The sequence below is a fragment of the Candidatus Krumholzibacteriia bacterium genome, from assembly GCA_030748535.1.
In the GTDB taxonomy this organism is placed as follows: Bacteria; Krumholzibacteriota; Krumholzibacteriia; order JACNKJ01; family JACNKJ01; genus JASMLU01.
The window spans coordinates 172,418-287,098 of the sequence record JASMLU010000001.1; the positions used below are offsets into that span (position 1 = coordinate 172,418).

The 114,681-nt window shown below is 56.5% G+C and carries 112 protein-coding genes and 5 tRNA genes (2 of these 117 only partly in view); 9 read left to right on the forward strand and 108 right to left on the reverse strand.

Annotated features, from left to right (window positions below):
• From QGH30_00830 to uvrC, 30 genes are all read right to left on the reverse strand, one after another.
• Positions 1-71 (reverse strand) — tRNA-Pro (locus QGH30_00830) (it extends 4 nt beyond the left edge of the window).
• A 44-nt stretch (positions 72-115) separates the two neighbouring features.
• Entirely contained in the window at positions 116-616 is a 501-nt protein-coding gene (locus QGH30_00835; protein MDP7020885.1) for a small multi-drug export protein, read from the reverse strand.
• Positions 616-1,260 (reverse strand): protein-L-isoaspartate(D-aspartate) O-methyltransferase, encoded by a 645-nt coding sequence (locus tag QGH30_00840; GenBank protein ID MDP7020886.1) that lies wholly within the window; start codon positions 1,258-1,260, stop codon positions 616-618. The genes QGH30_00835 and QGH30_00840 overlap by 1 nt, the downstream gene beginning before the upstream one ends.
• Entirely contained in the window at positions 1,257-2,012 is a 756-nt protein-coding gene (gene surE / locus QGH30_00845) for a 5'/3'-nucleotidase SurE (GenBank protein ID MDP7020887.1), read from the reverse strand. Before surE ends, QGH30_00840 begins: the two co-directional genes overlap by 4 nt.
• A gap of 173 nt (positions 2,013-2,185) precedes the next feature.
• Positions 2,186-2,262 (reverse strand) — tRNA-Pro (locus QGH30_00850).
• A gap of 35 nt (positions 2,263-2,297) precedes the next feature.
• Positions 2,298-2,678, reverse strand: coding sequence for a MerR family transcriptional regulator (locus QGH30_00855; protein MDP7020888.1), 381 nt, complete (start codon positions 2,676-2,678; stop codon positions 2,298-2,300).
• A gap of 1 nt (position 2,679) precedes the next feature.
• Positions 2,680-3,714 (reverse strand): NAD(P)H-dependent glycerol-3-phosphate dehydrogenase, encoded by a 1,035-nt coding sequence (locus QGH30_00860; GenBank protein MDP7020889.1) that lies wholly within the window; start codon positions 3,712-3,714, stop codon positions 2,680-2,682.
• A gap of 7 nt (positions 3,715-3,721) precedes the next feature.
• Positions 3,722-4,312, reverse strand: coding sequence for a glycerol-3-phosphate 1-O-acyltransferase PlsY (plsY, locus tag QGH30_00865; protein ID MDP7020890.1), 591 nt, complete (start codon positions 4,310-4,312; stop codon positions 3,722-3,724).
• Positions 4,309-5,631, reverse strand: a complete 1,323-nt coding sequence (der, locus tag QGH30_00870; GenBank protein ID MDP7020891.1) for a ribosome biogenesis GTPase Der — start codon at positions 5,629-5,631, stop codon at positions 4,309-4,311. The genes plsY and der overlap by 4 nt, the downstream gene beginning before the upstream one ends.
• Before the next feature lie 74 nt (positions 5,632-5,705).
• On the reverse strand, positions 5,706-7,010 hold the full coding sequence (locus tag QGH30_00875) for a DUF512 domain-containing protein (protein ID MDP7020892.1): 1,305 nt from the start codon (positions 7,008-7,010) through the stop codon (positions 5,706-5,708).
• An 83-nt stretch (positions 7,011-7,093) separates the two neighbouring features.
• Positions 7,094-9,571 (reverse strand): trypsin-like peptidase domain-containing protein, encoded by a 2,478-nt coding sequence (locus QGH30_00880; protein MDP7020893.1) that lies wholly within the window; start codon positions 9,569-9,571, stop codon positions 7,094-7,096.
• A gap of 133 nt (positions 9,572-9,704) precedes the next feature.
• A tRNA-Gly gene (locus QGH30_00885) sits at positions 9,705-9,777 on the reverse strand.
• 34 nt (positions 9,778-9,811) lie between these two features.
• On the reverse strand, positions 9,812-10,711 hold the full coding sequence (gene miaA / locus QGH30_00890; protein MDP7020894.1) for a tRNA (adenosine(37)-N6)-dimethylallyltransferase MiaA: 900 nt from the start codon (positions 10,709-10,711) through the stop codon (positions 9,812-9,814).
• Positions 10,708-12,477, reverse strand: a complete 1,770-nt coding sequence (gene mutL, locus QGH30_00895) for a DNA mismatch repair endonuclease MutL (GenBank protein MDP7020895.1) — start codon at positions 12,475-12,477, stop codon at positions 10,708-10,710. The genes miaA and mutL overlap by 4 nt, the downstream gene beginning before the upstream one ends.
• Positions 12,474-13,247, reverse strand: a complete 774-nt coding sequence (locus tag QGH30_00900) for a hypothetical protein (GenBank protein MDP7020896.1) — start codon at positions 13,245-13,247, stop codon at positions 12,474-12,476. The genes mutL and QGH30_00900 overlap by 4 nt, the downstream gene beginning before the upstream one ends.
• Positions 13,244-15,859 carry a DNA mismatch repair protein MutS gene (gene mutS, locus QGH30_00905; GenBank protein ID MDP7020897.1) on the reverse strand — a complete coding sequence of 872 codons (2,616 nt, stop codon included), beginning with the start codon at positions 15,857-15,859 and terminating at the stop codon, positions 13,244-13,246. Before mutS ends, QGH30_00900 begins: the two co-directional genes overlap by 4 nt.
• Positions 15,856-16,545: an SPOR domain-containing protein gene (locus QGH30_00910; protein ID MDP7020898.1), complete on the reverse strand. Its 690-nt coding sequence runs from the start codon at positions 16,543-16,545 to the stop codon at positions 15,856-15,858. The genes mutS and QGH30_00910 overlap by 4 nt, the downstream gene beginning before the upstream one ends.
• A 67-nt stretch (positions 16,546-16,612) precedes the next feature.
• Positions 16,613-17,779, reverse strand: coding sequence for a tetratricopeptide repeat protein (locus tag QGH30_00915; protein MDP7020899.1), 1,167 nt, complete (start codon positions 17,777-17,779; stop codon positions 16,613-16,615).
• Entirely contained in the window at positions 17,780-18,115 is a 336-nt protein-coding gene (locus tag QGH30_00920) for a LapA family protein (protein ID MDP7020900.1), read from the reverse strand.
• A 14-nt stretch (positions 18,116-18,129) separates the two neighbouring features.
• Positions 18,130-19,440, reverse strand: coding sequence for a tRNA (N6-isopentenyl adenosine(37)-C2)-methylthiotransferase MiaB (miaB, locus tag QGH30_00925; GenBank protein MDP7020901.1), 1,311 nt, complete (start codon positions 19,438-19,440; stop codon positions 18,130-18,132).
• The gene (mtaB, locus tag QGH30_00930; protein MDP7020902.1) at positions 19,437-20,756 is read right to left on the reverse strand and encodes a tRNA (N(6)-L-threonylcarbamoyladenosine(37)-C(2))-methylthiotransferase MtaB; all 1,320 of its coding nucleotides are present in this window, start codon (positions 20,754-20,756) and stop codon (positions 19,437-19,439) included. The genes miaB and mtaB overlap by 4 nt, the downstream gene beginning before the upstream one ends.
• A 54-nt stretch (positions 20,757-20,810) precedes the next feature.
• A complete protein-coding gene (locus tag QGH30_00935; GenBank protein MDP7020903.1) occupies positions 20,811-22,943 on the reverse strand; it encodes a 30S ribosomal protein S1 in 2,133 nt (710 codons plus the stop codon).
• Positions 22,944-23,042: 99 nt separating this feature from the next.
• On the reverse strand, positions 23,043-24,398 hold the full coding sequence (gene cmk / locus QGH30_00940; GenBank protein ID MDP7020904.1) for a (d)CMP kinase: 1,356 nt from the start codon (positions 24,396-24,398) through the stop codon (positions 23,043-23,045).
• Positions 24,395-25,696 (reverse strand): 3-phosphoshikimate 1-carboxyvinyltransferase, encoded by a 1,302-nt coding sequence (gene aroA / locus QGH30_00945; protein MDP7020905.1) that lies wholly within the window; start codon positions 25,694-25,696, stop codon positions 24,395-24,397. Before aroA ends, cmk begins: the two co-directional genes overlap by 4 nt.
• A 13-nt stretch (positions 25,697-25,709) precedes the next feature.
• Positions 25,710-26,825, reverse strand: a complete 1,116-nt coding sequence (gene hisC, locus QGH30_00950; protein ID MDP7020906.1) for a histidinol-phosphate transaminase — start codon at positions 26,823-26,825, stop codon at positions 25,710-25,712.
• 26 nt (positions 26,826-26,851) lie between these two features.
• The gene (locus QGH30_00955) at positions 26,852-27,574 is read right to left on the reverse strand and encodes a pseudouridine synthase (protein MDP7020907.1); all 723 of its coding nucleotides are present in this window, start codon (positions 27,572-27,574) and stop codon (positions 26,852-26,854) included.
• A complete protein-coding gene (gene scpB / locus QGH30_00960) occupies positions 27,571-28,383 on the reverse strand; it encodes an SMC-Scp complex subunit ScpB (GenBank protein MDP7020908.1) in 813 nt (270 codons plus the stop codon). The genes QGH30_00955 and scpB overlap by 4 nt, the downstream gene beginning before the upstream one ends.
• A gap of 16 nt (positions 28,384-28,399) precedes the next feature.
• On the reverse strand, positions 28,400-29,143 hold the full coding sequence (locus tag QGH30_00965) for a segregation/condensation protein A (protein ID MDP7020909.1): 744 nt from the start codon (positions 29,141-29,143) through the stop codon (positions 28,400-28,402).
• 44 nt (positions 29,144-29,187) lie between these two features.
• Positions 29,188-30,135, reverse strand: a complete 948-nt coding sequence (locus QGH30_00970) for a site-specific tyrosine recombinase (protein ID MDP7020910.1) — start codon at positions 30,133-30,135, stop codon at positions 29,188-29,190.
• Positions 30,125-31,957 carry an excinuclease ABC subunit UvrC gene (uvrC, locus tag QGH30_00975; GenBank protein ID MDP7020911.1) on the reverse strand — a complete coding sequence of 611 codons (1,833 nt, stop codon included), beginning with the start codon at positions 31,955-31,957 and terminating at the stop codon, positions 30,125-30,127. The genes QGH30_00970 and uvrC overlap by 11 nt, the downstream gene beginning before the upstream one ends.
• 122 nt (positions 31,958-32,079) lie before the next feature.
• Here uvrC and rpsT point away from each other — a divergent pair, with 122 nt between their 5' ends.
• Entirely contained in the window at positions 32,080-32,334 is a 255-nt protein-coding gene (gene rpsT, locus QGH30_00980; GenBank protein MDP7020912.1) for a 30S ribosomal protein S20, read from the forward strand.
• A 16-nt stretch (positions 32,335-32,350) separates the two neighbouring features.
• Here rpsT and QGH30_00985 read toward each other — a convergent pair whose 3' ends face one another.
• The 16 genes from QGH30_00985 to QGH30_01060 form a co-directional block, all read right to left on the reverse strand.
• Positions 32,351-32,902, reverse strand: coding sequence for an HD family hydrolase (locus QGH30_00985; protein MDP7020913.1), 552 nt, complete (start codon positions 32,900-32,902; stop codon positions 32,351-32,353).
• Positions 32,886-34,037 carry a hypothetical protein gene (locus QGH30_00990; GenBank protein ID MDP7020914.1) on the reverse strand — a complete coding sequence of 384 codons (1,152 nt, stop codon included), beginning with the start codon at positions 34,035-34,037 and terminating at the stop codon, positions 32,886-32,888. Before QGH30_00990 ends, QGH30_00985 begins: the two co-directional genes overlap by 17 nt.
• Positions 34,037-34,963: an ornithine carbamoyltransferase gene (gene argF, locus QGH30_00995; GenBank protein MDP7020915.1), complete on the reverse strand. Its 927-nt coding sequence runs from the start codon at positions 34,961-34,963 to the stop codon at positions 34,037-34,039. The genes QGH30_00990 and argF overlap by 1 nt, the downstream gene beginning before the upstream one ends.
• Before the next feature lie 11 nt (positions 34,964-34,974).
• The gene (locus QGH30_01000) at positions 34,975-35,859 is read right to left on the reverse strand and encodes a tyrosine recombinase XerC (GenBank protein ID MDP7020916.1); all 885 of its coding nucleotides are present in this window, start codon (positions 35,857-35,859) and stop codon (positions 34,975-34,977) included.
• Positions 35,860-35,902: 43 nt separating this feature from the next.
• Entirely contained in the window at positions 35,903-37,207 is a 1,305-nt protein-coding gene (gene trmFO, locus QGH30_01005) for a methylenetetrahydrofolate--tRNA-(uracil(54)-C(5))-methyltransferase (FADH(2)-oxidizing) TrmFO (protein ID MDP7020917.1), read from the reverse strand.
• Positions 37,208-39,403, reverse strand: a complete 2,196-nt coding sequence (gene topA / locus QGH30_01010; GenBank protein MDP7020918.1) for a type I DNA topoisomerase — start codon at positions 39,401-39,403, stop codon at positions 37,208-37,210.
• Between the two features lie 6 nt (positions 39,404-39,409).
• Positions 39,410-39,832, reverse strand: a complete 423-nt coding sequence (locus QGH30_01015; GenBank protein ID MDP7020919.1) for a DUF494 family protein — start codon at positions 39,830-39,832, stop codon at positions 39,410-39,412.
• Between the two features lie 38 nt (positions 39,833-39,870).
• Complete coding sequence (secA, locus tag QGH30_01020; GenBank protein MDP7020920.1) at positions 39,871-42,891, reverse strand: preprotein translocase subunit SecA; 3,021 nt, start codon at positions 42,889-42,891, stop codon at positions 39,871-39,873.
• Positions 42,892-42,977: 86 nt separating this feature from the next.
• Positions 42,978-43,547: a hypothetical protein gene (locus QGH30_01025; protein MDP7020921.1), complete on the reverse strand. Its 570-nt coding sequence runs from the start codon at positions 43,545-43,547 to the stop codon at positions 42,978-42,980.
• Positions 43,534-44,838, reverse strand: a complete 1,305-nt coding sequence (locus QGH30_01030; GenBank protein ID MDP7020922.1) for an NHL repeat-containing protein — start codon at positions 44,836-44,838, stop codon at positions 43,534-43,536. Before QGH30_01030 ends, QGH30_01025 begins: the two co-directional genes overlap by 14 nt.
• A gap of 26 nt (positions 44,839-44,864) precedes the next feature.
• Positions 44,865-46,409: a glutamine-hydrolyzing GMP synthase gene (guaA, locus tag QGH30_01035; GenBank protein ID MDP7020923.1), complete on the reverse strand. Its 1,545-nt coding sequence runs from the start codon at positions 46,407-46,409 to the stop codon at positions 44,865-44,867.
• 6 nt (positions 46,410-46,415) lie between these two features.
• Positions 46,416-47,912, reverse strand: coding sequence for a bifunctional phosphoribosylaminoimidazolecarboxamide formyltransferase/IMP cyclohydrolase (gene purH, locus QGH30_01040; GenBank protein MDP7020924.1), 1,497 nt, complete (start codon positions 47,910-47,912; stop codon positions 46,416-46,418).
• A complete protein-coding gene (locus tag QGH30_01045) occupies positions 47,909-48,826 on the reverse strand; it encodes a phosphoribosylaminoimidazolesuccinocarboxamide synthase (protein MDP7020925.1) in 918 nt (305 codons plus the stop codon). Before QGH30_01045 ends, purH begins: the two co-directional genes overlap by 4 nt.
• A complete protein-coding gene (gene purN / locus QGH30_01050) occupies positions 48,823-49,449 on the reverse strand; it encodes a phosphoribosylglycinamide formyltransferase (protein ID MDP7020926.1) in 627 nt (208 codons plus the stop codon). The genes QGH30_01045 and purN overlap by 4 nt, the downstream gene beginning before the upstream one ends.
• 58 nt (positions 49,450-49,507) lie before the next feature.
• Positions 49,508-50,827 carry a ComEC/Rec2 family competence protein gene (locus tag QGH30_01055; GenBank protein ID MDP7020927.1) on the reverse strand — a complete coding sequence of 440 codons (1,320 nt, stop codon included), beginning with the start codon at positions 50,825-50,827 and terminating at the stop codon, positions 49,508-49,510.
• 25 nt (positions 50,828-50,852) lie between these two features.
• The gene (locus QGH30_01060; GenBank protein MDP7020928.1) at positions 50,853-52,139 is read right to left on the reverse strand and encodes a GGDEF domain-containing protein; all 1,287 of its coding nucleotides are present in this window, start codon (positions 52,137-52,139) and stop codon (positions 50,853-50,855) included.
• A 195-nt stretch (positions 52,140-52,334) separates the two neighbouring features.
• On the opposite strand from QGH30_01060, the gene QGH30_01065 reads away from it, so the two are divergent.
• A complete protein-coding gene (locus QGH30_01065; protein ID MDP7020929.1) occupies positions 52,335-54,257 on the forward strand; it encodes a LysM peptidoglycan-binding domain-containing protein in 1,923 nt (640 codons plus the stop codon).
• On the opposite strand, the gene QGH30_01070 is transcribed toward QGH30_01065, so the two are convergent.
• The 59 genes from QGH30_01070 to QGH30_01360 form a co-directional block, all read right to left on the reverse strand.
• On the reverse strand, positions 54,254-55,300 hold the full coding sequence (locus QGH30_01070) for a hypothetical protein (protein MDP7020930.1): 1,047 nt from the start codon (positions 55,298-55,300) through the stop codon (positions 54,254-54,256). The genes QGH30_01065 and QGH30_01070 overlap by 4 nt on opposite strands.
• Before the next feature lie 60 nt (positions 55,301-55,360).
• On the reverse strand, positions 55,361-56,854 hold the full coding sequence (locus QGH30_01075; GenBank protein MDP7020931.1) for a sigma-54 dependent transcriptional regulator: 1,494 nt from the start codon (positions 56,852-56,854) through the stop codon (positions 55,361-55,363).
• Between the two features lie 99 nt (positions 56,855-56,953).
• Complete coding sequence (locus tag QGH30_01080; GenBank protein ID MDP7020932.1) at positions 56,954-57,247, reverse strand: hypothetical protein; 294 nt, start codon at positions 57,245-57,247, stop codon at positions 56,954-56,956.
• An 11-nt stretch (positions 57,248-57,258) separates the two neighbouring features.
• Positions 57,259-57,465, reverse strand: coding sequence for a hypothetical protein (locus tag QGH30_01085; GenBank protein MDP7020933.1), 207 nt, complete (start codon positions 57,463-57,465; stop codon positions 57,259-57,261).
• Complete coding sequence (locus tag QGH30_01090) at positions 57,466-58,278, reverse strand: FliA/WhiG family RNA polymerase sigma factor (GenBank protein ID MDP7020934.1); 813 nt, start codon at positions 58,276-58,278, stop codon at positions 57,466-57,468.
• Between the two features lie 59 nt (positions 58,279-58,337).
• Positions 58,338-58,553 (reverse strand): hypothetical protein, encoded by a 216-nt coding sequence (locus tag QGH30_01095; protein MDP7020935.1) that lies wholly within the window; start codon positions 58,551-58,553, stop codon positions 58,338-58,340.
• The gene (locus tag QGH30_01100) at positions 58,550-59,629 is read right to left on the reverse strand and encodes a hypothetical protein (GenBank protein ID MDP7020936.1); all 1,080 of its coding nucleotides are present in this window, start codon (positions 59,627-59,629) and stop codon (positions 58,550-58,552) included. Before QGH30_01100 ends, QGH30_01095 begins: the two co-directional genes overlap by 4 nt.
• On the reverse strand, positions 59,622-61,697 hold the full coding sequence (gene flhA, locus QGH30_01105) for a flagellar biosynthesis protein FlhA (protein MDP7020937.1): 2,076 nt from the start codon (positions 61,695-61,697) through the stop codon (positions 59,622-59,624). The genes QGH30_01100 and flhA overlap by 8 nt, the downstream gene beginning before the upstream one ends.
• On the reverse strand, positions 61,694-62,773 hold the full coding sequence (flhB, locus tag QGH30_01110; protein MDP7020938.1) for a flagellar biosynthesis protein FlhB: 1,080 nt from the start codon (positions 62,771-62,773) through the stop codon (positions 61,694-61,696). The genes flhA and flhB overlap by 4 nt, the downstream gene beginning before the upstream one ends.
• Before the next feature lies 1 nt (position 62,774).
• Positions 62,775-63,551 carry a flagellar biosynthetic protein FliR gene (gene fliR, locus QGH30_01115; protein MDP7020939.1) on the reverse strand — a complete coding sequence of 259 codons (777 nt, stop codon included), beginning with the start codon at positions 63,549-63,551 and terminating at the stop codon, positions 62,775-62,777.
• Between the two features lie 7 nt (positions 63,552-63,558).
• On the reverse strand, positions 63,559-63,822 hold the full coding sequence (gene fliQ / locus QGH30_01120; protein ID MDP7020940.1) for a flagellar biosynthesis protein FliQ: 264 nt from the start codon (positions 63,820-63,822) through the stop codon (positions 63,559-63,561).
• Between the two features lie 7 nt (positions 63,823-63,829).
• Positions 63,830-64,573 carry a flagellar type III secretion system pore protein FliP gene (gene fliP / locus QGH30_01125; protein MDP7020941.1) on the reverse strand — a complete coding sequence of 248 codons (744 nt, stop codon included), beginning with the start codon at positions 64,571-64,573 and terminating at the stop codon, positions 63,830-63,832.
• A gap of 187 nt (positions 64,574-64,760) precedes the next feature.
• Complete coding sequence (locus tag QGH30_01130; protein ID MDP7020942.1) at positions 64,761-65,198, reverse strand: flagellar biosynthetic protein FliO; 438 nt, start codon at positions 65,196-65,198, stop codon at positions 64,761-64,763.
• Between the two features lie 2 nt (positions 65,199-65,200).
• Positions 65,201-65,587, reverse strand: a complete 387-nt coding sequence (gene fliN, locus QGH30_01135) for a flagellar motor switch protein FliN (protein MDP7020943.1) — start codon at positions 65,585-65,587, stop codon at positions 65,201-65,203.
• Between the two features lie 14 nt (positions 65,588-65,601).
• Positions 65,602-66,540: a FliM/FliN family flagellar motor switch protein gene (locus QGH30_01140; protein MDP7020944.1), complete on the reverse strand. Its 939-nt coding sequence runs from the start codon at positions 66,538-66,540 to the stop codon at positions 65,602-65,604.
• A 10-nt stretch (positions 66,541-66,550) separates the two neighbouring features.
• Positions 66,551-67,045, reverse strand: a complete 495-nt coding sequence (locus QGH30_01145) for a flagellar basal body-associated FliL family protein (protein ID MDP7020945.1) — start codon at positions 67,043-67,045, stop codon at positions 66,551-66,553.
• A 22-nt stretch (positions 67,046-67,067) separates the two neighbouring features.
• The gene (locus tag QGH30_01150) at positions 67,068-67,784 is read right to left on the reverse strand and encodes a flagellar motor protein MotB (GenBank protein ID MDP7020946.1); all 717 of its coding nucleotides are present in this window, start codon (positions 67,782-67,784) and stop codon (positions 67,068-67,070) included.
• Entirely contained in the window at positions 67,781-68,569 is a 789-nt protein-coding gene (locus QGH30_01155; GenBank protein ID MDP7020947.1) for a motility protein A, read from the reverse strand. Before QGH30_01155 ends, QGH30_01150 begins: the two co-directional genes overlap by 4 nt.
• A gap of 8 nt (positions 68,570-68,577) precedes the next feature.
• The gene (locus QGH30_01160; protein MDP7020948.1) at positions 68,578-68,814 is read right to left on the reverse strand and encodes a flagellar FlbD family protein; all 237 of its coding nucleotides are present in this window, start codon (positions 68,812-68,814) and stop codon (positions 68,578-68,580) included.
• A 6-nt stretch (positions 68,815-68,820) separates the two neighbouring features.
• The gene (locus tag QGH30_01165) at positions 68,821-70,845 is read right to left on the reverse strand and encodes a flagellar hook-basal body complex protein (GenBank protein MDP7020949.1); all 2,025 of its coding nucleotides are present in this window, start codon (positions 70,843-70,845) and stop codon (positions 68,821-68,823) included.
• A gap of 3 nt (positions 70,846-70,848) precedes the next feature.
• Positions 70,849-71,526, reverse strand: coding sequence for a flagellar hook capping FlgD N-terminal domain-containing protein (locus QGH30_01170; protein MDP7020950.1), 678 nt, complete (start codon positions 71,524-71,526; stop codon positions 70,849-70,851).
• 9 nt (positions 71,527-71,535) lie between these two features.
• Positions 71,536-72,417: a flagellar hook-length control protein FliK gene (locus QGH30_01175; protein ID MDP7020951.1), complete on the reverse strand. Its 882-nt coding sequence runs from the start codon at positions 72,415-72,417 to the stop codon at positions 71,536-71,538.
• Positions 72,414-72,944 carry a hypothetical protein gene (locus tag QGH30_01180; GenBank protein ID MDP7020952.1) on the reverse strand — a complete coding sequence of 177 codons (531 nt, stop codon included), beginning with the start codon at positions 72,942-72,944 and terminating at the stop codon, positions 72,414-72,416. The genes QGH30_01175 and QGH30_01180 overlap by 4 nt, the downstream gene beginning before the upstream one ends.
• 21 nt (positions 72,945-72,965) lie before the next feature.
• Complete coding sequence (locus QGH30_01185) at positions 72,966-73,412, reverse strand: hypothetical protein (protein ID MDP7020953.1); 447 nt, start codon at positions 73,410-73,412, stop codon at positions 72,966-72,968.
• Complete coding sequence (locus tag QGH30_01190) at positions 73,413-74,726, reverse strand: FliI/YscN family ATPase (protein MDP7020954.1); 1,314 nt, start codon at positions 74,724-74,726, stop codon at positions 73,413-73,415.
• Positions 74,707-75,357 (reverse strand): FliH/SctL family protein, encoded by a 651-nt coding sequence (locus tag QGH30_01195; protein MDP7020955.1) that lies wholly within the window; start codon positions 75,355-75,357, stop codon positions 74,707-74,709. Before QGH30_01195 ends, QGH30_01190 begins: the two co-directional genes overlap by 20 nt.
• The gene (fliG, locus tag QGH30_01200) at positions 75,350-76,393 is read right to left on the reverse strand and encodes a flagellar motor switch protein FliG (GenBank protein MDP7020956.1); all 1,044 of its coding nucleotides are present in this window, start codon (positions 76,391-76,393) and stop codon (positions 75,350-75,352) included. The genes QGH30_01195 and fliG overlap by 8 nt, the downstream gene beginning before the upstream one ends.
• 9 nt (positions 76,394-76,402) lie before the next feature.
• Positions 76,403-77,902, reverse strand: coding sequence for a flagellar basal-body MS-ring/collar protein FliF (fliF, locus tag QGH30_01205; protein ID MDP7020957.1), 1,500 nt, complete (start codon positions 77,900-77,902; stop codon positions 76,403-76,405).
• Positions 77,903-77,926: 24 nt separating this feature from the next.
• Entirely contained in the window at positions 77,927-78,229 is a 303-nt protein-coding gene (fliE, locus tag QGH30_01210; protein MDP7020958.1) for a flagellar hook-basal body complex protein FliE, read from the reverse strand.
• Positions 78,230-78,237: 8 nt separating this feature from the next.
• Positions 78,238-78,738, reverse strand: coding sequence for a flagellar basal body rod protein FlgC (gene flgC / locus QGH30_01215; protein MDP7020959.1), 501 nt, complete (start codon positions 78,736-78,738; stop codon positions 78,238-78,240).
• A gap of 9 nt (positions 78,739-78,747) precedes the next feature.
• Positions 78,748-79,155 carry a flagellar basal body rod protein FlgB gene (gene flgB / locus QGH30_01220; GenBank protein MDP7020960.1) on the reverse strand — a complete coding sequence of 136 codons (408 nt, stop codon included), beginning with the start codon at positions 79,153-79,155 and terminating at the stop codon, positions 78,748-78,750.
• On the reverse strand, positions 79,155-80,528 hold the full coding sequence (locus tag QGH30_01225) for a sigma-54 dependent transcriptional regulator (protein MDP7020961.1): 1,374 nt from the start codon (positions 80,526-80,528) through the stop codon (positions 79,155-79,157). Before QGH30_01225 ends, flgB begins: the two co-directional genes overlap by 1 nt.
• 83 nt (positions 80,529-80,611) lie before the next feature.
• Positions 80,612-81,037 (reverse strand): hypothetical protein, encoded by a 426-nt coding sequence (locus QGH30_01230; protein ID MDP7020962.1) that lies wholly within the window; start codon positions 81,035-81,037, stop codon positions 80,612-80,614.
• Entirely contained in the window at positions 81,037-82,002 is a 966-nt protein-coding gene (locus QGH30_01235) for a hypothetical protein (protein ID MDP7020963.1), read from the reverse strand. Before QGH30_01235 ends, QGH30_01230 begins: the two co-directional genes overlap by 1 nt.
• A 218-nt stretch (positions 82,003-82,220) precedes the next feature.
• Positions 82,221-83,603: a sigma-54 dependent transcriptional regulator gene (locus QGH30_01240; protein ID MDP7020964.1), complete on the reverse strand. Its 1,383-nt coding sequence runs from the start codon at positions 83,601-83,603 to the stop codon at positions 82,221-82,223.
• Positions 83,578-85,650, reverse strand: coding sequence for a histidine kinase dimerization/phospho-acceptor domain-containing protein (locus QGH30_01245; protein MDP7020965.1), 2,073 nt, complete (start codon positions 85,648-85,650; stop codon positions 83,578-83,580). The genes QGH30_01240 and QGH30_01245 overlap by 26 nt, the downstream gene beginning before the upstream one ends.
• A 421-nt stretch (positions 85,651-86,071) precedes the next feature.
• Positions 86,072-86,425, reverse strand: coding sequence for a flagellar biosynthesis anti-sigma factor FlgM (locus tag QGH30_01250; GenBank protein MDP7020966.1), 354 nt, complete (start codon positions 86,423-86,425; stop codon positions 86,072-86,074).
• A 43-nt stretch (positions 86,426-86,468) separates the two neighbouring features.
• Positions 86,469-86,792, reverse strand: a complete 324-nt coding sequence (locus tag QGH30_01255) for a flagellar protein FliT (GenBank protein ID MDP7020967.1) — start codon at positions 86,790-86,792, stop codon at positions 86,469-86,471.
• A gap of 7 nt (positions 86,793-86,799) precedes the next feature.
• Entirely contained in the window at positions 86,800-87,216 is a 417-nt protein-coding gene (gene fliS, locus QGH30_01260) for a flagellar export chaperone FliS (GenBank protein MDP7020968.1), read from the reverse strand.
• Positions 87,217-89,556, reverse strand: a complete 2,340-nt coding sequence (fliD, locus tag QGH30_01265) for a flagellar filament capping protein FliD (GenBank protein ID MDP7020969.1) — start codon at positions 89,554-89,556, stop codon at positions 87,217-87,219.
• Positions 89,557-89,707: 151 nt separating this feature from the next.
• The gene (locus tag QGH30_01270; protein ID MDP7020970.1) at positions 89,708-91,153 is read right to left on the reverse strand and encodes a flagellin; all 1,446 of its coding nucleotides are present in this window, start codon (positions 91,151-91,153) and stop codon (positions 89,708-89,710) included.
• Between the two features lie 170 nt (positions 91,154-91,323).
• On the reverse strand, positions 91,324-91,563 hold the full coding sequence (gene csrA / locus QGH30_01275; GenBank protein ID MDP7020971.1) for a carbon storage regulator CsrA: 240 nt from the start codon (positions 91,561-91,563) through the stop codon (positions 91,324-91,326).
• Positions 91,564-91,586: 23 nt separating this feature from the next.
• On the reverse strand, positions 91,587-92,063 hold the full coding sequence (gene fliW / locus QGH30_01280; protein MDP7020972.1) for a flagellar assembly protein FliW: 477 nt from the start codon (positions 92,061-92,063) through the stop codon (positions 91,587-91,589).
• A gap of 7 nt (positions 92,064-92,070) precedes the next feature.
• On the reverse strand, positions 92,071-93,582 hold the full coding sequence (locus QGH30_01285; GenBank protein MDP7020973.1) for a hypothetical protein: 1,512 nt from the start codon (positions 93,580-93,582) through the stop codon (positions 92,071-92,073).
• Positions 93,583-93,591: 9 nt separating this feature from the next.
• On the reverse strand, positions 93,592-94,989 hold the full coding sequence (flgK, locus tag QGH30_01290; GenBank protein MDP7020974.1) for a flagellar hook-associated protein FlgK: 1,398 nt from the start codon (positions 94,987-94,989) through the stop codon (positions 93,592-93,594).
• Between the two features lie 8 nt (positions 94,990-94,997).
• A complete protein-coding gene (flgN, locus tag QGH30_01295; protein MDP7020975.1) occupies positions 94,998-95,486 on the reverse strand; it encodes a flagellar export chaperone FlgN in 489 nt (162 codons plus the stop codon).
• A complete protein-coding gene (locus tag QGH30_01300) occupies positions 95,473-95,799 on the reverse strand; it encodes a rod-binding protein (GenBank protein MDP7020976.1) in 327 nt (108 codons plus the stop codon). The genes flgN and QGH30_01300 overlap by 14 nt, the downstream gene beginning before the upstream one ends.
• An 8-nt stretch (positions 95,800-95,807) precedes the next feature.
• Positions 95,808-96,908, reverse strand: coding sequence for a flagellar basal body P-ring protein FlgI (locus QGH30_01305; GenBank protein MDP7020977.1), 1,101 nt, complete (start codon positions 96,906-96,908; stop codon positions 95,808-95,810).
• Between the two features lie 11 nt (positions 96,909-96,919).
• Positions 96,920-97,489: a flagellar basal body L-ring protein FlgH gene (locus QGH30_01310; protein MDP7020978.1), complete on the reverse strand. Its 570-nt coding sequence runs from the start codon at positions 97,487-97,489 to the stop codon at positions 96,920-96,922.
• Positions 97,486-98,460 (reverse strand): flagella basal body P-ring formation protein FlgA, encoded by a 975-nt coding sequence (locus QGH30_01315; GenBank protein ID MDP7020979.1) that lies wholly within the window; start codon positions 98,458-98,460, stop codon positions 97,486-97,488. Before QGH30_01315 ends, QGH30_01310 begins: the two co-directional genes overlap by 4 nt.
• Entirely contained in the window at positions 98,457-99,239 is a 783-nt protein-coding gene (gene flgG, locus QGH30_01320) for a flagellar basal-body rod protein FlgG (GenBank protein MDP7020980.1), read from the reverse strand. Before flgG ends, QGH30_01315 begins: the two co-directional genes overlap by 4 nt.
• An 11-nt stretch (positions 99,240-99,250) precedes the next feature.
• A complete protein-coding gene (locus QGH30_01325; GenBank protein ID MDP7020981.1) occupies positions 99,251-99,982 on the reverse strand; it encodes a flagellar hook-basal body protein in 732 nt (243 codons plus the stop codon).
• Positions 99,983-100,153: 171 nt separating this feature from the next.
• On the reverse strand, positions 100,154-100,480 hold the full coding sequence (locus QGH30_01330) for an STAS domain-containing protein (GenBank protein MDP7020982.1): 327 nt from the start codon (positions 100,478-100,480) through the stop codon (positions 100,154-100,156).
• Positions 100,477-102,027 carry a PP2C family protein-serine/threonine phosphatase gene (locus QGH30_01335; GenBank protein MDP7020983.1) on the reverse strand — a complete coding sequence of 517 codons (1,551 nt, stop codon included), beginning with the start codon at positions 102,025-102,027 and terminating at the stop codon, positions 100,477-100,479. The genes QGH30_01330 and QGH30_01335 overlap by 4 nt, the downstream gene beginning before the upstream one ends.
• On the reverse strand, positions 102,024-102,911 hold the full coding sequence (locus tag QGH30_01340) for an HDOD domain-containing protein (GenBank protein ID MDP7020984.1): 888 nt from the start codon (positions 102,909-102,911) through the stop codon (positions 102,024-102,026). Before QGH30_01340 ends, QGH30_01335 begins: the two co-directional genes overlap by 4 nt.
• A gap of 73 nt (positions 102,912-102,984) precedes the next feature.
• Positions 102,985-103,341: a PilZ domain-containing protein gene (locus QGH30_01345; protein MDP7020985.1), complete on the reverse strand. Its 357-nt coding sequence runs from the start codon at positions 103,339-103,341 to the stop codon at positions 102,985-102,987.
• A 45-nt stretch (positions 103,342-103,386) separates the two neighbouring features.
• Positions 103,387-104,952 (reverse strand): ribonuclease R, encoded by a 1,566-nt coding sequence (locus tag QGH30_01350; GenBank protein ID MDP7020986.1) that lies wholly within the window; start codon positions 104,950-104,952, stop codon positions 103,387-103,389.
• A gap of 277 nt (positions 104,953-105,229) precedes the next feature.
• Positions 105,230-105,529, reverse strand: coding sequence for an HU family DNA-binding protein (locus QGH30_01355; protein MDP7020987.1), 300 nt, complete (start codon positions 105,527-105,529; stop codon positions 105,230-105,232).
• Positions 105,530-105,952: 423 nt separating this feature from the next.
• Entirely contained in the window at positions 105,953-107,161 is a 1,209-nt protein-coding gene (locus QGH30_01360; GenBank protein MDP7020988.1) for a putative sugar nucleotidyl transferase, read from the reverse strand.
• A gap of 124 nt (positions 107,162-107,285) precedes the next feature.
• Between QGH30_01360 and QGH30_01365 the strand changes: the two genes are divergently transcribed.
• Positions 107,286-108,530: an outer membrane protein transport protein gene (locus QGH30_01365; GenBank protein MDP7020989.1), complete on the forward strand. Its 1,245-nt coding sequence runs from the start codon at positions 107,286-107,288 to the stop codon at positions 108,528-108,530.
• Positions 108,531-108,537: 7 nt separating this feature from the next.
• Positions 108,538-109,917 (forward strand): hypothetical protein, encoded by a 1,380-nt coding sequence (locus QGH30_01370; GenBank protein ID MDP7020990.1) that lies wholly within the window; start codon positions 108,538-108,540, stop codon positions 109,915-109,917.
• 54 nt (positions 109,918-109,971) lie between these two features.
• On the opposite strand, the gene QGH30_01375 is transcribed toward QGH30_01370, so the two are convergent.
• Positions 109,972-110,044, reverse strand: a tRNA-Ala gene (locus tag QGH30_01375).
• A 76-nt stretch (positions 110,045-110,120) separates the two neighbouring features.
• On the opposite strand from QGH30_01375, the gene QGH30_01380 reads away from it, so the two are divergent.
• The 5 genes from QGH30_01380 to QGH30_01400 all read left to right on the forward strand — a co-directional run bounded on the left by QGH30_01380 (position 110,121) and on the right by QGH30_01400 (position 113,642).
• Positions 110,121-111,479, forward strand: a complete 1,359-nt coding sequence (locus tag QGH30_01380) for an NfeD family protein (GenBank protein MDP7020991.1) — start codon at positions 110,121-110,123, stop codon at positions 111,477-111,479.
• Complete coding sequence (floA, locus tag QGH30_01385; GenBank protein ID MDP7020992.1) at positions 111,479-112,480, forward strand: flotillin-like protein FloA; 1,002 nt, start codon at positions 111,479-111,481, stop codon at positions 112,478-112,480. Before QGH30_01380 ends, floA begins: the two co-directional genes overlap by 1 nt.
• Before the next feature lie 3 nt (positions 112,481-112,483).
• The gene (locus QGH30_01390) at positions 112,484-112,924 is read left to right on the forward strand and encodes a hypothetical protein (GenBank protein MDP7020993.1); all 441 of its coding nucleotides are present in this window, start codon (positions 112,484-112,486) and stop codon (positions 112,922-112,924) included.
• Positions 112,925-112,957: 33 nt separating this feature from the next.
• Positions 112,958-113,041: transfer RNA gene (locus QGH30_01395), tRNA-Leu, on the forward strand.
• 19 nt (positions 113,042-113,060) lie between these two features.
• On the forward strand, positions 113,061-113,642 hold the full coding sequence (locus QGH30_01400; GenBank protein ID MDP7020994.1) for a phosphatase PAP2 family protein: 582 nt from the start codon (positions 113,061-113,063) through the stop codon (positions 113,640-113,642).
• Here the strand turns inward: QGH30_01400 and QGH30_01405 are convergent.
• Together QGH30_01405 and QGH30_01410 are read right to left on the reverse strand one after the other, a co-directional pair.
• Entirely contained in the window at positions 113,623-114,513 is an 891-nt protein-coding gene (locus tag QGH30_01405; protein ID MDP7020995.1) for a hypothetical protein, read from the reverse strand. The two genes, QGH30_01400 and QGH30_01405, sit on opposite strands and share 20 nt — an antisense overlap.
• 30 nt (positions 114,514-114,543) lie before the next feature.
• Positions 114,544-114,681 carry the end of a proprotein convertase P-domain-containing protein gene (locus QGH30_01410; protein ID MDP7020996.1) on the reverse strand. Its footprint extends 1,551 nt past the window's final position, so only the last 138 of its 1,689 coding nucleotides appear in the window; its start codon lies off the right edge, out of view — the gene reads right to left on this strand; it ends in the stop codon at positions 114,544-114,546.

Genomic DNA, 114,681 nt, shown 5'->3' on the forward strand with positions numbered 1-114,681 from the left:
GGCGAGAAGATTTGAACTTCCGACCTCCTGTTCCCGAAACAGGCGCGCTAACCGGGCTGCGCTACGCCCCGAATCCAGCCGAATGTAATGCATCATTCAGCCCTTGTAAAGAGCCCTAGATTTGGCGGATGAGGAAACTGAGTCCAAGAACTCCCTTGCAGACGAGTGTCACCACGCATCCAGCAATCAGAATTCCCAGAAATATCGCGGGGAAAGCCACCCTTCGTTTCACGCCGAAAAGATAGGCGGCCACACTTCCTGTCCAGGCTCCCGTCACTGGAAGAGGAATCGCGACAAAAAGAACCAGCCCGAGGATCTTGAACCTCTCAAGCAGGCGTCCCTTTCTGCGAGTTCTCGCAAAAAGCCAATCAAAGAATCGGCGAAAGACCGGGAATCTGCCAAGCCATGCCTCCGCCGGTTCCAGAAACAGGAGAATGGGAATGACGGGAATTGCGTTGCCAATTACAGAGAAGAGGTAGGATTGCAACCAGGGCATCTTCTCAATAAACAGGGCATAGGGAATGGAGCCACGCAGTTCCAGAATCGGCAACATGGCAAAGAAAAGGACTTTCCAGGCGCCGGGCCAGTCACGGGTCAATTCGAGAAGAAGGTCCATCAGCTCCCCACAGTGCGAGCGAGCATGGGGACAAACTGACAATCCCCCAGTTCCTCCTGATAAGCTCGATTCCCTTCCCGCCGGACTCTCAATAGTCGCTGGCGCCCATCCTTCTCCAGGGGGAGAAGAAGTTGTGCACCGTCGGCAAGTTGGTTCAGAAGTGCCTCCGGAATCTGACGAGGGGCAGCGGTCAGGAGAATGCGGTCAAAGGGAGCATCTTCAATCCAGCCTTCATAACCGTCTCCAACCCTGGACCGGATTTTTCCCTGCAGCCCCATGGCCGACCAATGGGACAAAGCATTACGATGAAGGGAAGCGATTCTCTCCACAGTCCAGACCTCTGCGCCAAGAAGGTGCAAGAGAGCCGCCTGATATCCGGAACCGGTACCGACTTCCAGCACCTTCATCCCCGCCTGAAGTTGAAGGGATTCCGTCATGAAAGCGACAACCTCCGGGTGAGAGAGCGTCTGGCCGGCGCCGATGGGGAGTGCATCTTCTCCGTAGGCACGAAGAGCAAGGGCTGATTCGGCAAAGATGTGGCGCGGAATCTCCCTCATGGCGGCCAGAACCGCCTCGGAAGCGAGCTTCCTGTCCCGGATTCTCTGGACCATCCGGTTTCTTGCTACCTGATACTCGCCATTCATGGAAGCTCCCGACTCCAGTTCTTCATCTGCGCAAGCCGCTCGTGGTTGGTTAAATCCAGAAGAAGCGGAGTGATGGAAATTTTCTTCTCCCGATGAACCGTGTAGAAGTCCGTGTACTTTTCATCTTCCCAGGTAGGCTCTTCCCCACCGATCCAGAAGTACTCCTTCTCGCGGGGATCCTTCTTTCTGATGATGACATCTCCGTAAAAGCGGCTTCCGAGGCGGGTCACTTCCACCCCCCTGACTTCATTCCAGGGAAGACTGGGGACATTGACGTTGAGAAGGGTGCCGGGGACGGTCAAGGACTCTGCTTCATTTCTTACCATTCGGGAAACATACTGCACGGCAGCCTCGAAGTTCGGTTCACGAAAACTGGTAACCGAGATCGCCATCGCAGGAATGCCGAGAATCGCAGCTTCGATGGCGGCGGCAACCGTCCCCGAGTAGTGAACGTCCTCTCCCATGTTCGGCCCATGATTGATTCCTGAAATCACCAGATCCGGCGGATTGGATTCCATGACGCCATTGAATGCCATCAGAACCGAGTCGGCGGGAGTCCCCGAAACGCTGTACACCCGATCACTCAACTTGCGGCGACGCAGGATCGTCTCCAAAGTGAGACTGTGGCTGGTGGCGCTCTGCTCGGAAGCCGGGGCTACCACCCAAAGCTCGCAAAGAGACTCCAGTTCCGCCTGGAGCGCTCGAAGGCCCTGAGCATAAATGCCATCATCGTTCGTAAGAAGTACTCGCATGCGGGCAATCTAGCAAAGGAGCAGTTTTGCGGACAGGGAAATCTGCAGGGCAATTGGACAGGACGGCAGGATCCGGGAACTCAGGATCATGGTAAGCTCGGCGGCAAGTGTGACCAGGGCTACGCTGCACCCAAGGGATAATGAAAAACCCCGCGACTTTCGCCGCGGGGTGATGGTCGGGGCGACTGGATTTGAACCAGCGACCACTTACCCCCCATGCAAGTGCGCTACCGGACTGCGCTACGCCCCGACAGGGAAGCAGTGTAGGTAAGGAAGCACTCTTTCTCAAGAGCCAATTTCAAGTTCTTTCCGAAGATCAAGAAGGCCCTCGCGAAGCTCCTTGAGCAGTTGCCTCTGGTTGGCTCTGCCGAAGGGAATTTCCAGTTGGTCCACGAGATCCCGAACCTTCCTCGTGGAGGCAAGGCGATGGCGGGCACCCTTGATCGTGTAGCCTTCTTCGTGAAGCAGTTTGCGAATGGCCAGAATCAACTCAATATCCCGTTCGCGGTAGTGCCTCTTGCCCGAGGAATTCTTCTTCGGACTCAGGCTGGGGAACTCAGTCTCCCAGTAACGAAGAACATGGGCCTTTACTCCGGTCACTTCAGAAACTTCACTGATACTCCAGTAAAGCCGTTTCACTTCCTTTGTCTTTCGGGCCTTCTTCATTTTAGGAGCTGGCGACATCGACTTCTCCCTTTCGGATTTCGTGAGCGGGATCCCGGGTCATCAGATCCCGGATTGCCTCTCTCGCATCCAGGTCCTCAAACAGGGTTGCATAGACCTTGGAAGTGATGGGCATTTCCACATTTCGGTCCAGGGACAGAGTATGGAGAGTTCTAGTGGTGTGAACGCCCTCTGAAACCTGAACCATTTCTGCCAGTATTTCCTGAAGGCTCTTCCCCTCGCCGATCTTCTGTCCGACAAAGCGATTCCTGCTGTGCTCGCTGAAGCAGGTGGTAACCAGATCTCCCACGCCAGCCAAGCCGAGCAAAGTTTCCCTGCGTCCCCCATGCGCCTCAATAAACCGACCCATCTCTGCGAGGCCGCGACTGAGGAGAGCCCCCTTGATATTGTCACCTAATCCTAACCCATCACAGATACCTGCCGCAAGGGCGATCACATTCTTCATGGCCACACCCAACTGGCTTCCCGTCAGATCATCATTCACATAAACTCGGAGATAGTCGTTGGAAATGTTCTCCTGCAGTTGCTTCCTCCTGGGAGTATCCGGGCCGGCAAGGACCAGTGCCGTCGGCATTTGCTTTGCCACCTCTTCTGCGTGACTGGGTCCGACAAGTGCAAAGATTTGCTCCGGAGAGAGACTGGCAGTATTTGCGATCGCCTCGCTAAGCGGGTGCCCTGTTTCAGGATCCAGACCCTTGGAGGCAAGAATCCAGGCCGCCTTGGGAGGAAGGGTCGGGCACTGGGAGATTCTCAGGCTTACCTCGCGGATCACCGGACTGGGAACCACGAGAAGTAAGGCATCGCAGTTCTCAAGTGCCTTCTCGAGATCCGTCGTTGCCTGAAGCTTGGCAGGCAGGGAGACCCCGGGAAGATACTTCCGGTTTTCCAACTCTTTCTGAATGGGGTGGATCTCTTCTTCCAGATGGCCCCAGAGAAAGACCTCATTGCCAGATTCAAGAAGAGCCTTGCCCAGCGCAGTCCCCCAACTGCCACAACCGATGACCGCGATCTTCAGCATTTCACTCCTAACTCTTCCCGAGGCGAGGTTCCTCGCCTCGAAAGAGACGAGCCATGTTCGAACGGTGACGATAGCATACGAGAAAGGCCAAGCCGACGGAAAGCCAGAAAAGAGAAGAATCGAGAGGCTGCAAAAAGCGAATCAGGAAAGGGAGTCCCAGTGCAGCAAGCATGCTCGAAACGGAGATCATCCTGAAAAGGGCCAGACTCAAAAGGAACACCAGCAGAGCGGAAAGAAGAGGAAGCGGGGAAAGAGCAAGGAAAGCCCCGGCACTGGTGGCGACTCCTTTGCCGCCTCGAAAGGAGAGAAAAGGGGAAAAGCTGTGACCCAGAACTGCAAAGAGTCCGGCTAAAAGGGGGAGCCAAGTCAGAGGGTGGTTCAAGGTCAGAAGAACAGCCAGAGTTCCCTTGGCAGCATCCAGAAGAAGAACTGTGATCCCCCACTTCTTTCCCAGAAGCCGCCAGGCATTGCTTGCTCCCGGATTCCCGCTTCCGTGCTCCCGCAAGTCGATGCCCCGGGATAATCTTCCCGCAATCCAGGCAAAGGGCAGAGAACCGAGAAGAAAGGAAAGAAGAAGCAGGAGGGCAGCCTGAATCATGATTCCGCCTTTCGGGGACTCAGTCTCAGTCGCACCTTGCTGCCTTCAATCTGAAAAGCTTCACGGAAACGGTTTCCGAGGAACCTGCGGTAATGCTCCGGGAACCAGTCCGCATTATTCACGAAGATCTGAAAGGTCGGGGGAGCAGAATACACCTGAGAGACATAGTACATCTTCCCGGTTCCGCCGCGATGATGGTGAGGAGGTTTGCTCTTCATGATGTTCTCAAGAAGAAGGTTCAACTCCCGAGTCGGATACCGCTTCTGCCGATGTTCAAATACGCTCCAGGCTTTCTCCAGTAGCAGGTGAATTCGCTGATGCGTCTTGGCCGAGATAAAGATCAGCGGAGCGTAGTCGACGAATCCGAGTTGGTCCCGTATCTTGCGCACATAATCCCCCATCGTAGAGGATTCCTTGTCCACGAGATCCCACTTGTTCATACAAAGAACGATGCCGCGCCCCGACTCATGGGCATGAGAGGCGATCTTCAGATCCTGCTCTGCAAGTTCCCGGTCACCGTCGAGAACCAATACCACGACATCCGAGTAGTCGATCGCAGAGAGACTACGGAGATTACTGTAGATCTCCAGGCTCTTCTTGACTCGCGCCTTTCTTCTCAGGCCGGCGGTATCGACGAGAATCACATCCCGTCCATGCCAGCGCAAGCTTGAGTCCACGGCATCCCGGGTAGTTCCTGGAATGTCGCTAACAATCATCCGGTCTTCTCCGAGCAGGGCATTTACGATACTGCTCTTGCCGGCATTCGGGCGACCCACAAGGGCCATGCGCATGGACTCTTCGCCTTCAGAAGGTTCCGGTACCGGAGGATACTCCGCTTCCAGCCTCTCCCAGAGGTCGGCAATCCCCATGCCGTGAAGTGCTGAGATGGGGTGGGGATCTCCCAGTCCAAGAGAATGAAACTCATGGAATGCGAATTCATCATCCTTCCTCTCCACCTTGTTCACCAAAAGCCAGACCCGCTCGGACTGCCGTCTGAGAATTCTTGCTACCTGCAGGTCTTCCTCCGTGACACCATTTAGGACATCCACGAGAAAGAGAACAAGACCTGCTTCATCGAGGGCTTCAAGTGCGCTGTCCCGCGTCTTTTCACTAAGCTCCTCTCCGTCCAGGGAGATTCCTCCCGTGTCCAGCAAGTAGAGGCGGCGGCCATTGTGTTCAATGGGAGCGGAAAGCCGGTCGCGCGTCACTCCCGGGCTGGCGTGAACCACCGAAACCTGTCGCCCCACCATTCGGTTGAAAAGCGTCGACTTCCCCACATTCGGGCGGCCCACAATCGCGATAGTATTTGAATGAGGCACTGGAAGTATCCTTGCGAAGGGCTTGTCATCCTTGACGATAGGAATCCTAGCAAAGGGTGTTTGTCTGCGCAAGCTCAATGATCGAGGAGAGGAGAAAGAAGCCCCTCCTCCGGAATCGCCACTGCGACGGGAACCTTGTCGCGAAACCCTGACAAGCTCAGGTCATCGAGAAAGAGATCGCTAGCATTCAGGCAGTTGGGCGGGAGAAGAAGTAGATCGCAGTGAGGAGCTTCCTCAATAGCGGCCTTCAGCAGCACTCTGCCCGGGAGAAGCCCACTGACTGTGATCTTTTCTCCGAAGAGAGAGTTCTTGAGAGCGCGAACCTTGAACTCCAGACCCTCAAGCTCCGAGAGTGTCTTCTCCAGAAACTCTCGGAAGACCCTCTCCCCCAGGATGCCGGTCAGAATCGTAATGCGCTGGGGTTTCTCAAGCGGAGACCAGGAGGAGGCTTCGCTTCGGACTGCTTCAATGAAGTCACGGCTCATACCAATGCCGTTGTCAGAGAGAGGGAAGTCCTCGTACTCCTCCATCATCGGAAGGTCTCTTTCAGAAAGAAGATAGAACTCATCAGCCAGAAAGACAAAACGGGTTCCTGTTTCACGCAAAGACTGCTTCTGGAAGTTTTCCACCTGATCGATCACAAGGCCGGCAGCTTGCGGAGTACAGGCTTGCAGTGATGGGAGAGAGGAACGGAAGTCTGTAAGCCCGACGGGAACCACTCCCAGAGAAGCCACTCCCGGGGAAAGGCGGGCGAGATCTTCCATACTCCTCTTCAGTTCCTCTCCATCATTCCACCCGGGAAGGAGAACGATCTGCGTATGAACTGTAATGCCCTCGTCACAGAGCCTTTGAATAGTGCTGAGGATGTCCCGACTCTTCTTCAAGCCAAGAAGCCGGTTTCGAAGTTCCATGTTCGTAGCGTGTACAGATACGTACACAGGGCTCAGTTGCTGCCGGGTAATGCGGAGAAGTTCCTTCTCGCGGGCCAAGGCCAGAGTCACATAGTTGCCGAACATGAAACCGAGACGATAGTCCTCGTCCATGAAGTAGAGATCTTCACGGAGACCGGGAGGCATCTGGTGAATGAAACAGAAGACACAGTCATTGCCGCAGGTCTTGAACTGCATGGGTTCGAATTCGAGATTGCTCGGGTCCAGAAGATGAGACTCCAAGGAAATCGTTCTGGTTTCTCCTGAACTGGAAGCAATCATCACCTGAGGAGACAGGCTGAGAACACTGTAGAAGTGGAAATCCAGCACATCTTCGACAGCATTCCCGTCGATCTCGAGAATCTCCTCTCCCGCCTCAATTAGCGGAATCAGATCGCCAGCAACTCTGGCGACTTTCAGTCCGGATCTCTTCTTGGGGCTCTGACTCATGAGCTCAGGATAGACGGGCCGGCTCCCGATGTAAAGGGCATGAAGAACCCCCCACAGAATGCGGGGGGTTCTTCTTCAGAAATTTACTTCACGAGTGTGATCTTGCGGGACTCGGAGTGCTGCTCCGTTTCCAGACGAATGAAATAGACTCCGGCGGAGCAAGTTTCCCCGTCTTCTGCGCGACCATCCCAGGAGGCCTGATGGCGTCCGGCGGGAAGCAGCCCACTCTCAAGAACCTTCAACTGTCGCCCGGTGATGTCAAAGACGGAAAGGCGGACATAGCCGCTCTCAGACAGTTCAAAGGGCACTTCCGTTCGGGGATTGAAGGGATTGGGAAAGTTGGCAAGAAGCGCCGTTCTTGCAGGCGCAGAATCGTCGCTGGAAGTCATGTCGTCTGCACCGACTCCCCAGATCTCAACATCGTCGATGTTCCAGCCACAGTACTGCCAGCTTCCATCCGTGGTTCCCATGGTCCAGCGGAGAAAGACTGTTGCCTCGCCGTCAGCAATCGCGGAGAGATCATACTCTTTCTGAGACCAGTTGGAATCGGCTACTTCCGCCGAGTTTTCCCAAACCGTGGTCCAGGAACTTCCATTCGTACTGACTCGAAGATAGGCGTGGTCGTAAGATGATTGCTCCACACCCAGCCATCGCCAGAACTTCACAGAAACCGCAGAGAGGTTTGAGCAGTCGATGGCTCCCGTTGTCAGATGACGCTCCGGAAGGTTGTTCCCATAGTCGCCTGACAGATTGTAGCCATAGACTTTACTGCCCGTATGCCCTGAAGTGGGATCTGCATTGCCGTACTGACCCCCGCCACCAGTCGGTTGTCCCCAGGCCCAGTCGCCTGTAGTAGACCAACCGGGATTGGAGTTCAGGTCCCAGTCATAGACCAGGGAAGGAACGCCCACCTGAAGGTTCACTGAGCGGCTGGTATCCCCTTCATGGGTGCTTGTGTTTGTGAAGTAGACGAGATCCTCGTAGCCTCCGGATGGTAGCGAATTGGCAGAGGAGTTGATGGACACGGTGATGTTCGCAGAGTTCCCGGGCGAGAGATAGGAGCCGGAGGAACTGAGAGAAACCCAGGCCGCCGAGTGAGTGACACTGAAACTGAAGCCGCTTTCTCCCTGATTGGTGACCGTATAGGTCTTCGAAGAAGGACTGAAGGGGCCTCCGGAATCTCCGGAAGAACTGAAAGCGTCACTCGGGCTGACGGCCATGCCCGATGCTCCGGGAACCAGTGTGTTGACGCTGCTCTGACCCGTTCCCGCAGCATCCAGCCAGTTGCTCAGACGACTGGACGAGGAGCCTCCTCCTGTCCAGGAGCGGGAAAAACGCCCGTACCAGTCTGAAGTATCGTTGCCGCATGCAGCGTAGCCACCATGAAGCTGTCCAACGACCCGATGGTTTTGGTCATAGAGAGGAGATCCCGAGGATCCCGGCTCCGTGGTGCCATCATCCCAGTCAATGACCCGAATATGGCTTCCATCCCCGGGCTGGGAATTGCTCAGATAGCTCGTAGTCGTACAGGCATCATATTCAAAGCTGATACTCTTCTCATCCGTACTGGGATGATGAATCGCCACTGCACTCGATGGGTTCGCAGTGGAATTGTCCCAGCCGGAATAACTGACTTCATGGTCAGGGTTGGGGGCATCATCCAGTTCGACCAGAGTGAAGTCTGAAGTGCTGTAGCCTGCCCGGTACCAGGAACCGCTCTGCCACTGGTTCAGGGAACCGCCCCCCTGCTGCCCGCAACTGGGACTCTGAAAGTTCCAGTATACGACCAGTGAGGAAGCATTCCCTCCGCTGATTCCACAGTGCTTGGCTGTCATGAAGTAGGGTGTCTGGTCTTCCGAGGTGTTGTTGACCATGAAACCGGTGCAAAAGAGAGTCCCGCCTGTAGAGATCACGCCAACAGAAGCGATTTCATCTCTCCAGGGATCACCCTCGGGGCAGACCACGTCGTTGTTGCAGTAGCCGGAACGGTCTCCCAGCAGCTCCCCAAAACCCCGGTATCCGCGATTGACTGAAGTCAGCTCGATATTGCACTCATCGAGAGCCTTGACCGGAACCGTGACTTCCACCACGACATCATTGCTGAGGATTACTGGAGTCCAGAGCTCCCCGTGTTCGTCGTTATCGATTTCAGTAAAGGCATAGTCAATCTTCTCGGAACCATCGGCCGAGTAGATCAACATGCGAGCGTCGGACACCATGTTGTATCGGCTGAAGCCGAAGTTCAGGGACAGGGCATCCGGGCTGTATATCCGGACCCTCCATACCTGATGGCTCTCTCCGTAGTTTTCCCAGTCTCCCTGGATCCCGGGAGAAAGAGTCACCGGATGAGCGACGGCGAAACGGGGAGCAAGCCCCTCCTCCTCGCGAAGCTGGTCTTCCAAAGCCAGAGCATCCAGATCCAGGGCAGGGCATATCATTGCTCCGGCCGTGGCAGGATCCAAAGGAAGTGCTTCCGTGGAAAAAGGATCAAAGGGGATGGCCTGAGCAAAAAGCGGCAGGCAGAGCAAAAGAATAGGCAGAACTCGACGGATCCCGGACATGGTTCCCTCCCTATGGGGTGCGGTTCAGCCGCAGAGGGCTATCAGTACGATCTCAAGCGACTTTAGTGTACCATAGTGACCGGAAGCGGTCACGGCAGATTTGAGCTAAAAAAACCCGCCGAAGCGGGTGGGGAGCGGGAAACGGGACTCGAACCCGCGACCACCAGCTTGGGAAGCTGATGCTCTACCAACTGAGCTATTCCCGCAGAAATACGAAGCTAGCAACAGGAAGTATTGAAGTCAAGATGCGAGCCAGTGGCGGATTTCTCTCGCCCCGTCCCCCCGCAAGTCCTGAATGATCAGATCGAATTCCTGCTTGCGAAACCAGATTTCCTGCCTGCGTGCATACTGACGGGTCCGGATCAGAATCTTCTCTCTTGCCTCCTTGAGAGAAAGATCACCGCGAAGAATAGCCAGAACCTCCGGATAACCAAGAGTCTGCATGCCCGGTGCTTCCGGGTTCACACCGCTCTCCATAAGCTCTCGAACTTCCGCCTGCCATGATCCGTCGAGCATTCGATCCAAGCGGTCTTCGATATTCTGATGCAAGGCAGAGCGCGCACAGCTGAGAAGAACTCGCTTCCATTCGACATCTTCCGGACTCTCACGCCCTTTCCGATGATGATCCGTCAGGGTTTCCCCGGTAGCCAAATAGACTTCCAGAGCCCGGAGAATCCTCTGGCGGTCATTTTGATGGATTCTCTCAGCGCTTTCAGGATCCGCACTACTGAGTTGATTTCGAAGCTCTTCCGTGCTCAGGCTCTCGATCCTCTTTCGAATTTCCCGGGTCTTTGAACGAGAAACGCTGAGGGGAGAAAGCCCTTCCATCAGGCTCTTCAGATAGAAGCCGGTCCCTCCTACCACTATGGGAGTTTGATCTGCCTTCTCCCGGAGAACGCTCAGAGCATTACGGGAGAAGCCCTGCGCGGACCACTGTTCGTCTGGAGAAAGAAAGTTCTGGAAATGGTGAGGAACTGCCGCCTTATCCTCAGGGCTTGCCTGAGCGGTTCCCACTCTCAGTCCCTGATAGACCTGACGGCTGTCAGCGGAAATGATGTCTCTTGAATACTCCCGGGCAAGTTCCATGGCCAGCGTACTCTTGCCCGTGGCCGTCGCCCCGGCCAGAATCAGAACCTTCACTTCTTCTCCGAAACACTGTCGGGAATTTTACGATGAAAGCGTTTTTCCAGTTCTTCCCTTCCAATCCGGATGATGATCGGCCTTCCGTGAGGGCAGGTGTAGGGCTGAGTGGTCTGGAATAGACGGGTTACCAGAATATCCATTTCTTCGTCCCGCATGGCTTCACCCGCCTTGATTGCATTCTTGCAGGAGTACGTGGCAAGCGCAGTCTCCCGCTTCTTGCCCAAGTCTCCGGTTTCCTCGGAGATATCGTGGAGGATATCGCGAATGGCACTGCCCTCATCCCAGCGGCTTACTGTCTCAGGAATGGCCTCCACCAACAAGGTGCTGGGCCCAAACTCGCTCATGCGATAACCAATTTCCTGGAAAAACTCCGACCCCTCTCGCCAAGCCTCCATTTCCGGGGGACTCAGTTCAAGCTTGTGTGGAAACAGTAGTTCCTGTTGCTTCGGAGCAAGGCCCGACAGATTTGCCAGGGCCTGATCAAAGAGAACCCTCTCATGAGCATTGTGCTGGTCAATGATCACAAGCCCGCCCCCGATTCGGGTCAGGATGAAAGTGTTCTGCAAGTGCCAGAAGGATCTCTCCTCACTTCGTTCCGGCGCTGAATCCCCTGTCTCCCGAAGATCCATGGGAGGAGTTGGCCTGGCAGGGGCTTGATATCCGGAATGTGAATGACCGGGAAAAGAAAGTGCTGACTGCTTTCTACCACCGGGCAGGCGTTCCGGGCCGAGAAGAAGAGATTCTTTCTCCCGAAGGCGGGATGCAAGATCTCCCCCACTGCCGATGGCCTGTTTCAATGCTCGGGTAAAGAGTGAGTGCAGGCGGGAGGGATTCCGGAATCGAACTTCTCTCTTACTCGGATGGACATTGACATCCACTTCTTCTCCGGGAAGTTCCAGAAACAGGACGCAGGAGGGAAAGCGCCCCGGTGGGAGGACATCACGGTAGGCCTGGGAGATCGCATGGCGAAGAGAGTCATCGCGGATCGGTCGCCTTCCCAGGAAGACATATTGCTGGCTTCGGTTTCCCCGGCTACTCAGGGGAAGACTGCAAAGGCCCGTCAAGCGGTAGGACTCATCTTCTCCCTCAAGGTCCACCATGTGGCGAAGGGCTTCCCTTCCCAAAACAGCTTCGGCACGTTCCCGAATCGTCCGGCACTCAGGGTATTGCAGTTTCTCTTTCCCATCTTCCAGAAAGCGAAAGGCTATCTCCGGGTGAGCAAGGACATACTGCTGGAAGATCTGGAGGATCGCGCGTTTTTCGGAGTTCTCGCTCTTGAGGAATTTCTTGCGAACCGGGATTTGAGCAAAGAGGTCCTTCATGACGACCGTGCAGCCGGTTTCTCTGGCCTGTGGACGGGGCTCCTCAAGCTTCCCATGGAAAGAACGGATGCTCCAGGCACTTTCCTCTTCCTCCGTCCGGCTCGTCAGGGAGAGATCGGAGACAGAGGCCATGGAAGCGAGTGCCTCTCCACGAAAACCAAAGCTGGACACCCCTTCTATATCATCAAGAGCGCGGATCTTGCTGGTGGAATGGCGGCTCAGCGCCTCCTGCAATTCCTCCCGGGGGATGCCGATCCCATTGTCGCTCAGGCGAAGGAGGGAAACTCCCCCACCTGCTATCTCCACCTCCACCTGATCTGCGCCCGCATCCAGAGCGTTCTCCAGAAGCTCTTTCAGTGCTGCGGCAGGCCTTTCAATCACCTCGCCGGCGGCAATCCTGTTGACGGTCTCAGCCGAGAGAGCCTGAATCGGGGTTCTCACACTTTCCCTCCCGGCGTATATCCCTTTCGAGCCAGCTGCTCCATGGCCTTGCGAATGAGAAGAGAGGCAGAGTTTCCATCCTGGGGAAAGAGGGACTGAACCACGAGTACTTTCCAGGGCCCTCCCTCCAGTCGGGAAGTACAGTCCTCAAGTGCTGACTGAAGGCGCCTTTTCAATAGGCGAGACTGCTCCAGAGTCTCCGGGGCAAGGTGAAGCATTACTCCCTCCGGACTCAGCCCCCAGGTATCGGTCTTCCTGCCGATTTCAGCAGGGAGGTTCAAAAGAGGTTCCTCCTGAAAGTGGGAAACCTGCAGGCAGTTCTGTTCTTCATCAAGAAAGAGAAAGAGGCTCAGGCAGAAACCCAAATGATACCGCTGGCTGCGGAGGATCTCCCGGCGTAGCTCGCGGGCAAATGCGGGGAAGCTTGATCTTGCGGGTGGGCTTGCCCTTCTTTCTTCCTTCGGGGGAATCGACACCTCCGTTTCCTCCTGAAAAAAGCGGTTCTGGACTTCCGAAGGCAGCAATCGGGGAAGGCCGCCCCAGGCTTGCGTGGGTGCCTGTTCCACTACCAGATAGTCGGCAATGCCGGCCCACTCGGGACAATGATCCGGGCGGAGAATGGGAAGGCCGGAAATCTCGGCATAGAGCCGAAGATCTTCATCCTGCCCGAGAGGGATGATTCCAAGGATCTCTGCTCGGCCTTCCATGCGAAGCCGCGTCAAAAGAGACAGAAGCTCATGGTCGGTTCCCATCAGGATCAGGCGAGTCATGATTCTTCCTCCCGGTTCAGGCGCTCCCGGTACTCCGAGATCAGGGACAAGGCATCCAGAGGAGTCAGGCGTTCCGGGTCTAGGCTCCGGATCTCATCAAGAACCGGGTGCCCCTCGGAAGGAAAGAGAGTCATCTGCTCCCGCTGTGAGGGAACCGGCTTCCCGCCTTCTGCGAAATGGGCATCCCTCTCCATTTTTTCCAAAATCCGGAAGGCTCTCTCGGTGACTTTTCCGGGAATCCCGGCAAGGCGGGCCACCTGTATTCCATAACTCCGGCCGGCCGCTCCGGGCTCCACCTTTCGAAGGAAGATAATCTCCTCCTGCCATTCCTTCACGCTCACATGAAAGTTGTGAAGCCTTGGCAGATCCTTCTCCAGGCTTGTCAGTTCGTGATAGTGAGTAGCAAAAAGAGTCTTTGGATTCGGGTGAGAAGAGGAGTGCAGATGCTCCAGAACCGCCCAGGCAAGACTGAGTCCATCGTAGGTGCTGGTACCTCTCCCAATCTCATCCATAATCACCAGACTGCGACTCGTAAGGTTACGGAGGATGTAGGCCGTCTCTTCCATCTCGACCAGGAAAGTAGATTGCCCGCGGGCAAGATTGTCGCTGGCCCCCACCCGGGTGAAAATCTTGTCAGTGATCCCGATTCTCGCAGAATCGGCCGGTACGAAGCTCCCCATCTGCGCCATCAGAACGATGAGCGCGTTCATTCTCAGATACGTCGATTTGCCGCCCATATTGGGACCGGTCAAGAGAGTGATCTGATGTCGCTCGGGGTGCATCTCCAGGTCATTGCGGATAAAATTCTCATCCTGCAACATTTCCACAACGGGATGGCGCCCTCCCAGAATCTCCAGAACTGGCTCCTGTTCAAGAACTGGACGCTGATATCTTTGCAGGGAGGCAAGTTCAGCAAGCGAGGCGAGAAGATCCAGCGCAGCGAGATGCCGTCCATTTGACTGAATGGTCTCGCGAAACTCCCAGGAGCGGGCCCGAAGGCTCTCAAAGATTTCCTTCTCCCGCTGAATCCTCTTTTCCTCTGCACCGAGGATTTCCTCTTCCCTGCTTTTCAACTCAGGAGTTGCGTAGCGCTGGCTGGAAGTCAGCGTCTGTTTGACAATGTAGTCTTCGGGGACCTTGTCCACATGGGATTTGCCAATCTCGATGTAGTAGCCAAAGACCCGGTTGTAGCCGATCTTGAGTTTCTGGATTCCGCTTCTCTTGCGTTCCTTATCCTGAAGAGACAGGATCCAGTCCCTTCCCTCTTCGCTCAGGGACCGTAAACGATCCAGCTCTGAATCAAACCCTGGACGGATCAGGTTTCCTTCATACAGGTGAGCAGGAAGCTCATCCAGGAGCGCTTCCTCGAGGAGCTTGCGGATCTCAGTAAGCTCATCAATGGAATCCCGCAGTCTCCCAATCTCGCCACCTTCCACTTCAGTGAGAAGATTGCGGATGCCCGGCAGGAGAGCCAGAGCCTGAGAGAGAGACTTCAGATCCCGGGGTCTTGCCTTCCTCTCATTCAAACGACTCACCAGGCGCTCCAGATCCGCACAGGGTTTCAGTTCTCCGGCCAGTTCATTTCTCAGAGAACTCCTGTCGAGGAAAAGGGCGATTGCATCCTGTCGGTCTTCAATGGATCTGATATCCAGAAGAGGCGCCAGAAGCCAACGAGAAAGGAGACGCGATCCCATGGGACTAACGCAATGATCCATGACTCCGAGGAGAGTCGCACTTCGATCCTCACCGCGCATGGGGCGAATGAGTTCCAGGTTGTCGACAGTCAGGCGGTCGAGAACCATAATCTCATCCTGTCTCAGGAATTCGACATGGTCAAAGAAGGAAAGATCTTCGGATTTCAGAGAGCGTAGGTATTGAAGAAGAGCCCCGAGGGCACGCAGGAGAGGTTCCTCCCCCTCACGGATTCCCATCAGCGTGCTGTCAGAAACAGAAAAGTGCTGTCTTAAAAAGGCCTCGCATTCCCCTTCCTGAAAGTGCCAGGCGGAGGAAGTGCTGAAATGAATATCGGGATAGAGGTTTCTCAATTCCTGCAAGAGACCCTGCCCCACCATCTCCTCCGGGAAAAGGAACTCCTGAACATTGAAACGGCTCGGCAGACCCAGCAACTGGGAAGGGTGCTCCTGGCCTGCAATCAGTTCCCCCGTTGAGACATCTCCCAAGACAAAGCCAGCAGAATCCTGTTCCGGGAAGACCGACATGCAGTAGGCGCCCTGCTCTCTTGGCAGAAACTCCTCGAGGGTGAGAGTCCCGGGAGTGATCACCTCCAGAACTTCCCTCTTTACGACGCCCTTTGCGGTGGCAGGATCTTCTACCTGCTCACAAATCGCAACGCTACAGCCCGCGGCGATCAGACGATGGATGTAGGTATTCACGGAGTGATGGGGAACTCCAGCCAAGGGGATTGGATTACCCTGACTCGAGCCTCGGGTGGTCAGTGCGATTCCCAGAATCCGACTGGCCTCGACCGCATCGTCATAGAAAGTCTCGTAGAAGTCCCCCATACGATAGAGTAGAATCTGGCCCTGATGCTGGGCCTTGATCCGCTGGTACTGCTCCATCATGGGAGTGAGGCTCTTTTTTGCCCGACTCAAGGAGACTCCTTCTCGGAGGTAATCGCAAAGTTCAGTCCGAAACGATCCCGAGCCTCTTGCCCGATGGATCTTGCCTCCTCTCTGCTGAGACAGGGCAAAGAGCAGACACGATACAAATGTACTCCCTCCCGCTCAAAGCGGAGAATCTCCGCCTCCAGCCCATAGCCTGCGAGAATGTGGATCTGTTTTTTCGCGCCCGCAGGGTCGCGGAAGGCTCCCCATTGTACCCGAAAGCCTTCCCCCGTGGGAGAGGGAAATTCACCGATTTCCTTGCCCGCCTCCGGATGCCGGGCAAGGAGCTCCTTTCCGGGAGGGACAAAGATCGAGGAAGGATGCTTCTGAAAGAGCCGGTTAAGAGCCTTTTGAGACAGTTCGTAATCCTCTGTCTCGAAATGGAAAAGAGCAAGCCAGTAGAGTGACTCCGGATCGTCCCCCAAGAGCTGGGACTTCCACTCCCGCAATTCCTCTTCCGACCAGTCCTGCCTGGAATTCAACCTCAATTGAAGGGGAAGGTCGGGACCCTTTTCGGGCAAGGTCACTTTGACTTGCTTCTTTGACACGGCAAGAAGGGATCGCAGGTGCAGGGGACTCTTCTGAATGGAAGGCTCTGCAATCAGGGACTGGTAGAGCCCCGCAGCGAAACGGTAGGCAGGGTGCGCATTATTTGTGGCAACGGTGTCAGGCAAGGCAGGCCAGGAAAATGCAGTGTCTGCCAAGGAAGCGGAAGGAAGCAGAAATGCAAGAAGCAGGATGCTAGACAGGAATATGATCAGCGGACTCCTGAGTAATCGGATCATAACTGTTGAAGCCATGGCAAGCGGGACAATACCAGCGGGGGCCGCTGTGGCGGCTTCCACAATTTCTGCAGCGGTAGAGAGACGGGAGAGGACCGGACGAGTTCCACTTCTCCAGCCACTGCATTGCAAGTTCCGGTTTGTCCCACTCCAGAAGGATTCGACTGGCCTTCACCGCGTCAATGGAGTGAGAATTGAGATTCGAGTCCAGGAGGCGAATCGCATCTTCGCGGCTACCCCTCTTGTCGAGAATTGCAGCAAGCGCAAAACGGGCTGGCCAGAAACCAGGATCCTTGCTGAGGACCTCCTGGTAGACGAACTGGATCTCGTGAAAACGGCCGAGATCAAAGAAGAGCTTCTCCATCTTCGGGTAGTCATGTTCTGAGCCCTGAGCAGCCGTGAGTGCCATAGTCTGGATCTCATCGGCAGCTTCCTGATCCTTGCCTTCCTGATGAAAGAGATCCGCAGAAAGGCGTAGAGCGGGGATGCAGGCAGGATTCAGTTTCAGGGCTTCCTGCAAAGCCTTGCGGCCTTCCTTCCACTGCTGATCATGGATCTTCTGGCGTGCGCCTTCCGTGAGAAGGATCGCCATCTCATCAGTCTGGTCCTCACCCTCCAGACGATGCGCCTTGCGAAGCTCTGCTTGGGCTTTCTCCAGTTCCATCTTGTGGAGGAAAACCTGACTCATCCTGCGTGCAATCGATGGGTCGCGAGAATCAAGGCGTCTCAATTCTTCCAGTTGACCCAGGGCCTCATCCCATCGGTTGGCGGCGAGATAATCGTCGGCTAGGCTCGCCAGAATCCTTGCTCGATCCTGATCGTGCGCATCTCTTCGAATCTCCAGAGAGCGATGAATGTGAATGGCTTTCTTGAACTGTCCTTGAGAGCGGTACAGATCTCCCAGTCGCAGAAATGCATCCACTCCCCCCTGACCGGACTGAACAGCCAACTGCAACTGGGCAATGGCAGAGGAGAGGTCTCCATCGGCCAGAAACTCCAGAGCCAGGAGGTGGTGGTCCTTCGAAAGAGTCGCCCTGCGGCGGGAAGTCTTTCGACGCAAATAGAGGGCAACAAGCACCAGAAGAAGTGCTGCAAGAATGAGAAAATAGAGGAAGAGAAGCTTCATCTAGTTTTCCTCGTAAGGAGCGTCCTCAAAGTCCTGGTCCTGAAAACCCTCTTCAATGGACAGGTTTCTTAATTCCTTCAGTTCCTCAAGAAGGGAGTTCTCTTTTCTCCTCGTTTTGCGAAGTTCCGCACGAAGGGACAGCTCTTTTGCTACGGAGAAGAAGTACTGGAAAATCGCACCAAGCAGGAAAAAGAGGACAATCAGAAGAGGAAGAGGGATTTCCTTGTAGACCTTGAAACCGAGAGACAGAGTAGTCTTCTCCGTCGCATTGAAGATACCGAGAAAGAGAATACACGCTACTACCAGAAGAATAAAGAAACGCTTCAAGACCCACATCTTTCCTCCTGAGATCAGAGCAATTCTCCGGTCAGGGTTCCCCCCTTGAAACCGGTAATTCGAGCGACCGCAAAATCGCCAATCGCTGTTCCCTTTTTCGGGTCTACAATGACCCGCATATTGTTACGAGTCCTGCCCCGAAGCTGATTCTTGGCTTTTTTGCTCTCTTCATCAAGCAATATCTCAAGTTCCTCTCCCACTTGCGCCTGAAGAAGACGAACTGTTGTGGCTTCCTGTAGTTCCATCAAGCGGGCAAGCCTTTCGGATTTCACAGATTCGGGGACATCGTCCTCGCTCCGGCAGGCCAATGTCCCTTCTCGAGGAGAATACTTGAAGAGAAAGGAAGACACAAATTTCTGCCGTTCCATCAGTTGAAGAGTCGCCTGGAAATCATCTTCCTGCTCTCCGGGAAACCCGACAATGAGATCGGTGGAAAACTGTAAGCCGTCGATTCTCTCCCTCCCGGCCAAGAGAATTGCCTCATATTGAGCAAGGTCATAATGGCGGTTCATCTTCCTTAGAACCCGGTCGCTCCCACTTTGGACTGGTAAATGAATCCGGTTCTCCACTTTCGGAAGATCTGCAATGGCATCAAAGACCTGTTCATTGAGGTCTGTTGGATAACTGGTCATGAAGCGGATTCGCTTGATCCCGTCAATGCAGGAGACATTCCGAAGCAGCGAAACGAAGTCATCTCCCCCATGCTGGTAACTACTGATGGTCTGGCCCAGGAGAGTGATTTCAAATCCTCCTGCCTCCGAGATCGACCGGGCTTCCCTCAGAATGATTTCCATGGGCTTGCTTCGCTCTCTTCCTCTCGTGAAAGGGACGATGCAGTAGGAACAGAATTTGTCACATCCATGCATTACGGCCAGATAATGAGAACCCCCGGGCGGCATCTGTTTGGGTCGTGCCTCATAGGTCACCACATGGTCAAAGTCGGTAAAGTAGAGGGACGGCTTTTTCTGAAGTGCAAGATCGATAATCTCCGGTAGTCTTTGGTACTGATCCGTACCCACCACGAAATCGAGTCGTGAGTGCTTTTCCTGAAGAAGACTCTCACCCAGCCTCTGAGCCATGCACCCAAGAAGACCGATCATCCCCTCCTGTCGTCGTGCAACTCTCTCACCCCAGAGCTGGTTGATCCGCCCCCGCACGCGTTGCTCCGCGTTGTCCCGCACAGAACAGGTGTTGATCAGAATCAGGTCTGACATCTCTGCACTCGCCACTTTCCTGAGTCCCATCCCCTGCAGAACATCGTCAATGACCTGTGAGTCATAGAAGTTCATCTGGCAGCCATAGGTTTCTATGTAGAATGTTTTCATTGCCCGGACTCCCCCACGATCCGGGTCGCCGTCAATCCATCGCTCTCAAGACCCGAGACCTTCATGCTCCTGATCTCCCCGGCGTGAACCCCTTCTGCGGAAAAGGTAACTTTCAGGTAATTCTCACTACGGCCTCTCATCATCCCTCCGGGAAGCGGGGTTTCGGCAAGCACCTGAAGCGTTTTACCTGTCTGAGTCTTCCGATATTCATCTTCCTTGTCACGAAACATGTCTCTCAGAATCGCTCCCCTCCTCATGGCAAGGGAGCGGTCGACCTTCCCTTCCAGAGTGCTGGCCACCGTGCCGGGGCGGGGAGAGTAAGGAAAGACATGCGCATAATGAAGAGGGAGAGACTGGAGAAAAGTAAGAGTTGTCATGAAGGAGTTTCCCGACTCCCCGGGATAACCGGTAATCACATCCGTACCGACGCAGACATTGCTCACGGCAGAACAGATCCTCTCCAAAGTTTCCCGATACTCTGCACTTGTGTAGGGACGCTTCATGGAACGCAGAATCCCGTCATCACCGCTTTGCAGGGAAACATGAAAATGCGGACAGAGTCGCTCTGGCTCCGATTGAAAGAGATCCAGTAGCTCGCTGCTCACATGCTTTGGAAGCATGGAGCCCAAGCGGAAGCGAACATCCCGGGTCTTGTCCAGAAGCATCGAGAGCAGTTCTGGAAGCCGCCCTCCTTTTGAATCGGGGTCCCGGTAAAGCCCCAATTGAATGCCGGAGAGAACGACTTCATGAAATCCGTTTTCCTGCAAAGCATGAACGCGGCTCAAACACTCCCTTGAGGAGCGGCTCCGACTATTACCGCGAGCAAGAGGAACGATGCAGAAAGAGCAACGAAGATTACAGCCGTCCTGGATTTTCAGGATCGCGCGTCCGCGTCCATCAAAACGGGTAATGAGAAGATCCTCCAGTTTCTCCTGAGCCGGCTCTTCTGGAACATCCTCTCCCGAGAGAATGCCGGGGATCGCCATCTTCTGGTTATTTCCCAAAACCTGGGGAGAACCTTCCATGCTTCTGACTTCCTCAGGATCAATCTCAGCCTTGCACCCTGTGACCAGAATTCTGGTCTTCGGAGTGATTCTTGCGGTCTTTCGTAGCAGTTTCCGAAGATCCCGGTCACTGGCTTCGGTCACAGTACAGGAATTGACCACGAGAAGATCCGGTTCATCGCTGGGCCTCACCAGTTCCCATCCGCGGGCAAGAAGGTCCTCAATAAGAACCTGCGTCTCATACTGATTCACCTTGCAACCCTGGGTCACAAGAGCGACTCGCACTGGAGTTTCAAAGCTCAGTTTATCCATAGATAAAAAAAGGGAGGCGGAGTTTTCTCCGCCTCCCTGAATACCCGAGGTTTCTCAGGACTCTTCGTCAGGAGTCTCCGGTTCTTCCGATGACTCTTCCTGAGAAGACTCTGCTGCTTCCGGCTCGGGATCGGCACTTGCCTCCGGAGCTGCTTCCACTTCGGGAGCCGCCGCTTCCGGCTCGGGATCAGCACTTGCCTCCGGAGCTGCTTCCGCTTCGGGAGCCGCTGCTTCCGGTTCGGGATCGGCACTTGCCTCCGGAGCTGCTTCCGCTTCGGGGGCCGCCGCTTCCGGCTCATTCAGATCAAGATCATCTGACGCCATTTCCTCATCTTCATCGCCCTCCTCCTTGGGAGGAGGTGTGAAGCGAGGTTCCCCAAACTTGTCCATGAATTCCTGGAAGGCTTCCGCCCCTTCCTCACGGAGACGCTCCGTGACGGAAAGAACGATCCTTCTGCCATCATGGTCAATGTTGATCACCTTCATGGGAAGCTCTTCGCCTTCGGCAAAGTGCTCGGCAGGGCGCTTGATGCTTCGGTCCCCCAGGTGGCTGACCGGGATGAAGCCTTCAACGCCATCCTCCACTTCCACGACCACGCCTCTTTCCAGAGGGCGGCAGACCTTCGCCATAAGGAAGGTTCCTTCCGTGTACTTGGCCGTGAGGTCGAACCAGGGGTCCGGAGCCAGCTGCTTGATGCCGAGACTGATCCGCCGAATGGACTTGTTGATGTCCAGAACGACGACTTCGATTTCCGTCCCCTTCTCGAGAACCTCTTTGGGGTGGCGAACCCGGCGAGTCCAGCTCATGTCACTAATGTGCACCAGGCCGTCAATTCCCTCTTCCAGTTCCACAAAGGCTCCGAAATTGGTGAGGTTGCGAACCTGTCCGCGCACGATCGAACCAATGGGGTACTTCTCATCAAGAGTGTCCCAGGGATCCGGTTCGATTTGCTTGAGACCGAGACTGATCTTCTCGTTATCCTTATCCACTGCAAGGACCACGGCCTCGATGGCCTCCCCGATTTCTACGATCTTGCTCGGATGCTTCACGTGGCGAGTCCAACTCATCTCACTGATGTGAATCAGGCCTTCGATGCCCTTCTCCAACTCAATGAAAGCACCGTAATCGGTGATGGAGACGACCTTGCCCTTGATGCGAGATTCCACCGGATACTTTTCGGCGACATTTTCCCAAGGATAGCCGGTCAACTGCTTGAGTCCGAGGCTGATCCTCTCACGATCCAGATCGATATCGAGAACCTTGACCTCGATTTCCTCCCCAATGTTCACCAGTTCACTGGGATGGCCACTGCGCCCCCAACTCATGTCGGTCAGGTGCAGAAGACCATCGATTCCACCAAGGTCGACAAAGGCGCCGAAGTCGGTGATGTTCTTGACCAGACCCTTGCGGACCTGCCCCTTTTCCAGTTCCTCGATAAGGGAAGCCTTCAACTTGTTGCGCTCTTCTTCCAGAACGACGCGGCGGCTGACCACGATGTTCCGGCGGCGCTTGTTCAGCTTGATGATCTTGAACTCGAAGGTCTGCTTGAGCAGGGCTTCGAGATCGGGAACCTGCCGAAGAGCCACCTGACTTCCCGGCAGGAAGGCATCCACGCCCATCAGTTTGACGACCAAACCACCCTTGATCCGGCGGTCGATCATCCCTTCCACGATTTCATTGCTGTCGTAGGAGTCCTTGATCTTGTCCCAGACCTTCAGGAAATCAGCCTTTTCCTTCGAAAGGACCAGAAGTCCCTGATCATCTTCCAGGCTTTCGAGGAAGACATCGACTTCATCGCCAGCCTGGACGTTCTCTGCTCCCCCGAACTGGGAAAGCGGAAGGAAACCCTCACTCTTGAAGCCCACATTGATCTGCACTTCACTGTCGCCGACATGGATGATCGTGCCGGAGACAATCTGGCCTTCCTTGATATCCTTCAATGTGGATTCATATTCGAGCATCATCTTTTCGAAGTTATCAGGATCCTGCTTCGCATCCTCGCCTATTTCCAGGCTTTCAATCTCGAAACCAAGACGCTCATTCAGCTTGAGAGCCTTGCTGTCTATATTACTGCCTGCCGTGGCAGTCTCGATGGAAGCGGAGTCCTTGTCACCCCCTTCCTGGGCGGATTTTTCGGAAATCGGGTCCATCCCGGTTTCCGCGGGGGTATTACTTTCGAAATCCATGAGCGGATCATCCTCCTGAAAAGGTTACAGTTACGCCTTCCGGCACGGGGCCGGGAAACGGAATCACATTAGTCCATAAGCCAGCGAAATGCAAGGGGATCAGGGGCCTCCGGCTTCCTCCTGTAGCTTTGCGATTTCCGCCATTACACCCTCTCCGAAGATCTCGTAAAGCTCGCGTCCCTCAAGGCCGCGATCCCGGAGCGGCTGAATGTGAAGAGGGCGACCGAGATAGACGTCAATTCGGCGAATTCGGAAAATGGCAGACAACCAGGAGCGGGTGCCCCGAATAAAAACCGGCTGAACGGGACAGGAGGACTCATGGGCAACGAGACCCATCCCGAACTTGGCCTTCCCCAAACGTCCCAAGGGTTTACGGGTCCCTTCCGGGAAAAAGAAGACCGTTCCGCCCTCTTCCAAGGCCTCTCGGAGTTGGTCGAAACATACCCGGTCAAAGGTGCCTCGACTAATTGGAACGGTATTGAAGTAGGCGATAAAGGCTCCAAACAGGCGGTTCCGAAAGAGTTCCCGCTTGGCAACATAGGTCAACTCCCGCTTGACCGATGGACCGGAGATGGGAGGATCCAGCCAGGCGATGTGATTACAGGCCAGAATCAGCCCCCCCTTCCTGGGAGCTCGTTCCCGATAGTGGTAGCGTGCCCCGAAAAGACCTCTCGCAAGGAAGTTGACAGTGTGCCAGACAACTCGGTAGATCCATCTCATGGACGGGATTCGAGGGTTTCTGTCACCCATTGTCTCAGGGTCATAGAGAAGCTCATCCGGGCTAACTCGTAAGGGAGGGGTTTTCTTCAGGGCCAGCCGGGTCACTTCCTCTATCTGTTGCTCGATGCTCATGAGGGAATTGTCAAGTTCAATGGCATCCTCCGCACGGACAAGGGGAGAGTGCTCTCTCTCGGAGTCGATGCGATCCCTGCACTTCAACTCACTTTGCACCTCGTCCACTCCCACCTGGCGCCCCCTCTCCCCGAACTCCTGAGCCCGTCGCTGAGCTCTCACCGCCGGGTCGGACTTCAGAAAGATCTTGAGTTCCGCATCCGGGAAAACCACCGTCCCCATGTCCCGACCCTCCGCGACAAGATTCTTGCCTCTCGCATAAGACTGCTGAAGCTTCACCATGAAGCGGCGAAGGGAGGGAAGGGCACTGTAGGCGCTGACCATGCCGGCGACCTTCTCATCGCGAATCTCTTCACTGATATTCTCGCCGTCCAGGCGGAGAATCGCTTTCCCTTTGTAATACCGGTATTTCAAATCGAGGGAATCCAGAAAACGAAGCAGCTCTTCTCCCTCTTCCGGAGGAAGATCCGCACGCATTGCGGCCAGAGTCACACTGCGATAGAGGGATCCTGTATCGAGATAATCGAAACCCAGAGCCCGGGCGACCCCCCTTGCCGTGGTACTTTTTCCACTGGCGGCGGGACCATCGATCGCAACGATCATCTTTCCTCCTCCACTTCCAATGCGCGATTTGTGAACCTGCGGATCAATCCGGGAAACTCGGGAAAGCTGGTTCTGACTGACTCCACTCCGTGGATCCTGGTCTCGCCCCTTGCAATCAGCGCCATGACCGCAGCCGCCATGGCCATTCTGTGGTCGCCCCCGGAGTCAAATTCACAGGCTCGAAGCTGCGAAGAACCTTCAATAAAGAGGCTGTCTCCCTCCACACGAGCCTTCGCGTGGAAGGCCTGAAGCATGGCAAGGGTCTTTTCCAGACGGTCGCTTTCCTTGAAGCGCAACTCCCCGAGGCCGTGGATTCGGGTTTCCCCCAGGGCACGACTTGCCAGAGCCGCGATCACCGGAACCTCATCAATCAGGGAAGGAATCTCACCGGCAGAAATCTCCGTAGCCTTCAGGCTCGAGTGCTGCACAAGAATGTCCGCATAAGGCTCCCCCGCACTTTCACCAGGATGGTAAAAGGCAAAGTGCCCACCCATCCTTTCCAGAACAGAGAGCATCCCGGTCCGGGTGGGATTTGTACTGATCCCCTTGACCACAATGCTGCCCCCCTCCACGAGAGTAGCGGCCGCCGCCAGGAAGGCAAGAGAGGAAAAGTCTCCCGGGATACGGAGGGATACGGAACGAGGGAGTTGGGGCCCTGTAATTCGGATGCGGTGCTCAGCGTCTCTCTGGAGTTGCACCCCCATCGACTGCAACATCCTCTCGGTGTGATCCCTGCTGAGGACCGGTTCATAAAAGCGGGACTCACCCTCTGCTCGCATGGCAGCAAGCAGAAAGGCACTCTTCACCTGTGCGCTGGAAACATGGCTCTCATAGACACAGGCTTGAAGAGGTCCCCCACAAATGGAGAAAGGCGGAGTTCCGGAATCCGGAAGATGAACACGAGCACCCAAGGCTTCCAGAGGCTGCTGTATCCGGACCATGGGACGTTTTCGCAGGGATTCATCCCCGTCAAGACGGGATTCAAAGGGCTGGCTCGCCAATAGCCCGGCAAGCAGACGGATCGTGGTTCCTGAATTGCCAGCATCGAGGATTTCAGCCGGTGCAAGGAATTTCCCGGCACAACCTTCGACCCTCCAGGAATGCTTCTCCTCAAGAGTTTCCATTCGGGCCCCGAGAGATTCCAAAAGGAGGCGGGTTCTCTCGCAGTCTTCACCGGCATTCACATTCCGGATCTCCGCCACGCCCTCAGCCATCGCATTCAAAAGGTAGGCGCGATGAGTCAGGGACTTGTCTCCACTCGCCTTCCAGCGCCCACGACACTTCTTCGCCTTGTGCACCCGGTAAAACAACTCAGCTCCGACTCTTCGTTTGGATCAGTTCCTTCAGGACATGCATAAGGCGGTTGTTTTCATATTCCAGGCCGACACTGATTCGAACCGCATTCTCACGGCCTCCAAAAGACTCCATGGGGCGAATGATGACTCCCCGGTCAAGAAGTGACTCGAAGATCTCTTTCGAGTCCAGGGGGAGAAAAGCGAAGACGAAATTCGTCTGGCTCGGGAGAACTTCGCATCCCATTTCGCAGAACTTCTTCGTGATATAGTCTCTGCCAAGGCTGTTCTCCTTGCGAATCCACTCCACTCGCTCCTCTTCCTTGAGAGCTGCCATGGCCGCAACCTGAGAAAGGGAATTGACATTAAAAGGAGGACGGCCCCTCTCCAGAAGATCCACCAGTTTCGGGTGGCTGATGGAATATCCGACACGCAAGCCGGCCAGCGAGTGAATCTTGGAAAAGGTTCGAAGAAGAATCAGGTTGGGATACTGCTCCAGCCACTCCAGAGTCCTGGGATAATCCTCTGCGTCCACATATTCCACATAGGCTTCATCCACGACCACGAGGACATTCTCCGGAACCCGGTCAAGAAAGTCCTTTAGCTCACTTTCAGTATTGTAGGTTCCCGTGGGGTTATTCGGATTGCAGACAAAGACCAGCTTCGTGTTTTCATTGATGGCCTCTGCCATGGCAGGCAGGTCATGCCTTGAGTTGGCGCCCAGAGGGACAGGAACTCCCGTCCCCAGTGACAACTGGCTCACGATAGAGTAGGCCAAAAAGGAGGGCACAGCGTAGACGATTTCCTCGCCCTTATTGACAAAGAGCTCGGCAAGGAAATAGAGGATCTCCACCGAACCGTTGGCAATAAAGATTCGCTCACTGTCCAGGCCCAGATGCTTGGAAAGAGCCTTGTGAAGGTAGTAGGCACTGTCATCAGGGTAGCGGTTGAGTTCGCGAATGGACCGGTCGAGAACCTCGAGAACCCGTTGCCCCGGCCCATGCGGGTTTTCATTGGAAGCCAACTTGACGACTTCAGCGAGCCCCCGCTCTCTTTGCAATTCTGCCATCGGCTTGCCCGGGATGTATCGCTTTACATCCAGAACTTCATCGCGTGCGAGATTCTTGAAATCCATGGTCCCTCCCCAATGCTTCGATGAAACTAGCTCAGACCGAGGCGATCTTTCAAGCCTGCGATTTCATTGGGACTCAAGGGGCGAATCTCACCTTCGGGGAGGCCTCCGAGCTTCAGGGGCCCCATGGCTACTCTCCTCAAGTCCACAACGCGTCGCTGGAGTGACTCAAACATCCTCCGGATCTGTCGCTTCCGGCCTTCCCGCAAAGTTACCTCATAGATGGCACGACCCCTGAGAGCGCGGATCTTGCAAGGACTTGTCTGCCCGTCGGAGAGCGTGAGACCCCGCTCGAAACGCTTCATCTGGGTTCGGGTGATGGGGAGATTGATGCGGACTTCGTAGACCTTTTCCACCTTGAAACGGGGGTGAAGGAGACGGTAGGAGAGATCGCCGTCGTTGCTGAGGAGAAGAAGGCCGCGGCTTTTCTTGTCGAGCCTTCCCACCGGGTAAACCCGTTCCTTGACCCCCGCATCACGGGCCAGATCAAGAACATTCTTTCCCCCATGAGGATCCTTGACCGTGGACAGAATTCCAGCCGGCTTGTTCAGCAAGTAGATTCGGGAGGGTGCCAGGGAAACTCGCATGCCATCAAGCTCAACCCCTGTGCTTGAAACTTCAACCGACATCCCGGGAGTCAAAACGGTCTCTCCGTCCACCTTGACCCGGCCAGCCTTGATGATCTCGTCACTGGCGCGACGACTGGCGATACCGGCAAGGGCCAGGTAGCGGTTCAGTCGGTAGCGCTTCACTCCTCCCCCGGTTCCGAAGTCGCGGGAACAGGCTCCGGGTGAAGGGGAATCACTTCTGCTTCCTTTGTCAACACGACATTGGTCTTGCCTTCAAGAGCGGTTTTCTCATCCTCATAGGCATCCTGAAGAATCCGGTCCATCTCCACGGATTCCTCTTCCTGAGTCTCTTCTACCGGCAACTCGTGCTCCTGATTCAGAAGAGTCTGGATTTCCTCAATCCCTTCCAGGAACATCTTTCTTCGTTCTTCCGGAAGTGCGGGAGTAGCCAGAAGATCAGCCGGAGGCGTCAGAAGGGCTTCGATCTCCGCCATGTTGGGAAGATCCCCGAGTTCGTTGATTCCAAGATGGGAGAGGAAGTTCTCGGTCGTGGAATACAAGAGGGGACGCCCCACCGTCTCTGCGCGCCCCGTGATTTTCAGAAGCTCATGTTCCAGAAGTGTGGAAAGAGATGCACCGGAATTCACTCCCCGGACTTGTTCAATATCGAAACGAGTGCAGGGCTGCCGATAGGCAATGACCGCCAGGGTCTCCAGAGCAGCACGGGAGAGACGCGACTTCCTTCGCGTGTGCATCATCTTCTCGATGAGCTTCGAGTACTCCTTGCGCGTGACAATGCGCCACCCTCCCCCCAGTTCACTCAACTGGAAGGAACGCCCCTCCGAGTCGTAAGACTCTGCAAGCTCGGAAAGCGCTGAGCGCACCTCCCGCAATCCTGCATAGGGGATGATGGACTTGATTCTCTCTGCGGACAGAGCGTCCGGAGAGGCGAACAGAAGGGCCTCTACGGTCCTCAGTAAATCCTGACTCATTCTCTCACCCTTTCACTCAGGCGCCCGCAGCGCGGGCCATAACTGCCTCCTGTGCAGCCTCTTTTCTCTCAATCCAGATTTCAGCGAAATGACCCTGCTGAAGTACGCAGATCTCTCCGTCTCTCATCAACTCCAGAATGGCCATGAAGGTTACAATAGCATGGGTCCTTGTCAGGTCTTCCGAAAAGAGATCCCGGAAACGAAACCGGTCCCCGCTTCTCACCCTTTCGCGAAGCAGATCGCTCTTTTCCTCAATCGTGACCTTTTCCAGTTCTACATGATGTTGGGCTTCCCTTTCGGACATCTCCCCCATCACATTTCGAAGCGCACGAAGCAGATCCATGGTGTCAAAAGACAGGACACTCTCAGTACTACGAAGGTCCCCCAGGGGAATGTCCGGGACATAGTCGTGCAGTTGACTTCGATCCTCTGCAAGATCCCGAAGCTGCCCTGCGATTTCCCGGTACTTCTTGTACTCTTCCAGTTGCTGTACAAGACCCGATCTCGGATCCTCCCCCTCCTCTTCCCCGTGCCGGGGCAGAAGCATACGACTCTTGATTCTCAGAAGGGTGGCCGCCATCAAGAGGTACTCTCCGGCGCTATCCAATTCCAGAATCCGGTGCTCCTCCAATTGCCCGAGGAACTGCTCCGTAATGTCCGCAATAGGAATCTCCGTAATCTCTATCTCATTCTTTCGAATCAGATAGAGAAGCAGGTCGAGGGGACCTTCAAAGAGTTCCAGACGGACAGAATAGGACATGAACCTTCCAATCGCTTGGCAGACAAGCAAAAAGAGCATTCTGTTCAGGTTTCGTCAAAGGATTTCTCCCGGTCCGGGTGCAATTCCTCGCTTTTTTCACTGAAATCTCCCGCCCGGGGATGAAAACTGCGGTGAACTTCCCGAAGGTAGATTCTGTCCACCTGAGTGTAGATCTGTGTCGTTGCAATGGATGCATGACCCAGCATTTCCTGCACGGAGCGCAGATCGGCGCCTCCCTCCAGCAGGTGAGTCGCAAAGGAGTGTCGCAGACTGTGGGGACGCACTCTCGTCCCGAGTCCCGCCTCCCGGGAGATCTCCTTGAGGATCTTCCACCAGCCCACGCGGCTGAGCGTAGAGCCGCGATAATTGAGAAAGACCCGGGGCGGGGAATCCGGTTTTGCAAGCTGGGGTCTCTCCTTCTTCAGATAATTCTCCAGTGAAATGCGGGCCATGCGACCGAGAGGTAGCCAGCGTTGCTTGCTCCCCTTTCCGGTTACTCTCAGGAGATCTTCTTCCAGAAAGAGATCCGCAAGAGGGAGGTCCACGGTTTCACTGGCACGTAAACCCGCTCCGTAGGCAAGTTCCAGAAGAGCCGCATTCCGAAGAGGAAAACTCCGGGACCTTCCGGCCACGTCAATCAGGGTTTCTATCTCCCCGGGCTGCAGAACATCGGGAAGAGTGGCGGGCAGTCTGGGAGAGTCGATCCAGTCCACGGGCGAGTCTTTTCGCTCTCCTTCCCGCAACAGAAAGCGAAAGAAACTGCGCCAGGAGCTCAGGAGACGGGCGCGACTTCGAGCCTTCAGGCCGCGCTTGTCCGCTTCCGACAGTGCCTCGCGAAGTTCCTCCGGTCCGATTTCCAGAGGGCTCGGGGAATGAGGTGCCAGAAGTTCCAGATCCCTGCGATAGGCCTCCAGAGTATGAGAGGATAGATTCCGCTCTACCAGGAGCATGTCCATCCATGCGTCACAGAATCGAAGCCACTCAGGTTTCATTTCCCTCCTTCAGACTTTCGATCACCTGTCTGGCGAGGGCTTCCCCGAAACCGGGAACCTGCATTAACTCATCCAGTGCGGCAGCGCGAATCCTGCGAAGATCCTTGAAGTGCTTCAGAAGAGCATCCCGCCGTGCAGGGCCAAGACCGGGAATGGAGTCCAGTTCCGAGGAGAGACTCCGTTTCCCACGCCTCTTGCGATGGAACTCCACTGCGAAACGATGGGACTCATTGCGTACCTGTTGCAGTAGCTTCAAAGCAGCGGAAGAAGGAGGGAGAATCAGCGGACTCTCAGGACGCTCAGCCTGATAGACCGTTTCCTCCTTCTTGGCCAGGGAAATCAAGGTCTGGCCCTCTACTTCAAGTTCTTCAAGAGCCGAGAAAGCCGAGGACAGTTGACCCTTTCCTCCATCGATCAAAAGGAGATCGGGGAAGTCTTCCTTTCTTTCCTTCAAAGCCCGGTAGCGGCGAAGTACAACTTCGCGAATCGACGCAAAGTCATCCTGGCCTGTGCCGGTGCGAATCCGGAAATGCCGATACTGGGATCTCTGCGGGACTCCGTCTCGATATCTGACAAGCGAAGCTACCAGCTCCACATCTCCTGTATTGGAAATGTCAATCCCGTCAATGAGTCGGGGCAAGAAGGGGATCTGAAGGACATCCCGAAGTTCGAAGATTTCCGGAGGCACCTTGCCGGCCCTGCCCGGACCGGTCATCAGTAGCTCGTCGAGTTTCGTGCGGGCATTGTCCTCGGCCATGAGAAGAAGGGACTTCCCGAGGCCCCGCAGTGGAACCCGTACCTTGACTCTTTGCTCAAAGCGCAGCTCTAACCAGGACTCAAGAAGCGGAGCTTCCTCCAGATGATGGGGAATCAGGATCTCGCCCGGGCACTGAAGAACCCTGTCGTAGAATTGCTTGAGGAATGCAAGAAGCACTTCATCGTCAGACTCTTCCAGACTGTTCCGGAAGGTAAAAGTCTCACTGGCCATCAACTTCCCGGACCGGATTCGCATCAGGACGAGACAGGACTCCCTTCCATCCCGGGCCATTGCGATGGCATCCCGATCCCCTCCCCCATAGATCTCTGCCCGCTGATGACGCCTCATCTTCTCCAAGCCGTCGAGAGTGTCCCGATGTCTTGCGGCCTCTTCATAGCGAAGTTCCTCTGAAGACGACTCCATCTTGCCTCGAGTTTCCTCAATGAGATGCTCCACCTTTCCAGACAGACAGAGAATCACCCGATCCACATCAGCGCGATAGTGATCCACCGACTGGCGACCTGTACAGGGCGCCTTGCAACGGTCTATGTGGTAGTAAAGGCATTCCCGGTCGAGGCTCTGGAAACGGACATCCCCGGGACAGTCACGAATCGGGAAGAGACTCTTCAGGATTCTCAGCGTGGCTTTCAGGCTTCCGAGATCCGTATAGGGTCCGAAGTAGCGGCTCCTCTTTTCATCGATTGAGCGTGTCAGGAAAACCCGAGGCAGTTCCTCTTCCAGACTGACCCGCACATAGGGATAGCTCTTGTCGTCCTTGAGGCGAATGTTGTAGGGAGGAGAATGTTCCTTGATGAAGTTGTTCTCTGCGAGCAGGGCTTCCAGGTCATTTTCGAAGACGAGGTAATCGATGTCTGCGATCTTCCTCACCAGAAGTCGAATCCGATGCGGGGTCTGAGCCCTGGAGAAATAGGAGGCCACTCTGCTGGACAGCTTGCGAGCCTTGCCGACATAGAGGATCTTGCCGCTGGAGTCCTTGAAAAAGTAAACCCCGGGGGAAGGCGGAATGCGCCGCAGCTTTTCTGAAAGACGGGCCGGGAGTGTCAACAGCGACTCCTTTTCCCGAGACTAGGACGGAACTCCCACATTGACAAGAGCTTTGCCCCCCTTGACAGTCTCGAGACCTCTTGCTAACTTGCCGTTTCCAAGCGATATCAGGAGATAAAGGAATGCCTCATCACAAGTCATGTAAGAAGAGACTGAAGACCAGTAACAAGAAGCGCCTCTACAATCGCGCTTACAAGACCGAGTTACGCCACAAGGTTCGTGATTTCCGTGCTCTGATGGATGCGGAACAGGCCACCGGCGAACTCCCCGGTCTTGTCTCCATGCTTGATCGCCTGTGCAAGAAAGGGATCCTGAAGAAGGAGACCGCAAGCAGGCTCAAGAGTCGCCTCTATTCCCATTGCAATTCTCTGGGCTAGAGAACTCTTCCGATTTCTACTCCCCCTTCGGGGGTTTTTTTTTGTCCAGTAATTCCTCCAGCAGGCCCGAAGTCAGGGGATGCTTCGCCGCAGCGGAGTCTCTCATCCCCTCCAGAAACAACTCGGCACCCTGATTCCCCGCCTCCCGGTATCGCAGGGCCTGAAAGGCAAACTCCAGAGCATCAATCGCATGAACCAGCGATGCTTCCGGACTCTCTCCTTTCATGAGTTCCTCCAGAACCTCCCGTCCCTTTCCAGGAAGTCCTTCCCACTGGGAATTCTGAATCGCTTCTTCTGCTTCCAGAACCCTCTCCAGCCCGAGCCACTTCTTGAAGGGTGTGGGAATGTCGCCCAGCTTTGCTTCATGGAAATCATGAAGCAGTCCCATCAGGAGAGCTTTCCCTGAATCCAGCCCCTCTCTCTCGGCAATTTGCCAGGCAAGGAGCCCGACAGCAAAGCTGTGATCCGCCACGGATTCGGGTCTCTCTATGCCAATGCGAAACCAGCCACTGCGAGGGCATCTTTTGAGATCCAGAAGATCATGGACCCATTCATCGAAGTTCTTCATGTTCCTCTTCCCCGGCCTCTTCTGTGGAATCCACTGCCGTCTCCGTAGTCTCATTCATGAAAGGAAATGTAAGGGTGGGAAGAGTCAGGGTTCCCCCCGGTTCAAGATACAGGGGACCGGACTCCAGCCAGGCAGGATCACCGGAAGCATCCCAGAGCGAATCTCCTCCCAGATCCTTGTACAAAAAGAGCGCCCAGTTTCCGGGAAGCACCCTTCGAAACTCAAAATCCCCCATCTCTCTCAGGGCAAGAGTCAGGGTGTCAGGGGGAGTTTGAAGAGTCTGCCGGAGTTTCTCAGACCAAAGGGAAGCATCCTTGTCCGGGATGGAATCCTCTTCCATGCGAAGGGAATCCGGAAAGAGACGCAGGAAGTAGAGACCCGGCAGTGTATCGAGACAGGCAAAGCGTCCGCTGATCTTCCCGGGCTCGTTGGGGTCGATTACATTCAGGCGAAAACCGAATTTCCGGGGTTCCTCGGGGAGAAGGAAGAGAGAGTCCTGAAGAGAATCCGCAAAGTCCACTTCGGGTTGATAGAGGCTGTCACCATCGACATCCTCAAAGGCGAAGAGAAGCAGCTCTCTTCCATCGACCGGAAGGTGTCTGAAGAGAAAGTCGCCGCGGGGAGCTACCTGAAAGCGATGGAGTTCCCCTTCCTTGTCCCGGAGAATCACCTTCATGTTCCGGGAACTCTTTCCCTTGAAACTCACCTGCCCCCCCAGCCATCCGGGCAGGAGATCCTGCCCCGTGGAAAAGTGGAAGACCTGCCATTCTCCCTGGACTCGGGCATTGCGATCCTTCCAGCCCGGCTTCAGGTAGATCGCCACCGTGCTGTCCTCCGGGAAGGAATCCCAGAGCTGAACCTGGAGTAAGGTGTCTCCCTCCCAGTGCAGGGAACGAAAGAGCCGGGGAGGGTCTGACTCCAGAGCTTCCTCCACCGAGAGCGGGTCAACCGGCTCACTGAAGAGTAGTTCATAATCCGCAATCAGGCCCTGCATTCGACTCTCATTCTCCGGGCTGCTTCTCAAGAGAACGGGGGAAGTTTCGTCCACCGGTCCCCCCGGAGGAGGTTCCATCTGCGCGCAAGCGGCAAGAGCAGCAAGAAACGCGAGGAAGAGAATCGACAGGATTTGCTTCATCACATAACCAGAGTCAGGATGGCTCTTTGTGCGTGGAGACGGTTTTCTGCTTCGTCAAAGACCACCGACCGGGGACCGTCGAGAACTTCATCCGTAATCTCATCGCCCCGGTGAGCCGGCAGACAATGCATTACAATCGTGTCCTTTTTTCCGGTTTTTTCTAGCAGGGACTGATTCACCTGATAGGGAGCAAAGACGGCTTTTCTCGCTTCCGTCTCCTCTTCCTGCCCCATGCTGGCCCAAACATCCGTGTAAATCACATCGGCACCATCCACGGCCCTTGCAGGGTCCAGAATGTTCTCATAGCGCAGGGAAGGCTGAATCTTGCGCGCATTGTCCAGAACCTCCTGACTGGGTTCATATCCTGATGGATTGGAGATCACCAACTCGAAAGGAAAGCGTGCAGCCGCATGAATCCAGCTGTTCGCCATGTTGTTTCCATCTCCCAGGTAGACCACCCGCAGGTTTTCCAAAGTTCCCTTGTGCTCCAGAATCGTCTGCAAATCCGCCATGACCTGGCAGGGATGCAGGAGATCCGTCAGACCATTGATTACGGGAATGTGCGTTGCGTTTCTGGCAAGAGAAAGAGCCTGCTCATGGGCAAAGGTTCGAATCATGATTCCATCCACATAGCGTTCCATAACCCGGGCAACATCCTGGGGAGCTTCGCGACTGCCGAGACCAATCTCACGATCCGTAATGTAAAGGCTCAGCCCCCCCAGTTGCGTAATGGCAACTTCAAAACTCACACGAGTGCGCAGGCTGGGCTTGTGAAAGATCAGGGCCAGCGTCTTTCCGGCCTTCAGTGAACTCAGGTCTTCTCCCGCTTTCAGCTTTCGCTTCTGTTCCATAGCCAGTTCGAGAACATGGCTCAACTCATCGCTTCCCCAGTCTGCAATAGACAGAAAGTCCTTCGGGAATGTCATGCTTCCTCTTTCTAGGCTCGTGGGTGGGCCCGTCGATGGGTCTCTTTCAGTTTCTTCATGCTCAAATGGGTGTAGACTTGAGTGCTACTCAGGCTCGCATGGCCCAGTAGTTCCTGGATGGCCCTCAGGTCTGCGCCCCTGTCCAGAAGATGGGTGGCAAAACTGTGGCGAAGGACGTGAGGGCTCACCCTGTCCAGAGCTGCCGCTTGACCGAGGTAACGAGAAACAACTCGCTGAACAGTACGGGCACTGAGGATCCCCTTTCGCCCGGGGAAGAGCGGGGAAGAGGACTCCTGAACTCCGAGTGAATCCCGCCAACGTCGTGCCAGCCTACTGGCTTCTCCCTGCAGGGGAAGGATCCTCTCCCGATTGCCCTTTCCCAGCACCCGGAGGCTGGCGTTCTGCAGGTCCAGATCTCCCAGGGTGATGCCCAGCAATTCACTCAGCCGAATGCCAGTTCCATAAAGCAGTTCCAGAATGCAGCGGTCCCTGAGTCCTCGCGCATTGCCAGTGTCCGGAAGCGCCATCATTCGATGGATGCGCGCCTCTTCTGCAGCGACAGGCAGCTTCTTCCGGGTCTTGGGAGGATCAAGCAAAGCAGCCGGATTTGCCTCAAGAAGATGACTTTGCCGGAGGAACCGATAGAAGGAACGAAGGGAAGACAATTTGCGTGCCAGGCTTCTGTCGCCAAGAGCCTTGCCCCCCAGCTCTCCCCTGCGAAGAAGGGACAGGTAGCGACGCATCAGGTTTCTGTCCAGATCCAGAGTTTCCAGTTCCCCGGCCCAGTCCAGAAACTCCAGAAACTGCCGAACATCGCGGGCATAAGCGTCCACGGTTCGGGGAGAAAAGGATTTTTCCACCCCAAGATAATCCCTGTATTTTTGAAGAATCTTCATCTCGGGCGGAATTTAGCAGAGGGTTCGAAGGATCGCAAGTCAATCAGCGAGACTTCAGCCAGGCCTCAAGCGCCTCCAGACTTCTCTCGCAATAGGCTGCTTTTCGGGCGGATTTCTTGCCCACTCTCTTCTCGAGGCCAGGCAGGAGACCGAAGTTCACATTCATGGGCTGGCTCTTGCCCGCCTCCTGGCCCACAAGGAAGGCCAGAAGAGAGGCCGTCAGCGTCTCTCGGGGAGGAAGCGCTGCTTTGCGACCCTCCATGCGATCGGCAATATGCCGGGCTGCCAGAAGTCCGCTACCCATGGATTCCACATAGCCTTCCACTCCGGTAATCTGGCCCGCGAAAAAGAGCCCCTTCCTTCTGAAGCTCTCCTGAAAGGGACTGAGAGTACTCGGGAAGTCGAGAAAGAAATTCCGGTGCATGGCTCCATAGCGAAGGAATTCCGCATTGCGAAGGGCGGGGATCATCCGAAAGATCCGATCCTGTTCCCCTTGCTTCAGCTTGGTCTGGCATCCCACCAGTCCCCAGACGCTGCCTTCCAGGTTTTCCCGCCTAAGTTGCAGAACTGCCCAGGGACGCTCTCCCGTCCTTGGATCAATAAGACCCACGGGGCGGAAGGCCCCGTGCCGAAGGGTGTCATTCCCCCTGGAAGCAATCTCTTCTACGGGAAGGCAGGACTCGAAGAAGGGAACTCCCTTCTCAAAGGAGCGGGAAGGAAAGGTGTCCGCATCCAGTAGAGCCTGAATCAGGGCCTCGTATTCGCCAGCGTTCAAGCCTGCGTTCAGGTAGTCGGGATCGCCCTTCCCATAGCGACTGGCCTCAAAGAGAAACTCGTCATCAAGGCTGTCGCGGGAAACGCTCGGGGCGATGGCGTCATAGAAACTGAGACGATCTTCCCCAAAGTGCTTTTCGATGGACACGGAGAGGGCTTCGGAGCTGAGAGGGCCAGAGGCCATCACGACCCATTCGCCCGAAGGGATTTCCACGGCTTCTTCTGAAACCACTAGCACCCCTGCCTCCGAAACGGCACGGCTGACATTCTCGGAGAATACCCGGGGATCCACCGCCAGCGCCCCTCCCGCAGGAAGAGAACAGTCTTCAGCGATGGGAAGAAGCTGGCTCCCGAGAAGGCGAAGTTCCTCCTTGAAGAGACCGGAGGCCGTATCAGGAAGCCGGGATTTGAGAGAGTTGCTACAGACGAGTTCCGCAAGACCAGGCAAGCGGTGAGCCGGAGAGTGTTTCTCCGGCTTCATTTCCATCAGACGAACGGGGATCCCGCGGGACGACAAGTACAGTGCGGCCTCTGCTCCGGCCAATCCACCGCCGACAATCAGGACTTCCTTCATCTAATAGGGAATCTCGAGTTTGCAAACCGTGCACTGGCGGAAGTTGCCCTTGGCCTTGCTGCTCTTCTCCACCACCATGCTTTCACAGTCGGGACAGGGTTCGGGGACCGGGCGGTTCCAACTGGCATAATCGCACTCCGGATATTTATTGCAACCGAAGAAGATTCTCCCCCGCTTGCTTCTCTTCTCCACGATCTGCCCGCCCTTGCACTCTTCCCGAGGACAGGGAACTCCGATTTCCAGAGAAGACGTTCCCTTGCAATCGGGATAGCGTTCGCAAGCGGCAAATCGTCCGAAGCGTCCCCGCCGGATAAACATGCCGGAGTCGCATTCCGGGCACTTCTGGTCACCGGCAGGATCCGGGTCCTCAATCGGACGGGAAAACTTGCAGTCCGGCCATTTGCTGCAAGCAAGGAAACGACCGTTTCTGCCCCAGGTCTTGAGCATGGGGCTCTGGCATTTCTCGCATTCAATCTCTGTCATCTCACGAAGATCGGCCCGAATTTCTTCAATGCGTTCCTCGACACCCTCAATCGAATTCTTCAGAGGGGTATAGAGATGCTCGACCACCTCGGTCCAGGGCTCTTCGCCCACTTCCACCTTGTCGAGTTCCTCTTCCATGGAAGCAGTAAATCCTACTTCAAAGAGGGTCGGAAATCCCCGATCAAGGAAGGTCCAGACACTGCTGCCCAATTCGGTGGGAAAGAAGCGTCGGTTGTCGTCAAGAGCGAGATAGTCCCGGCTCTGAATGGTACTCACGATGGTCGCATAGGTGCTGGGACGGCCGATTCCCTTCTCTTCCAGTTCCTTGATCAGGGAGGCCTCCGAGTAGCGGGGACTCGGCTCGGTGAAGTGCTGCTTCGGATGGAGTTTCTCGAGGTCGAGAAGATCTCCCTCCTTCATCTCTGGCAGGAGTTTCTCCTGATCTTTGCCCGTGGATACCCTTCGGAAACCATCAAACACGAGCCGGTTTCCCGTCACGCGGAAGAGAGCCTTCCCGGCTTCGATGTCCACGCGAGTCGCTTCAAAACGGGCATCCGACATCAGGGAGGCCATGAAGCGATTCCAGATCAGGGTGTAGACTGCAAGTTGCTCTTTGCTCAGCCGCGACTTGAGTGACTCCGGACTCCGTTCCGCGGAGGTCGGACGAATCGCCTCGTGGGCATCCTGAGCACTTTTCTTGCTCTTGAAATGGCGATCCTTGGACGGCAGATAATCCTTGCCGAAGTGCTGCTGCACATATTGGCGATGCTCTTCCCTTGCGCTGTCGGAAACACGGACAGAGTCGGTTCGCATGTAGGTGATCAGACCCTCGGCCCCTTCATCGCCGATCTCGATTCCTTCATAAAGCTGCTGGGCGATGACCATGGTTCGTTTCGCATTGTAGCTGAGGCGGCTGCTTGCCTCTCTCTGGAGAGTACTCGTAATGTGAGGGGGTTCCGGAGAACGCTTCCTCTCCTTCTTCTCCACCTTGCTGATCTGGTAACTCTTGCCCTCAAGGTGGTCGAGAATCTCCTTCATCGAAGCTTCATCGGAGATTTCGGCTTTCTTCCCCTCCCACTGGTTCAGCTTCGATTCAAGAATCTCGCCGGAGGGTGCCTTGAGGTCAGCTTCGAGGCTCCAGTATTCAACGGGTATAAAGGCTTCCCTCTCCCGTTCCCTTTCCACAATCAATCGGAGAGCCACGCTCTGCACTCTGCCGGCGCTGAGTCCATAGTAGAAGACTTTCCAGAGAACCGGGCTGATCTGATAGCCCACCAAACGGTCCAGCACACGGCGAGCCTGCTGGGCTTCCACCTTGTTCCTGTCCACGGCCACAGGATTCTGCACAGCTTTCTGAATAGCCTCTTTGGTAATCTCATTCAGGAGGATACGATGGACTTCCGGCTGTACTGGCAGGAGTTGCTGGTAGAGGTGCCAGGCAATTGCCTCTCCCTCACGATCAGGGTCTGTTGCCAGAAGAACCCGATCCACAGACTTGGCCGCTTCCTTCAGTTCCTTGAGCACTTTCGCCTTGCCACGAATGGTCACGAACTGGGGCTCGAAGTTCTTTTCAAGGTCAATTCCCAACTTGCTCTTGGGCAGGTCGATCACATGGCCCTTGCTCGCCAGGATCCGGAAATCCTTCTTCCCGAGCACCTTCTCGAAGGTTTTGGACTTTGTGGGGCTTTCAAGAATAATGAGGGTCTTCGCCATCTTTCCTCAATGAATGCTGTCGGGAAGCCGGTTCGAAAGTGAAGCCGGCATAAGGTCTCGGTCAAAAATCAGGGAGGCGGTAAGGAAACGGATTTCCTCCAGCCCTAGCCCTTCCGGGTACATGGACGCAGCGCGCCGAAGAATCTCGGAAAACTCCTCAGGCCATAGAAGTCCCAGGTGCTGGATTTTCTCCAGAAAGTCCCAGGCCTCCTGATTGAGAGTCGGCGGATCGAAGTCGTCTCCTGCGGCCTCCTCCTGGAGAGACGCAGAAGATTGCATGAAATAGCGCATTGCCTGGCGGATTTCCTCACTGCTGAAGCCAGCTTCCTCCAGCCAGTCCTTCACCTCATCCAGACCCACTGCCGCTTCACCGCCCTCGCCCCCATGGTCGAGGATGTAAAGAAAGATTTCCATCAAGCGCTTGGACATCGCCACTCCATCATCGTGAATTGCCTTCAGCTAGTACGCTATGCTGTGCCCTGAGCGCAACACTTTTTGTATTTTCTTCCGCTGCCGCAAGGGCAGGGATCATTTCTTCCGACTTTTCCGCCCTCGTTCACCACGGGCTGAGGTCGTCCGCCCGCGTGGGGATTCGGGTTGCTCATAATCGCAGAAGCTGCAGAGGGAGCTTCTGCGGGAGCCTCGTCCGGCACATCGTGATAGGCATCCCGGTCTTCGTGCCTTGTCTGGGTCCGGGAGAGATCTTCGCCTTCGTAGCTGGCAGGCGCCACAGCCACTTCCAGGTGGAATAGCAGGCGAAGTGTTTCCCGATCGATCATATCCAGCATCGACTCGAAGAGAGAAAAGGCCTCGACCTTGAACTCCACAAGGGGATCCTTCTGGGCATAAGCTCTCAGACCGATACCGCTCTTCAGATTGTCCAGTTCCAGAAGATGCTCTTTCCACGCCTCATCCAGGCTCCGGAGCAATGCGTATCGACAGACCTGACGATAGAGGTCCTCAGGCAGGGCACTCTTTCTCTCCTGCAGGCGGGAAAGGGCCCTTTCTCGCATGGTGTTTTCCAGCAGGTCCCGGTCCCAGGTATCGAGCTTCTCTTCGGGAAGGGAGAAATCTCCGAGGAAGGTAGCCTCCAGGGAACTTGTCAGTTCTCCCAGATCCCAGTCCTCAGGGTGCTGTCCTGTGGGGACGAGATCCTGAATGAGATTGCTCACCACATCGGCGGCCTTTCCCTCCACTTCCTCATGCAGGTCTTCCTGAGAGAGATAGAAAGCGCGTCGGTCATAGACGACTTCTCGCTGGAGATTCATGACATCGTCATACTTGAGAAGATGCTTTCGCATATCGAAGTTATGAGCTTCCACCTTCTTCTGGGCGCGCTCGATGGCTCGAGTCACCATCGGGTGCGTGATGACTTCGCCTTCCTGCACACCGACCCGGTCCATGATCCTTCCGATCTTCTCCCCGCTGAAGAGGCGCATGAGGTTGTCCTCAAGGCTCAGGAAGAAGAGACTGCGGCCAGGGTCACCCTGTCTTCCGGATCGGCCCCGGAGCTGTCGGTCGATTCTCCGGCTCTCATGGCGCTCCGTTCCGATGATCTGAAGCCCGAGAGCCTGTTCCGCTTCTCCTTCAAGATGCAATTCCGAAGGATCAATCACCTGGGGAGCCAGTTTGATATCCGTACCACGGCCCGCCATGTTGGTGGCGATCGTCACCGCGCCAGGCTGCCCTGCGTTCATGACAATTTCCGCTTCCCGCTGGTGCTGTTTGGCGTTGAGAACATTGTGAGGAATGTTGCGCCGGGAGAGAAGACGGCTCAGGGTTTCACTGAACTCCACGGACACGGTTCCCACGAGAATCGGTAAGCGCATTCGATGAAGTCGCTCCACCTCGTCGATGATCGCGGTTACCTTCTCACGCCTCGTGCGGTAGATCCGGTCGTCACCGTCCTCTCGAACCACTGGGCGGTTGGTCGGAATTACGATGACCTTCAACTTGTAGATTTCCCATAATTCCTCCTCCTCGGTCACCGCCGTTCCGGTCATGCCGGAGAGAGTTTCATACATGCGGAAGAAATTCTGTAGGGTCACCGTCGCATAGGTTTGCGTCTGCCCCTCGATCGTCACCTTCTCTTTCGCCTCGATCGCCTGGTGCAAACCATCAGAATAGCGTCGGCCGTGGAGAGTTCGCCCCGTGAACTCGTCGACAATCAGCACCTTGCCGTCGGAAACCACATAGTCCACATCCTTTTCAAAGATGCTGAATGCCTTCAGAAGTTGCTGGACGATCTGAATCAGGTCGCTTCTTTCGGCAAACTCACGATGTGCCTCCTCCCGGGCAAGCGCGCTAGCCCGAGAATCCAGCGCATCATCGGCATCAATCGCACCCAGCTTGACCGAGAGGTCCGGGAGAACGAAGAGCCCTCGATCCTTTTCACTCAGGGAATCGAGCCCCTTCTCGGTCAACTCGATGGAATGCCCCCGTTCGTCCAGCGTGAAGAAGAGAACGGAATTGAGTTCATGCAGGGTCTTGTCCCGCATATTTGCGTTCTCGACCTGCGATTGCATGGCCGTGGTTCCGCTTTCCTGCATCATTCGCAGGTAACGCTTGGCCTTGGGAGAGCCGTTGCGGATCTGGAGAAGCAAAGTCCCGAGTTCCCAATTTTCCTCATCGCCCCGATCCTCTTTCTTCAGCAGGGTCTCAGCCCTGGAGGTCAGGTCATTGATCAGCCGCTGCTGTTTGCCAAAGAGGGAGTTCACCATGGGTGCAAACTCCCGGTACTTCTCATTGGAAGTGGAGTGACTGACGGGGCCGGAAATGATCAGGGGAGTTCTCGCCTCGTCCACAAGAACGCTGTCCACCTCATCGACAATTGAGAAGAAGAAATCGCGCTGAACCTGCTGCTCCGAGGAACCCGCCATGTTGTCGCGGAGATAGTCGAAGCCGAATTCGCTATTGGTTCCGTAGGTAATGTCACACTGGTAGGCGGCTTTTCTGTCCTCCGGACTCAGGCCGGAGAGGATCACTCCCACACTCAGGCCCAGACTTTCGAAAATGCCTCCCATCCACTCGGAGTCACGCTGGGCAAGGTAATCGTTGACCGTGACCAGATGCGCCCCTCGACCGGGAAGAGCATTCAGATAAAGAGGCAGAGTCGCCACCAGGGTTTTTCCCTCTCCTGTAGCCATCTCTGCGATGTTCCCCCGGTGAAGTGCGATTCCGCCAATCAGCTGAACATCATAGGGAAGCATATCCCAGGGAAGCGGGAGCCCCATGACCGTCCATTCCTGTCCGCACTTTCGGCGACAGGCCTCCTTGACCAGAGCGAAGGCTTCGGGAAGCAGATCGTCCAGAGTCTCGCCTTCCTCCAGGCGCTGACGAAACTCCTCCGTCTTCTTCGGGAGATCCTCTTCAGACAATGCTTCATACGATGCCTGAAACTCGTTGATAGTCTCGACGATAGGCCAGTAATGCCTAAGCTCTCGTTCCATCTGCGTTCCGAACATTCTTTTCAGAAAACCGAAGGCCATGACTCTCCGTAGGGTGGTTTTGACAATGAGACTGAGGATTCAATGTAGCGATGGCTCTGGAGGCTGTCAAACCCCCAAGTAATTCCCTAGAAGAAGCCCGCCCAGAGGATTCCCCCGCAGAAAATCGGAATCGCCAGATTGTCGTCCAGGGGCATGGGAAGAAGCTCGATGATGCTGGCAATCACGGCACCAAAGAGAGCAATGGGGAACTCCTGAAATACCATCAGGCCCACCAGAAGATTCGCGATGAATCCGGCGGTGGTCCCCTCCCAGCTCTTGCCGAAAGCAATGTGGTGGCGACCGTAGCGCTTGCCCACCAGCCCCGCGAGACCATCTCCTGCCACCAGATAACCCAGAGACACTACGGCCAGCTCCTTCGAGGGGCTGTAGTGAAGGACAAGGAGAGTGGCAAGAAGCAAATAGGAGGAGCCGAGCAGTTCGCGATCTTCATGGCTCCTCAGCGCGCCGCCGAACATATGTCGAATGAAGCGACGGAATCGATGGTGATTGAGGCGGGTGATGTCCATCACGAGAATCAGAACCGTAAGACCCACCAGCGGCCACCAGACCTGACTCTTGCCGAATTGCCAGATTGCCAGTGGAAAGACGGACGCGGCAATGTGAATGCCCTTGCGGAATGGTTCACCGAGTTTCATGCTTCAACTCCGGGATGGGAAGCAGCCGCTCCACATTGAGATGTTTCCTTGCCGAGTAGAGAGGCCTCGCCTTCAGCACCAGAACATCCGCTTCCAGAATATCCGGGTCCAGAGAGAGAATCTGGCGGTTGAAACCCTCTTCCCGGTTCTTCTTGGAAATCAGGAGAGACTCTTCCTGGCCTTTTCTGAGGTAGATTTCCACGAAACTTCTCTCACTGAGGCTGTATTCCAGAACGAGCCGGTCGCGATCCTCGCCACTTCCCGAGAAACTCAGACGAGGATTGAGGATGTCTGTCCCCGTCCAGAGATAGACTCCCCCATCCTGCTCTGCAATGAACACCATTCCATAACGCCTCCAGATGGCAATTCCTGTGGGGCGATTCAAAGGCACGGGATCTTCATCCAGAGTTTCGAGTATCTTCAGGGGCTCGAGTTCCTTGTCCAGCTTGAAGAGCTTCCCGGAAACCTGATCGGCAAGCAGGGCCTGCCCGCGAAGGTCAAAGGCCGGATAATGGAAGCGAGCCTCCCGGGAATAGATCTCTCCCGGACTGCGACGGGCTATTCTCTTTCCACGACGATTGAAGAGATGAAGCTCCCGGCCCTCATCAGCCACCAGAAGCAACTGGAAAGAGCTCAGTCTCGACCAGGGGTCCCGTGGAGAGATGACAGCGATTCCCCGCAAGTCCTTCAGTGGCTCGGAAATCTGCAGGGGCCATTCCCCCAGAAACTTTCCCTCCCTGTCAAAGCGGAAGACCTTGCCCGTTGAAGCGTCGGCTACCCAGAATGCCTTTTCGCACCAGCAGACATCCACGGGCTTGAAAGCAGGGTCTCCATTGTCGAAGCTCCCCCGCCATTGGAGGCGATATCGGTGGAGCCATCGATTCCCGCTCTCCCGAAACTGCAGGAGGGCCAAACGGTGATTGCCCGTGTCTGCGACGAGCACCTGCCCGGAATCATTGGCGGCAATGCCCATGGGTTGAAAGAACTCGCCTTCCCCGTGCCCCCGGCTTCCGAAAGTGTGCACGGAAGTGACCCCGGGATTGTAGACAATTTCCCCCCGATCCGAGTTGACCGCAAAGAGCGTGAGCCAGATGTCATCCTTGCCGGAGTCCGGGTCGTCCAGTTCCTTCATCTTGACGGCCGCAATTCCCTGGGGATTTGCACACTGCACTTTTCCCCGTGAAAAAAGGGAGACCTCGGCACTTCCAATGCGATGAAGACCCAGGACCGTATGGGACCAGGGAGGATAGACATAGGTAGTCTCCCGCCCGAAGGCCAGGGCTGAGATCATCAGAAGAAGGATGGTAATTCTTCGGATCATTCCCACTCGATGGTTGCTGGAGGTTTCGAACTGACATCATAGACCACACGATTCACTCCGCGAACCGTTCCAATGATGCGGTTACTGGCACGGTCAAGCAGATCGTGAGGCAGTCGACTCCAGTCGGCCGTCATGCCATCGGTGGAGTTCACGGCACGAAGGGCGATCACATTCTCATAAGTGCGCTGGTCGCCCATCACTCCCACGGAATGGACGGGCAAGAGCACAGCCATGGCCTGCCAGGTTTTGTCGTACCAGCCACTGTCATGCAATTCCTGGATGAAGATTGCATCGGCTTCCTGAAGAACCTTCACTCGCTCCGGAGTCACTTCTCCCAGGATTCTGACCCCGAGCCCCGGGCCGGGAAAGGGATGTCTCTGCACAAACTTCTCCGGCAAACCAAGCGCGACTCCCAGTTCCCGGACTTCATCCTTGAAGAGTTCCCTCAAGGGCTCCAGCAACTGAAAGTCCATGTCCTCAGGCAGTCCTCCCACATTGTGGTGGCTCTTGATGGTTGCGCTCGGGCCTTTCACCGAAATTGATTCGATCACATCGGGGTAGAGGGTTCCCTGGGCAAGCCAGGGAATCGGCCCCAGGCGACGGGCTTCATCCTCGAAAACCCGAATGAAAGTATGACCGATTTGCCGACGTTTCTCCTCCGGCTCCTCACAGGAGCGCAAGGCCTCGAAGAAACGCTCCTGCGCGTTCACACGGTGGAATCGAACCTGGAAGTGGGAGCGAAAGAGCTCTTCCACTTCATCGCCCTCATCCTTTCGCAAAACACCATTGTCCACGAAAACACAATCCACCTGCTCTCCAAGAGCACGGTCCAGAAGGGCTGCGACCACCGTGGAATCCACTCCCCCGCTGACAGCACAGAGAACCCGGTCACTTCCAATCTTCTCCCGAATCTCCCGGACACTGACATCAATGAAATGTTCCCGATCCCAGACTGGATCCGCCTTGCAGATGCCGAAGACGAAGTTCCGGAGCATGCTCAGGCCGTTCTTTGTGTGAGCCACCTCCGGATGGAACTGGCAACCGAGAATGCGGCCGGACTCATCCTCAAAGGCGCAGACCGGACTTCCCTCACTGTGGGCCGTGGAGTGAAGGCCTTCGGGCAGTTCATGCATGGAGTCGCCATGACTCATCCAGACCTCTTCCTCGGGATCCATTCCCAGAAAGAGACCTGCCGCAGGGTCGCATTGGACTCTGGCAAGTCCGTATTCGCGCCTATCGCTGCTGTCAATTCGCCCGCCATGAGCTCGCCCCAGAAGTTGCATGCCGTAGCATACTCCGAGAAGCGGGATCTTTAGACCGAGAATCCAGTCCTGCAGTTCCGGAGCTCCTTCGTCATAGACGCTGGAAGGCCCGCCCGAAAGAATCAGGCCCCGGGGGTTTTCCCGCAGCACTTCTTCCCTGCTTGCCGTCCAGGGCAGGATGACACTGTAGACCTTGAGCTCCCGAATCCTGCGCGCAATCAACTGCGTGTACTGGGATCCGTAGTCAAGAATGACGATCGATTGCTCTTCGTGAATCATGTTCTCCTAATGTCGGAAATGGCGGCGACCTGTCAGCAATACTGTGATGCCCAGTTCTTCCGCCCTTTTGAGGACTTCCTCATCACGGATGGATCCTCCCGGCTGAATCACCCGTTTTACTCCCGCTTCAGCAAGAATTTCCAGACCGTCGGGAAAGGGGAAAAAAGCATCCGATGCGGCCACGGAGTCCTCGATTTCATGGCCAAGTTCCCTGGCCCTGTCCACTGCAATACGGCAGGAATCCAGTCGGCTCATCTGCCCCGCCCCCGCGGCAAGCAGCCGATTGCCCTTCCAGATCAGAACCGCATTGCTTTTCACATGCTTGACCACTCGCCAGGCTCGATCCAGTTCCCGCAGTCCCACCTCTCCGGGCTGCTTTCCCGTTGCCAGCGTCCAGTCCTGAGGGCTTGCAAAATCAAGATCTGCTTCCTGCCTAAGAAGAAGAGGACCCACCGAGCGTTTCACTTCCCGGACTCTCCAGGCGGAGATATCCTCAATGAGCAGGATCCTCAGATTCTTCTTGGAGGAAAGAAGCTTCAGGGCCTCTTCGTCGGCAGAAGGAAGGAGAAGAACCTCGATGAACTTCTTCTTCAGAAACTCCGCGGCCTGCAGATCCAGAGTCTCGCTCATCGCGATCACAGACCCGAAGGCACTCACCGGATCTGAGGACCAGGCCCGCCGAAGCGCCTCACTTCCTGTATCGGCAAAACCTACACCGCAAGGATTACTGTGCTTGAGAATCACGGCCGCAGGGCCCTGCAAATCCAGCAACAGGTCAAGAGCCGCGGAGAGATCAAGATAGTTGTTGTAGGAAAGCTCCTTCCCCTGCACTTGCTGAAAAGGAGGGCCGCCCGCATCTCCAAAATGCAGCCAGGCAGCCTGATGCGGGTTCTCCCCGTAGCGTAGCCCCAGAACAGGAGAGTCCCCGGAGTCTCCTTCAAACCATTCTGCAATGGCAATGTCATAGTCCCGTGTATGGGCAAAGGCGCGTGCGGCAAGAGACCTGCGATAGCGATCCTCGGTCCTGCCGCCATGCTTCCGGCAATGCTCCATAAAGGAAGCATAGTCTCCGGGATCACAAAGGACACTGACCCTTGCATGGTTCTTGGCAGCAGCCCTCAGCAGACTCGGCCCTCCAATGTCGATGGACTCGATAATGTCCTCCGGGCTCTTGTCCGGATCGGAAGCGGCCTCCCGAAAACGATAAAGATTGACCACTAACAGATCAATCAGGGGGAAGTCCCCGGACTGAAGATCCTCCGCATGCAGAGCCGGGTCGGCAAGAATCCCCCCGAACACCCGAGGGTGAAGGGTCTTGACGCGACCTCCAAGACACTCTGCCTGGCCCGTATAGGCAGCAAGCTCCTGAACCGGGAAGCCGCGCTCCTCCAGATAGGCGCGCGTGCCGCCGCTGGCGATCATTTCCACTCCCTGTTCCTGAAGGAAGCCGGCCAGTGCCTCCAGACCTGACTTGTCCGTCACACTCAGCAGTGCCCGTTTCATGAACTCTGTCCCTCCCTCTCAGCCCCTTCTTTTGGAAACAGTCTCTCGTGAATGTCGCGATAGCGACCGTAGACCTCCCTCACTATTTCTTCATCAAGGGCGGGAGGAGTGCTGTTCTTGTCCCAGCCGGTCTTTTCGAGCCAGTTTCTCAAGACCTGTTTGTCATAGGAGGGCGGGGAAGAGCCGGGCTGGTAGTCCTCCATGGCCCAGAAACGGGAACTGTCGGGAGTCAGAACCTCATCAATCAGGAGAAGCTTCCCGTCCTTCACGCCAAACTCGAACTTGGTATCCGCAATGATGATCCCCCGCTCCCGGGCGTATTCCTCACCGATGCGGTAGATTTCCATGCTGGTCTCCTCCAGCGTGTCGAACCACTCTTCTCCGACAATTTCCCTTCCTTCTGCATGATCCACATTGCGATCGTGGCCCTCATCGGCCTTGAAAGCAGGAGTGAAAATAGGCTTCGAAAGCCGATCGGCATCCTGCATGCCGTCTGGCAGGGGAATCCCGCAGACCCCTCCCGTGGCCTGGTAGTCCTTCAGACCAGAGCCGGTCAGATAGCCTCGCACCACGCACTCCAGATCAAAGCGGTTCGTCTTGTGAACCAGCATGCTGCGGCCGCCCAGCTCCACACGATTGAAGGGTTCCGGAAACTCACACCAGTCATCGCTGATCAGATGGTGATCCACTCGATCCCCCAGCATGCGAAACCAGTCTACGGAAATTCTGGTCAGCATTTCACCCTTGCCAGGAACCGGTTCAGCCATGACGTGGTCGAAGGCGCTGATGCGGTCCGTGGCGACGATAAGAAGCTGCTCTCCGAGATCGAATAGATCCCGAACCTTGCCACGATAGTCAGGCTTCAGCCCAAGGTCTTCACTTCTGGCCAGCACACGAGGAAGAGTGTCCTTCATGATTTCCTTTCCCTTTCTGTGAATACGATCCTGCGATCACGACGCTCCCAGGGGTCTGTGAAAAGGCGTCGAAGTGCTTCCGCATATAGTTGATGCTCTTCTGCCAGAATACGGGCAGAGAGGTCCCCTGAGGACTCTCCCTCCCGCACACGGACCTCCTTCTGCAGAACAAGCGGACCCGAGTCCACCCCCTGATCCACAAAGTGAACCGAACAGCCTGCCACCTTCACTCCGAATTCCCAGGCCTGTTTCTGGGCATGAAGCCCGGGGAAAGAAGGAAGAAGTGATGGGTGGATATTCAGAATACGATCCGGATAAGCTTCCAGAAGAGGGCCGCGAAGAATCCGCATGAAACCGGCCAGACAGATCCATTGCACTCCGGACAGTTGGCAGGCATCGCGCAGAGAGATTTCTTCTGCCTCGCTCAGCCTGCCTTTGCCCCGACCGGGGGGAAGGACAAAGACCGGCAGGTCATGCTCCCGGGCAAGCTCGATGGCCCCTGCATCCTGCTGGTCGCTAAGGAGCAGAACGATGCGTCCCGGAAAGAGCTTCTCCTTTTCAGCCTCCAGTAAAGCGAGGAAATTGCTTCCCCGCCCGGAGGCGAAAACAGCGATGCGCTGCATGATTACCCTGCCTGTAGGAGTGAATTATGAGGCATCCTATTGAGGGACTTATCATCTGTCAACTGTTTGCAGGATGGGATCTTGCCATCCACAATAATCGCATTCCCAGCGCCCAGGGAAGCCAGACCCAGTCCCCGGGGTTCAAGCCCTCCAGCACCCAGTGCCAATGCTCTCCTCCCCAGCGGGCAAGTCCCGCAAGAAGAGACATCAGGGTCGATGGGATGAGTACCAGAGTTTCTCCCATGCCAAGCCAGGATAGCGGTAGAAAGAGCCAGCCGCTCAGAAGGGATGCGCCCAGAAGGGGTGCCGCCAGAAGGTTCCAGAGAGGGCCGGCCAGGGGAAGCCGGTGAAAAAGGGGCAGGGCGATGGGAAGAGTGGCGTAGTTACAGAGGACCGAGATTCCCATGGCCTCCAGAAGCCACCGTCCCGGAAGGCCATGGCGAAAACGAAAGGCCTGTGCTGCCACAATCAGGGAAGCCGTGGCAATGTAGCTCAACTGAAATCCTGCGGAGTGAAGCGTTGTCGGCAGAATCAGAACTTCCCAAAAGCCGGCAAAGCAGAGGGCTTCCAGAGCAGGAGGTCTCCCCCCCAGCCTGCGACCGAGGATCAGGTAGCCCGCCATCATCGAGGCTCTTCTCAGCGATGGCCCCCCTCCTCCGAGCATCGGGAGGAAGGGCAGAAGAAAGAGAAGGAGGATCTCACTCCGGGCAATTCCCAGTCCCGAAGACAGAAAGAGTCTTCGCAGAAGAAGAAGGAAGAAGGCCACATGCATGCCGCTAAGAGCCAGCAGATGAGCCAGACCCGCGTCCCGGAAATGGGAGACCTGACGCCGACTCAAGGCTCTTCGATCCCCGAAGAGAAGTGCTCGGGCCAAGGGACGGGTGCTCGCGGGCCAGTGCCGACTTGCCCGAAAGAGAAGCTGCCGGCTCCGATTCAATCGCCCCCTGCGGGAAGCGCGCTGCACTGCGCTCTCCCTTTGCTCTGCCTTCCAGGACTCAAGGCGAAATTCCTTTCGTCCTGCCGCCCGCAGTGGCAAAAGCCTGCCTTTTCCATGAAACGGGCTTCCCGGAAAGGGCGTTTCCGCCCCGCAACCGCGAAACACCACTCCCTCAATCCCCGCCACCTTCCCTTCGAAGAGACCGTCTCGGGACTTCCAGGAGCGCAGCCATCGACCCTTCACCTCTCCCTCTCCCATTTGAGGGAGCGCCCTGAGCGAGAACAGGGCAAGGAGAATTCCGAGCATGAAGATCGGGAGGGTTCTTCCCGGTCGCGAGGGAAGAGGGACAAAGGCAATCAGGAGTGCCAAGCCACGCAGGATCCCCAGACCACAGGCCGGCCAGAGGACGATCAACTCTGCAAGGAAGAGTGCTCGGAACATTCATATCGAGGAGATCCGGGGAGGATCAGTCGGGAAAGACCACCTGGTCCTTGCCGCCCTTCTTGGCGCGGTAACAACATTCGTCGGCAGTCTTGAAGAGGGCCCCCTCGCTGGCCGCATCGTCCGGAAACACTGCTCCGCCGACGCTGGCACTCAGGGGCAGGCGAAGTCCTGCCTCGCCCACAATGAACTCATGATCCCGGATGGCTTCCAAAAGCCTCTCCCCCGCCCGAAACGCTCGCTCGCGATCCAGTCGAGGCAGAATCACCATGAATTCCTCCCCTCCGAAGCGGAAGATGGAGTCCACCCTCCGGAAGGTCTTTCGCAAGACGGAGGCGAAATCACGAAGAACCCGATCGCCCCAGTCATGACCCCAGGTATCATTGACCCGCTTGAAGTCATCGAGATCGATCATCAGGAGTGCAAGAGTCTCTCCATTTCTCCGCGCCTTCTCCACCTCGATAGGAAACTGCATCTCCAAAAAGGTTCGGTTGTAGACCTGGGTCAGCCAGTCCACAAAAACGACGCGAGAGAGGACCCGGTGATTGTAGATCTGGTGGGAAAGTGCCCGACCAAGCATCTGAAGACGCCCTTCCAGTCCGGGCAATGAGGGCTCGCCAGGGAAGAGAAGTTCCAGAATCCCCCAGGCCTGCCCTTCCAGAAACAGGGGGAGGAGGAAGACGGTTTCCTTACTGCCTTCTGCTCTTCTCGGATAGGAACGGAAGGACGGATCCCGACTGTCCAGCTTCAGCGGGGCCTGCAGTCGCATCACTTCCCGGAAAGGGTGTCCCTGAGCCAGAGTCTCCACCTCCAGGCGGACGATCTCCATGCCGAGAGCCTGTTCCAGACCCCGGAGTTCCTGAAAACCGTAGAGCGTAACTGCGGCCCCCGGAATCCAGGAATCGAGAAGCAGCATGAGCCGATTCTTCTCCCCGATGCCTCCACCGCGCGCTTCCTCCAGGCGCAGTGCCGAAAGAATCTCCTCGTAGATCGCCTCCAGATCCTCAGGCTCCGGAGCCTGAAGCAGTCTCGCGCTTTCGCTGCCTTCCTGAGAGGCCGGGGCTGTTCTGGCATAGGCGGGGAAACGGAATACGGAGTTTGAACGGGGATCGCGGTACTGAAGAGGACCGAGTCTCTCGAAGTGCCCCCGGGAGGCAAGATCCTCTGCAAGGTCCAAAGCCGCCAGAGCGATGGCATCCTCATCATCCTCGTGCAAAAGGGCATGCAGATGCCGACGCTTTGACTCCGGAATCAGATCCCAGGGGACAAGGTGCTCAAGAAAGTAGCGACTGGTCTTTCGAAGTCTGTCCATCGTTGTCAATCCGAGACCAGGGTACACTCCACCACGCGTTTCCCTTGGAACCACGGGGACCTGAAACGATTATACCATTTTTCGGGCTTGCCTGCCCCCTGTCTCCTTTCGTTTTCTTCATTGCCAGATTCCTTGAGTGAACCTAGACTGCCAAACTGCCTGAAATGAGTCGTAGAATTCTTGCTGGGAGTTTCCATGCCTTTCTCAAAGTCCCTCATCCTTCCCTTCTTCGCCCTGACTCTCTTTCTTTCGGCCTGCGCTCCCCTTCAAACTTTTTTTCTTTCCCGGGATCTGGAAGCTACTCCGGAGACCTCTCCTGAGGAGATACTGTCCACTCCCGACACCCTTCAAGTCGCTCTTGTCGACACACTAGCCACCCCGGCTCCCCTTTCCACGCTGGAGACTCTCCCAGCGCCACCTGCCCAGGAATGGTCGATCCGGGACCGTGCTCTCGCCTTCCACCCCCGTCTTCAGGAGCTTCAGGAATCCTTTGATCACGCGGTCCACAGTCTCGCTACGGGCGACCTTCTCCACTGCCAGGAGACACTCGACGAAGTGGATGCCTATCTGGAAACGGTGAAGGAGGACAGTCTGGTCAACGGTCTGACCCAGCTCTATCTCGGAAGCCTCCGGGAACGCATCGACCGGCTTCAGGAGATCCTCGACGAAGAGAGTTTGATGCAATTCTCTGCACCCTTGGCCGTGGCCGACGACTCTCTTCTTGCCATCTGGTATGGGGGAATGCCCGAGATTCCCAGCCGCCCCCTGAGGCTTGTTCGCAACGAGAGAGTGAGCAAATGGATCTTCTATTTCACAGGAAAGGGACGAAAGACCTTTGAGCTCTGGATGGAGAGAGGGGAGATTTACCGTCCCCTGATCGAGTCCGCTCTCGATCAGCATGAACTGCCCCGGGAACTTTTCTATCTAGCCATGATCGAGAGTGGTTTTTCCTCCTCGGCAAAAAGCAGTGCCGGTGCTGTCGGCCCCTGGCAGTTTATTCGGGGAACGGGAAGAAGATACGGACTCAGCATCGACTACTGGGTAGATGAGCGAAAAGACTTTGTCCGCTCCACGGAGGCGGCCTGCCAGTATCTTTCGCACCTTTACGGCATCTTCCAGGACTGGAACCTCGCCATGGCTGCCTACAACTCCGGGGAGTTCCGGGTGCAGGCGACCGTACGCAGATCCGGAAGCCGGGACTTCTGGGAACTCAAACTCCCCCGACAGACCCGGGACTATGTCCCCAAGATGATGGCGGCCACCATCATCGCCTCAAATCTGGAGGAGTTCGGATTCTCCCTGCCCAAGGCCCGTCCCTTCCAGTACGAGGATTTGTCTCTGAAAGAGGCGGCTGACCTCAGCCTGCTTTCCCGCAAGGGAAACATACCGCTGAAAACTCTTCGAAAGATGAACCCCCAACTGCTTCGCTGGTGCACTCCCCCGGACCGGGGCGAATATGTACTGCATGTTCCCAAGGGAAAGTCTCGCCCCCTGGGCAAGACTCTCGCCACTCTCTCCCGGCAGGAGCAGATCCGTTTTCGCAAACATCGTGTGAAAAAGGGAGAGACTCTCTACGACATTGCCAAAGGCTACGGAACCACCGTCAAGGCCATCACTCGACAGAACGGCATCCAGAACCCACGCCTTCTTCGGGCCGGCAGCCAGATCGTAGTTCCCATCCATCCCGACATACCCTTCAGACCCAGTCAGAACGGCGGAGTCGCCAGTGCCGCAGAGAAGATGCTCCCCTCCCTGTCCACTCCCCTGGGAATGGGGAAGAGCCTCTACACGGTTCGAAAGGGAGAGAACCTGTCGGTGATTGCAAGAAAACTGGGATGCAGGGTTCGGCAACTTCAGGACTGGAATCGGCTCGGGCCTTCTTCGCGCATCTATCCGAACCAGGTTCTACAGTTCCTCCATCCCGAAGGAAGCAAGGCCCCGGGCAGTTCGCCGCGAAGCGTGAAACGAACTCATGTGGTGGCCAAGGGAGAGAGTCTCTACCGGATCGGCAAGAAGTACGGTGCCAGTGTCTCCGAGATGAGAAAATGGAACCCGAAGCTTGCCGCACGCAAGGTGATTCATCCGGGAGAAAGGCTCGTCGTCTACACGGATCTCTAGAAGCGCAGTGCGAGACCGACCCGGTGGCTGCCATCAAGTTCCTCGTGGCTTCCGAAACCGTAGTCCAGCGTCAACTCACTGCAGTAGGCGAAGGCAGGCAGGAACCCGCGCTTGCCCAGCAGGTGCAAGCCCCCGCCAAGAGTCCAGTCCCCCGCATCGTAGCCAGCCCTGAGGGAGACCACCTCGAGAAGAGTGAGTTCCATCCCCAGGTGCGGATCCACACTGACGAGGCCCAGGGAAAGGTCTGCTGCTGAACCGAGGCTGTCGAAACGGATATCAAGATCCGAGGCAAGAAGCAGTTCCGCCTGTAGCGCTGGAAGGCGTTTCCTCCAGGAAACTCCCGGGCGCAGGGAGGGACGGATGATCTCCTGCACTCCCGTGTTCCAGGCGATGAAGGTCGCACTCAGATCGGCCACTCGTAATCCGAATCGAAGATTCCCGGGAGTGAGGGGCGAGAGGATTCCTGCATCAAGCCCGAATCCGAAACTGTTGTACTCCCCGACCGACTGGTAGATCACCTTGAGCGCCGCTCCGACCGCCCAGTCTCCATACATCCGCGAGTAGGCACCATGAACCGCCCACTCCGCATCCTGCACTGTGCGGAAGTAGGAAGGATCAATTTCTGCCGGCAATTCCTCCGGGCCGCTGAACTCCCCGTTGCCGTCCAGATCATTGAAGGGATGATCCCCGGTAAAGAGGATTTCATCGACACCGACTCTCAGGACGGAAAAGGCAAGAGTCGAGGGTCGGCCATTGAGATCAGCGTGGTAGAGGAAGGCCCCGTGATCGACCTGAACCAAGCCTCCGAAGCGCTCGGAATGCATGAGGCTGGCCGAAGATTTTTCCTGAAAGGCCAAAGCCCCCGGATTGAAATACACCGCATTGGCATCGTCGGCTACTGCAGAAAAGGCTCCTCCCATGGCAAGGGGGCGGGCTCCCGTCCCTTTGGCCATGAACTCGCCAGCATACTTGTCAGCATCCGCACTTCCCGCCGCGAGTAACAGGGCAAGAAGCAGTGTCGGGAGGATCCGGGAGTATTTCATTCAGCCTTCCTTGTCTGTTCCGGGAATGATAGGGGATGAGAGATTGCTCGACCAGAAAAATCATGAGAGCAAGCCGTACTCCCGAATCTTGCGATAGAGAGTCCTTTCACTGATCCCCAGAACTTCCGCCGCCTTGCGACGATGCCCGTTGTTCTCCTGAAGTGCGCGACGGATCATCTCCTTCTCCATGTCTTCCAGACTCATGCTCTCCTCATTTCTGCTGAGGTCTCGCCCGATCTCACGCAGTGAAGGAGGCGGAAGGTCGGGATCCCCCATCATCTGTTCCTGAAAACTGCGGAGGATCCCCAGAACATCCTGCACATCTTCCTTCAGGGAGAGAAGGGAACGGTAAAGCAACTCCCTTTCCGCCTCCTCCGGTTTGAGACCCAGGGGAATGGGTAGATTGGCAGGACTCGACTCTTCACTTCGAAGAAAAGCGTCCGGAAGATCCCGCAGGGAAAGGCGCTTGCCTTCGGCCAGAACGCACATTCTCTGCACCACATTTCTCAGTTCGCGGATATTCCCGGGCCAGGGTGCCTCGGAAAGAACTTCCATCAACTGCGGATCCACTTCCCGGATCTCGGTTCCTTCCTTTTCGTGAGTCTCCCGAATGAAGTGCTCCACCAGAAGAGGAATGTCCTCCCGTCGCTCCCGAAGGGAAGGAAGACGGATTTCAAAGACCTTGATCCTGTGCAGAAGATCCCTGCGGAAACGCCCTTCCCTCACCTCCAGTTCGAGGTTCCGGTTGGTCGCGGCGAGGAGCCGAACATCCGACTTCAGGGGGCGAACTCCTCCCATCCGCTGGAACTCGCCCGTTTCGAGAACCCGCAGCAGACGGATTTGAACCGAAGGGGAAATCTCCCCGATCTCATCCAGAAAAAGAGTCCCTCCGTCAGCCCTTTCAAAGTGGCCGGCATGCATGGAAGTCGCGCCCGTGAAGGCTCCCTTCTCATGTCCAAAGAGCTCGCTCTCCAGAGTTCCCTCCGGAAGTGCCCCGCAATTGAGGGCCAGAAAGGACTTCTTCTGACGCTTGCCAAAGCTGTGCAGGGTCTGGGCTACCAGTTCCTTGCCCGTCCCGCTCTCTCCGGTGATCAGTACCGAAATGTCGGTTCGGGAAATGTGGAGGATCATTTCGATAATCTGTTCAAGAGCCTCACTCTTGCCCAGCATTCCGGAGACCCGGCGAAACTTCTGCAGTCGGAGTCTCCTGCCAAGAAGCAGTTTCAGGTCTCTCTCTGAAATGGGAAGGTCGAGGAAGAGATCCGCGCCGGCCCTTTTCTCGGACTCCCGAACCTTGTCGGAGCGGGGGCTTTCCAGAAGAATGATGTCCAAAGTGGGAAACTTGCGTCGCAACTTCCGGAGAAGCTTCAGGTGGCCCTCGCCGATCTGGCGGCAATCGAGCAGAAGGAAAAGGGGCTCCCATTCCGCCATGCGAGAATAGGCCTCTTCGAGATCCCCGACCTGTAGAAGGTCCGTGTCCTCAAGGCGCCCCCACTGGTCGAATTGTCGGGTAAGGTCTTCATCGCGGCTAACGATCAACCCTATATCTGACATGGAGTTTTGCCCCTTTCCAAAGTAATGCGGCTGGCAGCTATGATTGAAACTGCCATTCTGACATTACATTAGAATGGGAACGGGGGGCTGTCAAGTTCCCTATTTGCCGGAGATTTCCAGTTGGCGCATCTGGATTCTGCGTTCCAGAGCGTCGATTCTCAGGCTGATTTCCGGGGGACAGACTTCCTCGCAATCCGGGGCTTCACGGGGGACCTCGGCTCGGAGATTTTCAAGAGGCTGGGGGGCGCTCTTCTTCTGACGGTTTCTCCAGACCAGAGCGCTCAGGGCAAAGAGCAGGGAACTGGTAATCGCGGCCATGGTAGCCGCAATCAAGAGGTGCTGGGGAGACGCAAGGAGTGCGTTTCGAATCAGGTCAAGATTGATGCTTTCCATGATGCTTCCTTTCAGGCTCTCTCATCGAGGAGAAGTCCCTGTTCCTCAGAATCTCTCTCCCCGTCTCGCTTCTCCTTCGGACATTCCTCTTCGTCCTTCTTCTTTCCCGGGGGCAAGGGAAACGCCTCCGCTTCCTCTTCCCGGCGCCTTTCCTTGCTCGCTCGCCCGACCGGGTCGGGCCGGGTAGGACCTGTCAGGATTCGAGGAAGCTTGTCCATCTAGACTCCCTGAAGACGCGCTCCCGGTTTGCGCGTTCTCGGAAGGGGTTTCCGGTCCCGGGTTCTTTCCCGGACTCTTGTGCGAAGACGTTGAACCGCCTTCCCGTGAATCTGGCAAATCCGGCTTTCCGTCACTCCGAGAACCTCCCCGATTTCTGCCAGGGTCAGTTCCTCGAAGTAGTAAAGGGTCAGGATCTGTCGCTCTCTCTCCGGCATTCCCCGAAGAGTCTCCACCAGGATTGTCTGAATTTCCTGTTCTTCCAGTTGATGATCCGCTCTCTCGCTTCCGGGATCTGCAAGAAGCTCCCGGAAGGTCGTATAGGTGCCGTCTTCCCGGGTGCGAACCTCTTCGTCCAGAGAGAGGAGATTACCCTGAGCCAGAGTCCCCACCATGCTGTGGAAGTCATGGAGATCCAACTCCATGTGCCGGGCAACTTCACGGTCACTGGGACTTCTCCCCAAACGCCCCTCCAGTTGGCTGGTTGCCGTCTGGAGAGCCCGGCTCTTGCGACGCATGGAACGGGGTAGCCAGTCAAGGCTGCGGAGTTCGTCGAGCATGGATCCGCGAATTCTCGGAAGGGCGTATGTCTCGAACTTGACTTCCTTGGCAGGGTCAAAGGACTCAATCGCCTTCATCAGGCCCACCATACCGGCTCCGGCCAGATCGTCCCGATCCACCGACTCCGGCAGACCGGCCGCAAGGCGACTTGCCACATACTTGACCAGCCCGAGGTAATGGAGGACGAGCTTCTCCCGATCCCCTGGATTCGGGGAAGCCCAGTACCAACTCCATATCCTCTTTATATACTCCATGTTAGGAGCTTTTCCTTGCGTTTCACTCAAAGCGCATTCTCCTCAGGGATCTTGCCCTGCTATGAACTTGCACCTTCCATGCCACGCTCCTTCTGCTTGCGACTCAGGACCTTCCAGAGCAGGCTCATCAGCAGACTGACCGTGTAGAGGAAAAAGTAGCCAAGGGCTCCCTTTTCCAGGGAAGCCAGAGCCGGAAGTCCCCGACTCAAGGAAATGAGGGTGATAAGAATTGCCCCCAGAAGGCTCAATCTCGGTATCCAGATCAGTGGCTTCATCTGTCACTCTCCCCGGCACCGGCTTCAAGAGCCCTTTTCATGGCGCGGAAGAGCGTGGACGGATCGGCAAGAGACAGACCACTGTCCTCTCCTGCGCCACTACTGATCAGGCCAAGTCGGAAGTCCCCGTAAGGAAGAAGATCCAGCACCGGGCGAAGAACCTCATCCCGGTCACTTCGAGTAAGGGAGAGGAAGTCAGCCCGGGAGACAGCATCCTCAAGGCCTCTCCAGCCCCCATCGGCAGCCACCAGGAGATGGACATGGAGAACGGCATCGCCCAGACCTCTCTCCAGACTTCTGACCAGGTCCCACTGTGCCGGCTCCAGACTCGGCATGATCACCAGGCAAAGAGACATTTCCGACAGATGGGCAAGCGCAGATAGAAGGCTCTCGGGATCCGGCGCAAAGGCCGTGTCAAAGTTCCCTTCCCTTCCGCACTCGGAGAGAGAAGACAGTTCTGCGTCTTCCCGATTCCCATAGGCGATGACCGCAACGCGACTTCCCGTTTGGGCCACCTGCCAAGCCACCTTTCTTGCGAGGCTGTTTTTTCCGACCCCCGGATTTCCCAAGAGAAGATGAATGCCCCGAAGCTTGTCAGGATCAATCTTCTGCGGAATCCGAACCAGGTCACCGAGTCGCTCAATCGCAGCATTCCGGTTTCCGAGATTGACTGCGGGAGCTTCCGCTTCAAAGTCCTGCGCATAGTGCCGGATGCTCTTTTCCCAGAGCCCGAACTCTCTCAGGTAGCTCTCCAGCGGATAGGCCCTCTTCTCCGGGGACTGTAACTTCAGTTCCTGTTCTTCGAGCGCTTGCAGCAGATTTTCGAGTCTGAGAAGCTCATCAGAGACTCTTTGATGCTCCGGCAAGGGCTTTCTGGAATAGGCACTATTGCATGCGACCGATTCCGGAGCCTGGCGGCTTGCGGTCAGAATGACCTCCTGTCGAGGCAGCAGGGAATCAGCCTCTTTCACCTTCCGGGTGCTGCAGTCCAGGATATAGGCATCCGGCCCCAGTCGCTCTTTGACAAGCCTCAGGGCATCGCCCATGTCACTTGCGTGGATTGTTTGACTATTCATGCAGGTTCACCATCCCCATTGCTTTGACTTCCGTTCCCAAGGGCACTTCGGTAAAGGCCAGTACCGGCAGGCCTGGAAGAAGGGTTTCAGTAAATCTCCGGAAAACCAGTCGAATCGGACTGGAGACCAGGATGAGCGGCTGCAGGCCCTGTCTCGCCATGCGCTCCGCCTCCTGGCGAATCCCTGTTTTGAAACTGTCCGCATGCTCCGGAGAGAGAAATATCCCCCCCGTTTCCCCGTACTGTTTGAGAGCCTCCATAAAGAGATCCTCCACTTTCGGGGACAGGGTCATCACGTTCAGCGTGTCGTTCTTGTCCAGGTATTCCCGGACGATCCCCCGGCCCAGCGCTTCGCGAACTTTCTCGGACAGGAAGTCTGTACTTGCACTCTGCCCGGCATGATCGCCGATGGTTTCCAGTATCGTGACCAGGTCCCGAATGGGAACTCGCTCCTGTAGCAGGTTTCCGAGAATGCCCTGAAGAAAGCCGAGATTTACCTGAGAAGGGATCAGTTCATCCACGAGGGAGGGAGCCACTTCCCGGACTCCATCGACCAGATGCTTCACATCTTCGCGACTCATGATCTCATCGGCATGACGGCGAACGATTTCCGAGAGATGCGTACACAACACGGAAGCGGAATCCACCAGAGTCAGCCCGAGGGACAGGGCCTTTTCCCTCTCCCTCTCCGGGATCCAGATGGCAGGCAACTGGAAGGCGGGCTCCCGGGTCTCAATTCCCTGCAGGTCGCCCCTCTCTTCAGGGGATGCAATGCAGAGATGATGATCCGGGAGAATCTCTCCCCTCTCCAGTTCGATGCCCTTCATGTGAATGGAATACTCATTGGGGCCAAGGTTCATGTTGTCCCGAATGCGAATCGGGCTGACGAAAAGACCCATTTCCCGGGCCAGCTGCCTGCGGATTCCCGTAACTCTCTGCAGGAGATTTCCTTCGCGGGAAGAGTCGGCAAGAGGTATCAAACCGTAACCGATCTCCAGTTCCAGTCGGTCCACCTGGAAGAAGCCGGGGGCTTCCAGAGGATCGCGGTCGCTTTCTGTCGTGTCCTCTGTTTGCTCCTCCCGAGCCTCCTCCGCGCGAAGTTCCTTGTGCTTGCGCCAGGCAAGGAGAATGCTCCCCAGTCCCAGCATGAAGAATGGCAGCCTCGGCATCCCCGGCACAACTCCGAGAAAGAGAAGGGCGGAGCCAGCAATACCCAGTGCCCTCGGCTGACTGAAGAGCTGACGAATGAAGTCGCTTCCCAGGTCCTGCTCATTGCGCCCCCGGGTCACCACGACACCTGCACCGATTGCGATCACCAGAGCGGGAATCTGACTGACCAGCCCGTCACCCACGGTCAGCAGGGTGTAGGTATTCAGGGCTTCCTTGAAGCTCATGCCCTGCTGGGCCACACCGATAACAAAGCCGCCGATGATGTTAATCAGCGTAATGATGATTCCCGCAATCGCGTCGCCCCGTACGAACTTGGAAGCACCATCCATGGCTCCGAAGAAATCTGCTTCCTTGCCGATTCTCTCGCGGCGCGTTTTCGCTTCCCGTTCATCAATCAGTCCCGCGTTCAGATCGGCATCAATCGCCATCTGCTTTCCGGGCATGGCATCCAGTGTGAAGCGAGCAGCGACTTCCGCAACTCGCCCGGATCCCTTGGTAATGACAATGAACTGGATGACCACCAGAATGCTGAAGATGATGATTCCCACCACCGGATTCCCGCCGACAACAAAGGCACCGAAGGAGGCAATCACCTTGCCTGCATATCCATCAAGCAAGATGAGACGGGTACTCGCCACATTCAGGGCAAGCCGGAAGAGAGTCAGGAACAGCAGCAGTGTCGGAAAGATATTGATCCCGAGGGGATCCCTTACATAGAAGGTCACCATCAGGATGATCAGGGCAAAGGTAATGTTGAAGGAGAGGAGGACGTCCAGAAGTCCGGGCGGCAGAAGCAGCACCATGATCGAGAGGATCCCGATCAGGGCGACCCCCACCAGAATGCTCGCATTCCCCCGGAGGATCCGGTCCAGTCCCTTTGCGTAGGCGATCTCGCTCATGCACCACTCCCGACGGCTTCACGGCCAGACAGGCGATACACCCAGGCCAATACCTCGGCCACCGCCTGATAGAACTTCAGGGGAATCGACTCCCCTACTTTTGCTTCTGCATACAGGGCACGGGCCAGTGGCTTGTTCTCCACCACGGCGACTCCATGCTCCCTGGCAATTTCCCTGATCCGGGCGGCCACCTTCCTCTGTCCCTTGGCCACGACTTTCGGAGCACTCGCCCCTTCCTCATATAAGAGGGCCACGGCGAAATGGGTCGGGTTGGTGAGAACCAGATCGGCCTTCTTTACATCTTCCATCATCCTCTGCATGGAAATATCTCTCTGCAAAGCCTTGAGGCGACCTTTCACCAGAGGGTCTCCCTCATACTCCTTGAGTTCGTCCTTCAGCTCCTGTCGAGTCATCATGATGTCTTTCTCATGCTTCCAGCGCTGGAAGGAGTAATCCAGGACTGCCAGCACCAGAAGTAGGAGGATCAGGCGGAAGCAGAGCTTCAAGGCTACGCTGCCGAGAAGCAATAGGGCCGGGCCGAGATCAAGGGCGGCCAGGTTCATCAGGCTGTCCTTTTCACCATTCAGCGTGATCCAGGCCAGGGTCAGCAGCACTGCAAACTTGAGAAGACTCTTGATGAGTTCGAAGCCGCTTCGAATGCTGAAGATTCTCTTGAAACCACGAAGAGGGCTGATCCTCTCTCCCTTGAACGCCAGTTGATCCCACTGCACGTGCAGACCGACCTGCACGGCAGCGATCCCGAAGGCTACAAATAGCAGGATGCCCCAGAAGGGCAGGATTCCGGCAATCCCATGCTCCGTCCAGAGAAGGACCAGAGAGTCATAATGCTCAGCACTGACCTGCCGGCGACCCTCAAAGGACAGGGAAGAAGTGAGGATTCCGAGCAGTTTCTCCAGAAAGAGAGGGGAAAGAGCCAAAAGAGAAAGTAGTCCGGCAAGAATCACCGCGAAGCTGCTCAGTTCCGTGCTTCTGGCAACCTGCCCCTTCTTTCTCGCCTCCTTGCGCCTGCGAGGGGTGGCGAGTTCTGTTTTCTCCTGATGCGACTGTTCTGCCATCTCACGTCATCCAACTCATGAGAGAGTGAAAGTCACGGAGTAGAGTCTCCAGACTTGCTTTCAAGAACTTGCCTGCAGCGGTCATCCCGAGAGCCAGAGCCAGAATGCCGACCCCGATCTTCAGGGGAAAACCGACCAGAAAGATGTTCATCTGGGGAATCAGCCTCGCCATGAAGCCGAGGGATACGTCCACCAGAAGGAGAGTGCCGATCACCGGGAGACTCATCCTCACGGCAATCAGAAATACGCTCGAAGACAGTTCTGCCCAGTGCTGAAGCCCGGCAACCGCCACCCGGGAATCGCCGATGGGGAGAAGACGGAAGGATTCTCCCAGGCCGGCGAGGAATGGGTGATGAAGATCCAGCCCGAGGAAGAGGAGAACAGCGAGCAGGTAATAGAAGCGTCCGCTCACCCCCACGGTTTCCCGGGTATTGGGATCGAAGACGCCGGCGAGGGAAAGTCCCATTTGAACGCCCACGGCCTGCCCTGCAAACTGTGCCCCCATGAATACAAAGTGAACAAGTCCTCCGAGCATCAGGCCATAGAGCGTCTCTCTTGCCACCAGAAGTCCCATTTCAAGTCCGGAGGAGGGAACATGATGGAGGGGTGGAATGGCTCCATAGATCAGGATGGCAATCACAGCGCCCGTTGCGGCCTTGATGCGAACCGGAACCCCGCCTCCCCCGAACACAGGGAAAACGGAGAAAAAGGCCGCCGTTCTTGAGAGAACCAGGAGGAACCTCAGGAGGGCTTCTTCTGTGATCACAGGCCAGACCATCAGATCCTCACATCGTTCCGATCAGGCCGAAGAGCCTGCGGGAAAAGGCCACCATCACGCCGAGAACCCAGGGCAGGACCAGTACTCCGGTCAGCAGGATTCCGATAATCTTGGGGACGAAGGTCATCGTCATCTCGTTGATCTGCGTCACCGCCTGAAAGATGCTGACCACAAGACCGATCAGCAGGGCGGCCGCCAGCATCGGGCCGGCCACCTTCAGGGTCACCAGGAGGGCCTCACGGCCGAGATCGATGATGAACTGTTCTGTCATTTCAACCTCACTGGAAGGAAACGAGAAGGCTGCGAACCACGAGGTTCCAGCCATCCACAAGGACAAAGAGCAATATCTTGAAGGGCAGGGAGATCATCACGGGTGGAAGCATCATCATTCCCATGCTCATGAGGATGGAAGCCACCACCATGTCAATCACGAGAAAGGGAACGTAGAGAACGAAGCCGATCTGGAAAGCCGTCTTCAGTTCGCTCAGGACGAAGGCGGGAATCACGACGGTAAGAGGGGTCTCCATCCGGCTCTCCGGGACATCCCGGTTTCCCATCTTCAGGAAGAGCTCGAGATCCTTGTCCTGTGCGTGGGCCAGCATGAAGTGACGAAGCGGCTCCATGCCCTTCTTCAGAGCCTCGCGATCCTCGATCTCCTCAGCCAGGTAAGGCGCAATGGCCTCCTGGTGAACCCGCTCGAAAACCGGGCTCATGACGGCGAAGGTCAGAAAGAGAGAGAGACCGATGATCAACTGATTGGGCGGCATCTGCTGGGTTCCCATGGCCTGCCTCAGGAATCCCATGACGACCACGATCCGCGTAAAGCCCGTCATGAGGATGAGGATGGCCGGAGCCAGCGACAGGATGGTCAAACCGATCAGCACCTGCAAAGAGGTGCTGAGATTCCCCGTGGACTCCCCCTCACCGATTCCGATCTGGATTCCCGGAAGGGAAACCGCATGAACGGAAGTCGCAAGGACAAGACCCGTGAGGGCTGCAATGATAAGAATCTGGCGGCGCATTCGCTTCTCCCTGAATGGCTCCTGCGCCTTCTTTACAAGGGACATGCCGAAAAGGAGAGAAAGGAGAGACGAGATGTTCGCTGCCAAGTCTTTTAGATACAGTCATTTGCAAATGCCAATATCCAAAAGAAAAACGCGGCCCTCCCGAAGGAGAGCCGCGCTGGTCGAAAATCATTCAGAAGAGGGGCTAGAAGGGACTCGCCTGCCGCAGCAGGGTCTGCAGTTCTGCACTGCTCTTTTCCAGCTTTTCCTCCTCCAGGGCTTCGATCTTCCTCTGCGGGGAATCCAGGTCAGCAAGAAGGCGGACGCTGTCGGAGGAGATCCCCAGCAGATAGTCTTTTCGATCTACGCGAATCAGACTGATCCGGGTCTTCCCGCCCAGCGAAATGGTCTCCATCAGGCGAAGGCGATTTCGCGAATCCCGACCTCCCTTTTTCGCGGACTGGAGATGAGGCAGCGTTGCGCGAATCAGGGACAGGATGGCCAGCATGGCAAGACCCAGTCGAAGCAGGGACAGCAGGGAAAAGGATTCCGAACTGGAAGGAAGGAGGCTGAGAAGCGCAAGAACTGCCAGGCTGGCAATGGCCAGGCTCCAGTACTTCCCGTTTTGAATCAGGCTCTTCATGATCAAAGACCGGGCATGGCGTGTTCGGGCTTCTGTGCCAGACGAGTAATGCGAACGCCGAAGACATCATCCATAACGATCACTTCGCCCTGAGCGAGCAAGACACCGTTGACCCGAAGGTCCACGGGTTCCCCGGCCATCTTGTCCAGTTCAATGACGGAACCCTGGGACAATTGCATGACTTCGCCGATGTTCATCCGGGCCCGGCCGAGTTCCACTGTCATTTCCAGCTTCACATTGCTCAGCATGTCCAGTCCCCCACTTTCGCCGCTACGGGAGAAAGAGGCATCGGGTTTTTCACCCAGATTCTTGTCATAGGTTTCCAGTTTTTCATCTTGAGTTTCCGTAGCCGTGCTGACGCTGGACTCCGTCTCATTCTTCTGATTCATGAGATTATCCTTGTTCATCCCTGTTCTCCATTCTCGCCCTTGGCTTCTTTCTGTAGGAGGTGGCTGATTTTGAAAGCCACCTTCTTCTGGTTTCGTCCCATACTCCCGAGGAATAGCGGGCAATCTCCTGAACGGGCCAGAAGAGCCTCATCCTTGAGCTTTCTCAGGTTGAAGACCTGCCCCACTTCCAGTTTTAGAATCTCTTCGAAAGGAAGGGGAATCCTTCCGACCTCAATCGCCAGTTCCGTGGGCGTACCCTGGAGGACGCCGCGAATTCTGTCCTCATCGCGGGCTCTCTCCTCACTGCTTCTCACATCCCGGAATCCGGCGCTGCCATCGCCCCCCAGTTCGGCATCGAGACTGGAGAGGGAAACGCAGAAGTTCATGTGCCCCTGATAATCTCCCAGCTCGATGTCGAACTGGAGAAGCAGGCAGGGATCGTTTGAGTTCATGATGTAGGTGAAGTCAGGATTGTGCTCGATCGCAGAGAGGCTGGCCTCCACCTTCAAGAGCCGAAGCATGGCGTCCTCAAGACTTTCGAGAATCCTCAGGATGATTTTGCGAACAATGCGGTTTTCAATGGCGGTGAACTCGCGGCTCAGATCCTGTCCGAGAAATCGGCCCCCGAGAAGTTTCTCCACCATGGTGAGAACCAGGCTCAGTTCGATCTCCAGAATCCCCGGCACTTTCAGAGGCGATAGTCCAAGGATGTTGATGCAGGAGGGGTTACTGATCCCGGAGGTAAATTCCTCGAAGAGAACCTGCCGTGCGCCGTGACTCCTGACGGAGACTGGCATTCTCAGGTAATTGTTCAGGGAAAGTGTCACCAGTTTCGTGAAGGAATCGGCGACCATGTTCATGTTTCTTTCGAAGCCCTTGGACATCTGGATCGGACGGCGGAAGTCATAGGACTGGCCCACATCGGGTTTCACATTCCGATCGAGAGTCTGCATGTCGTCGCTCCTACTGCATAACAAAGTCGCTGAAGTAGATGTTCAGAAGCTCTCCACTGCGAAGAGTTCCGTTGAACTCCTCGAGCAACTGCTTCTTCAGGTGCTCCCGTCCTCCCTGGGCAGACAATTCAGGCATGCTGCGCTTCGAGAGGCCGGCGATGAGAAGATCCCGAAGCTCGGGCATCCTCTTCTTCACCTCTTTCTCGACCCGGGAGTTCTCGCACTCAAGACCCGGGGAGACCTTGAGATAACGGGGGCCTTCCGGCTCATTCAGGGTAACCACGAGGTCATCCATCATCAGGATGCTCCCTCGTGCCTCAGAACTCCCGAAAAGACGGGGATCCCGACCCTGGGCCGGCAGAATCAGGAATTGTGCCACGGCAAGAGCTGCGAGAATCTGAAGGACAAGGATCAGGGCCATCCAGGAGACACGGGCCTTTCCGCTTATCTTCTGATCGCTCGACTCACTTGTTTTGCTTGAAGTTACAGCTTTCTTCTCAAGCATATTCTACCTCCACTTGTCGCTTTCAGCTCCCGGATTCCGCATCCGGTGCCACCAGGTCCAGAAAGATCTCCACTCGACGATTCTTTTGTCTCCCGGAAGCTGAATCGTTTTTGACCACCGGTCGCCACTCTCCGAGGCCTGCCGCACTCATCCTCCGCGGATCAACTCCCCGTTCCTCAAAGAAACGGACGATAGCCGAAGCCCGAGCCGCCGACAGTTCCCAGTTGCTAGGATACTGTGCGGTATTGATGGGCAGGTCATCCGTATGGCCCTCCACCCGGATTGCGTTGGGCAGATTGATCAGGCTGCCCTTTACTTCCTCCAGCATGGGATGAGCCGCCTGACGAAGGTGGGCCTTCCCGAGATCAAAGAGAAAGTTCGAGTCGAGGCGAATGGCGAGTCCCTTCTCCGTGCGACTGATGATCACTTCATCCGACTGCTTGAGGGCCTCGACCTTCTTCTCCAGCTCCCGACTCCTCTCCCGGATCTGCCGAATCACCTCAGGGCTGTCCGGCAGCTTCACCAGGTCGGGAGAAAGGGGAAGATTGGGGTGACTTTCCAGCACTCCGAGAGCTCCCTTGAGACTGGAAATGGCGTCGTGAAACTTGCTTTCCTGGAGGGAGGAGAAACTGTAGAGAAGCACAAAGAAACCCAGGAGCAGGGTCATCATGTCGCCGAAGGTTGCCAGCCATGCGGGACTTCCGGCTTCGTCCTCATTTCTCTCTCGCTTGCGATTCACTCCTCAAGCCTCGCTTCTTTCTCGGCCTCCATGACCTCCCGGAGTCCGGGAGTCAGGTAGCTTTTCAGCTTTTCCTCCACCACGCGGGGAGAGTCGCCGGACTGAATGGCCTGGATACCATCGACCATCATCCACTTCAGGTTGACCTCGGAGCGGGATCGGTTCTTCAGCTTCCCGGCAATCGGAAGAGCAAAGGCATTGGCAATCAAGGCGCCGTAGAAGGTCGTCAGGAGTGCGACCGCCATGCCACTGCCGATATTGGCAGGATCCTCAAGATTCGATAGCATCTGGATCAGGCCGATCAGGGTACCGATCATCCCAAAGGCCGGTGCATAAGTGCCCAGAGCCCGAAAGATCTCCTGCCCGTTCTGGTGCCGGGTTTCCACCTGTTCGATATCCACCTGCAGGATGCGGGAAAGCACCTTGGGATCGGTTCCGTCCACGGCCAGTCGGAGACATTTCCGAAGAAAGGGATCTTCTTCCGTATCCGAGGAATCTTCCAAAGCCAGCATTCCCTGCTTTCGGGCGATCTCTGCATAGGAAACGATGGTATTCAGGGTGCCGAGAGTGTCTTCGAGAGGCTGTGTGAAACTGTTCTTGGCGACCCGAAAGGCGCGCAGAACCCGGGGCAGGGAAAAGTTGACAAAGAGAACCATGATCGAGGCACCAAGAGTGCCGATCAAGGCCGGAAAATGAAGATAGGACTGGAGGCTTCCCCCCAGCAACAACTGGATCACGAGCACAATCGTGATGCCGACCAGGCCAATCAGGGTTGCGATATCCACGCGCGCTCCTACTGCTCAGAGTCTTCGGTACTCTCGTCTTCCATGAGTGCAGGAACCGGATATGCGCCCTTCATCTCTTTCCGGTAATCGAGAATCTTCTCTCGCACATCGGACATGCTGTCGCGAACCATGATCTTTCTGCCTGTGCAAAGCGTAATCAGACAGTCAGGAGTCTCCTCTACAAATTCAATGAGATCCGCATTCAGGAGAAGGCTTCTTCCGTTGAGTCGGGTCAGCTTGATCATGGCTTCCTAGCGTTTCAGGCGAATGGCCTGGCTCAGCATTTCATCTCCGATGGAGATCACTCTCGCATTGGCCTGGAAACCACGCTGTGTGGTGATCATCTGTGTAAACTCGCGGGCAAGATCCACATTGCTCTTCTCAAGGGCGCCCGCAATGATCCTCACAGAACTGGATTCCGGCTCCCTGCTCATCCATAGTGGTCGGCCGGAATCGCCGGTTTCTGAATACAAATTATCGTTTAGACGCTTCATTCCCTGATTATTCCGAAAATGTGCAAGCTCGATGCGCGCAAGGGTTTGAGTGATTCCGTTGGAGAAGCGTCCGCTGATGATGCCTTCCCCTGAGATCTCAAGGTCTTCGAGAGTTCCCTCGACTTCCCCATCCTTCTTCGAAATGCCCAGATTGGAAGTTTCCTCTGCCATGCGAATCGACTCGGATTCGCTGATTTGCAGGTTCAGAAGCTGTGCTCTGCCATCGCTGCTCAAGATCTCAAGGCGAGATAATCCCCCCTCAAATCGGAACTCTTTCAACTCACCAGCGGAGTCGAATCTCAGGGTTCCGCTTCCCCCGGAGCGAATCTGAAGATCCCCGGACTCTGCCTGCCAGGTCCAGAGGCTGTCTCCCTCTTCCCCTTCTACCCGGGTGAACTGGAAACTCAGGCTCCGGGACTCTCCCTCAAGATCCACATACTGGAGGCTGAGAACATGGCTCTCGGCATCCCGGGCGGATTGAGTCTCCCAGGCTTGGAAAGTTTCGAGAAAGTCGACTTCGCCAAGGGAGTCTCCTAGAGTCAGCCCGGAGAGTTCTGAAGACAAGCCGGCGTGGCCCTGCAGGTGGATGCGACCCTCGAGGTCGATGCTTGCACCACTCTCCTCGCTTTCGCCACTTGCACTGAGATCTTCCAGGAATGTCAAGAGGTCGGCGATGTTTCGCTCGCTATCTGCCAGCAGAGTCTCTGTCCGAAGCTGTCCGCCCAGTTCCACTTCTCCGAGAAGTTCCAGGCCTGCAATTCCGAACTCACTATCCATTCCCGAGAGAGCTTCCCCGGAAGCATTGTAGAGATCTGCCAGAAGGCTATCTTCCGTGGCCGCCTGCAGGAAGGAGCCAAGGCTGCTGCCACTTTCTCCTGCTTCAATCACCGGCGAAAACTCGAGAGCCGCCTCAAAATCGCTATTACCATCAACCTCCAGGGCAAGGTCGAGAATCGGAAGCTGGTTGCCGCTAATGACCAGGCGTCCCGCTTCCAGGCTAATCTGGCATGAAGGGTCCAGGCTCTGGAGAGAGTCTTCCAGCCAGGAAATCAGATCTTCTACCTGACTTTCTTCTGCGACCAGAAAGGCATCCCCTTCTTCCCCCTGAAGCATTCCTCCGCCCACGGAGCCACTGAGTCGGATCACTTCTCCGGCAAGCAGCGGGAAGGTGGACGCTCCCCTGCCGGCAATGGAAAGATCCAGGAGACTGGCATCCATTGCGCATTCCACGAAGAAGGGGCCCATTTCAAGGTGCGTCCCCAGAGCTTCGGAGTCCTGGTTCAGGATTCCGGACATTTCCAGAAAGCTGCTGGCCTCTGCGGGAAGAACCTGCTCCAGATCCAGTTGGAGACCTGCAATCCCGCCTCCTCCAGAAACCCGTCCTTCGGAGTCCGCAAGGGTCCCCCGAAGAAGTGCTCCACTGCCCAGGTGGAGAATGCGACCTTCTTCATCCAGGCCGAACTCCCCTGCACGACTGAAGAAATGCTCCCCCTCAAGTTCCAGAGAGAAGAAACCGTCCCCTTCAATCGCAAGATCCATCAGGCGCCCCGTAGTCTCCACGGCTCCCTGCCCGAAGAAGGTATCCACGGAGGCCACGCCCACACCGCTTCCACTGTGCGAGCCTCCCGCAAGCCCGAGCCCGTCGCTCATGAGTTCGCGGAAAGATACCCTCGATGATTTGAATCCGGTCGTATTCAGATTCGCAATGTTATTGCCAATCGCATCCAGACTGGACTGGTGGCCCAGAAGGCCGGAGATCCCTGATAGAATACTCTTGAACATCGTCTATTCCGTTTCCCCGGCAGCCCGAACCTCAATGACCTCCGACAGGGTGTGTTCCTGTCCGTCAATCAGGAGGAATGCGCTCCCATTGGCAAAGCGAACCGCTTCGACCAGACCTGAGATTCTTGCCTGAATGGACACAGGGTTGCCGCTGGCATCCAGTCCTTCTACTACTACCTGATAACTACCTTCAGCGAGAGACTGTCCCTCGTCGTCCAGACCGTCCCAACTAAGAGAGTGAGTTCCCGCTTCGAGAGCCTCGCCATCGCCTGGGTCCAGCGTGCGAACGGTATTGCCCCATCCATCCACGATGCGAACCGTCACCCGGGAACTCGTGTTCGTCTGGAAGCTCAGCGTTGGACTGGCTCCGGTGATCAGGTCAATCTGGCTACCGTCCAGAAGAACCTCTTTCCCGATCAGCTGGGTACTCAGGGCATTGCCGAGACTCTGCTGCATCAGGAGCCCGGTCTGTGTGCCTTCGTTAATATTCTCCAACTGCTCGACACTGGAAAACTGGGCGAGTTGCGCAAGAAAGTCCTCATTGCCCATGGGGCTGAGGGGGTCCTGATGCTGCAACTGGGTCACCAGCAGCTTCAGAAAATCGTCCTTGCCCAGTTGAGACTCCCGGCTGTTCGAAGTGACAGGCGTGGCATTGAAGTGGTTTACGCTGGGTGTATTCATGTTCTTCCCTCAGGCCAAAGTATTGACGAGCCCCTGCCATTCTTCCCGGCTCGGGACTTCCGATTCCTGCAACTTGATGTTTTCTGGGCCCTGGAGATCGGCTCGCTCCCCTTCTTCTCCCTGGCCCTGATCGGAAGTCAGTTCCAGTTGAAGGTTCAGATTCTCAAAGCCCTGACGGGCCAGTTCTTCCCGAAGACGGCTGAACTCGGATCTCGCCAGAGACATCATTTCTTCTCGGGCAACCAGCAGGCGAATCGTCAGTTGATCGGACTCGAGTTCGATTTCCGCTCCCAGGCGGCCCAATTTGCCAAGGGGGATCTTCAGGATTCCGCGATATCGAGTTTCCCCGCGGGCTTCCATGATCCGGATAATTCGGAGGGTTTCCTCTGCGAGACCCGGTCGCCTTGCCGTCTTCACTTCCCTTGCCACCCCGCTTGCGTTGCGGCTCATTCTGGCGGCCTCCAGAGAAAGAAATTCGTTCTTGCTTCCAGGAAGGGGACGGCTGATGCCCGGGTTTGAAAATGTGGTGGACTGCAGGGCCTCACTCTTGCCTGCTCCCCTGTTCTCTTGAAGGGAGTTCTCCTCGGCCGTCTCCCCTTTGCTGCTCTCCGCATGCTTGGCAACTTCCCTGCGATCTTCCGCTTGCTCGCTCGTTTCTCTTGACTGTACGGGCACTTCGCCGTCTTTCTGCTGAGGGGATTTCGCCCCAGTCTTCGGCTCTTCCCTGCTCCATTCCTGAACAGGATCTCCGCTCAAGCCAAAGAGAGAAACAGCCCCCGAGAGGGCCTTCTCCAGAAGCTGGCGGAACTTACTGTCTTCCTGTTTTTCTCTTGCCCCCTGCTCGATGGATTTGTCGACAGGGGATTGTGTTGATTCCCGCAGCTGCATCATCGAACCGCAACCATTGCGCCCATCATGCTGCTCAGGGCAGCCGCGCGCGCAGGATCGAGGGAAGCCATAACCTTTGCGGCCTGTCTTTCCTTCATCTCACGGATCACAGCGAGGACGATCTCCAGATCCATGCCGCTCAGGATGGAAGCTGCTTCACGCGGAGGCATGGACTCGTACACGCGGGCCAGTTTTCGAACGCTGCGGAGCTTGCTCACTTCCATCTCACTGACAGAAAGCTCCAATTGCCTGCGAAGGTCGCTCAGCTTCTGAAACTCCTCGGAGAGGACAGATTTCTCCATTTCGATGGCATCGCGGAGGACACGAAGTTCCTTTTCCCGCGCCTTTACCTGGCTCTCCCTTGCTTTCAGGCTGAGGCTGGCCAGGGCCATTTCATCGAGAGGGTCTTCCCGGGTTTCTGCAAGTTGTGCTTCTTCGCCTGCATTGCCTCCAAAGACCCCTGCAATCCAGAAAGTCAGGGCAAAAACGACAAAAAAGCTAAAGATACTGAAGAGAATGACCGATTTCATAGTGTCTCCCTATGCCTGATCTCACGCAATCCCTGTGCCACTCCCCCGCCAGGGCTGATCATCCAACTCTTTTCTTTCCATTTGCCGCTCCTGCTGCAGGTACTCGCGGTGGCGTTTTTCCCGGAGCTTGTCCACGGCCTTGCGTTCCCGGCTTCTTTCCAGAAATACCTCACGCGTCCTTCTGATTTCCGATTCCACCTCATCCAGGCGTGCGAGTCTCCGCTCGCTGGCTCTTTCGAGAACCTGGATCTGGTAGCGGTTCATTTCCACGAGAGGCAGGGTGAGTTCCCCCTTCTGCAGGCCTGAGCGGGTCTGTACGAGGCCCTGTCGCTCCCGTCCCATTTCTCCCAGTTCGCGCAGAATGTTCCGTTTCTCCGCTCCCAGAGAGGACAGTTTTCTTGCGAGATCCTCTTCTGCCTGCCTCCGGATGTTCAGGAGCTTCTCCAGGCGAAATCGAAACTTCTTCATTTATCCCTCCAGGGTTTCCGAGAGCATTCTGTCGCTCTCAGTCAGGGAAAACCTCTCATCGACTTTCTGCTTCAGGAATTGCTGCCAACGGGGTCGCAGAGTGATGGCCCGATCAATCTCCGGGCTCTTGCCCTTCTCATAAGCACCGATCTGAATCAGATCCTCATTTTCCCGGTACAGATTCATCGCCTCCATCAACTCTCTTGCCTGTGCCTGCTTCTCCCGGGAAGCCACTCTCGGGAAGAGACGGCTCACACTTTCCAGAACATCAATCGCAGGGAAGTGGCCGGCATTTGCCAGGCTTCTGCTGAGTACAATGTGTCCATCCAGAATCGAGCGAACAGAATCGGCTACGGGGTCATTCAGATCGTCTCCTTCCACGAGAACCGTGAAGAGACCGGTGATCGAGCCGTGCTGATTTGTCCCTGCCCGTTCCAGCAGTTTGGGAAGAGCCGCAAAGACGCTCGGGGTGTATCCCTTACTGGCCGGGGGTTCCCCCGTGGCAAGTCCAATCTCGCGAAGGCTCATGGCATAACGGGTCACGGAGTCCATCATCAGGAGGACCCGTTTTCCCTGGTCACGGAAGTGTTCTGCGATCGAGAAGGCGCTTTCAGCACCCTTGACCCGTTCCAGGGCACTCGCATCGCTGGTCACCGCCACCACGACGCTTCTGTTCAATCCTTCAGCACCGAGAGACTCCTCCACGAATTCACGGACCTCCCGGCCCCGTTCCCCGATCAGGGCCAGGACGATCACATCCGCATCGGCATTTCGGGCCAGCATGCCGAGAAGCATACTTTTCCCAACACCGCTTCCCGCGAAAATGCCCATGCGCTGTCCTTCGCCACAGGTCAAGAGGGAATCAATGGCTCGAATCCCGGTCTCAAAGGGGCGGTCAATGCGGGTTCTCTCCAGAGCGGCAGGCGCAGGACTGCGTAACTTCCGGAAGTCGGGGAGCCAGGGAGTTTCTCCTCCGTCAAGCGGCTTGCCCAGGCCATCCAGAACGCGCCCGATCAGGTCCTCCCCCACGCGAATGCGGAGTGAGTGTCCCGTGGGACGAACCTTTGTGCCGGGGCGAATTCCGTCCATGGACTTGTAGGGCATGAGAAGAAGACTCTCGCCCCGGAAACCAACGACTTCCGCAGGGAAACTTTCTGTAGCACGCCCCCCATCCAGTTCACAGAGTTCCCCGATCGAGGCCCGGGTGCCTTCGGCTTCCACCAGAAGGCCCACCACCTGCGTCACACGACCCACGCGGACGCTGGCCTGAATCCCCTTCAGGGCTTCCCTTGCCTCAGTCAGAATGCTGCTCATGCTGCCTCGACTCTGTGCGGATCCAGTCCCTCAGTTTTGACTCCAGGGCATCAAGTTCGTTTTCGCAGATCGACTCGACGCTTCCCACTTCCCCCTCCAGAATTACGCTGCCAGCGCTAACCCTTCGGTCGCCAATCAAGCGGAAGGGAACTCCCCGTAGCCCTTCCCCTTCTTCCCGGTCCAGAAGCTCCCGGAGAGAAGTTTCTTCCTCCGGATTCACGCGAAGCACATAGGAGCTTTCTCTTTCCAGTTGGAAGAGACAGGCCTCCAGCTTTGCTTTCAGAATCTGCGGGCTCAGACCGACCTGGGCGCGTACGACCCGGCGGGCAAGAGCCAGAGCGAGGGAGAGGATTTCTTCCTCATTCTCCCGGTGAAATGCGTTTCTCTCTTCGGAGAGGGCTCGGAGAAGGGAGTCCAGAGGCTGGAGGTGTTCTGCACGAAGTTTCTCGAGATGGGCAAGCGACTGCGCCTTCTCTTCCCTCTGACCTTCCTCGAATCCTCTTTTCAAGGCCTCTTGCTGAAGCTGTTCGTAAAAGGGATGCCTGCGAAGGCTCTCCTCCTCCCGCTCTCTTTCAGAGCGCGAGAAGTCAACAAGGGACTCACTCCCCAGGCTCTCGGCGTTCCTATTCAATGAAGGCACTCTCTTCTCCCCCGCGTCCTTCGATGTAGATCAGGCCCTCGGCCTCCAGATCTCGAACCGTATCGATGATGCGTTGCTGGGCGTTTTCCACTTCGCTCACACGAACCGCACCCATGTATTCCATTTCCTCGCGAATCGTTTCTCCCGCCCTCCGCGACATGTTGCGGAAAAGAAGTTCCCGAACTTCCTCGCTTGCTCCCTTGAGAGCCAGAGTAAGATCCTTGCTGTCTACTTCCTTCAGGAGGGACTGTACGGACTTGTTGTCGAGGAGAATCAGGTCGCCGAAGGTGAACATCTGGTTCTTGATCTCTTCGGCCACGTCCGAGTCGATCTCGCCTATTTCATCGAGGATGTCCCGCCAGACATTCTGTTCAATCTCATTGAAGGTCTCCGCAACCTGGCTCGTACCTCCAAACTTGATCCCGAGATCCTGGAAGTCCGTGTTTACATAGTCTCCGAGAACACTCTGGATTTCGCTGATCACTTCACTGCTCGGGCGCTCAATGGTGGCCATCCGATAGGCAACGAGGCTTTTGATTTCATCCGGCAGGTTCACCAGTATCTGACCCGCCTGACGACTGGGCAGACTGCTCAGCACCAGCGCGATGGTCTGGGGATGTTCCTTCTTCAGGAAGTTCGCCACGGTCGGTGGATCGACGGAGTTGATCTGTCCGAAGAAGTTGTTCTCTCCACCCTCCTGGAAACGGTCGATCAGGGCTCCGGCACGGCGATCCCCGAGAGTTGCGCTCAGGATGCGCCTTGCATACTCCTCACCGCCCTGACTGATGAAGCGTCGCTCTGTCGCTGTTTCGTAGAAGCGGGAAATCACGCGTTTCTTCTCTTCCGCAGTGACCGGCCCGAGATTCAGGATCTCATTGGAAACCGCTTCCAGCTCGGATTCGTTCAGGTGTTTTGTAATCAGGCTGGCAGCCTCCGGGCCGAGGCTCACCAGGAGCTTTGCCGCCTGGTTCAAACCCGTCCGGCTTGTGCGCGACTGCGTTTGCTGACTCGTCTGGGTTCCGTTCATGGGAAGCTCCTACTTTGTCGTGTGGATCCAGGTTCTTACGAGCTGGGCGATTTCTTCGGGTTTCTCCATCGCCAGTGCTCGCGCCTGTTCTTCCAGCATCATGTCCTGTTGTGCTTTTTCCGATACCAGTTCATCCCAGGATGCGGGATTCTCCTGCGGCGTGGACGCTGCAGGCTGCAAGGCCGGCTCCGGAGCAGCTGTTCTGGTCGAGACTTCCTCGCTGCTCAACTTGCCTGCGATGTTCCTGAGGATCAGGAGCAGGAAAAGCATTCCCGCCATAAAGATGATTTTCTGAATCAGGCCAGGAATATCCTGAAAGATCGGCCAGGCAAGAATCCCCGTTTCCGCTACCGGCAGGGGAGCCTGCTGAAAGGGGACGCTCAGGATCTCAATCCGGTCTCCGCGATCCGGGCTGAAACCAACGATGTTCTCCACGATCTTCCGATAGCCCTCAAGTTCCCGGGGACCAAGAGCGGAGAACGCCATCTGCCCGTCATCATCTTCCGCGTATTTACCGTCCACGAGAATGGCCACCGAGAGGTTACGGATCCCGCCCACCGAACCAATCACGCTCTCGACGGTGCGGTTGAACTCATAGTTCACCGTGCTGGACTCAGTACTCTGGCCCGTTTCATCACTCTTCTCTTCGGTTCTCACTTCACTAAGGATGGTGGCGCTTTCCGGGTCCACGATCTCGCTGGTTCTTTCCACCTTCTCGAAGTCGAGGTCCGCATTCACTTCCACAATCGCAGAGCCACTGCCGAGAACACTCTCCAGAGTATTCTCCGCCTTCCGGGAGAGGTAAGATTCCACATCCTGCTTGAGGGCCAGTTGGCTGTTGCTCAGGCCGGTGAGTTCATCTTCTTCCTCACGGCTGAGAAGGTTCCCGTAGCCGTCAAGCACGGTGACATTGCCGTCCTCCAGCCCTTCCACGGCGCTGGAGATCATTTGCTGAATGGCCATGACCTGCGCTCCGGCAACTCCCTTGGGGCGGGACAGACCCAGCACAACGCTGGCACTGGGATCCCTGCGGTCTTCCTTGAAGAGCGCAGGCTTGGGAATCACAAGATGCACGCGAGCCTGGTCGATCCCGCGGAGCAGCGTAATGCTGCGGGAGAGTTCCCCTTCCAGAGCCCGGCTGTAATTCAGATTCTGTGTAAACTCGCTCACCCCGAGTCCCTGCTCGTCGAAGATCTCGTATCCCACAACTCCACTGTCGGGGATTCCCTGCTTTGCCATTTCCACCCGCATCTCTGCAATGCGGCTGCCAGGAACCGTGACACCGCTTCCCCCACCGGTAAGTCGATAATCCACAGAACGGGACTGCAGCACTTCGATCACCCTCGACGTCTCTTCCGGCGAGAGGTTCGAATAGAGTTGGGTGTAGTCCTCACTCCCGAGCCAGGTGAAGAAGATGACGAGAGTCAGGAGAACCGCACTGAGAACAGCAAAGAAAATGACTCGCTGTCCCGTCTCCAACTGACTCCAAAGTTTCTGTATTTGCTTCATCGCATTCCCCATGCTTACACCCCTCTAGACCTGCATCTGCATGATCTGCTGATAGGCATCCATCAGTCGGTTCCGTACTTCCATGAACAGTTCAAAGGTCAGGGCGGCCTCTTCCTGAGCAATCATCACTCGATGGAGATCCTTTTCCTGACCCATGATTGCGCTGCTGACCATCTGGTCGGACTGCTTTTGAGCCAGATCCGTCTTCGCGATGCTCTGCTGAAGAAGATCCCCGAAACCGCTCTCTTTGGCAGGACGACTTGCCGTCTGCCCGTAGGCCTTCAGCAGGTTGTGGGTCGTCAGTGCCCGAATTCCAGTGTCACTCATCTCATTCCTCAGATCTCAAGTGCCCGGTTCAGCATTTCTTTTGCTGCATCGAGTACACTTGCATTGGCTTCATAGGCACGGGTGGCAGACATGAGATTCATCATCTCTTCCACCGGATCCACATTCGGCTTGAGAACCATTCCGTCCTCGTCCGCGTCCGGGTGCCCGGGGTCATATTCCGAGATAAAGAGGTCCCGCTTATCTTCCACGCTTACCTGAAGATTTCGTCCGACTCTTTCACCAAGTCCCTTCCCTTCCGGGGAAACTGAGAAATGCCGCTCATGGCGTGTGAGCATCTCCCGGAATCGAAGCTCTGGATTCCTTCTCACATCCAGAAGCCCTCCCTTGCTGGCACTAAAGACAGCGCGCTGGGGGCGATAGGGTCCGCCCTCAGGGCTGCGGGTGGTCTCCGCATTCGCCATGTTCTCGGCTACCGTATCGAGGCGAATCCTCTGCGCACGGAGCGCCGAGGAACTGACTCGAAAGGATGTGAAAATGCCGTCACTCATCGCTTACTCCTAGGGCGTTCCCCTGCCGCGAATCGAGCTTCGCAACAGTTGATAACGAACGGCGAGCGCGCGAGTGGCCAACTTGTGGCTGAGATTGACTTCCGCCAGGGCGGCCATCTCCAGATCCACGCTCACATTGTTGATTCCATTGTCGAGAGCCCGATCCGAGTCCTCCGTAATCCGTGGGGAAGCGCCGGAGCTTTCCGCCGTCTTGAAATGCCCTTCCCTCGTAGAACGAAGACGGGTCTCGGGACTGTCCGACTCTTTCAGCAGTTCCTCGAAACGAAGTTGCCTTGCCAGATAGCCCGGGGTTTCCGTATTGGCGACATTCTCCGCAATGACCCTTTGACGAAGGCTATAGGCATCCAGCCCCTGTTTCAGGAGATGAAGAGTGTCGTTTCCGGGGAAAGCAGGCATCAGACTCCCAGGGCTTCCGGTTCAAGACTGTAGAGATTCAGCTTGTTTCTCAAAGTGCGAACGCTAATTCCAAGGTGTTGTGCAGCCTGTGTGCGGTTGTCGTCGAAACGCTCCAGGGCCGCCATGATCATGCGGCGTTCCATTTCCTTGATGGTGATGTCCTCCTCCAGAGGATTTCCCTTGCCCGTGTGTTCGCATACATCATGGTCCAGGAGGAAGTCGGAGAGCTGAATCGTTTTCCCCTGGCTGAGAACCAGTGCTCTTTCCACCGCATTCTGAAACTGTCGAACATTACCCGGCCAGGACAGGGAATTGAGTTTCTCCAGCAGGCCCGGCTCAAAGCTTGGTTCGGGAAGCTGGTTTTCTTCCATGAAGTCCTGCACGAAGTGATTCAGGAGAAGAGAGACATCTCCCTCACGAGCACGCAAGGGAGGCATATGAACGGGCACCACATTGAGGCGGAAAAAGAGATCCTCGCGAAAGCTCCCTTCCCGTACTTCTTCCTTCAGGTTGCGGTTGCTGGTAGCAATGATGCGAACATCCACGGGGATCGTAGTCGTTCCCCCCACTCTCTCAAACTCCCGCTCCTGCAGAACCCGAAGCAGCTTGCTCTGCATCTCGGGCTTCATTTCGCTGATTTCATCGAGAAGAAGGGTGCCACCATTGGCCAGTTCGAATTTGCCAGGCGTGCGTTTTACCGCTCCTGTGAAGGCACCCTTTTCATGGCCGAACAAAGTGCTCTCCAGAAGAGTTTCTGTGATGGCCGCGCAGTTGATGCGGATGAAGGGTCCCCCATTCCTGCGGCTGAGGTCATGAAGGAGAGAAGCCACCAGTTCCTTGCCCGTCCCGCTTTCTCCGGTAATCAGGACCGTGGCATTCGTCGCCGCGACGCATTCCACCACATCGAAAATCTTCATCAGTGAGTGGCTCTCACCTACCATGGGACGGCGGATCTTCTTCTTCGCCTTCTTTTCTTTGGGCAGGATGACTTTTCCGGATTCCTCTTCTTCCTTCAGCAGAGACTCCAGGAGGGAGAGGAGCTCGCCGGGACCAAAGGGTTTGATCAGGATTTCGCAGGCACCGAGTTTCATGGCCTGCACCGCATTTTCCACGGTTCCATAAGCGGTCATGAGAACAACGCTGGCCTCTGGCTGGAGCTTCCGGCTGCATTCGATGACCTGAAGCCCGCTGTCCACTTTCTCCATCTGCATGTCCGTCAGGACGATGGAGTACTTGCTGCTCTCCAGGTACTGGATGGCATCGCTCGCGGAGGAGGCACGGTCCACCTCGAAATGGCGGGACAAGAGATCACCCAGAAAACCGGTCATCACAGATTCATCGTCAACGATCAGAACTCTACGTTTCTCGCTCACTGCAACTCCTTTAATCGTGATTCTGCGACGCGTTCCTCCATGAACTTGCCGCGTATTCCCACACTGATGGACGAGGCCCTGACTCAGGAACCCACTTCCACCCTGCTTTCCTTTCGATACTGATTCCTGACCTTGTCAGCGCTGGCAATCACAGGGACACTTTTGCGGCGGCGGGTTGTCAGGTGGATTTCGTTCTCTCTCTCCGCCTCGAGGATCTCCTCAATGGCCAGAGTTACTTCCTCAAGCAGGGTCATCAGCTTGCCCGCGTCTTCGGTGCTGAAGAACTTCTTGCGACGGTTCCAGAGTTTTCTCTCCTCGCGAATGCCTGACTCCAGGAGCTCCACCTCCTTGAGCAGATCTCTCTTCCTGCGAAGGCCCTCATTGATGTCCCGATAACTGGCTCCCGACCGGATCTCTTCACCCTGTTCCCGCACTTCATCGAGAATCCTCCGATAGAGGATCCCTTCCTTGCGATAGACATCGGTCAGTGTTTCAAGAGGATTTCTCATTACTTCACCTGAGTGATTGCCCGGCTTCCGCGGGGACTGTGGTCTGGCAGTTCCTTGTCATAGACCTTGAGGCTCCCTGAATGCTTCTGCAGGAGACTCGCCCAATCATGGGTCTCCTTGTTCAGTTCTTCCGGCTCCAGGGATTCAAAGGCGCTTTCCGCCTTCCCGTATCCGTTGTCGAGCATGTCGAGCTGCGCCAGTTGAAAGCGGGCCCAGGCATGATGCGTGGAATTTATCCCGAGAAGATCGCCGTAGTGGCGTCTGGCGCGCAGACGCTCATTCATCAGAAAGGCACAGTCGGCCGCACCTTGCAGAAAGTCGTCAGTATGAGCCGCAACGCCTTTTGCAAGGGAGCCCGGGACTTTCAATGCATTGAGGAGGCTCTCATAATGAAAGGAAGCCTCTGCGAGATGTCCGGAGTTTCGGAGAATACGGCCCCTCTGCAGGAGGTAGGCCGGACCCTGTGTCTTGACATCCTTCCGGGAGTAAATGTCCAGAATGTCCAGGCAGACCTTCTGCTGATCCCGCTCAAAGAGGAGGGCCAGAGATTCACCAATCAGTTCATCGTCCAGATCGGCTTCATGGCCGGAGAGGAGGATCTTCTTCACTTGATCGTCCTCCCTCAATCCCAGTGCGCAGGCAAGCCGCCCATTGCTCACTGCGGAGGAAAACAGGGATTCCCGATCCTGGTTTTCAAGATGGGTGAACCACTCGCCAGCCTCTTTAAAAAGTTGTAGCTCTGAATAGGAACGGGAGATTGCGAGAAGGGCATAGAGGTCTTCCATGCTTGCGTCTTCGGAGGGAAGTTCATCAATGACAGCCAGGCGAAGAGACATACGCTCAAGCGCCGGCTCCAGAACCCGCGCAAGGCTGTCCGCCTCCTGAACCGTGGCCTTGTCCAGAGAACTTGCCGACGCAAGGCCAAGGAGCAACATCAGACAGAGGATTCCCATTCGATACATCAAGGTGGCTTCTCCCTTCTCCGTAGCAGGAAAACAAGTTCCATGCCCGGGAAAGGACTGCCCCATTTTTCCACATCGGCCAAAGTTACAGCAAATGGCCCGCGCCTGTATCAACTTACACTACAGGCATCTGCGAGTGTTTCATGATGTAACCTGTGAACGTAAAGCGCCCCCCGGCGAGTTCCCGGAGGGCGCAGAATCGAAAGAGAAGTGGTCTGAAATCAGCCAGTTTCCTCCACACTGACTTCCCCGGCTTCCTCCCCCTGCTTGAGTTTTTCGCGAAGGGTTTGGCGGCTGATCCCCAGGATACCGGCCGCACGGCTCTTGTTGCCGCCCGTGTATTCCAGAGTCCTGCGAATGTGACGGAGTTCTACGGCCGCCACAGTTTCCGGTCGGAATTTGCCGTCGCCTGGATCCGGGAAACCAGGATCCTCCCGGATTTCCCGCGGGAGATGCTCGATCAGAATGTCATTTCCGTCTTCAAGAAGGAGAATCCTCTCGAACATATTTCGAAGCTCCCGAATGTTCCCCGGCCAGCTGTACTCCCGGAGGACTTTCAGAACGGGTTCGGAAAGAGGCTTCATGCTGCGGCCGAGTTCCTGATTGAACCTCTCAATGAAGAAGTCCGCAAGCAGGGACAGGTCTTCCGGCCTCTCCCGAAGCGGCGGGATCTCCAGCACGATGATCCCCAGGCGGAAGTAGAGATCCTGGCGGAATCGCCCCTCCTCGCTTTCCTTCTTGAGATCCTTGTTCGTCGCCGCCACGATTCTAGCGTTTACCTTCAGGTCCTCAATGCCCCCCACCCGGCGGAAGGTGCGGTTCTCCAGAACTCTCAAGAGACGGGTCTGGAGCTGCAAGCCCATCTCGCCGATTTCATCAAGGAAGAGAGTTCCTCCGCCAGCCGCCTCAATCAGGCCCTTCTTTCTGTTCTTGGCATCCGTAAAGGCGCCCTTCTCGTAACCAAAGAGTTCGCTCTCCAGAAGGGTCTCGGGAATGGCGCCACAGTTGATTTCCACCACAGGACCACTGGCGCTGGAACTGGCCCGGTGAATTGCACGCGCCACCAGTTCCTTGCCGGCGCCACTTTCGCCCTGAACCAGCACTGTCGTGGCCTGGCTGTCTCCAATCTTCAGAATCTGGGAGAAGAGTTTCTTCATCTGGGCGCTCTCGCCGATGAAACCGGCGAAGGGATCCTCCCGGTCCTGCTTCTTGACCAGTGAGCGGTTGGTCTTCCGCAGGCAACCCGATTCCAGTGCATTGCGGGCAATGAGCCGGATCTTGTCCAGCTTCGGTGGTTTGGTCAAAAAGTCATAAGCATCGAGTCTCATGGCCTCCACGGCATCTTCAATCTCGCCGTAAGCAGTAAGAAAGACAGCCTGCCCGTCAAAACCCGCCTGCCTCGCCTTTCCCAGAACCTCCATTCCCGTCATTTCGGGCATTCGCATGTCCAGAAAGACAAGGTCGGGGGCCTCGGATTTCAGCATCTCCAGCCCCTGCTTCCCGTCCTCGGCCTGCAGAAGTGTGTAGCCCTCCCTCTTCAGGGTATCTACCAGAGCAAAACGAAGGGTGGGCTCGTCGTCAACAATCAGGATGGTTTGGCTCAAGCTGTTTCTCCTCGGGATTGGCGGTTTCCGCCGGGGTCAGGTCTATCATGAACTCGCTTCCCCCTTCGGCGGAAGGGAGATAGGAAATGGAACCACCATGCTCTTCCATGATCTTCAGACAGATGGAAAGGCCCAGGCCCGTTCCTGCGGCTCGCGTGGTGTAGAAGGGATTGAACAGGTTCGCTACATTTTCTTCCGCAACTCCGGGGCCGCTGTCCCAGACCCTGATCATAACGCGGTCTTTTCCTCCGCTGCGTTTTCCTCTCTCCAGCCAGAGCCCGAGCCGGTCTCCTTTGGAGCAGGCCTCCATCGCATTGCGGAATAGGTTCAGGAAAACCTGCTGCAACTGGTCCCGGTCGCACATCACCTTCTGCTCCAGACCAGACTGTGGAAGTTCAATGCGAATCCCCTTCTTCTCAGCACTGGCACGAATATGCTCCAGAGCCGGCTGCAGCAACTGCGAGACAGTCAGGGGCGCGAGGAGAGGAGTCGCCGGTTTGCTGAAGTCCAGGAGATTCTGGACGATGCGGTTCAGGCGCTGGGTCTCGGCAAGAATGCGATCCACATATGACTGCATTTCCTCGGAACTATCCTCCAGAAGATCCTTGAGCAGTTGGGCGATCATGGAAATCCCGGACAAGGGATTCCGGATTTCATGGGCCACGCCGGCCGAAAGCTGTCCCAGTCCCGCCAGCCTCTCCGCCCTCCGCAGTTCAGTCTCCAGCCTTTTGTATTCCGTCAGATCCTCGAAAACCAACACCGTCTGCGCGTCCTGAGGATGTCTCGGGTGAAGATGGGTCGTGGAAAGTAGCAGGTGCCGGGGGCTCTCCGCCCCTGAACGGAAGAGGCACTCCCGCTGAATCCAGTCTTCTTCGCCAAGATCTCCCGCCCCATCTCCGGAGCGAAGATACTCATCAAAGCGGAAAGGCATCCCGGGGGAAAGGAGATCCCCAAAGAGCGAAGATGCGGAAGGATTGCGATAGGAAATCTGACCGAAGCCGTCGAGAGTCAACACCGAAGCCCTCACGCTTTCGAGGACCGTCCGATTGAACTCCCCCAATTTCTTGAGTTGATGCACTGCCTTGGCATGGGAAAGAGCTTCACTGAGAATCGTCTGAACGGTCTTGAGGAAATGCAGATCGGCTTCGAAGCTCTCGGCACTTTCATAAGCTTTGCGATAGGCCAGGAAACCCTGGGCTTCGCCTGCATGCACCAGGGGCAGAACCGTCAGGTGCCAGGGCTCACTACGCCCCCGAAGGGATTCCTCATCAAGCCTGCTCCCCTCGTGCAAGGCAAATAGCGAGGAGGAGGAACGATCCTCCTCTTCCATTTCCATGAGGACTTCAATGCAACGATCAAGAACCTCCCCCTCGAGAAGGACATTGGCCCGACTGGCCAAGCGACGACCTTCGAAACTCCAGAGCAGAAGACTGGCTCCCGAGAAATCGAGGGTCTCCAAGCTGGTGGCGAGAAAATGATCGAGGGCATCGTCCCAGTTATCCTGACTGCTGAGATCGCGACCGAGCTGGTAGAGAATCGTCAACTGCCCTACACGGCTGTTCAGTTCACGGTTCAGGGAGTCGAGATTTTCATAGGAGTGAAGAAGCATCCTCGACAGCTGGTTTCGGCTTTCGAGCAACTTCTGCCCGGATTTCTCCAGATGGCCCCGCTGGATACTCTGCTCGTTGCCAGCCTCCAGGACCTCCCCCAGATCCTCAAGGTAAGACTGCCATTCGCCCTCGGAGAGGGGAATCTGGATCAGGTCATCCACTCCCAGTCGTACTGCGGAGCGAAACCACCCCGGATCACTTTCTCGCTCAGCGAGCAGAACCAGAGCCCCGGAGTTGAACTGGCGGAACTCCAATAACCAGGGCAAGAGGGCGGGATCGCCCGGGGAAAGGTCGAGCATGAGAAGGTCGACTCCGGTCTGGTCGGAGGCAGGGCAGTCCTCCAGGGAAGACAGTCGCAGATCCCAGCCCGGAACCTCCCGTGGCCAGTCCTCCTGCGTTTCTTTGCTCAGGATCAGAAAACTCCAGTTTGTCTCCATGGCTCCCACTCTCCTCCCCCCTTCCCTAGCAGTGCTTTTGAAAAACTGCAAGAAAAATGGCCATTATTGAGTCTCTCTTCAGAGAATCGGGGATTGTCAAGAGCGGGAGACAAGCATTGGCAACCACAAACCAGCTAACTAATTACACCACAATAAGATAAGTTCTGGTCGGGAAATTGTTCCTGGCTTGATGCCAGCACAATCACCCTCGTCGAGGGAAACAGCATTGGGATCTAATTCGTTGCTGGACACCCGTTATGGGCATCTGCTTGCGGCGGGGGGAGAACAAGGCAGAGGTCTCCGAACCCCCAATGAAATAGGAACCAGGCCAGGAACAATTTCCCGGCCAGTACTAAAAAGATACCCACCTTCGCCTAGAAGGTGGGTGAGTCGTCTTCCTTTTGCCGGAGAGAAAGATCAATCAGAAGTTCAAGGCTCCCTTGAGCTTCTGGGCTAGTCCCTCAAGAACTTCCTGACGCTCATAGTAGCCGCTCTCTAATCTCTCTCGGGCGAGTTCCACGCGATCCTGTCGGATCCCGTCCAGATCCTGATAAGCCTTGCGGGCCATTTGGATTGCCTCCTCCAGTTCCACCCGGCTGCGGGCTTCCTGGCTGATCTGTACAAGGCCTTCGCCTTCCCTGGCGACTTGCCCCGTCTCGATCTTGTCCGAAGCGATCCCATCCTGGATCCGCTCCGCAGTGGACGCATCCTTCTGCAGCTCCTGGTATTTGACCAGTTCGTTTCCACTGGTGGATTCTGGCTTTCCAATCTGCACCCTATACCTCCCGAATACGGGGCTTTCTCAGAGAACTAGCAAGCTATGAGCCATCCTTGCTTTCAAGGTAACTGCGCTCTGCCTGCCCCTGAAGACGAAGGTCACTGATCCCTTCGCCAGCCATTCTCATTCTTTCCAGAAGGGCAAGCTTCAGTTTGCGGTCATTCTCCATGATCTCGAAGAGGATTTCGCGAATCCGGCCCCTCGCGTCTCCCCAGGCATTGGATCCCATTCGGGATTCAATCTGATGCATCAGTTCACGGCGTCTCACATTGAGAGACTCCAGACTGTCAAGATCGCGGCTCATGCTGGCCTCAACCTGCGCCCGACTCACCTCATGCAATCTCTCGAAAAGTTCCTGACTCAAGACTTCCTCATTTCTCTTGGGTTTCTGTGGGCACATTGCCCAGGCAGTTCCAAGCCTCTCGCAATTCCATGACAACCCCGAGTACCGGCGGGATAAGGTCCGCTTTCTTTTCCAGATTCGCCCGGGCAATCTGTTCATGGCAGAACGCATAGAGACGACTCAACTGCAGTGTTATGTCGCCTCCCTCAGGCTGAAGGGTGGAAGAGAGATAGGTGACGATTTTCCTCGCCTTGCCCAGTTCCAGGGCTGCATCCTGCCAGTGCTTCTCCTCCAGAGAGTTCTTGCCTGCGACGAGTTTCTGATGAAGGCCGTCCAGCAGGAGGCGGATCAGATCCTGGGGACTTGCCCCCCGGGTCTGCTGGTCCAGATAGGCTTTCCGCGCCTTGTCCGCACGAAAGAGAGTCAGATCTGCCGTAGTATTCATCTAGCCCTGCCCGCCGGCGCCAGAGATTCCTCCGAGCATGGACATCATCATGGCGCTTTGACTGTTGAGTTCCGAGAGCAGTGTCTCCATCCTCTGAAACTCCCGAAGGTAGCGTTCCCGTCTGATTTTCAGGCGGGAGTCAATTCTCTCGACCTGTTCCTCAAAGGTTTCGATTCCCTGGCGAAAATCTTCCTGCCTTCTTTCCAATAGTCCGTAGGCTGGGTCGAGGTAGGAATCCAGAAGGCGGCTGAGGGAGTCCGTTACACCGGTGAAGACCTGAACCCTGCCTTGATCTTCCCCCTGCTCGGAGAGTTCCAGAGCAGTCAGCTCCACCAGAACGCCAAGATCTAGAGTCTTTCCGCTCTCTTCCACGCCCTTGAGCATGCGACCCTGACCCTGGGCCTCTTCCAGCACTCCGTTCACCAGAAAATACCCGGCGACATCCTGCCCGTCCTGAGCCGTTCCCTCCTCCAGTCCAAGAAGCGCGGTCAGGCCTGAACTCACTTCTTCAAACTGAAGGGAGCTGCTCGATCCCCAGGACTGGCTTTCCAGTTCCAGATGGCCTAGCCCACCGCCATCATCGACCCATCGAACCTCTACATCGCGGCTTCCCAGTTGGCTGTCTGAATTGATGGCCGACTCAATGGCCTCGGCCACTTCGGCAGCACTGCTGTACTCGCCCTCAGGGAGGCTGATCAGTTTGCTCTCCACACCGTCTACGCTGATCTTGAAACTCGAGTTTTCGGAATCCAGAATCAGGGGAGTGCCCGGAGTGGGCTCCATGAAAGTCAGCCCTGTGAATGTCCCACGGCTGGCCGCCTCGGTGATTCTCACTTCATAGCCTGCGCTCGCTGCGCTGCCCACGGTCCCCGCGCCGGCCGAGAGGAAGGTGATGTTCGCGTCGCTGGCCTCCCCGGTACTCGCAAGAAGGGATACGACACCATCGAGATCCTCCGAAAGCGCGTCACGAAGCATTGACTCATCAAGGGCCAGTGTGCCGTCCGAGTTGAAATTGCCATTGACCGCTGTGCCAATCCCGATTTCGCTCAGGTGGTCCAGTTCACCGGCGATTCCCTCCACGGCTCGACCGAGAGAAGATCGGATCCTCTGGTCCATGAACATGGCCATGCGATCCCCGAGCATGACTCCTGCGACTTCCTGATCGGCATCGTAGCTGAACTGTGAATTGAAGTACTGGATCAGGTGGTTGTAATTCTCGACAAAGCCCTTGACCCGTTCGACGACCTCCTCCTGATCGTGCCGGACACTGAGTGTCAAGGTCTCGCCAGGGCTGCTTGCAAGCACATCGAGAACCACGCCATCAATCAGTTCGCTGAACCGGTTACTGGAACTCTGGACGATCAGGGGATCCGCTCCGCCCTCGGGAGAGCCGAACTCAATGACCGCATCCTGGGCCGACTGGATGCAGCAGGTTTCTGCCATGACATACCAGTAGTCATCGGTCTGTAGATCGCCGCTGCCAAAGCTGAGCATCATTCCGCCCGTGACCTCGATCCCCTCGCCGGCATAGTCGGCGGGAATCACTATCTGACCCTCGTTGCCCAGAGTGTCCGTCCAGTCAACGAGGATCTCGTCCGTTCCGACAATCCCGCCCTGGCTCACATTGAAACTGAAGTTCGCGTCACCGTTGCCGGCGAAGATACCGGAACTGCTGACAGTGCTACTTCCGTTGATCACTCCGTTGATCACCTCTCCGACGACTCCGAATTCCAGACCCTCACCACCGCTCAGGGAGGCGGTCACGCCCAGAAGCTGGTCAGCACCGGTGTCGGCACTGGACAGAATCATCTGCCAGGGAGTGTCCCCTTCGCCGGTATTGATGAGACTTGCCCTCAGACCTGAATCAGACTCGTTCACCCGATCCACAAAGTCCTGAAGTGTGTTCTCTCCCTCCTGCAGTTCCAAAGAGAGAGCCTCCTCTCCCGCCAGCTGAATTATCACCGTCCCGTTTCCCAGGATGGCGTCGCTGGAGGAGAAGCCCTGACTGGCAATCTGCTGCCCTTGGGCAATCTGCTGGACAGAGAGGCTGTATAGGCCTGCCGGCGCTGCATCGTTCACCGAGGCCGAGAGGATCCCGCTCTGGCTGAACTCCGCCAGCATCCCGTCGAAGTCTCCCGGTCTGCGGAGTTGATCGACTTCTGAACGAAGATTGCGAACCAGACTCTCGAGCGCATCGTAGCTGGAGAGTCGCAGTTGCTGTTGTGCAATTCTGGATTCCAGTTGAAAGGCGGGACGCCTTTCCAGGCTGATGAGTTGCTCCACGAGACTCTGCGTGTCCATGCCGCTGATGAGTCCGGAAATTGAACTGTTGCCGTACATGATTCTCCCTTTTCTCCCTGGAGTTCTGTCTCTTTCATTATCGGCGCAAGGTCGCAGGCCTTGAGGGAAAAGGGACAAGGAAAAGCCCTCCCCCGAAGGGGAGGGCTTCCTGTTCTTACCGATCGTGTCGCATCACTCCGAATGCTTCCTCTTAGCCAAGAAGCTGAAGAACGATGCTGGGCGTCGAGTTGGCATGCGAGAGCATGGCCGTCGCCGACTGGAGCATGATCTGGCTCCGGGTGAAACTAGCCACCTCGGCGGCCATGTCCGTATCCCGGATGATCGATTCCGCAGCAACCAGGTTTTCCTGGGCAACCCGAAGGCTGTTCAGGCCGCTTTCCAGAGTATTGCCCTGGAAGGCTCCCAGATCGCCACGAATCGCACTGATTTCCGCAATCGCCTTGTCGATCACCGAAAGGGTATCGTTGGCCATTGAGGTATCCAGCACCGAGATCTCGCTCAGGTTCCGGAACTGGTTGCTTCCGTCAAAGGCGGCATCCAGGCCACGGCCCAGTTCGCGGGATGCGATGTTCGCCACCGCTACCGAGACGGTCTGATCCGCATTGGGTCCCACCTGGAAGGTCATGCTCTGGTTCGAGATCAGGACACGGCCGATGTCAGAACCCGTAGCACCGTTGTAGAAGACCTGCAGGCCTTCTGCGGGAGTGCCCGAGCGCCCGTGCATAACGGCACCGACACCTTCCACCTGATAGGCCACACCGTCATAGACGAAGGTGCCCGCAACATCGATTCCGTTGCCAGTGTCACCAGCTGCGGAGAACCCGCTCTGGCTTCCATCGGTGGCCTCGTTGTCGGAGTAGATCGTGAAGTTTGCGTCGGATCCGTAGATCGTGCTGCTGACCGTCAGATCTGTTCCGTCAGTGGCAACTTCAACACCCAGTGTGTCCGTGTAGGCGTTGATCTTGTCAGCGATGGTCTGGGCATTGTCGCCCGCCTCGAGATAGATCGTGGCCGTGGCCCCTGTAATGTTGTTCGTTAGCACAAGGCTCTCGTCCGCAGTGATTCCGGCGATCAAGCCCGAGTTCGCTGTCTGAACGATGGCCTTCTCCGCACGGGTACTGACATTCATGCTGTAGTATCCGGACGCAGTCTGCGCTCCCGCCGCCAAGTATTCAACGGCACCTTCGATTACCGCACCGGTCAGGCCGTTACTGCCGTCGAGCAGTGACTTCGTGCCAAACTGGGTGTACTCGCTGATGCGCTGAATCGTGGCGAGAGCATTTTCAATCTCCGCCTGGTCGGCAGCACGGTCCGCATCGCTGGCGACGCCGGAATTGGCGGCGTGAATCGCCAGTTCGCGCATGCTGTTGAGCAGGGAGTGGATCTCGGTCAGGGCGCCTTCAGCAGTCTGGACCATGGCAGTGGCCAGTTCACTGTTCTCGATCGCCTGATTGAGACCGGAGATTTGTGCACGCATATTTTCCGAGATCACCAGTCCGGCAGGATCATCGCTGGCCTTGTTGATCTTCAGACCGGAGCTCAGGCGCTCGAGCGACTTGCTCATGGCAAAGTCGTTCTGCGCAAGGAACCGGTATGCGTTCATGGAAGAAACATTGTGATTGATGCGAAAAGACATTCCGCTTCTCCTTAAGCTAGCCGTAATACGGCGAGTCCAAGACTTACCACCGCAGCCTCCTTGCTGTTGCGGCTGTTTCCTGTATCGGGTGAAGGCTGGAAATTCTTGAGAGTTTTTACGATAGATTCAAAGGGAAAGGCAGAATGAGGAAGAACAGGAAAGCAGAGGGACTATTCCCCGTCTTCAAGGGGCTTCAGATCACCCAGATTCGCGGAATCCGGCTGCTCACCTTTCAGGGCCGAATGATTTGCGTCCCGAATGGCCGCATAGATCTCTTCCCGGTAGACGGGAATGTCCAGGGGGGCCTCAATGCCGATCTGCACGGTCTCGCCGCGAACATCCACGATCGTCAGACAGACATCGTTGCCGATCATGATTCTCTGATCCCTTTTCCTGCTCAATACCAGCATGAGGCTCCTTCCTCGAACGGATTCTATCCGCAGTTCCGAACCCGGTCGGCTGCCTTCTGGCTATCGGCAGGAAGTGGCTCCGGCATGAGCTTTTCCTGAGTGGAACGCATACTTCCATCCAGAATCACCTGTTTCCCCACGCGCTTTCCGGCATGCGCAAGGACAGGACCCAGGAAATTGGCAGTGGACTCCTCCAGACTTCCACGCCAGGTGCAAAGGACAAAAACCACAAGATCATCAGAGCTTCCGATTTCCAGTTTGGCACTTTCCCTCTCCAGCGGCCTCATGTCAAAGTCGGAACGAAAGAGTCGTGGGTCACTGATCAGGTATCCGATGCCGGCGTCATCAGCACTTTGCAACCATTTGAAGGCGGAGTTCTCCTCGAAGTCCAGGATCAGAAACCGGGTCTTCCCGGGAATACCGACCAGTCCATCGGGGAGGAGGAAGAGATCCTTCTCCGTGTAGTGAATGTCGCCAAATCGTGTGCCCTTGATGATCATTGATTTCCTATAGGTAACTGGCCAGGGTCATTTGGTAGATACTGGAGGCCAACATCAGCGATGCCTGATAGCTGGCTTCCGCGTTTTGATACAGCATCAGGGTTTCTGCAAGATCGGCGTCTCCCAACTCGGAGAGAGTCTCCGTGTATGACAGTTCCCGGGACTGCAGGGTCAGCAGGGCATCTTCTGCAAGATCCAGACGGCTTCCCACCCGGCCTCTCTCACGAATCATCCGGCTCTCCACAAGTTCCAGTTCCGCAATCAGGGGCTGAAGAGCCTCTGTATCTCCGCTGGCAATGGCCTCTCGCAGTTCGAAGAGAAGCTCAAAGGGGCGCGAGGGAATGCCCTTCCCCTCGATTCCGAGAAGCATCGCTGTGCTGTCATCCTCGAGGGAGGAGATTTCAAACCCCTGTCCCCCCACGGTCTCAAAATGAAGGCGGTTGCCGGACTCGGAAATACGGATCTGCATTTCGGGGACCTCTTCCCCGATCCTCTGGACCAGATCCCGAACAGTTTCTGCACCACTGAGATTGACTTCTCTCGCGGCACTTTCCCCTTCCAGTTGAATCTGGATCGTTCCGAGGGAAAGGTCGATGCCCATCATGGTGTTGAGGGAGCTTCCCAGGCCCATTCTCGGATCCAGATCACGGCTGCTGAGGAAACCGTCATCGTGATAGCCGTCGATCCCCAGAACCCGGGCCGTGCTTCCGCCCTGAAGGTCCTCGATCTCCAGACTACTGTTGCCAGAAATCTCCAAACGGCGCTGATCAGCAATGCTGAACTGGAGGTCCGGCATCTCCGCCTGAACTGCGTCCCGGAAATCGGCAAGGGTCTCCAGCTCCGTGCAATCGAGCACCATGCTGTTTCCTTCGCCATCGCTGATCCGGATGCTTCCGGACTCGAATCCCTGACCGTCGAAGAATTCATGGAAGGGTGTGTCCCAGCCCAGAGCGGGATCCCAGTCGATGCTTCCTTCAGTCCAGGCGGGATGGTCAGCAAACAGTTCGCTCCCGGGGAGATTGTACTGGAGAGAGAGCCCGTCGCTGATGGAGGTTGCCAGAGAGGAGTCATCTCCGTGATAGATCACCTGCCCGGAAGCTCTTTCGAAAGGAAGAGTCGAGAGCCGGCCACCGGAAAAGAGATAACTGTCCCCCAGTTTCGAGTTCGCATTGGAGAGCACCCTTTCGATGATCGCGTCGAGGGAACTGAGCATCCCTTCTGTGTCCGCCGCAATGTCGCCTGCGGAGAGGGCAATCTCGCTAGCGGAACGATAGCATTCTCCCAGATCGGAAAGGGACTGGTCAGCTGCGGCAAGCCAGCGCTGGGCAATGCCCACATTTCCCTGGAAGCGGGTATTGCGACCCAGGAGCCCCTGCAGGCCGATCATCCGCTGTGCGCCTCCGGGATCATCCGAGGGCCTTGTGATCCTTCGACTGATGTCCAGACCCGCCATTCTCTCATAGGCGCGGTTGATGTTCGACAACATCGTTCGTCCGAGCATGTTCTGGGTGATTCTCATCATCACTCCCTAGACCGTGGACAAGAGGGTGTCGAGCATTTCATCCACCACCGAGATCACCCGGGAGGAAGCCTGAAATGCCGTCTGCACCATCATCATGTTTGCAAGTTCTTCATCGAGGCTGACTCCGCTCACCGAAGCCAGGCGTTGCTCCACGCCTTCCAGAGTCCTCAGGCTGGAAGACGCAAAGGATGCAGCCATCGCACTCTTTGCTCCGAGTTCACCGATGGTGGAAGCGTAGTAGGACTCCAGACTTTGATTGCTGTCTGCATCCATTGCCATGTCATGAAGCGCATAGAAGGCTTCTGCGATCGTCGAACCGTCTTCCAGAACTCCCGCCGTGGAGAGAAGATCGGGGTTCCCCTCAAGTACGGAGTTCAGTTCGATTGTGCTGGCATCCGTCCCCGAGAAAATGTCGATGCCCCCACCGGGAGCCCCGTCTGCTTCCTGATGGATTCGGTTGGCATGTTCCACAATGGCTGCTGCCATCCGGTCTACACGGGCCAGCATCTCGGGCAGCCTCACATTGAGGGCTTCCATCATGCCGCTGATTTCGCCCGCCGGGAGATCCAGAGCGAAATCCTGGCCTTCGAGCTTCAGAACGGAACCGGGGATCCTGGCCTCGCTGTCTGGGGAGGTTTCCAGACTGAGCCGACCGGCACTTCGTCCGTCCAGAAGAGTCCTGCTTCCCAGAAGAACCCGCACATCTCCTCGTTCTCCTTCTTCCCAGCGGCAACCCGTCAGTTGGGCCAGTTGGAGCAGGCTCTGCTGGCGACTGTCGATCAGGTCAGAACGCGCACTGTCACCCATGGAGGCTTCCAGTATTTGCCCGTTGATCGAAGCAATGTCTTCCAGCAGGCGATTGCTTTCCTGAAGCCGGAGTTCGATGTCCTCCCGCGTGCCTTCGGCCTGGTCAAGAAGCGAAGTGGAGAGACTGCGGAAGCGCTGGGCAAGCGATCGGGCGTTTTCCAGAATTACGGGGGCAAGATCCGAAGAGTCTCCTCCGCCATCCGGGTTCAGGGTCAACTGCCAGGAGTCCAGAAAGGAGCGAAGGTCATCCCCGAGGCCTGTCTCGCCAAGACTGGTGTCGACCGGTTCCCCGAAGGCCAGTTCCATCAGGTCATAGGAAGCCCGCAGCGCCGATTGCTCTCCGTACTCTCCCTGCGCCCGCGTGACTCTCCCCAAAAGGAAATGGTCCGTGATTCTTTGCACTCCGAGAATCTGAACTCCCCCGGACTGGGGAAGCCCCATTTCTCCGAGAATACTGCGGGCGCCGAGTAAGACTCTCTGCCTCGTGTAGGCCGGGTTCCCGGCATTGGCCACATTGTGGTTCAGGATTTGAAGCGCACTCTGCTGTGCAAAGAGCGACTGCTTTCCCGCCTCGATGATTCCGAATAGACCGGACATGGTTCTCCTCAGGCTCGCAGGGAGAGAATTACTCCCTCGCCGCCATCTTCTTCTCTTCGATTCGATGCCTTTTTCGCCAGTTGTCCCAGGGCTTGAAAATCTCCATGGAGCAGATCCAGCGAGTGTTCAATCATCTGGCGATTTCTCTCGTTTTGGGATTGGATCTCACGACCAAGCTGTCCCAGTTCCAGATAGATTTCCTGAAGCGCCATCATTTCATCACCCTGGAAGCAGGCAATGATCCTCGCACTTCCCTCTTCAATGCGGATATTCAGGGTCTTGCAAAGACTGCGGGTGATCTCCACTCGCCGGTTACAGGCCTGTTTCCCCGACTCCAGAGATGCGAGGTTCCGCTGCAAGGCCTCATTGATGCTTTCCGGACACTGTCGAAGAAGTGCATCCTGATGTTCGTTCATCACAGCAAGCAGCCTGCGATAGGCTTCGGACTCCACTTTGGCGGCATCCATCAGCTCTTGGAGCAGCTTAGAATCTGCCATTCTTCCCTCCCGGTTTCGCCGACCATTGGGACTCGATCAGATCCGCGAGTCCCAGTCCCCGCCCGCTCTCGCTGGCAAGGCGGCAGTATTCTTCATCCAGCATCCCGCGAAAGAGACGATTGCCGGGAGTCTCCGGCATGAGTTCGCTTCTCTCGACACTCTTTCTCATTGTCGCCATCAGGAACTGAAGGAACAGGGCCTCCATCTCCTCCGCACTCTGGCGAGCTTCCCGAGCCGCCTTGCTCCCCGAGGATGCAAGACTCTCGGGAGACTGAAGGCTCCTTGCCGGATTCGCTTGCTGCAACTCGTTCATTCTGTCTCCTACATGATCACGAGTTCCGCTTCCAGGGCGCCGGATTCCTTGAGTGCCTGGAAGATGGAAATCATGTCCCGGGGGCTCACGCCCATCTCATTGAGTGCCTGTGCGACTTTTTCCACCGTGTTACTGTCTTCAAGCAGGGTGAACTGTCCCTTGCTGTCATGAACTGCTGTCTGGACTTCCGGAACCAGCAGGCTCCGTCCCTCTCCGAAAGGGGAAGGCTGGCTGGCCTGATAGCCCGTGCGGATCTCCACCTGAAGGCTGCCGTGGGCAATGGCCACATCCCGTATCCGGACATGGTCGCCCACAACCACGGTTCCGGTTCTCTCATTGATCACCACGCGAGCGGCCAAGTCGGTTTCCACGCTCATATTTTCGATTTCACTGATGAAGCGGATCATGTCGCCCCCCCGCTCCTTGGGAATCCAGACCGAGACTCTTGCAGCATCGTGGGCCTGTGCGACTTCTCCGCCGTAACGACGGTTCAGGGATCCGGCGATATTAGCCGCCGTCGTGAAATCGGGGCTGTGAAGAAGCAGGTCAAAACGATTGTCACGAACATAGGAACCCGGCCAGTCCCGGCTCAGGGTTCCCCCCGAGGGAATGCGACCTACATTGCTGTTGTTCTTTCGAACGGAATTACCAAGACCCGCATCCACGCTATAGCCGCCCACACTGATTGCCCCCTGGGCAATTCCGTACTGAAGACCATCGGCCTGGCGAAGCAGGGGAGTCATCAGGAGGATTCCGCCCTCGAGGCTCTTGGCATCTCCAAGGCTGGATACGGTTACATCCAGTTGCCCACCCTGACGGCTGTTGGGAGGAAGGGTCGCCGTCACCATGACTGCGGCCACATTTTTCATACGGATTTCCTCGGGGTCGAGGGTCAGCCCGAACTTCTCCATCATCCCGGCAACCGAGTGAGCCGTGAAACCAGTCCCCCGTCCATCCCCGGTACCACTGAGACCCACCACCAGTCCGTAGCCGATCAGGTGTTCTCCGTCCTGCCCATTCACCTGGGCAATGTCCTTCACTCTGGAAGCACCTGCGGAAGATGCGATCAGGAACAGGAGCGCAAGGAGTGTCATGAATTGCTTCTTCATCCTCATCCTTCCTAGAATATCCAGTCGGCAAAACGACTCAGGAGACCGGGGCGATTGCTTTGCTCCAGATCACCCTTGCCTTCGTATACGATGATGGCTTCTGCAATGGCGCTTGAAGGAACCGAGTTGTCCGGACCGATATCGCGGCCGCGCACCACTCCCGAGAGAGTAAGTACGTCCTCTTCCCCGTTGCGGCTGACACTTCTTTCCCCTTCCACACGAAATTGCCCCCGGGGCAGTTCCTGCACAATGCGCACACTCATGACGGCTTTGAGATCCGCCTTCCGTGCGCTTGTACCTTTCCCCTCAAAACGGTTTTCCTGGTTGAGTCCCCAGAGCGGGATGAAGTCGAGAAGGCCGGTCCCCGCGCCGCCACTCATTTCATTCTTCACTTCGGTATCGGTGATTGCATCACTGACCGCCGTCGCGCTTTCAGAAATCATGACCGTGAGGATGTCCCCCACTCGATGGGCTTTCTGGTTGGAATAGAGGCTGCCCCCGCTGCTGTCATCCCAGAGGGCTTCCGCCTGAAGGGAAGTGGATAAGGCCAGCAGCAAGATCAGGAACCATCGTTTACTCATGTCTGCTTCTCCCTGAGTTCAATCCATGAGGGAACCAGAAGGCCCGGGCCGGCAACCCGGTAGCGCTTCAGTTCCCTGCTGTCCCGGAGCCGTACCGGGACCATTTCTCCGTATCGACCATTGGACTGCGCCACGCCGCTTTTACGAACCCGGACGGCACCACGCTCCAGTTGAATCACCACTTCTCTTCCCGCTCGCACGAGAAGGTCGCTCTCTGTATTCCGGGTCGTCAGGACATCCCCCGGCTCCAGACGACGCTTGAGAACTGCCGTAGACAAGGCTCCCTCTTCCAGAGGCTGTCCATCAATGTCAAAGAGATTGCGTACTTCCCAGCCCCAGTTGCGAAGGGTCTCGCCGCGCACTTGAGGATGCCGGCAGACGGGAACCCGGATCGGCTTCTCGCAGCGAAAGGAAACTCTGCGCTGGATTTCAAATCCCAGAGAATCCCGTACTTTCAGGAGCGCCTCGCCCTGCCTTTTTGTTTCCCCCTGGAGTTCCATTTCGAATTCAATCCGAAGATCGCTGAGCTGGATTTCCTCGGGGAAACCCATGAGCGGAGAAATCCGCTTCAGACCGAGAGGCTCCAGCTTCCTATCCAGGTAGCGGCTGGCGGATTCCAGAATGCGTTTACTGGAGAGGCGAAGAGAGGGCGTTGAGATCTTGACTGTTTCAGCACCTTCGAGCCTTCCCAGGTAGCCCTCTTCCCGAAGAAGGCGCTGAAGCCGACGACGGCTCAGGCTTCTGGTTTTTCCCGGCTCGGGACTCTTGCACACCAGAAGATCGTTCATTGAGGAGGGAAGGGAGCCATCGAGCAGGTCCACAAGGGAGACAACAGGTGCCCGACACTGCAGGGTCTCTTTCAGGAGCAGACGGCTCTCTTCCGCAATAGACGATTGAGGGAAATGCAGAAGGGCAAGCCCCAGGAGGGCTGCCGTCAGAAGAACTCTCTTATGCCTCTTTCTTATGATCATCGTTTCAACTGGTTGGCGACCGAGAGCATCTCTTCGGATGTCTGGATCGCCTTGGAGTTCAGTTCATAGGCTCTCTGTGCTTCAATGAGCCGGATCATTTCTTCCACCACACTGACATTGCTGCCTTCGAGGATCCCGGACTCAATCTGACCGAAACCATCACGGCCGGCGGTTCCTTCCTGGGCTTTCCCACTCGATTCGCTGGCCAGAAAAAGATTGTTTCCCAGGGCACTCAGGCCGGAGGGGTTTGCAAAACGATAGACTTCAAGTTGTCCAAGACTCCGGGGTTCCTCTTCGCCCGCGACGAGGATGCGCAGGTCGCCGTCTTTCTCGACGGAAACCTGGGTCGTGGATTCAGGAAACTCGAAACCGGGTGCCACATGCAGACCACCGCTGGTCACCAGACTTCCCTCACTGTCCAGCGCAAAGGAACCGTCACGGGTATAGGCGTAGCGCCCGTCGGGCAATTCCACCCGGAAGAAACCGTCACCATTGATGGCCATGTCGAGAGCGTTTCCCGTGATCTGTGTAGGGCCCTGGGTAAAGATCTGGCGTATACCGGCCAGACGGACTCCATGACCTACCTGAATGGGCTGTACATCGGCACCGCCACGAAGACTGGCATTGGGGGAAACCACCTGATAGAGAAGATCCTGGAACTCAACGCGCCCGCGCTTGAAGCCGGTCGTGTTGACGTTTGCCAGGTTATGGGAAATCGTATCCACATAGAGCTGTTGGGCTCTCATGCCGGTGGCGGAAGTGGACAGGGCTCTCATCATCTTGTTTCTCCTTAAGGTCTGAGACTTCCAACACGCTGTGTCGCAATTCTCAGGGTTTCATCTGCCGCAAGGGCACCTCTCTGCGCCATTTCGTAGGCCCGATAAGCACGGATCATGTCCACCATCTCCCGAACTGACTGGACATTGGAGCCTTCGAGAAAACCGGGAGCGAGAAGGTAGTCGCTCTCTTCCGCTTCCCGACTACCGCCTTCGAGGCGAAGAAGGTTGTCCCCCTGCCTTTCCAGCCTTGCCCCTTCCTCCGGAAGCAGGATGGAAAGACGGCCGAGCAAGATTTCTCCATCGAGAACACTGCCATCGGGAAGGATGCTGGGATTCTCACCGACATGAATCGGCGAGCCGTCCACCAGCACCCGGCCACCGGAGGAATGAACCAGCACTCCCTGCTCATCGAGACGGAAGGAACCGTCCCGGGTCAGGCGAAGCCCCTGATCCGTTTCCACCTGAAAGAAGCCTTCTCCCGTAAGAGCGATGTCCAGAGGATTGCCGGTGGGCAAAAGGGGCCCTCCCTGCTTCGAGGGAACTCCCTCCACGAGGATCTCCCTCTGCGGCAGGAACAGTTCCTGACCCGGAGCCTGCACCCCATCCTTGAGGTGGGCAGAAACGCGAGCCATCTCCCGCTTGAAGCCGGGAGTGTTCACATTGGCCAGGTTATTGGAGATGACCTCGTGCCGTCGCCACTGCATCTGCATGGCCTGGCGGCTACTGTCGAGGGCCTTGATCATCGCTTCTCCCCATTCGATAGAATCGAAAAGGGACATCAATCTTCATGCCACGAGCAAAAAAAGGCTAAAGTTTTGTAATTTGCTGAAAATGCAACACTTTGCGGCTTATTGCTAAAGCGATGCCATAGGAGCTTGGACAGTTTCCTGCGCCTTCAGGCGGAAAATCCTGCATCAAGCGGGGTGACTGTACTCCAGGCTGGACTGGATTTCGAGGATTCTGTCCAGGTGCGTGATCCGCAGGATCTTGCTCACATGCTCCGTCAATTCCACGAGAAGCAGGCGTTGGCCGCGAGCCCGGAAGCGTTCATTCAGATCGACCAGATATCCGAGACCGGCACTGTCGATGTACTCCAGTTCCCCGAGATGGAAGATGATTTCTTCCGCACCCCCGAGGCAGTCTTCGGCAGATTCGCGAAGCTCGGGAAGGGTAAAGACTTCAATCTCGCCCTGGATCTGCAGGAGAGTCGATCCTCCCTGCTGGCTTTTCGTGATCTTCATTGCTCTATTCCCTGGAAAATCAAAAGTGTCAGGTCGTCCACAGGAGCGATCCGCCCACGAAAGGCATTCAGATCGTCCAGCAGGCTTCCTAGCAAGTCTGCTGCCTCTGTCCCCCGGTGTTTCTGAAAATACCCTTCCAGGCGAGCGGAACCGTAACGATCCGAGTCCTCACTCTTCATGTCCGTAGCCCCGTCCGAATAGAGTAGCAGCCAGTCTCCGGCTTCGAATCGGAAAGGCTGATCGCGATATTCTTCCCTCTCCCGTATTCCGAGCGGAAGTCCTCCATAGTCTCCGAGATCCTGGAGTTTCTTTCCCTGTCTCAGGAAAAGAACGGGTTCGTGTCCCGCCGATGCGGCCAGAACTTCTCGCCCTCCGCAGCGGAAAATCAGACAGGTGGCCGTCACGAAACTCCCCTTCATCCGGTCTTCACAGAGGAAGCGGTTCAGTCGGCCCAGGAGTTCGCCCGGGGAGTGGCAGGATCGAGCCTGGCTTCTCAAGAGTGCGCGGAGACCGCTCATGCGAAGTGCCGCAGGAACGCCCTTCCCGGAAACATCTGCGAGGAAGGCCAGGGTGTCTCCATTGTCCAGGGTGATGACATCGTAGTAGTCCCCGCCCACGGACTCTGCTGACTGGCTGTAGCCCGCCATATCCAGGCCTTCCACTTCAGGAAGGATTTCGGGGATCAGTCTTTTCTGGATCTGCCGCGCAACTTCCAACTGTTCCAGTTCCCGGTTTCGCAAGATCTGCTCCTGGTGCTCCAGGGCCTTTTGCAAAGCCTGACTCCCGAACAGGGCGCAGGACTCAATCAGTTCCCGGCTCTGGGGGTCTTCCTGAAAGTCCGGCCCGGATACCAGAAGAAGCTCCGCACGATGAGGAAGCCGTAGAGGAAGGTTGACTTCCATGAGTGTGTCAGGAAACCAGGCACTGTTACCGGTAGATGAGAACTGTCGGAGGCGGCTACCACGAAGCGGCTCCCTCTCATCCTGATCCAGTTCATCCAGAACTTCCTCGGGAAGCCCCCAGAAGACCTTGTGAACTACCTTGTCCTTTTCGTAGAGACGCGCCGCTCCCACTTCCGCGCCGGTCAGGTCCATGCAGAACTTGAGAACACGGTTCAGAATTCTCTCGCTGTCGAGCTCATGGAGAAGCTGCCCAAGAGCGTTGAGTGCTTCCACCTGACGGAGGCTGTCTTCGACCAGTCTTTCCTGTTCTGACTGGGAGACAAACTGGAAGAGGACCCGCGAAACATGACGAAGGAAGCCAGGAAAGTGAGAGTCCACGCGAAAGAGCGGTGGCGATACCAGGAGTTGGCCGATCTCTTCGCCTTCGTAGCGAAGGGCATGGCTTTGACTCTTCTCGCCCGGAAGAGTGCTGTCCCACTCCTGCCGGCTCCCTCCATCACTTTCGTTCAGGAAGATGGAGCAACTCTCCGCCCCGAACTCTTCCCGCAGAAGCCGGGCCAGTTCGGGATAGAAAGCATCCCGGTCACGGGCTCCGTAGAGCCGCTCCAGAAGTCTCTCCGGTCGGTTGCGCTTACCGGTCTTCACAGTCCCCCCGCATAGAGGTGATCCAGATCCTGCAGATCCTGGCGCAGTTGCCAGAGCAGGCGAAGGAAACTTTCTCTTTCGAAACCCAGACTTCTCATTTCCTTGCGGTAATCCTGAACATCCACTTCCCGCCCGAGATCCTCCAGATTTCTCCGCCCAAGGCCCCACTGATTGCAAAGCTGGTCCGAGAGATGTACGAGAACCGCCGCGGGATGGCTCTTGCCCCGGTTCCAGGGATCATGGTGATAGCGAACGGCCTGAATGATGTGCTCCGGCAATTTCCAGCGCTGAAGAACATGACGCGCCAGTTCCGGATGCTCAAAGCCGGAGACCTCTTCTTCCTCTTCCCGGCAGATCGGTCTCCGCCCGGGAATCGGATCGAAGAGTTCATCGAGTACGAGTTTCCCGATGTCGTGCAAAAGACCGGCCACAAAGGCTTCCTCGCCGAGCAGGGGAGGCTGTTTCATTGCTTCAGCGAGTTTGCGGGAAGTGATGGCCACGGCCATGGCATGGGTCCAGAAGCCCCTGCCCGGATAGTCATAGCAGTCCATCTCCCGTCGCAGAAGCCCACTGCTACTGACCGCATAGACCATGTTCTTCATATTGTCCATGCCGATCAGGACGACCGCGTCGTGGATGGTGGAGATGCTCCGTCCCCCGGCAAAGAAGCTGCTATTGGCGACCTTCAGAAGACGGGCGACCAGCGCCTGGTCCTTGCGAATCACTTTCTCGAAATCGGAGGCCGTGAAGTACTCCCTGCGGGCGACCGCAAGAAACTCCTTCACCACGGAGCCCAGGCTCGGCAGGCTTTCCATGCGGGCAAGCGTCTTTTTCTGCAAAGACTTGCGCTCCACAATTCCAATGATGGAATGCCGGGGGGGCATACGGCGGCTCCTTTCCCTCGAGAGAGTCTCAGGTCTCTTATCGGCAGGAAGGAGTGGAACTAAAGGGGTTTGCCTAGGCCGTGCGGGAGGAGATGTAGTCTTCCAGACGATCCCGCTCCTCTTCCTCAATGCTGTAGAAGAAGCAGGCAATCCGGTAGGACGAAACGGCGGGATCCTCCTCCTCCGGCTCGCAGCGGACGACAATCCCGTCCTGGCGCAGGACCCAGGGATTGCTCTGCTCGTCCTCCTCCGGAAGATGAAGGGTGAGAGGGAGCTTGGTCCCCTCTTCCATGTGGTAGGGAGAGTCGAAATAGACCCCGGAACTGGACAGGTTCAGGGTTCTGCCCAAGTCGCTGGTGGATCCGGGCTCAAGCCGGATTTCCAGTTTCAGACTGATGTCGAGGCGTCTTGCCCGTCTGCGTTCTTCCATGGGGTCTTCTCCCTTTCTTCTGGGAGGAAATTGCCCCCTCTCTCCCTATTCCACAAGGAAAAAGTGAACCCTGCGGGTTTTCAGACTGGCTGCCACGATCTGCAGCCGAAGGGAATCGCCGGCTGCGAAGACCTTCCCTGAGAACTCACCTCGGAGAAGCTCCCGATCCTCCTCAAAGTGAAACCACTCGCCGCCAAGTTGGGAGGCGGGCAGGAATCCCTCGGCACCACTTTGGGGCAATTGGACAATCAGCCCTCCCTCCCGAACACCGAGTACTGTCGCCTCATGGACATCACCCAAGTGCTGCCTCGCCCAGAGAACCATCTCAAGCCGCATGCTGTCGCGTTCTGCCTGCAGGGATAGAATCTCGGTCTCCGACAGATGCTCTGCGAGGGACTTCAACTCTCCCTGCTTCCTGTTCGTTTGACCGCGCAACCAGCTCTTCAGGCTCCGGTGAACCTGTAGATCGGCATAGCGCCGGATGGGACTGGTGAAGTGAAGATAGTCCGTCCAGGCGAGGCCAAAGTGCAGGGAAGCAGAGGAGGAGTACTTTGCCTTTTGAAGAGATCGCAGAAGCCTGAAAAACAGCGGAACCCGGTCTTCCCTCTCCTGGATTCTTTTCGCAAGGTCACGATACTCCGCAGGCCGGGGCGGGAGTGTCGGGTTCCAGGCAATCCCGGCCAGGGAGAGCGCATGGCGCAGTTCCTTCACATCCTCATCGTCGGGCCGCTTATGAATGCGGTAGAGACCGGGGAGCTTCTCCCTTTGCATGATTCGCGCGACCTCACGATTGGCCGCAAGCATGAACTCTTCTACGAGTCTGTGAGTCTGGAGAAGAGGCTTCTTCTCAAAACCGAGAATCTTCCCCCCTTCCTCCTTCACCCGGGTTTCCGGCATCTCGAATCGCAAGGCCCCCTCTTTCTCGCGCTGTTCTGACAGTTGGCTGGACAGTTCTTGCATGGAGCGAAGCAAGGCTGAATCGGGGCTGTTCCCTTCCAGAAGCTCCTCCGCCTCTTCGTAGCTGTAATCCCGATGGATGGAAAGAAGCGACTCCAGAAGACGGCTTCCGGATTGCCGCCCCCGGGAGTCAAAGTCCAGGAAGAGAGTGAGAGCGTATTTTGCGGATCCACTCTTCAGGGAACAGGTGTCCCCGGAAAGGGAAGCGGGAAGCATGGGAATGGTTTCAAAGGGGAAGTAGGTGGAGTTGCCCCGCCTTTTTGCCTCCTGATCCAGGCGGCTGTTCGGGGGCAGGTATTCGGAGACATCGGCAATGTGAATGCCCAGCCTGCGAGTGCCGTCCTTCAGGGTCTCCAGACTGATCGCATCGTCATGATCCCGGGCATCATGAGGATCAATTGCAATGATGGGAAGATGGGACAGGTCTTCGCGCGTCCCCTCAAGGAGGATCTCTCGATTTGCAATGGACTCTGCATCCTTCAGGAGATCCTCCGGGAACTCCCTTTGCAGCCCATGCTCCTCGCAGAGCATTCTCATGCCGAGTTCCCGATCCTCCCGAAGGCTTCGCTTCTTTCGTTTGCCCTTTTTGCTACCGGCGCCGGAAGGGAGAAAGAACCTCCCGCGACTCTTTCGCAGCTCACCGGATTCGAGCATCTGTCGCAGAAGCTGTCGGAACTTGCGTCGCTCGTGAACCGGGATATGGAGGGATGTAGAAATCCGACCGGGCAGGAGCCCGGCCGGATGCGAGTTCAGAAGATCCTCAATGGCCTCGCGCCACTCAAGTGCGGAGTTCAGATCTACTTCTTCTTGTGACGATTCTTGCGAAGACGCTTCTTGCGCTTGTGAGTCGATATCTTCTTGCGCTTGCGTTTTCTGCCATTGGGCATTGAGTGACACCTTTCCTTCTATATGATTCGAAATCCGGGCTCTGCTACTCGTCTTCGGTAGCAGCTCCGTCAGGATTCACCAGCTTCTTCAGGTCGTTGGAGGCCTTGAAGAAGGGAATCAGTTTCGCCGGTACCATCACCGTTGTTCCTGTACGAGGGTTGCGGGCCTTGCGTCCCCGACGCTCTTTCACGCGAAAACTGCCGAAACCACGCAACTCAACCTTGTCTCCCTGGGAAAGCGCATCGCTGATGCTGTCCAATACGAGATTGACAACGATCCCCGTGTCTTTCTTGCTCAGGCTCACTCTATCGGAAATCGCCTCGACAAGATCGGCTTTGGTCATGTCTCCCCCATGGGTAAATCAGAAAGTCCCCAAGGGGACAGTTCCAGAACAACCGAGCGAGGGTCAAAGATATCAAGTCGCCGTGCTTTTGTCAAAGCCTTGAAAACAGAAAACTTGGAGAAGTCTCGAGGAGACGGGACTGAGGGGCATAGAAAAAGACCCCGCCGCTGGAGTAGCGTCAAACTCGGGAAAGCGCAGCACGCAGTGTGGGAATGGGCCCCCGGCTTGATCTCCTACAAACAGTGCAGGGTCAAATGCGGGGAGGGACTATCAAGAGCAGTGCCACTGGCAAGGCGCGTAGAAAGAGCCTTGCCTTGCGCTTGTAACTACCTGCAAATGAGATTGTTACATAATAGGTGTCAGGTGTGCTTCAGGAGCCATGTTTCAAAAACAGGGAACGCTTTTTCCCGGAAGGGGAAATATTCACCCGGAGCGGCGGAGATGGATCCCCCGGTAAAGTTCTTCCAGTTCCTCGTTCAGGTCGCAGTCGCGCCGGCTCATGGCAATGGCTGCCGTTTCCAGAGCCTTGTCGATGCGATACTCCTGAAGCTCCCGGTCATCACCCCAGGAGAAGGCGGGTAGGTACTTCGGCGGGAAGGTCGCGCCGAACCAGTTCACGAAGGGCTCAAAGACGGTTCCCGTGTTCAGCCTTGAGAGAATGCCCGTTCTTACATGATCGCCCAGACAGGCTCCCAGGAACATCCGGGAACTATCGATTTCGCCTTCTGCCATTTGCACTCGCACACTGGAATAGTTGTTCTTCAGGTCGCTGTTCGTGGTGCCTGCGCCGAGGTTCACCCACTCGCCGACCCAGGCATTGCCCAGAAATCCATCGTGCTGCTTGTTCGCGTAACCCTGAAAGAGACTCTCTTCCAGTTCTCCCCCCAGGCGACACTGCGGTCCTGCGATGACTCCGTGGAGGAGACGGCTGGAAGGACGAACCCGGGTACCGGGGCCCAGATAGCAGGGACCGGCCACATACGAGAGAGCGCCGATCTCCACGCCCTGATCGAGAATCACCGGGCCAGAGCTCGTGTCGATCACTGCGCTATCGGCCACGCAAACATCGCTTGCGCGGTAGACATCATCGCTGGTGAGAGAAAGAAGCCGGGTCGGCGAACTCAATCTGCGCAGAGTTTCTTCACAGTGATTTTCAAGAAGGTGGGCGGCCAGTTCCCGTAGCTCCCACCAGAAGCGAAGCCAGGGGCCCCCGGAGGTCCAGAGCAGAGGCCCGGCAAGAGCAGGGAACTCCTCATGAGAAGCCACGATCTCCAGAAGATCAGGAATCTCCGAAGCGGATGCCATGCGAGCAAGAACCCGCCCCTCTTCCTCCAGACAGTCTCCCGGTTCCAAGGAAAGAGCTTCCTGCACAAATCTCTTCTGGAGAGGAAGCTGCTGAGCCGGGATAAGGAGTACCTTCTGGAACTCGAGCAGTTCTGCAGGCAGGGAAGCGGAACGGAGACGGCTCTCATGGAAAAAGACCGAATGAGAGGGAAAGGCCGACTCAAAGAGATCCCGAATCCGGAAAGGACCCAGTTGAAGATCCCAGACAGGGCGAGTCGCTACGGGCGGCCCCAGCCAGGGAGTCGATGGAAGCTCGTGAACCAGAATTGCAGGACGCTTTCCGAACATGTTCCTCCTCTTTGGAATCCTAGGAGAAGAGCGAGCTTTCATCAAGAGAAAGCGGAACGAAAGCAGATATCCCTTGAATCCGCACCTTGCGATCTGGCAGTTTAAGCCAATTCGAAAGGAATCCATGAGAACCAAGCTTTGCCTCGCTCTTCTGCTTCTCCTTTCTCCTTCTCTCCTGTTGGCAGAAGGATTCTCGATCTGGGCCATGGGCACTCGCAGCACAGCCATGGGAGGAGTGGGAACCGCCACGGTCTCCGACGCAGCCTCCGTCTTTTACAATCCCGCGGGCCTCGTTCAAATTGAGGGTTCGGAGATCATCTTCAGCACCTGCACAATCCGCGGGCGCATGAAGTACCGTGGCGCAGACCCCTGGCCCGGCTACGGCGTGACCGAGCAACCGCTGGCCTCCGCCCCCTACCTCCCCCAGTTCTATGCCGCAAAACGCCTGGGGAAAAACGTGGCTCTCGGAATCGGCTTCACCACTCCCTTCGGTCTGGCCTTCCAGTGGGCCAATCCCGAAACCTTCACGGGCCGACACATTGCCTATCACACCGAACTGCAAACCCTCATTTATAGCCCCACGCTTTCCTACCGGATCAATCCCCGACTGCGTCTTGGCATCGGACTCAATCTGGTTCGCAGCTACTTCCGCCTGGACCGCTATCTCATCGAGTATCTGCCCGACCCGGTCGAAGCCGGTACCATGAGTCTGGAGGGAAACAGCACGTATCTGGATTCGGGCTGGACCATGGGACTGCAGGCCGATCTTGGACGAACGCTCCGACTGGGTCTCTCCTACAAGTCCGATATCCGACTGCATCTGGAAGGCATGGCTGACTTCACGGAGTTCGAGACGGAGGAGAACCTCCCCGTGCCTGCAGATGGTCGTGCGAAGGGAGTCCTCCCCCTGCCGGGTCTCTATTCCTTTGGTCTGGCCTCGGAGATCAGGGAAAACCTGCTTCTGGAGGTGAACCTGAACCTTGCACACTGGTCTGCCTACGATGTCATCCGCCTGGAGTTCGACGATCACCCCGAAGACAACCTGTCTCTCGAGGAATACTGGAAGGACGCCCTCTCCATCCGGGCGGGGCTTGAACAACGCCGACCATCGGGGGTCATCCTTCGGGCCGGCTTCTTCTTTGACGACACACCCCAGCCTTCTGCCAGTTGCGGCCCCCTGCTCCCCGACTCCGAACAGACCTCTCTCAGCTTCGGTTTTTCGACACCCTGGCGCGATGTTGTGATCGACTACTTCGGTCTCCTGCTCTTCATCAAGGATCGTAAGGTTCGTGACAACAAGGACAGTTTCAACGGCGATTACCGGGCCTTCGGGCATGTCTGGGGCATAGGCCTGAAGTACAAGTTCTGAGGTATTCATGACTGGAAAACGCAAACGTTTCGCATTCCCTGTTCTCGGCCTCCTGCTGCTTTCGGCCTGCACGATTCTGCAGCCCTATGAGTCACAGCTCCCGCCCCTGGACAGCGGATCTGCGGACTTTTCGAATTATGTGGCTCTTGGTGCAGCCATTTCTGCGGGCTATCATTCCGGTGCCCTCTACGAGTCAGCCCAGTACTACAGTTTTCCCGCCATCCTCTCGCGCTCGATGCGCACGGAGGGATTCCGGCAACCCCGCATCAATAGTCCGGGCTGGAGCAGCCCGATGCCGGGAGAAGGGCATCTCGTCATCCGCTTCGATGACGCGGGAGTCCCGACAATGGAACCCCTTCCCTGGCCGGAAGGATGGGAGACGAACACAGACCTCTGGCCCGGGCCTCTGGATCTCCTCGATCCCCTGCCTCACCAGAACCTCTCCATCCCCCTTGCCACGGTTCAGGATCTGCTGAACACCCGCGGTCCCTTTGATGCCCAGGGACAGTTGAATCCTTATTATAATTTCATCCTGCGAAATGGAATCGAGGAGTGCGGCTGGTTCCCTCAGATTCTCAGCGCCTGGGAGCAGGCCGTTCTCCTGAATCCCACCTTCTTGACCCTGTCTGCGGGCATCAGTGAAGTGTTGACGCCGGCACTTTTCGGCACGGGTGTTCCTCTGGCGAGCGGCCCGGAATTCGAGTCTTCCTACTCGCAGCTTCTCGACAGTCTGGAAAGCCATCTTCCCGACTGCGATTTGCTCCTGCTGAACGTCCCTTCGGTTTTGGACTTTGCCTTCTTCCGCTCGGTTCCTCCGCGGGCCATCGGCCATGATCTGGAAGAACTCACGCTGCCGGGAGGAGGAGGGATTCCGCTTCATGGCGAAGAGGGAGTTCTTCTGGAAGAAGACCTGGTTCTGCTCGAAGCTCTCTTTGATGTTCTTGACGGTGTGGGGCTTCCCCGGGACGAGATGATCCAGTACTTCATGGACACGGAAGCTCTGGAGGAAGCATCGGCGGCGGCCATGCTCGACTCTCTCTACCCGAGAAACGGGGAGCTTTTGAGCGAGAACCTGGTGTTGCGGGAAAGCGAGTGGACACAGCTTGCAGACCGGGTAATTGACTACAACCAGTCAATCGCCGCTCTTGCGGAAGCCCGCGGACACTGCCATGTGGACTTTTACTCCCTCTTCCAGAGGGTTCTCGATGGCAGCGCGAGTTTCAATGGGCATGAGATGAGCGCCGAGTTTTTGGGCAACTTCTTCAGTCTCGACGGCATCCATCCGACGCGCTTCGGCAATGCGCTCATTGTTGATGAGATCACTAGCGTGATCAACGAGCGCTTCCATTCCAACCTGCAGGTTCCCCTGCTGGAGGATTTGCCCTAGGGTGAGGGCAGACGCAAAAGCCCCCGCATTCATTGCGAAGGCTTCCCGTTCCGGTGGAGCCAAGGGGGATCGAACCCCTGACCTCATGACTGCCAGTCATGCGCTCTCCCAGCTGAGCTATGGCCCCGTGAAAAGGCAGGATACTAAAAAGCAGTTGTAAGTCAAGATGGGAAGGCGGATAATCCCCTTTCCAAGGAGGTACCATGCGCCGGATCGTCTCCCTCGTCTTTCTGCTTCTCAGTGCTTCTCTCGGGTTGCTTGATGCCTCCGAAAACCGCCTCACGATTGTGGAGATCCCCATCGAAGGCACCATCGAAATGGGCCTCGCCCCCTTCGTGGAACGCGCCATTGAAGAAGCTCGTGATGCCGATGCCGTGCTTCTTCGCATCGACACCTTTGGCGGTCGCATCGATGCCGCCGTCCGCATCCGCGATGCAATCCTCCGCAGTCCCGTTCCCACGGTCGCCTGGGTCGAGGGCCGTGCCATCAGTGCCGGTGCCCTGATCACCCTGGCCGCAGACAAGGTGCTTCTCTCCGAAGGAGCTTCCATCGGCGCCGCTGAACCCGTACAGATTTCCCCCACCGGGAAGAGTGAACCCACGGGCGAGAAGACTGTTTCCTACATGCGCAGCGAAATGCGCGCGACCGCAGAAAGCCGGGATCGCAATCCACAGATCGCAGAAGCCATGGTGGACGAGTCCCTCTCCATTGAAGGCGTGATTGAGGCCGGCAAGTTGCTGACCCTTACGGCAGAAGAAGCTCTGGATCTGGAAATTGCCAATGCAGTAGTGGCGGACAGGGAGGAAGCCTATGCGATTCTCGCCTGGGAGAATCCCCGCGTCCGGGAAATGGTTCCCACCTGGAGCGAGCAGATGGTGCGCTTCCTCACCCACCCTGTTCTTGCAGGGCTCCTTCTCTCCCTTGGTGGCCTGGGGCTCCTTCTTGAAATCCGCACTCCCGGCTTCGGTGTGCCGGGCCTTGTTGGCATCATCGCTCTGGCCCTGTATTTCGGGAGCCACTGGCTCGTCCATCTGGCGGGCAATGTGGAGATCTTTCTTTTCGTGGCCGGAGTCATCCTGCTGATTCTGGAGGTCTTCGTCATCCCAGGCTTCGGCATTGCCGGTATCAGCGGCGCGGTGCTCCTGCTTGCGGGAGTGCTCCTCAGCCGAATGGCTCCTCACGGTGGTTCCGACGATTTCACTTCCGCTCTCGCCGTGCTTCTCTTTTCCATGATCGGAACCGGGGTTCTCTTTTTCGGCCTTTTGAAATACCTTCCGGAGGCGCGATGGATGGGAAGTATCGTTCTGGAAACTACCCAGAAGTCGGAAGAGGGCTTCAGTGCCGAGCAGCATGACCCCGAGCTTCTCGGTCAACAAGGCGTATGCCTTACCGACCTTAGACCGTCGGGCACCATTCGTGTCGAAGGCCAGAGACTTGATGCCATCACTGATGGCGAATACTACGAACAGGGAACTTCCATTCACATCGTGGAAGTCCAGGCAAACCGTATCGTCGTGGAACGGGACCTCGATCCCGAAGAAAAGGAGAGCAGCTCAACATGATGCCAGCATTCTTCCTCGCAGCCTTTCAGGCAACCCTGATCGTTGTCTTCCTAGTCCTTCTCTTTCTGGTGGTCCTGCTCACCTACTTTATCCCGGTGGGACTCTGGATCACGGCCTTCTTCAGCGGAGTGCGGGTAAACCTCTTCAGCCTCGTGGGCATGAGGCTCCGGAAGGTCAACCCCCATGCGATTATTCGACCGCAGATTTCTGCCACCAAGGCAGGGCTTTCCCTGAAGATCAACGAGATGGAAAGCCATTCCCTTGCAGGGGGCGATGTCACCCATGTGGTCAACGCCCTGATCAGTGCCGACAAGGCGAACATCGAACTGGGCTTCAAACGGGCCACGGCGATTGATCTGGCCGGGCGGAATGTTCTGGAAGCAGTGCAGGTGAGCGTCAACCCCAAGGTCATCACGACACCCAAGGTTGCCGCCATGGCAAAGGATGGCATCCAGCTCATCGCCACGGCCCGGGTTACCGTAAGAGCGAACATTGAAAGACTGGTCGGGGGAGCCGGTGAGGAAACGATTCTGGCAAGAGTCGGAGAGGGCATTGTCTCCACCATCGGTTCCGCCATGAACCACAAGGCCGTTCTCGAAAACCCGGACGATATTTCCAAGACGGTTTTAGCCAAGGGTCTGGACTCGGGAACTGCCTTCGAGATCCTGTCCATCGATATCGCCGATGTCGATGTGGGCAAGAACATCGGCGCAGAACTCCAAACCGATCAGGCGGAAGCTGACAAACGCATCGCCCAGGCCAAGGCAGAAGAACGGCGCGCCATGGCCGTCGCACAGGAACAGGAAATGGTCGCTCGGGTTTCCGAGATGCGGGCCAAGGTGGTCGAAGCAGAGGCAGAAGTACCCAAGGCCATGGCCCAGGCCTTCCGCGATGGCAACCTGGGAATCATGGACTACTACCGCATGCAGAATATCGAAAGCGATACGCACATGAGAGATTCCATCGCGGGCGAGGACCAGAAGCCCGAAGAGAGGGAGTAGCTCTTGTTCGCATTGGATCTCGATGTCCTGGGACCGATTCTGCTGATCCTTTTCAGCATTCTGGCAAGCAGGAAGAAGAAAAAGAAGAAAGAGGCAAAGCAGCCCAAGGCTCCGGAGGCGACTCCACAGGACACGGGTCTGGAGGATCTCCTGGAGGAAATAGGGGAAGCCTTCCCCCGCCCCTGGAAGGAGCTTGTTCTCGGTGAGAAAACTGGCCCGGGAACCTCACCCGAACCTGAAGCCCTGCCGCCCCCTGCGCCTGCCACCCGGGAGGAAGTACCCGCGGCCAGACCCAGGCCGCTTCCTGTCTCTCTTTCCCCGAAACCCGTCAAAAGGCGATCAAGCCCCTGGAATGCCGGGGGCTTGAAGGCCGCCATTCTGGCCCGGGAGGTTCTCGGACCACCCCGCGCACTTCAAGGCCCGGATTCCCCGGGGGGTTCTTGACAGAAGGCAATGCATTGATATTCTGTCCACTCGGCCGGAGTGGTGAAATTGGTAGACGCAGGGGACTCAAAATCCCCCGGGGGCAACTCCATGTCGGTTCGAGCCCGACCTCCGGCACCTTTTCCAAGGGAGTTTTGTGATTCAGACCCTGATCAACTGGGACCGGATCCTCTTTTACCGCCTGAACGGTTTTGTCTGGCCGGGCTGGCTGGATCGCTTCTTTGTCCTCATCACCGAAGATGACACTCTGTTCGCCCGCCTCTTTCTGATCGCTGTCTGGATCTTCCTCATGACCCGGGGACCCTACTGGCGAAAGCGTGCCCTCTGGCTGATTCCCCTCATTGCCCTTAGCGACAGCATGACCAGTCACTTTCTCAAGGATCTCTTCGGGCGCCTTCGTCCCTGCCATCGGGAAATCGCCTCCCTGCGGCTTCTCGTGGACTGCGGTCCCTCTCCCAGCTTCCCCAGCAGCCATGCCGCCAACATGGGCGCCGCCGGTTTCTTCCTTGCGCTGGGATTCAGAACCTGGGGGAAACGGGTTCTGGTCATGATCTTCCCGCTCCTGGTGGCCTATAGCCGGATTCATGTGGGAGTCCACTATCCCCTTGATGTCATTGCAGGATTTCTGGAAGGCATGTTTCTCGGCTGGCTCCTGAATTACTTCATGGGGAAACTGCCATCAGAATGGGAAAGCAGGATCAGCGATAGAGAGACTTGAAGCGGCTGAAGCTGATGCTCTCGACTGCAGACTCCACACAAAGCCCGTAGGCTCCGATTTGGCCGCAGCCGCCGCTGTTCTCGGGAAGGCAGGGCGAATAGGATTCGACATGGTAGTCCCGCGCGTCGAAGTCGCAGAAGAAGGGATCGCCCAGTTGATGGCCTCCACTTCCCTCGATGCCACAGAAGTCTCCCAGATTGCAACTGAGAACCGGCAGGGAACCCTCTCCACAGTAGAGCCTCTCCAGGATGCAGTTACTTACGACGGGCGAGCAAGCCACGAAAGCGATGCTCGCATTTCCACAGCAGATGCTGGTGCCCGCAAAGGTGCAGTTTAGAAACTCCTGAGGCTGCCCGGAGGGACCGTTGCCTTGCAGGTAGACGGATACACCCTGTGTCCCCCATGTGTAGTTGAAGGAGAAAAGGCAGAACTCCATCCGGAGGTCGCTGTCCACCACGAAGATGGCACCTCCGCCAAGAGCAGAACTACAATCCTCGAAGATGACATGATCCAGTTCGACAGAAGCGCCTGTTGCAAAAAGACCTCCACCCCATTCGGAATCGAAACCCCGGAAGAAGCTGAGGTTCTCAATCCGAAGCGGAAGAGGATCATTTTCAATTCGTGCGATCCTGTAGGATTCCATGCCGTCGAGGATCACATCCCGGGGACTCTCTCCCAGGCCGAGAAGGTCCACGCCACCTTTCAGGACGATTGGCCCCGTGTAGGTTCCTGGCGAGATTTCGACACGGTCGCCCTCTTCTGCCAGGCTCAGGGCATACTGAATTGTCGGGTAATCGGAAGGTACCTGCAGAACTGCGGATGAGGCCGATCCGGCGATCAGTAAAAGTGACAGAAAACCAAGCTTGATCATGGCCACGAACTCCCCTGCCTTGCTGAAGGGCTACTTCGCCAGCAGGATCTTCCTGCTCGTGCTCACTCCGGAGCTACTGAGGCGAAGCAGGTAGAGTCCGCTCGGAAGGGAATGGCCAGCAGAGTCGCGACCGTCCCATTCCATTTCATGAGTGAGGGCTTGAGAGGA

Excerpts from the sequence above, each read along its gene's own strand:
- QGH30_00835 (MDP7020885.1), bottom strand. The coding sequence starts at position 616 with ATGGACCTTCTTCTCGAATTGACCCGTGACTGGCCCGGCGCCTGGAAA.
- QGH30_00840 (MDP7020886.1), bottom strand. The coding sequence starts at position 1,260 with ATGAATGGCGAGTATCAGGTAGCAAGAAACCGGATGGTCCAGAGAATC.
- surE (MDP7020887.1), bottom strand. The coding sequence starts at position 2,012 with ATGCGAGTACTTCTTACGAACGATGATGGCATTTATGCTCAGGGCCTT.
- QGH30_00855 (MDP7020888.1), bottom strand. The coding sequence starts at position 2,678 with ATGAAGAAGGCCCGAAAGACAAAGGAAGTGAAACGGCTTTACTGGAGT.
- QGH30_00860 (MDP7020889.1), bottom strand. The coding sequence starts at position 3,714 with ATGCTGAAGATCGCGGTCATCGGTTGTGGCAGTTGGGGGACTGCGCTG.
- plsY (MDP7020890.1), bottom strand. The coding sequence starts at position 4,312 with ATGATTCAGGCTGCCCTCCTGCTTCTTCTTTCCTTTCTTCTCGGTTCT.
- QGH30_00875 (MDP7020892.1), bottom strand. The coding sequence starts at position 7,010 with ATGAGTCAGAGCCCCAAGAAGAGATCCGGACTGAAAGTCGCCAGAGTT.
- QGH30_00880 (MDP7020893.1), bottom strand. The coding sequence starts at position 9,571 with ATGTCCGGGATCCGTCGAGTTCTGCCTATTCTTTTGCTCTGCCTGCCG.
- QGH30_00900 (MDP7020896.1), bottom strand. The coding sequence starts at position 13,247 with ATGACTCGCCTGATCCTGATGGGAACCGACCATGAGCTTCTGTCTCTT.
- QGH30_00915 (MDP7020899.1), bottom strand. The coding sequence starts at position 17,779 with ATGAAGCTTCTCTTCCTCTATTTTCTCATTCTTGCAGCACTTCTTCTG.
- QGH30_00920 (MDP7020900.1), bottom strand. The coding sequence starts at position 18,115 with ATGTGGGTCTTGAAGCGTTTCTTTATTCTTCTGGTAGTAGCGTGTATT.
- miaB (MDP7020901.1), bottom strand. The coding sequence starts at position 19,440 with ATGAAAACATTCTACATAGAAACCTATGGCTGCCAGATGAACTTCTAT.
- mtaB (MDP7020902.1), bottom strand. The coding sequence starts at position 20,756 with ATGGATAAACTGAGCTTTGAAACTCCAGTGCGAGTCGCTCTTGTGACC.
- QGH30_00935 (MDP7020903.1), bottom strand. The coding sequence starts at position 22,943 with ATGGATTTCGAAAGTAATACCCCCGCGGAAACCGGGATGGACCCGATT.
- cmk (MDP7020904.1), bottom strand. The coding sequence starts at position 24,398 with ATGATCGTTGCGATCGATGGTCCCGCCGCCAGTGGAAAAAGTACCACG.
- hisC (MDP7020906.1), bottom strand. The coding sequence starts at position 26,825 with ATGGATTTCAAGAATCTCGCACGCGATGAAGTTCTGGATGTAAAGCGA.
- scpB (MDP7020908.1), bottom strand. The coding sequence starts at position 28,383 with ATGAGTCAGGATTTACTGAGGACCGTAGAGGCCCTTCTGTTCGCCTCT.
- QGH30_00965 (MDP7020909.1), bottom strand. The coding sequence starts at position 29,143 with ATGTCCTATTCTGTCCGTCTGGAACTCTTTGAAGGTCCCCTCGACCTG.
- QGH30_00970 (MDP7020910.1), bottom strand. The coding sequence starts at position 30,135 with ATGAAACCTGAGTGGCTTCGATTCTGTGACGCATGGATGGACATGCTC.
- rpsT (MDP7020912.1), top strand. The coding sequence starts at position 32,080 with ATGCCTCATCACAAGTCATGTAAGAAGAGACTGAAGACCAGTAACAAG.
- QGH30_00985 (MDP7020913.1), bottom strand. The coding sequence starts at position 32,902 with ATGAAGAACTTCGATGAATGGGTCCATGATCTTCTGGATCTCAAAAGA.
- QGH30_00990 (MDP7020914.1), bottom strand. The coding sequence starts at position 34,037 with ATGAAGCAAATCCTGTCGATTCTCTTCCTCGCGTTTCTTGCTGCTCTT.
- argF (MDP7020915.1), bottom strand. The coding sequence starts at position 34,963 with ATGACATTCCCGAAGGACTTTCTGTCTATTGCAGACTGGGGAAGCGAT.
- QGH30_01000 (MDP7020916.1), bottom strand. The coding sequence starts at position 35,859 with ATGAAGATTCTTCAAAAATACAGGGATTATCTTGGGGTGGAAAAATCC.
- trmFO (MDP7020917.1), bottom strand. The coding sequence starts at position 37,207 with ATGAAGGAAGTCCTGATTGTCGGCGGTGGATTGGCCGGAGCAGAGGCC.
- topA (MDP7020918.1), bottom strand. The coding sequence starts at position 39,403 with ATGGCGAAGACCCTCATTATTCTTGAAAGCCCCACAAAGTCCAAAACC.
- QGH30_01015 (MDP7020919.1), bottom strand. The coding sequence starts at position 39,832 with ATGTCCAAGCGCTTGATGGAAATCTTTCTTTACATCCTCGACCATGGG.
- secA (MDP7020920.1), bottom strand. The coding sequence starts at position 42,891 with ATGGCCTTCGGTTTTCTGAAAAGAATGTTCGGAACGCAGATGGAACGA.
- QGH30_01025 (MDP7020921.1), bottom strand. The coding sequence starts at position 43,547 with ATGAAACTCGGTGAACCATTCCGCAAGGGCATTCACATTGCCGCGTCC.
- QGH30_01030 (MDP7020922.1), bottom strand. The coding sequence starts at position 44,838 with ATGATCTCAGCCCTGGCCTTCGGGCGGGAGACTACCTATGTCTATCCT.
- guaA (MDP7020923.1), bottom strand. The coding sequence starts at position 46,409 with ATGATTCACGAAGAGCAATCGATCGTCATTCTTGACTACGGATCCCAG.
- purH (MDP7020924.1), bottom strand. The coding sequence starts at position 47,912 with ATGAAACGGGCACTGCTGAGTGTGACGGACAAGTCAGGTCTGGAGGCA.
- QGH30_01045 (MDP7020925.1), bottom strand. The coding sequence starts at position 48,826 with ATGAAGGACACTCTTCCTCGTGTGCTGGCCAGAAGTGAAGACCTTGGG.
- purN (MDP7020926.1), bottom strand. The coding sequence starts at position 49,449 with ATGCAGCGCATCGCTGTTTTCGCCTCCGGGCGGGGAAGCAATTTCCTC.
- QGH30_01055 (MDP7020927.1), bottom strand. The coding sequence starts at position 50,827 with ATGTTCCGAGCACTCTTCCTTGCAGAGTTGATCGTCCTCTGGCCGGCC.
- QGH30_01060 (MDP7020928.1), bottom strand. The coding sequence starts at position 52,139 with ATGGACAGACTTCGAAAGACCAGTCGCTACTTTCTTGAGCACCTTGTC.
- QGH30_01065 (MDP7020929.1), top strand. The coding sequence starts at position 52,335 with ATGCCTTTCTCAAAGTCCCTCATCCTTCCCTTCTTCGCCCTGACTCTC.
- QGH30_01070 (MDP7020930.1), bottom strand. The coding sequence starts at position 55,300 with ATGAAATACTCCCGGATCCTCCCGACACTGCTTCTTGCCCTGTTACTC.
- QGH30_01075 (MDP7020931.1), bottom strand. The coding sequence starts at position 56,854 with ATGTCAGATATAGGGTTGATCGTTAGCCGCGATGAAGACCTTACCCGA.
- QGH30_01080 (MDP7020932.1), bottom strand. The coding sequence starts at position 57,247 with ATGGAAAGCATCAATCTTGACCTGATTCGAAACGCACTCCTTGCGTCT.
- QGH30_01085 (MDP7020933.1), bottom strand. The coding sequence starts at position 57,465 with ATGGACAAGCTTCCTCGAATCCTGACAGGTCCTACCCGGCCCGACCCG.
- QGH30_01090 (MDP7020934.1), bottom strand. The coding sequence starts at position 58,278 with ATGGAGTATATAAAGAGGATATGGAGTTGGTACTGGGCTTCCCCGAAT.
- QGH30_01095 (MDP7020935.1), bottom strand. The coding sequence starts at position 58,553 with ATGAAGCCACTGATCTGGATACCGAGATTGAGCCTTCTGGGGGCAATT.
- QGH30_01100 (MDP7020936.1), bottom strand. The coding sequence starts at position 59,629 with ATGAATAGTCAAACAATCCACGCAAGTGACATGGGCGATGCCCTGAGG.
- flhA (MDP7020937.1), bottom strand. The coding sequence starts at position 61,697 with ATGAGCGAGATCGCCTACGCAAAGGGACTGGACCGGATCCTCCGGGGG.
- flhB (MDP7020938.1), bottom strand. The coding sequence starts at position 62,773 with ATGGCAGAACAGTCGCATCAGGAGAAAACAGAACTCGCCACCCCTCGC.
- fliR (MDP7020939.1), bottom strand. The coding sequence starts at position 63,551 with ATGGTCTGGCCTGTGATCACAGAAGAAGCCCTCCTGAGGTTCCTCCTG.
- fliQ (MDP7020940.1), bottom strand. The coding sequence starts at position 63,822 with ATGACAGAACAGTTCATCATCGATCTCGGCCGTGAGGCCCTCCTGGTG.
- fliP (MDP7020941.1), bottom strand. The coding sequence starts at position 64,573 with ATGCGCCGCCAGATTCTTATCATTGCAGCCCTCACGGGTCTTGTCCTT.
- QGH30_01130 (MDP7020942.1), bottom strand. The coding sequence starts at position 65,198 with ATGAAGAGCCTGATTCAAAACGGGAAGTACTGGAGCCTGGCCATTGCC.
- fliN (MDP7020943.1), bottom strand. The coding sequence starts at position 65,587 with ATGAATCAGAAGAATGAGACGGAGTCCAGCGTCAGCACGGCTACGGAA.
- QGH30_01140 (MDP7020944.1), bottom strand. The coding sequence starts at position 66,540 with ATGCAGACTCTCGATCGGAATGTGAAACCCGATGTGGGCCAGTCCTAT.
- QGH30_01145 (MDP7020945.1), bottom strand. The coding sequence starts at position 67,045 with ATGCTTGAGAAGAAAGCTGTAACTTCAAGCAAAACAAGTGAGTCGAGC.
- QGH30_01160 (MDP7020948.1), bottom strand. The coding sequence starts at position 68,814 with ATGATCAAGCTGACCCGACTCAACGGAAGAAGCCTTCTCCTGAATGCG.
- QGH30_01165 (MDP7020949.1), bottom strand. The coding sequence starts at position 70,845 with ATGTTCAAGAGTATTCTATCAGGGATCTCCGGCCTTCTGGGCCACCAG.
- QGH30_01170 (MDP7020950.1), bottom strand. The coding sequence starts at position 71,526 with ATGAATACACCCAGCGTAAACCACTTCAATGCCACGCCTGTCACTTCG.
- QGH30_01175 (MDP7020951.1), bottom strand. The coding sequence starts at position 72,417 with ATGATGCAGCTGCGGGAATCAACACAATCCCCTGTCGACAAATCCATC.
- QGH30_01180 (MDP7020952.1), bottom strand. The coding sequence starts at position 72,944 with ATGAAATCGGTCATTCTCTTCAGTATCTTTAGCTTTTTTGTCGTTTTT.
- QGH30_01185 (MDP7020953.1), bottom strand. The coding sequence starts at position 73,412 with ATGAAGAAGTTTCGATTTCGCCTGGAGAAGCTCCTGAACATCCGGAGG.
- QGH30_01190 (MDP7020954.1), bottom strand. The coding sequence starts at position 74,726 with ATGAGCAGCATTCTGACTGAGGCAAGGGAAGCCCTGAAGGGGATTCAG.
- fliG (MDP7020956.1), bottom strand. The coding sequence starts at position 76,393 with ATGAACGGAACCCAGACGAGTCAGCAAACGCAGTCGCGCACAAGCCGG.
- fliF (MDP7020957.1), bottom strand. The coding sequence starts at position 77,902 with ATGAAGCAAATACAGAAACTTTGGAGTCAGTTGGAGACGGGACAGCGA.
- fliE (MDP7020958.1), bottom strand. The coding sequence starts at position 78,229 with ATGAGTGACACTGGAATTCGGGCACTGACGACCCACAACCTGCTGAAG.
- flgC (MDP7020959.1), bottom strand. The coding sequence starts at position 78,738 with ATGAGTGACGGCATTTTCACATCCTTTCGAGTCAGTTCCTCGGCGCTC.
- flgB (MDP7020960.1), bottom strand. The coding sequence starts at position 79,155 with ATGCCTGCTTTCCCCGGAAACGACACTCTTCATCTCCTGAAACAGGGG.
- QGH30_01230 (MDP7020962.1), bottom strand. The coding sequence starts at position 81,037 with ATGAGAAATCCTCTTGAAACACTGACCGATGTCTATCGCAAGGAAGGG.
- QGH30_01245 (MDP7020965.1), bottom strand. The coding sequence starts at position 85,650 with ATGGAGACAAACTGGAGTTTTCTGATCCTGAGCAAAGAAACGCAGGAG.
- fliS (MDP7020968.1), bottom strand. The coding sequence starts at position 87,216 with ATGAATACTACGGCAGATCTGACTCTCTTTCGTGCGGACAAGGCGCGG.
- fliD (MDP7020969.1), bottom strand. The coding sequence starts at position 89,556 with ATGTACGGCAACAGTTCAATTTCCGGACTCATCAGCGGCATGGACACG.
- QGH30_01270 (MDP7020970.1), bottom strand. The coding sequence starts at position 91,153 with ATGTCTTTTCGCATCAATCACAATGTTTCTTCCATGAACGCATACCGG.
- csrA (MDP7020971.1), bottom strand. The coding sequence starts at position 91,563 with ATGCTGGTATTGAGCAGGAAAAGGGATCAGAGAATCATGATCGGCAAC.
- fliW (MDP7020972.1), bottom strand. The coding sequence starts at position 92,063 with ATGATCATCAAGGGCACACGATTTGGCGACATTCACTACACGGAGAAG.
- QGH30_01285 (MDP7020973.1), bottom strand. The coding sequence starts at position 93,582 with ATGAGAATCACCCAGAACATGCTCGGACGAACGATGTTGTCGAACATC.
- flgK (MDP7020974.1), bottom strand. The coding sequence starts at position 94,989 with ATGTCCGGTCTATTCGGAATCATCGAGGCGGGAAAGCAGTCGCTCTTT.
- flgN (MDP7020975.1), bottom strand. The coding sequence starts at position 95,486 with ATGGCAGATTCTAAGCTGCTCCAAGAGCTGATGGATGCCGCCAAAGTG.
- QGH30_01300 (MDP7020976.1), bottom strand. The coding sequence starts at position 95,799 with ATGAACGAGTTGCAGCAAGCGAATCCGGCAAGGAGCCTTCAGTCTCCC.
- QGH30_01305 (MDP7020977.1), bottom strand. The coding sequence starts at position 96,908 with ATGAAGAAGCAATTCATGACACTCCTTGCGCTCCTGTTCCTGATCGCA.
- QGH30_01310 (MDP7020978.1), bottom strand. The coding sequence starts at position 97,489 with ATGAGTAAACGATGGTTCCTGATCTTGCTGCTGGCCTTATCCACTTCC.
- QGH30_01315 (MDP7020979.1), bottom strand. The coding sequence starts at position 98,460 with ATGATCATAAGAAAGAGGCATAAGAGAGTTCTTCTGACGGCAGCCCTC.
- flgG (MDP7020980.1), bottom strand. The coding sequence starts at position 99,239 with ATGATGAGAGCCCTGTCCACTTCCGCCACCGGCATGAGAGCCCAACAG.
- QGH30_01325 (MDP7020981.1), bottom strand. The coding sequence starts at position 99,982 with ATGATCAAGGCCCTCGACAGTAGCCGCCAGGCCATGCAGATGCAGTGG.
- QGH30_01330 (MDP7020982.1), bottom strand. The coding sequence starts at position 100,480 with ATGAAGATCACGAAAAGCCAGCAGGGAGGATCGACTCTCCTGCAGATC.
- QGH30_01340 (MDP7020984.1), bottom strand. The coding sequence starts at position 102,911 with ATGCCCCCCCGGCATTCCATCATTGGAATTGTGGAGCGCAAGTCTTTG.
- QGH30_01345 (MDP7020985.1), bottom strand. The coding sequence starts at position 103,341 with ATGGAAGAACGCAGACGGGCAAGACGCCTCGACATCAGTCTGAAACTG.
- QGH30_01350 (MDP7020986.1), bottom strand. The coding sequence starts at position 104,952 with ATGCTCGAATCCGGTGAGCTGCGAAAGAGTCGCGGGAGGTTCTTTCTC.
- QGH30_01355 (MDP7020987.1), bottom strand. The coding sequence starts at position 105,529 with ATGACCAAAGCCGATCTTGTCGAGGCGATTTCCGATAGAGTGAGCCTG.
- QGH30_01360 (MDP7020988.1), bottom strand. The coding sequence starts at position 107,161 with ATGTTCGGAAAGCGTCCTGCAATTCTGGTTCACGAGCTTCCATCGACT.
- QGH30_01365 (MDP7020989.1), top strand. The coding sequence starts at position 107,286 with ATGAGAACCAAGCTTTGCCTCGCTCTTCTGCTTCTCCTTTCTCCTTCT.
- QGH30_01370 (MDP7020990.1), top strand. The coding sequence starts at position 108,538 with ATGACTGGAAAACGCAAACGTTTCGCATTCCCTGTTCTCGGCCTCCTG.
- QGH30_01380 (MDP7020991.1), top strand. The coding sequence starts at position 110,121 with ATGCGCCGGATCGTCTCCCTCGTCTTTCTGCTTCTCAGTGCTTCTCTC.
- floA (MDP7020992.1), top strand. The coding sequence starts at position 111,479 with ATGCCAGCATTCTTCCTCGCAGCCTTTCAGGCAACCCTGATCGTTGTC.
- QGH30_01405 (MDP7020995.1), bottom strand. The coding sequence starts at position 114,513 with ATGATCAAGCTTGGTTTTCTGTCACTTTTACTGATCGCCGGATCGGCC.